Below are 113,053 nucleotides of genomic sequence, written 5' to 3'. Positions count from 1 at the left end.
GCATGAAGGAACTCGAAGAGATCGACTTCGACGACGTCGCCGGCTCTGCGTACACCAAGAAGGAACTGCTGCTCCTTCGCCGTGAACTCACCAAGCTCGAGACCAACCTCGGCGGTATCCGCAACCTGACCAAGGCACCTTCCGTGCTCTGGATCGTGGACACCAAGAAGGAACACCTCGCAGTTGACGAGGCCAAGAAGCTGAACATTCCGGTTGTGGCCATCCTGGACACCAACTGCGATCCGGACGAAGTCGACTTCCCGATCCCGGGTAACGACGACGCCATCCGCTCCGTCAACCTGCTGACCCGCGTTGTTGCTGACGCTGTTGCCGAGGGCCTGATCGCCCGTAACCAGCGCGCAACCGGCACCACGGAAGCTCCGGAAGAGCCGCTGGCCGAGTGGGAGCGCGAGCTCCTCGAAGGCAGCAAGTCTGAAGAAGCTGCTGCTCCGGCCGCTGCAGAAGAAGCTCCTGCCGCCGCAGAGGAAGCCCCGGCAGCTGCCGAGGCAACCGAGCCTGCAGCCGGCGAAGCCGACGCTGCCAAGTAGGCAGACAAGTAAATCTGGACCATCCCCGGCACTGTCCGCAGTGCCGGGGGTTTCTGACAGGATGGCCGCTCACTTGGTGAGCCGCCGTCCTGTCAGTCCGTACACCACACAAAATTTCTAGACAGAGGGGTTCACATGGCGAACTACACTGCCGCTGATATCAAGGCTCTGCGTGAGCGCACTGGCGCCGGCATGATGGATGTCAAGAAGGCTCTTGACGAAGCCAACGGTGACGCCGAAAAGGCCATCGAAATCATCCGCATCAAGGGCCTGAAGGGCGCTACCAAGCGTGAAGGCCGCTCCACCGCTGAAGGCCTGGTTGCTGCCAAGGTCGCCGGCGGCGTTGGCGTGATGATCGAAGTTAACTGCGAGACCGACTTCGTGGCCAAGGCTGACAAGTTCATCCAGCTGGCCGACAAGGTCCTGGCCGTCGCAGTCGAGTCCGGCGCAGCCGACATCGAAACCCTGCTGGCCACTGAAGTTGACGGCAAGCCGCTGTCCGAGGTTGTCGTCGAAGAGGGCGCAATCCTGGGCGAAAAGGTTGTTGTCCGCCGTATTTCCCGCCTCGAGGGCGGCACGGTTGACGCTTACCTGCACAAGACCTCCAAGGACCTCCCGGCCCAGGTCGGCGTCCTGTTCGCTGTTGACGGCGAAGGCGAAGCAGCTGCAACCGCAGCACACGACGTCGCTGTCCACATCGCCGCCATGGCTCCGAACTACCTGACCCGCGAGGACGTTCCGGCCGACCTGGTTGAGTCCGAGCGCCGTATCGCCGAGGAAACGGCCAAGGCCGAGGGCAAGCCCGAGGCAGCCATGACCAAGATTGTGGAAGGCCGCGTGACGGGCTTCTACAAGGGTGAGGTGCTGGTTGACCAGGCATTCGCCAAGGATGCCAAGAAGTCTGTGGCGCAGGTCCTCGAAGAGGCCGGCGTCAAGGGCACCGCATTTGCGCGTTTCCGCGTCGGTTCCTAGTTAGACACGCAAAGGGGTGGTCACTTCGGTGGCCGCCCCTTTTGCATGCAACCGCAGCCTTCGGGGCTGCACATAAGGCCCTGGGAAATGACACCTTTGGCCATCGGGCACGATAACCTAGCTCAGAGCTCATTTACGGGAAGGCACCATGGAAACCGTCAACAATTCTGTCCAGTCAGAGAAGAGCCGGCGTCGCGTCCTCCTGAAACTCTCCGGCGAGGTCTTCGGCGGCGGAAAGCTGGGCGTTGACCCGGACACCGTCCGCGGAGTCGCCAAACAGATCGCTGCAGCAGTTCCCGACGTCGAGGTGGCGATCGTCGTAGGCGGCGGCAACTTCTTCCGCGGCGCGGAACTCTCCCAGAGCGGCATGGACCGTTCCCGTGCCGACTACATGGGCATGCTGGGCACTGTGATGAACTGCCTCGCGCTCCAGGACTTCCTGGAACAGGCGGGAGTGGAGACCCGCGTTCAGAGTGCCATCACCATGGGCCAGGTCGCTGAGGCGTACATCCCGCGCCGGGCCATCCGCCACATGGAAAAAGGCCGCGTCGTGATCTTCGGCGCAGGAGCCGGACTGCCGTACTTCTCCACTGACACCGTGGCTGCCCAGCGCGCGCTGGAAGTGCATGCCGACGTCGTCCTGATGGCCAAGAGCGGTGTGGACGGCGTCTACACCGCCGACCCCAAGAAGGACCCTGACGCCGAAAAGCTCGACCACCTCAGCTACGACGACGCCCTGCGCCGCGACATCCGTGTCATGGACCAGACCGCCATGACCATGTGCAAGGACAACAACCTCACCATGGTGGTTTTCGGCATGGAAGGCGAAGGCAACGTGACCCGGGCGATCCGCGGCGAGCAGCTGGGCACCGTAGTCACCCCCTAGCAACGGCTAGGATGATTTGAGGAAGGCCGGCCCGCAGGGCGGGCCGCAAAGACGGAACGAACCGTGCATTGCTCCGGCCAGCCGGAATGCACCAATTTCTGAGGAGAGACCGTGATCGAAGAGACCTTGCTCGAAGCCGGGGACAAGATGGACAAGGCAGTCGAGGTAGCCAAGGAAGACTTCGCGTCAATCCGTACCGGCCGTGCCACGCCGGGACTCTACAACCGGGTGCTGGTGGACTACTACGGTTCGCCCACCCCGCTGCAGCAGCTGGCATCGTTCGCCGTTCCCGACGCCCGCACCATCCTGATCACCCCGTTCGACAAGACGGCCCTGCGCGACATCGAGCGGGCCCTTAGCGATTCCGAGGTGGGCGCCAACCCCTCCAACGACGGGAACGTCATCCGGATCACCATCCCGGAGCTGACCAAGGAACGCCGCAAGGAATACGTCAAGATCGTCAAGGCAAAGGGCGAGGACGCCAAGGTGTCCATTCGGAACATCCGCCGTAAGGCAAAGGAAACCCTGGACAAGCTGGTCAAGGACGGCGAAGCGGGCGAGGACGAGGGAGCGCGCGGCGAGAAGGAACTCGACGCCCTGACCAAGGCACACGTAGACGGCATCGACGATCTGCTCAAGCGCAAGGAAGCCGAGCTGCTCGAGGTCTGATGGATCAGGCACAGCAGGCACCCGGACCCAGGGTCCGGGTCCGGGGGAAGCAACGCTCCAACCCGACGCCCAAGGCCGGAAGGAACCTTCCGGCCGCCACGGCGGTGGGTCTCGCAATGCTTTTCGCCGTATTGGGGGGTCTCCTGTTCCTGCCGCTCGGATTTGTCCTGGTCACCACCACCTTCGCGGTGTTCGGCGTCTGGGAAATCTTCCGGGCCCTTGAGGTCAGCGGCACCCGTTTGCCCATCATCCCGGTGATGGTGGGCACCGTGGGAATGCCGCTGGCTGCATACTTCGGCGGACTGGAAAGCCTGCTGTTCGCGCTCCTGGCAAGCAGCGTAGCAGTGCTGCTGTGGCGGACCATCGAGAGCGCCGCGGGATCTGCCCGCAGCATCTTTGCCGGGGTCTTTACGCTGGCCTGGGTTCCCTTCTTCATCAGTTTCGCGATCCTGCCGCTGCACGGCGTGGGGAGCGTGACGCCGGTAGGCCTGTGGCCCGGTGGAGTGGTTCCGCACGGCGCGTGGCAGATCGCCACCATGCTCCTGCTGGTGGTTTCCAACGATACTTTCGGCTATCTGGTGGGGGCGTCCTTCGGAAAGCATCCCATGGCGCCCAAGATCAGTCCGAAGAAATCATGGGAAGGGTTCGCAGGCTCCATCGCGGGCGCCATCGCCGTGGGTGTCCTGGCCTGCCTGTTCCTGCTGGACAAGCCCTGGTGGGTGGGTGTGGTGCTCGCCGTGGGCATGGTGGCTGCGGCAACCATCGGGGACCTCTCCGAATCGATGGTCAAACGGGAACTCGGCATCAAGGACATGAGCAGCATCCTGCCCGGTCACGGCGGCGTCATGGACCGCCTGGACTCAATCGTGTTCGCCTCTCCGGCGGCGTTTATTCTGTTCACGGCTGTCTCCGGCGCCTAAAGCGCCCTGCCCGGAAACATCCCGGCACCTTAGACTGGTGCGGAGCAAAACAGCTGAACAGCACTGAAGGAAGCAAAGTGACAGTGGACATTCAACGGCAGATACCTGCGTCTTTTGACCGCGTGCAGCGGAACGAATACGGCTACAACGCCAAGCAGGTGGACCAGTTCCTCCAGCGCGCACGGGTTTCTTTCGAGAATCCGGGAGCTGCCGCACAGGTCATCAAGAGCGCCGATGTCAGGGCGGTCTGCTTCGATCCGGTCAAAGGAGGCTATGCCGCGGCCGGTGTCGACGCCGCCCTGGACCGCCTGGAAGACGCCTTCGCGCGGCGCGAGCGTGATGAGCTCATCGAAGCCCGCGGCGAGGACGCCTGGCTCCGTGAAATCGGCAAGCTGTCCGGTCTCCTGCGGGGGAGGCTCCACCGCCCCGACGGCGAACGGTTCCGCCGGCCGGCGGGCGGACGGGTTCGGAGCTACAACACCGTGGACGTTGACAACCTGTGCCACGACCTCATCGGCTATCTCGAGAACGACCAGCCGCTCAGCGTCGACAATGTCCGCCGCGCCGTCTTCCGCCAGGCCAAGGGCAAAGACGGCTACGAGGAAACCCAGGTGGACGCCTTCCTGGACCGCGTCGTCGAGCTCATGGCTGCCATCGACTGATCTTCCCGCACGTTCGCCGGTTCCCCTAGTGGTCGGCGGTTCCCTGGCGTTCGGTGGCCAGCGGACGTTCCGGCGTGTGCAGCCTGGTCATGACCTTCGTGAGCGTCCTCGGCACGCGGCCCCTGGTGGCACGGGACACCACGATCATCACGGCGAAAGCGGCCGGCACCGTCCAGGCCGCCGGCTGTGCCAGCCACTGCGGCATCGCGGCACCGGATGCTGCCGGACCGGACAGGGCACCGGCAACCAGAGCGCCGCCGCACAGGACGCCGCCGGTCACCATCCCGGCGATCGCTCCGGCATCCGTGAGGCCCCGCCACCAGATCCCCAGCAGCAGGGCGGGACAAATCGTTGAAGCCGTAAACGCGAACACGAGGCCCACGCTGCCGGCCAAGGCCAGGGAGTCCGTCATGAAGGCGAATCCCAGCGGAACGGTTGCCGAGATCAGGGCGGCCAGCCGGAAGCCACGGACGCTTCCGCCCAGCACGTCCTGGCTGATGACGCCCGCCAGGGAGACCACCAGGCCCGACGTGGTGGACAGGAAGGCGGCGAATGCCCCCGCCACCACCAGCGCCGAGAGCAGGTCGCCGGCAGGACCCCCGATCAGCCGGCCCGGAAGCAGCAGGACCAGCGCATCCGACCTGCCCCCCTGGGCAAGGCCCGGGGCGAACATCCTTCCGATCAGGCCGTAGGCAGTGGGAAAGAGATAGAAGACGGACAACAGTCCCAGCACGATCAACGTGGTCCGGCGCGCCGTCTGCCCGTCCGGGTTGGTGTAGAACCGCACCAGCACGTGTGGCAGCCCTAGCGTCCCGAAGAGCAGCGCCACGAGCAGTGAGATGTTCTGGTACGGACCTGTCGGTGCGAGGCCGGTGGGGTTGGTATTGGCCTCCGCCACCGAAGGGACCCCGTTGCCGGCCAGTACCAGGGCGATGAAGACAAGGGGCACCGCCATGGCTGTCAGCTTCAGCCAGTACTGGAACGCCTGCACAAAAGTGATGGAGCGCATGCCGCCGGCCACCACCGTCAGGCAGACCACGATGACCACCGCCACGGACCCCACCCAGGACGGCAGCCCGGTGGTGATGCGGATCGTCAGGGCGGCGCCGTGAAGCTGCGGCACAATGTAAAGCCAGCCCACCACCACAACCACCAGGCTGGTGACCCGGCGGACGGGCCGGGAATCCAGCCGTACCTCCGTGAAATCCGGAATCGTATAGGCGCCCGAACGGCGCAGCGGGGCGGCAACGAAGAGCAGCAGCATCAGGTACCCCGCCGTGTAGCCGATGGGAAACCAGAGGGCATCCGTCCCGGAGAGCAGGACCAGTCCTGCGACGCCCAGGAAACTGGCGGCCGAAAGGTATTCGCCGCCAATCGCGGAAGCGTTCCACCAGGGGCGGACGGTCCGGGATGCCACGTAGAAGTCGCCTGTGGTCCGTGAAATCCGCAACCCGTAGAACCCGATGACGGCGGTGGCCACGGAAACCGCCACGAAGGCCGCAACGCCGACCACCGGGTTCATGGCCGCCTCACCCGCCCTCCGCCAGGTCCCGGTAGCGGGCCTCGTTACGGGAGGCCGTCCGGATGTACAGCCACGCGCTGAGTCCGATCACGGGGTAGATCCCCGCCCCGAGGAGGAGCCAGCCGAAAGGGATTCCCGCGATCTTCGCCTCCGCCAATCCGGGAACCAGTCCCAGCAGGAGCGGAAAAGCCAGCAGGATCAGCAGGAAGCCCGCTGCCACGACAAGCGCCAGGCGCAGCTGGGAACGGATCAGGGACCGGACGAACACCTGGCCCACATCGGACTCCTCGGCGGCTTCGCGCGAATCCCTCACGGGCTTTGCGGCAGACCGCGGGGCCGTCACCCTGACCCGGGTCATGCCTGCGGCCGGATCCGGGTGGTTTCGAGTTTCTCCCGGACAGACGGCAGGTGGCGGCGGCTGATGGGTAGTTCGGCCCCGGCCACGGTGACGGTCGGCCGGGCTGCGGCGAGCTTCATGTGGCTGACGTGGTTGAGGGCGATGAGGTAGGACCGGTGCGTGCGGATGAACCCGGCCTCGGCCCACTGCTGCTCAAGGTCGGCGAGCGGCACCCGGATGAGGTAGCTGGCATCGACCGTGTGCAGCCTGGCGTAATCGCCCTGGGCCTGGACGTACGTGACGTCGTCGCGCCGGATCATCCGGGTGGTGCCGCCGAGGTCCACCGTGATCATTTCCGGTGTCGCGGCGCCGTCCTTCATGAGTTCACTGATGCGGCCCACAGACCTGGCAAGGCGCTCTCCGCGCACGGGCTTCAGCAGGTAGTCCACGGCTGCGAGTTCGAACGCTTCCAGCGCGCAGTCCTCGTCCGCGGTAACGAAGACGACAGCCGGTGGGTTGCTGCTTCGTGAGATGGCCCGCGCGATGTCAAGGCCGGACAAGGCGGGCATGTGGATGTCGAGGAACACCGCGTCCACGGTCTCGGCATCGAGCACGCGCAGGGCCTCTGCGCCGGACGAGGCCCGGTGGATGGTCCCGATCCGGCCGTCCCGGCCGAGCAGGAAAGCGAGTTCCTCGACGGCGGGCAGCTCGTCGTCAGCGACGAGGACGTTAATCATGGTTCTAGAGTACTGCCGCGGTTCAGGCGTCGTGGCCGGGTTGGGACTTGGGGACACGCATGGTGATCAGGGTCCCCTCCCCGGGTGCCGTTTCGATGACCAGGCCGTTGTCTTCGCCATAGACCTGGCGGAGCCGGGCATCCACGTTCCGCAACCCCACGTGGTCACCGTCGCTGTGTCCGGCCAGCATGGACCGCAGCTGTTCGGGGTCCATCCCCACGCCGTCGTCCTCTATGGTGACCTCCGCGAAGGCGCCGGAATCGTTCGCCGCAATGGTGATGTGGCCCGGGCCCTCCTTGGCTTCCAGGCCGTGCCGGACGGCGTTTTCGACGAGGGGCTGCAGGCTCAGGAACGGAATCACGGTGCTCAACACCTCGGGGGCGATCCGCAGGCTCACCTGTACGCGGTCGCCGAACCGGGCCCGCTCCAGCAACAGGTAGCGGTCGATGCAGCGGAGCTCTTCGGCAAGGGTGGTGAAGTCTCCATGGCGGCGGAAGGAATAGCGGGTGAAGTCGGCGAATTCCACCACCAGCTCCCTGGCCCGCACGGGGTCCGTGTTGATGAAGGACGCGATGGCGTTGAGCGAGTTGTAGATGAAATGCGGGCTGATCTGGGCGCGGAGGGCACGGACCTCGGCCTCCATCAGGAGGGTCCGGGAGGCGTCGAGTTCGGCGAGTTCAACCTGGGCTGCCACCCAGTCGGCCACTTCGCCGGTGGCCCGCACCAGTCCGGCGCCCGCCGACGGGGCGAACGCGGCAATAACGCCCACAACGCGGGCGCCGGCCTTGATGGGGGCAATGACGACGGCGCGTTCAACGTCGGGCGTGATGGCGCCGGAAGCCGTATCACCGGCGAGCATCTGCATCTCGCCGGCCGGGATCACTGCCGTGTGGCCGCCGTCGAGGACCTTGGCCGCCAGTCCCATCAGGGACGGCTTCAATTCCTCGGCGGCGCCGTCCCAGGCGAGCACTCCCGAGGTGTCGGTGATGGCCAGGGCATCGCAGCCCAGGATGGTGCGGAGCTGCCTGCTGGCTTTGGCCGCGCCCGCGGGGTTCAGTCCGGTGCGCAGGTGCTGGCCGGCCCTCGACGCCGCGTGCAGGGTCTTGTAGGTGGCGCGTTCCGCATCCGTGCCCAGCTCCCTGAAGGACCGCAGGACTTTGAGGCCGACACCGACGACGACGGCGATCGCCATCGCGATCACGGCGATGGCGGCGGCGGTGAACAGGGGGGAGTCCGGCATGGGCCCAGCGTAGCGTGCCGGCGTAGCCGCGGGGCACCGTTTGGCGCAGCATCGGGACCGCTGAGCGACGGCGGGGCGGGCTTCTCTGGATGTAAGCCGGATCACGGGAGACAGTGATTGCAGTCACATTGGCTGGGACTGTCTGCGGGTGGACGGGGCAGCCGGTGTGGACGGCAAGTCTCAATGAGGAGGAATGATGGGTAACGATGCCCCAACTCCGGACGCAGCGGCGTCCGTGGACTTCAAGCAAGTCCAATCGACGAAGCAGTTCCAGGAACTGCGCAAGCGTCACCGCAGCTTTGTCTTTCCAATGGCCGTTGCGTTCCTGCTCTGGTACTTCGCATACGTCCTCCTGGCCGACTACGCCGTCGGCTTTATGTCCACCAAGGTCTGGGGCAACATCAACATCGGGCTGATCCTGGGCCTGCTGCAGTTTGTTTCCACGTTCGCCATCACCGGTTGGTACGTGAGCTACTCCAACCGTCGGCTCGATCCCATCGCGGCCGAAATCCGCCATGAAATCGAGGGCCACGAGTTCGATAAAGAAGGCAACAAAATCAGCGGGGTAACAAAATGACGCTCATGGTTCCCGCAGTAAACGTTGCGGATCTCAAGGACACCACCCTGCTGAACATGGGCATCTTCGGCCTGTTCGTGGCCATCACCATGGTCATTGTGATCAAGGCAAGCCGCAACAACAAGACGGCGGCGGACTACTACGCCGCCGGGCGTTCCTTCACGGGTCCGCAGAACGGCACCGCCATTGCCGGGGACTACCTCTCGGCGGCCTCGTTCCTGGGGATCACCGGCGCCATCGCCGTCAACGGCTACGACGGCTTTATGTACTCCATCGGCTTCCTGGTCGCCTGGCTCGTCGCCCTGCTGCTCGTTGCCGAGCTGCTTCGCAACACCGGCAAGTTCACCATGGCCGATGTGCTTTCCTTCCGGCTCAAGCAGCGCCCGGTGCGCATCGCGGCTGCCATCTCCACCCTTGCGGTCTGCTTCTTCTACCTCCTGGCGCAGATGGCCGGGGCAGGCAGCCTGATCTCCCTGCTCCTCGGCATCAGCGACTGGGGCGGACAAGCACTGGTGATCATCGTCGTCGGCGCCCTCATGATCATGTATGTACTGATCGGCGGCATGAAGGGCACCACCTGGGTGCAGATCATCAAGGCCATGCTGCTGATTGCCGGCGCTGCCGTGATGACCTTCTGGGTCCTCGCCATCTACGGCTTCAACCTCTCGGACCTGCTGGGCGGGGCGGTGGAAACGTCAGGCAACCCGAACATGCTCAACCCGGGCCTGCAGTACGGCAAGACCGAAACCTCCAAGCTGGACTTTATGTCCCTGGGCCTGGCGCTGGTCCTCGGCACAGCGGCCCTGCCCCACGTGCTGATGCGCTTCTACACGGTTCCCACCGCCAAGGAAGCCCGCAAGTCCGTGGTCTGGTCCATCTGGCTGATCGGCCTGTTCTACCTGTTCACCCTGGTCCTGGGCTACGGTGCCGCGGCACTGGTCGGCGCTGACACCATCAAGGGTGCTCCGGGCGGAGTCAACTCGGCCGCACCGCTGCTGGCGTTCCACCTCGGCGGCCCGCTGCTGCTGGGCTTCATCTCGGCGGTGGCCTTCGCCACCATCCTGGCTGTTGTCGCCGGCCTCACCATCACCGCGGCGGCATCGTTTGCGCACGACATCTACGCCAGCGTGATTGCCAAGGGGAAGGCCGACGCCGACACGGAGGTCAAGGTCGCCCGGCGCACCGTGGTGGTCATCGGCCTCCTGGCCATTGCCGGCGGCATCTTCGCCAACGGCCAGAACGTGGCGTTCCTCGTGGCGCTCGCCTTCGCGGTGGCGGCGTCTGCGAACCTGCCCACCATTGTGTACTCGCTGTTCTGGCGTAAGTTCACCACCCAGGGCGCCATCTGGAGCATGTACGGCGGGCTTGGCTCGGCGATCATCCTGATTGCCCTGTCGCCGGTGGTTTCGGGTCTGAAAACGTCTATGATCCCGGGCGCCAACTTCGCGATCTTCCCGCTCAGCAACCCCGGCATCGTCTCCATCCCGCTCGCGTTCTTCCTGGGCTGGCTCGGTTCGGTGCTGGACAAGAAGCTGGAAGACACCACCAAGCAGGCCGAAATGGAAGTCCGCTCCCTGACCGGCGTGGGCGCCGAGAAGGCTGTCGACCACTGACACCTGCGCTGCCCTGGCATAGCTGAGACACACAACAGGAGCTCCCGTGAATCACGGGAGCTCCTGTTGTGTGTCTTGCTGTCCGGGGATCAGGCCTTCGGGCGGAGCTTGATGTTGATCATCTTCATGTCCTTATCGCCGTCGAAGCGGTAGGCAAGATCCACTTCCTTGCTGCCGCAGCTGATGACGCCGGCGACGTCGGCAGCGTTGTTGCCGTTCTCGGTGCTCACTTTGAAGTCGTTGTATGTCGGCTTGCAGGTTTCGTCCAGTTCGAGGCTTTGGACGCCGGCGGCGAATTCCTCCTTGGAGAGCTTTTCCTGCAGGGCGGGGTCGAGGAAGTCGTCATAGGCGGTGTCGGTGTCCCCGGCGATGACCAGCTGGGTGAAATCCTCTGCCAGGCCTTTGGCTTTGGCAGTTGCGCCGCCCACGAGGTTGACCAGCAGGACCACGCCCACCACCGCGAGGAGCACGGCTCCGCCGACTATGCCCAGAATGATCCACAGTTTCTTTCGGCCTCTGGCAGGCGGCTGCTGGCCCGGAACACCGTAGGGTCCGGTGGCTGCAGGAGCGCCGTACGGCGCGCTTCCGTACCGGGGATGTCCGTGTTGCGGGTCTCCGGCGCCGGGAGCCGAGGATGGTGGCGGCCCGTACGGCGGCTGACCGTGCTGCATTTGCCCGTATTGCGGTTCCCCGTAATGGGGGACCGGCGGCGGTCCCGGAACTCCCTGCTCGGGGGACCCGTAGTGCGGAGCGGGTGGCTGCTGGCCGGAAGGTTCATGTGTCGGGAGCGGCGGCTGTGCAGGGACTCCTGCTGTAGGGGCCGCGTGCGGCGGGACGGGAGGAGGCTGCCGCCTGCGCCGCCCGTCGTCGCCCCGTTCGGCCGGCTGGGACGGTTCCTGAGGATTGCTCAAGATTAAGCCTTTCCGGCAGCCGGCCTGGCCTCTGCCTGATTGCACGGGCCGTTCACGGCCGCGATTCGTTCAACTCCACCCAGCCTATAACCCCGGCGCCGCCTCAGGCGGAAGCGAACCCTCACCCCTCGGCGGGGCCGCGCTCGAGCAGCGGCTGGATCCGGAACGGGATCAGCTCTCCCATGGCGAGCGCAGTATCCGTCCGGTCCACACCCTCACAGGCCAGGATCTTGCCGTTAATGCGGAAGAGGTCTTCGGCGTCCAGCGCCACCACCCGCAGCAGGAGATCCGCGGAGCCGGTCAGTCCGTAGCCTTCCAGGATTTCCGGGATGCCGGCCAGGTCCACCGCCAGCTGGCCCAGTTTCTGCTGCTGCACGTGGACGGAGATAAAGGCCATCAGCGGATATCCCAGTGCAGCCGGATTGATCCGCCGCTCAAAGGACAGGAAGACGTGCTTCTTCTCCAGCTGGGCCATCCGGGCCTGCACGGTGTTGCGGGAGAGCCCGAGCTTTTGCGCCAGGGCCACCACCGTCCGTTTCGGGTCCTTTGCGAGGGCGGAAAGGAGCCGGGTGTCAGTGCCATCCAAAGCTTGCATAATGCGCAAGGCTAGCACGGGGGCTGGCCCCGATACAGGGCATAATGCTCAGTTTTTTGGGCAGTGGTTGTACCCAATGAGCATTGTGAGTATGGTCACAATTATCCGGGGCAACGGCGCCCGGGCGGCTGGCGTGCACGGGGATCACGAGTTCCTGGAGCGCCGGTGACACGACGTATGAAGGTTGCGTGCAACTGTGTTTACAGACGAGTTGGGTCAGGGCGGCAACGCCGCCGGTGGCCCGGACAACAGTGCAGGACATCACGGCGGGGCGGGCGAGGACCTGGTCCAACTGATCACTCCCGGCGGTGAGCGCGTCAGCCATCCGCAGTACGACGCCTGGGTCCGGGATGTCAGTGATGAGCAGCTGGGTTCCCTGTATGAGGACATGGTGGTCATCCGGCGGATCGACACTGAAGCCACGGCCCTCCAGCGCCAGGGCGAGCTCGGCCTGTGGCCGCCGCTGCTGGGCCAGGAAGCCTCCCAGATAGGGTCGGCGAGGTCGCTCCGGGACGATGACTTCGTGTTTTCCAGCTACCGCGAGAACGGCGTCGCCTACTGTCGCGGAGTGGACCTGGCCGACATCCTCAAGGTGTGGCGGGGCAATGCGTCGGCGGGCTGGGACCCCTACACCATCAACATGGCCACGCCGCAGATCATCATCGGAGCCCAGACGCTCCATGCGACGGGCTACGCCATGGGCATCCAGAACGACGGCGCCGACTCCGTGGCCATCACCTACTTCGGCGACGGCGCCACGAGCGAGGGCGACGTCAACGAGGCGATGGTCTTCGCCGCCAGCTTCCAGTCACCGGTGATCTTCTTCTGCCAGAACAACCACTGGGCCATTTCCGAGCCCGTGCGCCTGCAGTCCCACATCAGGATCGCCGACCGCGCGGCAGGTTTCGGGATTCCCGGCATAAGGGTGGACGGAAATGACGTCCTGGCGGTGATGGCGGCCACGCGCGAGGCACTCGAACGGGCGCGCCACGGCGGCGGCCCCACGTTCATAGAGGCAGTCACCTACAGGATGGGCCCGCACACCACTGCCGACGACCCCACCCGGTACCGGGATGCCAACGAACTGGAGGACTGGGCCGCCAAGGATCCGATTGCCCGGGTCAGGGGCCTGCTGGAACGCAAGGGCCTGCTGACGGAGGAGCTTGAGGCCAGGGTGGCCGCCAAAGCGGACGCCGTGGCCAGGGACATGCGGGCCGGCTGCATCAACATGCCGGACCCGCAACCGCTGGACATCTTCAAACACGTTTACAGCACCCCCAACTCCTGGCTGGACCGCCAGGAGGACCACTACTCCCGCTACCTGGCGTCCTTCGGCGATCCCGCAGCCGCCAACTCAGAAGAAGGTGCTCGCTGATGACGCAGATGACCTTTGCCCGGGCCATCAACTCCGGCCTCCGCAAATCCCTTGAAAACGACCCCAAGGTCATCCTGATGGGCGAGGACATCGGCACGCTCGGCGGGGTCTTCCGCGTGACCGACGGCCTGCAAAAGGACTTCGGCAAGCACCGTGTTGTGGACACCCCGCTCGCCGAGTCCGGCATCATGGGCACCGCCGTCGGCCTGGCCTACCGCGGCTACCGGCCCGTGGTGGAAATCCAGTTCGACGGGTTCATCTATCCGGCCTTCGACCAGATCGTGTCCCAGGTGGCCAAGCTCCACTATCGCACCCAGGGCGCCGTCAAGATGCCCATCACCGTACGCGTCCCCTTCGGCGGCGGCATCGGATCCCCGGAGCACCATTCAGAGTCTCCTGAGGCGTACTTCACCCACACGTCCGGCCTGCGGGTGGTCAGCGTGTCCAACCCGCAGGATGCCCACACCATGATCCAGCAGGCGATTGCCTCGGACGATCCCGTACTGTATTTCGAACCCAAGCGCCGCTACCACGATAAAGGCGAGGTGGATGAGTCGATCGATCCAGCCACCGCCCTGTCCATGGAAAAGGCCCGCGTGGTCGCCGAGGGCAAGGACGTGACGCTCGTCGCCTACGGCCCGCTGGTCAAAACCGCCAAGGACGCTGCCCTGGCAGCCGCCGATGAAGGCGTCTCCGTCGAGGTCATCGACCTGCGCTCGCTGGCCCCGGTGGACTTCGCCACCCTGGAGGCCTCGGTGCGCAAGACGGGACGGCTGGTGATCACGCACGAGGCCGGCCAGTCGGGCGGGCTCGGAGCCGAAGTGGCCGCCAGCATCACCGAACGCTGCTTCTACCACTTGGAAGCGGCCCCCGTCCGGATCACCGGTTTCGACATCCCTTACCCCTATTCGAAACTTGAAATGCACCACTTGCCGGGCCTGGACAGAATTCTCGACGGTGTGGACCGTGCCCTGGGCCGTCCCAACTCCCTCAGCGGGCTGGAAGGATGAGCGCCGCCATGATCAAGGAATTCAGGCTCCCGGACCTCGGCGAAGGGCTCACGGAATCGGAAATCCTCAGCTGGAAAGTTGCTGTGGGCGACACCGTGGCCTTGAACCAGGTCATTGCGGAAGTGGAAACGGCCAAGGCCGTCGTCGAACTGCCGTCGCCGTTCGCCGGTGTGATCACGGCCCTCCACGAGCAGCCGGGAACCGTGGTGGAGGTCGGCAAGCCGATCGTTTCCTTCGAAGTTGAAGGCGACGACGGCGGCCCTTCCGCAGCAGGTCCGGCCGCGGCAGAGACCGCCAAGCGGGAACCCAACCTGGTGGGCTACGGCGCCGTCGTCGAAGGTTCGGGCCGGCCGGCCCGGCGTGCCCGCACCTTCGCTTCGCCGGTGGTTGAGCCGGCGCCGGGCCCGACCGCCGCGGAAACCACCGCAACGGTTGAGCCCGTCGAAACCCGTGCCACGGCGGCAAGTGCAGCTCCTGCAGCCGCCGCCGAGCGTCCGCGGTCCACGCCGCCGGTACGGAAACTGGCGAAGGATCTTGGTGTGGAGCTCACGGCGGTGACCGGTACCGGCGCAGGCGGGTTGATCACACGCGACGACGTGCGGAACTTCGTGGGCGGGGGAGACCTTCCCGCTGCTGCCCGGGCCCTGGCCGGGGCGGAGGCCGCGGGCGGCGCCGCAAGCGGCATCGCGGGAGAGCGGGAAACACGGACACCCATCAAGGGTGTCCGCAAACTGACGGCCGCCGCCATGGTGTCCAGTGCTTTCACCGCGCCGCACGCCACGGAATTCCTGACCATCGACGTCACACCCACCATGGAGCTGCTGTCCCGGCTCAAGGCCAGCCGGACTTTTGAGGGTTTCAAGCTGACCCCGCTGACCCTCGTGGCCAAGGCTTTGCTGATCGCCCTCCGCCGCCAGCCGTCGCTGAACTCGCGGTGGGACGAAGCCAACCAGGAGATCGTGCAGTACAACTATGTGAACCTGGGCATTGCCGCGGCAACTCCCCGCGGACTGACCGTGCCGAACATCAAGGACGCCCACGGCATGTCCCTGACGGAGCTGTCCACGGCGCTGACGGCCCTGACCGAGACTGCCCGCGCCGGCAAGACCAGCCCGGCCGAGCTGACCGGCGGCACCATCTCCATCACGAACATCGGAGTGTTCGGCATCGATGCCGGCACCCCGATCCTCAACCCCGGCGAGGCTGCCATCCTCGCCATGGGTGCCGTGCGCAAGATGCCGTGGGAGTACCGGGACGAGGTGGCACTACGCCAGGTCATGACCCTCAGCCTCTCCTTCGACCACCGCCTGGTCGACGGCGAACAGGGGTCGCGTTTCCTGGCGGACATCGGTGCGATCCTCGCCGACCCCGGAATGGTGCTGGCAATGGTCTAGCTGCACCCGGTCGGTCCCAGGCCATTGGTCGATCTGCCGGCTGTCAGTTCCGAGGGGAACGGGCAGCCGGCAGAGCCGTGCCGGCCTACTCGGCCGGAACGGGGCTTGCCCTCACCAGGAGGGCGGCGAGCGCCATGCTCTCCAGCAGCGGCCGTGCGGACTTGGCCGCAACCCTCCGGCCGTGGCTGCGGACCGAATGCGGGGTGGAGTTGATGAGGCCGAAGGCTGCGTGTGCGCGCATCCGGAGTTCGGCGGTGTCTGTCCCCGTGTGCAGGGCCTGCAGCACGTCAACCCATAGCTCCACGTAGTTCCGCTGCAGGGTGCGGACCTCGGCCTGGTCGTCGTCGGAGAGATTGCTGAAGTCGCGGTCCTGGACCCGGATGACGTCAGGATTGCTCAGGGCGAAATCCACGTGGAACTGCACCAGGCGGGCCAGCGCTGCGGCGGGATCGCCGGCGTCGGCCACCACCCGGCGGCCGCCGTCCAGCAGTTCCTGGCTCACGCTGAGCAGCAGAGCGCCCAAAACGGCCTGCTTGCCGGCGAAGTGGCGGTAAACGGCGGGTCCGCTGACTCCGGCTGCGGCACCCAGGTCCTCCAGTGAAACGCGATTGAAGCCGTTAAGGGCAAAAAGGGTGGCGGCCGAGGACAGCAACGCCTGCCGCCGGCTCTCTTTGGCCTGGCTGCGCTGGGTTGCCTGGCTGCGCTGTGTTGTCTGGGCGGGCTGCGTTGTCTGGACCCGCTGCCCCGCCGGGCTGCCGGCGTCGCGCTCGATGATCGGCACATTTCCTCCTTGGAACTGCAAATCCTAGCAATGCGGGCGCGTGTTGGACATCACAGTTAATAGAGACTAACCTAAATCTCAGTTATGCGGTACTAACCGAATCGCTCAGGACGGCCTCGCCAGGGCGTCCGGGAACGGAAGCAGTCAATGGAGACAATCGCCAGCCAGGTGGACGCGACAAGCGACGCCTTCGCCGCGAACCGCGAGGCCCAGCTGCGGCTGGCCCGCGAGCTGAAGGAGCGCCTCGCCGCGGCGGCCCTGGGCGGCCCGGAGAAGTCCCGGGAACGCCACGTGGCGCGGGGCAAGCTGCTGCCCCGCGAACGCATCGACCGGCTGCTCGACGACGGCAGTCCCTTCCTCGAGATCGCGCCGCTGGCCGCCAACGGCATGTACAACGACGACTCACCCGGAGCCGGCGTCATCGCCGGGATCGGCCTGGTCCACGGCCGCCAGGTACTGGTCATCTCCAATGACGCCACCGTCAAGGGCGGCACCTACTATCCGATGACGGTCAAGAAGCACCTCCGGGCGCAGGAGATCGCGCTGGAGAATCGGCTGCCCTGCATCTACCTCGTGGACTCGGGCGGAGCGTTCCTGCCCAAGCAGGACGAAGTCTTTCCGGACAAGGAGCACTTCGGCCGGATCTTCTTCAACCAGGCGAAGATGTCCGCAGCAAAGATCCCGCAGATCGCCTCCGTGATGGGCTCGTGCACCGCCGGCGGAGCTTACGTGCCTGCCATGAGCGATGAAACCGTGATCGTCCGCAACCAGGGCACCATCTTCCTGGGTGGCCCGCCGCTGGTGAAGGCCGCCATCGGCGAGATCGTCACCGCGGAGGAACTCGGCGGCGGTGACGTCCACTCGAGAATCTCCGGCGTCACCGACCACCTGGCCGAGAACGATGAGCATGCCCTCCAGATCGTCCGCGACATCGTCTCCACCCTTCCCCGTCCGGCTGCCCCCGCCTGGGACGTGGACACCGCCGCCGAGCCCGTTGCGGACCCGGACGAGCTCTACGGTGCCGTACCCACGGACGTCAACGCGCAGTACGACGTCCGCGAAGTCATCGCCCGGCTGGTGGACGGCAGCAGGTTCCACGAGTTCAAGAAGAACTACGGCACCACCCTGGTCACCGGCTTCGCGAAGCTGCACGGCCACCCGGTGGGCATCGTGGCCAACAACGGGGTGCTGTTCAGCGAATCCTCCCTCAAGGGCGCCCACTTCATCGAACTCTGCGACCAGCGCGGCATCCCGCTGATCTTCCTGCAGAACCTCTCCGGCTTTATGGTCGGCAAGGACTACGAACAGGGCGGCATCGCCAAGAACGGCGCCAAGATGGTCACCGCCGTCGCCACCGCCAGGGTGCCGAAACTGACAGTGGTGATCGGCGGCTCCTTTGGCGCCGGCAACTACTCCATGTGCGGGCGGGCCTACTCCCCGCGGTTCCTCTGGATGTGGCCGGCAAGCCGCATCTCGGTGATGGGCGGCAACCAGGCTTCGAGCGTGCTCGCCACCGTCAAACGGGACCAGTACGAGGCCCGCGGCGAGGAATGGTCCGCCGCCGATGAGGAAGCCTTCAAGGCACCCATCAAGCAGCAGTACGAGGACCAGGGCAGCCCGTACTACTCCACGGCCCGCCTGTGGGATGACGGCGTGATCGACCCCGCGGACACCCGCACCGTCCTGGGACTGGCGCTCGACGTCGTCTCCCGCACCCCGCTGCCGGAGACCTCCTTCGGCCTGTTCCGGATGTGAGCCAGCAGTGACTACTCCTCCAACACCCCAGCAGCCAACGCCTTCACCGAAACCGATGTTCAACACCGTGCTCGTCGCCAACCGCGGCGAGATTGCCTGCCGCGTGATCCGCACCCTCCGCGCGCTCGGCATCCGGTCGGTGGCCGTCTACAGCGACGCCGACGCCGGTGCCCGCCACGTGCGCGAAGCCGACCGCGCCGTCCGAATCGGCCCGGCGGCGGCCGCCGAAAGCTACCTCAAGATCGAGGCCATCATCCAGGCGTGCCGCGAGACCGGCGCCGAGGCCGTGCACCCGGGCTACGGCTTCCTCAGCGAGAACGTCGACTTCGCCCGTGCCCTGGAAAATGCGGGCATCGTCTTCATCGGCCCCGGCGTCGAATCCCTCAACGTCATGGGTGACAAGATCCGGTCCAAGAACCACGTCACCGGTTACGGCGTGCCCGTGGTTCCGGGCATTGCCGAACCCGCCATGACGGACGCGCAGCTGATCGAAGCTGCGGCCGGCGTCGGCTTCCCGCTGCTGATCAAGCCGTCCGCAGGGGGCGGCGGCAAAGGCATGCACATCGTGGAACGCCCTGAGGACCTCGAGGCCACCCTGGCCACCGCCCGCCGGGTCGCAGCCAGCGCTTTCGGCGATGACACGTTGTTCCTTGAACGCCTCGTCACCACCCCGCGCCACATCGAGGTGCAGGTCCTCGCGGACAACCATGGCAACGTCATCCACCTGGGGGAGCGCGAGTGCTCCCTGCAGCGCCGCCACCAGAAGGTCATCGAGGAAGCCCCCTCGCCGCTGCTGGAATCCCTTCCCGACGGCGAAGCCGTTCGGGCGAGGATCGGCGAGGCAGCCTGCAACGCCGCCCGCAGCGTCAACTACAGCGGAGCAGGCACCGTGGAGTTCCTGGTCTCGGACAACGCTCCGGACGAGTTCTTCTTTATGGAGATGAACACGCGACTGCAGGTGGAGCACCCGGTCACCGAGATGGTCACCGGCCTCGACCTCGTCGAATGGCAGGTGCGGATCGCCGCCGGTGAGGAACTCACCGTCCGCCAGGACGACGTCGTGCTTAACGGGCACTCAGTGGAGGCGCGCGTCTACGCCGAAATCCCGGAACGCAACTTCCTGCCGTCAACCGGACATGTCCTCCTGCTGGACGAGCTGCCCGCCCCCGCGCAACGGCCAAGCGCCCCTGCCCGCAACGAGGTTGTGGCAGGCCGTGGCCGCGTCCGGGTGGACTCGGCGCTCATGGATGGCCTCGAGATCTCATCCAGCTACGACCCCATGATTTCCAAGGTGATCGCCTGGGGCCCGGACCGCACCGCGGCCCTCGACACCCTGGACGAGGCGCTCGCCGGGTACACGGCGCTGGGCATCGACACCAACGTCGAGTACCTGAGGCTTCTGATCAACGACGCCGACGTCCGCGCCGGACGCCTCGACACGGGCCTGATCGAACGCAAGATGCCGGAGTTCACCTTCCGCCGCGCGGGCGACTTCGAGATGCTCGCTGCCGCACTGTACGCCGTGGCGATGGAAGAGCAACACCATCCCGTCCCGTCGGCAGGTCCCTGGCAGCGCCGCGACGGTTGGCGCCTCGGCGCTCACGCTCCCCGGCGCATCAGCCTGGGAACATCCGGTGGCGGCATCGGAACTGTAGGCGTGGCAGGCAGTGTCGCCGACGGCCCGGTCCTCGTGTCGGTCGGCGACGGGCCCCCGCGTACGGCGTCGCTGCAGTTCCTCAAGCGGAGCTACGTGGTGCTGACCCTCGACGGTGAAGCCCGCGGGTACTCCCTTGCACCGGTCTACACCGGCCCCGTCATACCGAGCTGGGACAACCCGGAGGCCGGTGCACCCGATGAGTTGTTCCTGGGCAACGACGGCTGGTCCTGCCGGCTGGAGATCCTCAGCCGGGAGGCCCGGCTGGGCCGGTCGCTCGCGGCGATCGAGCGCGAGGAAGGCGCCGCTGATCCGGCCGTGCGCTCGCCGATGCCCGGCACCGTGGTGTCCGTCAACGTCAGCAACGGCGATGCCGTGCAGTCCGGCCAGGTTTTACTCTCCGTGGAGGCCATGAAGATGGAGCACCAGCTCGTGGCGCCGCTCGACGGCACCGTGCACATCAGCGCCACGCCCGGCGACCTGGTCAAGGCGGACCAGGTCCTTGCCACGGTCCACCCCGCTGTCCCGGCCGAGCCCTCAAAGGCGGAGGACACGGTGGAAGAATCCGTCATCGCCATGGGCGCGGCAGAGTAGCCGCCGCATCAACCGTTCAGTACTCCAACAGACCCGTCACAAAGTTAAGACAAGGAAGTCCCAACATGGCTGATTTTGAGCTCAGCGAGGAATACCAGGACCTCAGCAACACCGTCCGCGAATTCGCCGACGAAGTAGTGGCCCCCGTGTCCGCGAAACACGATGAGGAACACAGCTTCCCTTACGAGGTCGTCTCCCAGATGGCGGACATGGGGCTCTTTGGCCTGCCGTTCCCGGAAGAGTTCGGCGGCATGGGCGGGGACTACTTCACGCTGGCGCTCGCCCTGGAGCAGCTGGGCCGGGTGGACCAGTCCGTTGCCATCACACTGGAAGCCGGCGTCTCCCTCGGCGCCATGCCCGTTTACCGCTTCGGCACCGACGCCCAGAAGGAGGAATGGCTGCCGTCGCTGGCGTCCGGCAAGGCGCTCGCCGGCTTCGGCCTGACGGAACCGGAAGCCGGTTCCGACGCGGGCGGCACCAAGACCACCGCCCGGCTGGAGGGCGGTGAGTGGATCATCAACGGCAACAAGGAATTCATCACCAACTCCGGGACTGACATCACCCGCCTGGTCACCGTGACTGCTGTAACCGCCAAGCACGAGCGGCAGGACGGCAGCGTCAAGAAGGAAATTTCCACCATCCTGGTGCCCACCAACACGCCCGGGTTCAAGGCGGAGAAGGCCTACAACAAGGTGGGCTGGAACGCCTCCGACACCCACCCGCTCACGCTCAAGGACGTCCACGTGCCGGAGGCAAACCTCCTCGGCGAGCAGGGCCGCGGCTACGCCAACTTCCTGTCCATCCTGGACGAGGGCCGCATCGCCATTGCCGCGCTCGCCACGGGAGCGGCCCAGGGCTGTGTGGACCTGTCGGTGAAATACGCCAAGGAACGCAGCGCATTCGGGCAGAACATCGGCAAGTACCAGGCCATCGCGTTCAAGATCGCACGCATGGAAGCGCGGGCCCACACCGCCCGGCTGGCCTACTACGACGCCGCGGCCAGGATGCTTGCCGGGAAGCCGTTCAAGACCCAGGCCGCCATCGCTAAGATGGTCGCAGGCGAGGCAGCCATGGACAACGCGCGGGACGCCACCCAGGTGTTCGGCGGCTATGGCTTCATCAACGAATTCACCGTGGCACGGCACTACCGCGACTCCAAGATCCTTGAAGTCGGCGAGGGCACCACGGAGGTCCAGCTGATGCTGATCGCCCGCGAACTCGGCCTTTAGCTTCCCCGCCAGGGAGCGAATACAGGGAGCCAACCAGGAAGGATCAATGATGATTGACAAGGTTGTTGCCAGTGCCGAGGCTGCGGTCGCCGACATCCCCGACGGCGCCTCGCTCGCCGTCGGAGGCTTTGGACTGTGCGGGATCCCGGTTGCCCTGATCGATGCCCTTCACCGGCGCGGGACAACTGACCTGGAAACCGTTAGCAACAACTGCGGCGTGGACGACTGGGGGCTGGGGGTCCTGCTGAAGGACGGCAGAATCCGCCGCACCATCAGCTCCTACGTCGGGGAGAACAAGGAATTCGCCCGGCAGTATCTCTCCGGCGAACTCGAGGTGGTGCTCACCCCGCAGGGCACGCTCGCGGAGAAACTCCGCGCCGGCGGCGCCGGCATCCCGGCGTTCTACACCCCGGCCGGTGTGGGAACCCAGGTGTCCGACGGCGGCCTGCCGCAGAAGTACAACGCCGACGGCACCATCGCCATCGCTTCCGCGCCGAAGGAGGTCCGCACCTTCAACGGCGCCGACTATGTACTGGAGGAATCGCTGACCCCGGATTTCGGCCTGGTCCACGCCTGGAAGGGGGACCGGCACGGGAACCTTGTCTTCCACGCCACGGCGATGAACTTCAACCCGCTGTGCGCCATGGCCGGACGGATCACCATCGCCGAGGTTGAGGAACTGGTGGAGCCGGGCGGGCTGGATCCGGAGCATGTGCACGTTCCCGGCATCTTCGTCCAGCGGGTTGTCCTCGCACCCCGGGGCGAGAAGCGCATCGAAAAGCGGACGGTCGCGGTGTCCTCCGCCGGCAACCACTCCCAAGGGACTCAGCACCAGACAACCGGCCAGCAAACAACTGACCAGGCAGGAGCATAGCCGTGGAATCGAACAGCACGCCGGGAGCCCCGCCCCGTCCCGAAGCCGTCCGCCACGAGTACCGGCCGTCCGCCGTCGGGCATCCTGCGGGCACCAGCCCCGAAACGAGGGGCTGGACCCGCAACGAGCTGGCCGCCCGGGTGGCTGCCGAACTGCTGAACGGGCAGTACGTCAACCTCGGCATCGGAATGCCCACCCTGATCCCCAACTACATACCGGCGGGTATCGAAGTGGTGCTGCACTCGGAAAACGGCATCCTGGGCGTGGGACCGTACCCGGCCGAGGACCAGGTGGATCCGGACCTGATCAACGCCGGCAAGGAAACCGTCACGGTCAACAAGGGCGCCGCGTTCTTCGACTCCGCCGCCTCGTTCGGCATGATCCGGGGCGGCCATGTGGATGTCGCCGTGCTCGGCGCCATGGAAGTGGCCCAGAACGGGGACCTTGCCAACTGGATGATCCCGGGCAAGATGGTCAAGGGCATGGGCGGCGCCATGGACCTGGTGTTCGGGGCCAAGAAGGTGATCGTGATGATGGAGCACGTGGACCGCAACGGCAGGCCCAAGATCGTGCAGCAGTGCACCCTGCCGCTCACCGGAAAAGGGTGCGTGGACCGGATCATCACGGACCTCGCCGTGATCGACGTCGTCACCGAAGGCGGCTCCTCCCGGCTCGTGCTGCGCGAACTGGCCCCCAATGTGACGGCCGAGGAAGTCGCCGCGGCCACGGGTGCGGAACTCTTCGAAGAGGACCAGGAACTGACCGTATGACCAGTGCGGACGAGGTTTCGACTGGCTCAACCACTGGCAGCCCACGCGTCGTGGAACAGCGGGGCCTCTACTTCGACGAGCTTGAGGAGGGAGTGGTCTATGCCCACCGCCCGGGCCGGACGGTGACCGAGACGGACAACGTCCTGTTCACCACCATGACGATGAACACCCAGGCGCTGCACCTTGACGCGGCCTGGAGTGCCGGGCAGCCGTTCGGCCAGCGGCTGGTGAACTCCATGTTCACGCTGGCCACTGTGGTGGGGCAGTCCGTTCCGCAGCTGACCCAGGGGACCATCATCGCGCAGCTGGGACTGACCGACGTGTCGTTTCCGCATCCGCTGTACCACGGCGACACCCTCTACACGGAGACGGTCATCACCGGCAAGCGGCTGTCCGCATCCCGGCCGGGGCAGGGAATCGTGACCATGCAGCACACGGGCCGGAACCAGGACGGCGTGGTGGTGGCGCTGGCCTCGCGGAGCTGCCTGATGTGGACGCGCGAGGCGCATGCGGACACGCAGAAAGAAACCGCCGAAAAGGGGACAATCGAAGCATGACTTTCCTGATGGGTCCCGCCCTGCTCTTCTGTCCTGCCGACCGTCCCGAGCGATACCAAAAGGCCGCGGAGCGTTCCGACGCCGTGATCGTGGACCTGGAGGACGCCGTCGCGCCTGCTGACAAGCAGCGGGCCCGCGGCGCCATCCTCGCCCAGCTCGGCGCCACCGGCGACGTTCCGGAGCTGGACCCCAGCCGGACGATCATCCGGATCAACCCGGCCGGCACGGATGAGTTCGAGAAGGATCTGCACTGCCTCAAGCACACCCCGTACCGCCACGTGATGCTTGCCAAGGCCGAAAGCGCGGGCCAGCTCAAGGCGCTGGAGGACTACAGCGTCATAGCGCTGTGCGAGACGGCCGCGGGAGTCATCAACGCCGCCGCCATCGCCGCCGAACCAAACGTGGTGGGCCTGATGTGGGGCGCCGAGGACCTTCTCGCGTCACTGGGCGGGACCTCCAGCAGGAACGACGACGGCGGCTACCGGGCCGTGGCGCTGCACGCCCGGTCCGCCGTGCTGCTCGCGGCCGGGGCCTTCGGCAAGGAAGCCATCGACGCGGTGTACGTCAACATTCCAGACCTTGACGGGCTGGCAGCTGAGTCACGCGACGCCGTTGCCTCGGGATTCGGCGCAAAGGCCTGCATCCACCCCGGCCAGGTGGCTGTGGTCCGGGAAGCGTACGCCCCTGCGGAGTCGGACGTCGCCGCGGCCAGGGAGCTCCTGGCGGCTGCCGCTGCTGCAGGAAGCGGAGTGTTCCAGTTCAACGGCAGGATGATCGACGGCCCCATCCTCAAGCACGCGGAATCAACCCTTCGGCGGGCCGCCCGCTAGGCCGGGACGCCTGAACGCATCGCAAAGCGAAAAGCCGCAGTCCGGGAGTCGTTGGACTCCCGGACTGCGGCTTTTTCGCGCCGCCCTGGCCTGGACGGCCGTGAGGCGTCAGCCGGCCTTCACTGCCAGCACCGGGCAGTCCGCCTCAAGCAGTATCCGTTGGGACGTGCTTCCCAGGATCAGCTTGCCTACCGGGGTGCGGCGGCGCAGACCGATCACAATCAGATCGGCCTTGTGCTCCTCCGCGGCATCCAGTACCTCCGCAGCCGCATCATGGCCACGGACGGGCTGCTTGATCACGTGATCAATGCCCTGGGCAGCGAGCCGGTCCTCAATGCTCTGGATCTCAGGTTCCTGTGCGTACCGGTTGTCCACCAGTGCATCACCCTTGGAGGAGTTGATGACCAGCAGCCTGCCGTTGCGATTCCGCGCCTCGGCGATGGCCTGGGCGAGCGCTGCTTCGCCCTCGGGTGTCGGGACGTATCCCACCACGATCGTCATGGTTGCTCCTTGTATCTGCTGAATGCGGGTCGGTGTGGTTCGGCGATGCTCCGCCGCTATTTAGTCGCTGTAGTCGGCTGCGCCGGAATTGGCGGGAAGCAGTGAGCTGCGCGTCGGGCGGTTGCGGCGGATCAGCTTGAGCAGCAACGGCCAGAGGAGGATGATCGCCACGATGACCCAGATCCCGACGGCGATCGGCTCGCTCCACAGGCCGGCCGGGTCACCGGCGCTGAGCTGGAGGGTCTTGCGCAGCTGGCCTTCCAGCCGCGGCCCCAGGATTACACCCAGGATCAGCGGCAGTACAGGCAGTCCGAAGCGCCGCATCATGAACCCCAGCGCGCCAAGCACCAGCAGGATGACCAGGTCGAACGCCTGCAGGTTCACCGAATAGGCGCCCAGCGTGGCGAAGAACAGGATGCCGGCGTAGAGGTACGGCCGGGGGAGCTGCAGGAGCTTCGCCCAGACCGGTGCCAGCGGAAGGTTGATGATCAGGAGCAGGAAGTTGCCGATGAAGAGGCTGGCAATCAGCGCCCAGACCAGCGGGCCCTCGCTGGCGAACAGCTGCGGCCCGGGCTGGATGCCGTAGGACGTGAAAGCTGCCAGCATGACGGCGGCCGTTGCGTTGGTGGGCAGGCCCAGGGCAAGCATGGGGGTCAGCGTGCCTGCCGCCGCGGCATTGTTGGCGGCTTCCGGCCCGGCAACACCTTCGATGGCGCCGTGGCCGAATTCCTCGGGATGCTTGGAGAGCCGCTTCTCCGTCACGTAGGACAGGAAAGTGGGGATCTCGGCGCCGCCCGCGGGAAGTGCTCCGAACGGGAAGCCGAAAGCCGTACCGCGGAGCCAGGGTTTCCAGGACCGCTTCCAGTCCTCTTTGCCCATCCAGGGTTGTCCGACCGGGATGATGTTCATCGGAGTGCGGCGCAGGTGCGCGGCCACCCACAGAGCCTCGCCGACTGCGAAGATGGCCACCGCCACCACAACGATGTCCAGGCCGTCGGCCAGGAGCGGCATCCCGAAGGTGAGGCGCTGCTGGCCGGTGACTGAATCCATGCCCACGAGGCCGATTGCCAGGCCCAGGCCCAGCGATGCGAACCCGCGCAGCCGGGAGGAACCCAGTACGGCGGTGACGGCCAGCAGGGCGAGCACCATGATCGCAAAGTAGCTGGGGGAGCCCAGGCTGACGGCGAACTGGACCACGATCGGCGCACAGACGGCGAGCAGCGTTGTACCGATGGTGCCGGCAACAAAGGAACCGATGGCGGCGGTGGCCAAGGCCTGGGCCGCCCGCCCGGCTTTCGCCATCTTGTTGCCTTCGATGGCGGTGACCACCGACGAGGACTCACCGGGAGTGTTGAGCAGGATGGAGGTGGTGGAGCCGCCGTACATGCCGCCGTAGTAGATGCCGGCGAACATGATGAAGGCACTGGTGGGCTCCAGGGCGTAGGTGACCGGAAGCAACAGGGCCACGGTCATTGCCGGGCCAAGGCCCGGGAGGACTCCCACGGCGGTGCCGAGGACCACGCCGATGACTGCGTAGAGGAAGTTCATGGGGGTCAGCGCGGTGGCGAAACCGTCCATGAGGGAGGAGACGACGTCCATTAGAGAATCCCTTCCAGCAAGCCCGCGGGCAATGCGATGCCGAGGCCCAGGTAGAAGCCGTAGAAGGTCAGGATGGACATGGCCAGGGAAATGAGGCCGTCACGGACGTAGTTCCGCCCGCCGAGGGCCCACACGCTGCCCCAGAACAGGATGGTCCCGGAAATCACCCAGCCGGCCCAGTCGATGAGCAGGATGTTCGCGATGAAGGCACCCACCAGCGGGAGCACGGTTTTCCAGTCCGCCGGGTGCGCCAGGTCAACGTCCTCGCCGCCTTCAGCCTCGCCTTTGCCGCCGCGCATGACATTTACTGCCAGCAGCACGGCGCAGACGATGAGCAGGGCGGCCACGATGAAGGGGACCGTTTTGGGACCCACCGGGTCCGACTTGGAATAGGGTGTCGCGAGGCCGTAGGCGTCGAGGAAGACCATGACCCCGGCCGCTCCGAGCAGGAGGGCGACCCCCAGCTCGGAGCGGCCTTTGAGCCGTGAGGCTACCGTTGGTGAGGAGCTCACGCCAAGCCAAGCTTCGTGAGGACGTCCGCCACCCGCTTGTCCTGCTCGGTCAGGAAGGTCTTGAATTCGTCACCGGTGACAAACGCGTCGGTCCAGCTGTGCGTCTTCAGGGTCTCCTTCCAGGCAGCGGTACCGTGCATCTTCTCGAGGGCTGCGATGAGGGCTGCCTTGTCGGTGTCACTGATTCCCGGAGGGGCAACGACGCCCCGCCAGTTCGTGAACACCAGGTCGATGTTGGATTCCTTCAGGGTGGGGGCGTCCACGCCGTCAAGCCGCTCAGCGCCGCTGGTAGCCAGCACACGGACTTCGCCCGATTCGATCTGCTTGAGGTACTCACCGGCGCCCGAGGCAGCAAAGCCGAGCTTGTTGCCGAGGATGGCCGGGAGCAGGTCGCCACCGCCGTCGTAGGACACAAAGTTGACCTTGGTGGCGTCGATTCCCACGGCTCCTGCGAGCTGCATGGGCAGCAGGTGGTCGGGTCCGCCCGGCGAGGAGCCGCCGCCGACGGCGATGGAACCCGGATCCGCCTTCCAGGCCTTCACAAGGTCATCGATGGTCTTGTAGGGCGAATCCTTGCTGACCATGATGGCACCGGGCTCTTCAATGAGCTTGGCCAGCGGCGTGGTGTCCGTCAGCTTGGACGCGGACTTGTTGGTGTAGCTGGCACCCACCACGCCCAGGCCCATCAGCATCGTGAGGTCGCCGTTGCCCTTTTCGTTGACCACGCGGGCCAGGCCCACGGTGCCGCCCGCACCGGCGAGGTTGAAGACTTCGGTGTTGGTGGCGATCTTCTCGTCGTCGAGAACCTTCGCAGCGGCACGCGCGGTGGTGTCGTAGCCGCCGCCGGGCGTATTGGGGACCAGGATCTGCAGCCCGGTGACGGGTCCGGCAGCAGCGCTGGAGCTGCCGCTCGTTGAGCTCTTGCCGGTGGCACCGCAGCCGGTGGCCATCAGGGCGATGCCGGCAGCGACGGCGGCAATTCGCAATGCGCGGTTCTGGCGCATGGTGTTCCTCTTCTCAGTAAAGTTCCTGGTAAAGCTAGTCAGCAAAACTGACTGGTGCTCTGATGCTAGGCGTGGAAGTGACAGCCATCACTCTTGTGTACGCAGAGAAAGTTAAGTTCATTTCGTTCACGTTTCCGCTGTCCCACCGCAGGCTCCGGACGCCGTCCCGGAGGAGCGGCTGCGCGTCTGCCCGCCAGGGTGCTCTGGGGTATAGTTCCGGTACCCCACCCACCAGAGGAAAGAACCACAGTGACTCGACGAAGAGGAATGTCCCTCGCCGGGCAATACCTGGTCCTGCAGTTGCTGATTGTCCTGGCCGTCCTCGTGGCCGTCGTCGCCATTTCCCTGGCCCAGTCGGCCGCCGCGTTTGAGCGGATCGAGGGGCGCCGGGCACTGTCCGCGGCTGAGGCCCTGGGCAGCAATCCCGCCGTCCGTGCGCTTCTTCCTTCGGCCGAACCGCGCGGCAGTGCGGCACTGTCAGCCGTCGCCGAGTCGGTCCGCACCGTTTCCGGGTCCGCGCAGGTGGCACTGGCCCGGTCTGACCGCACGGTGGTGGCGTCGTCGGATCCCGGGCTGCTGGGCCGACCGCTGGAACTCGGTGCGAGCCGGGTGATGGAAGGCCGGGCCTGGACCGGCGTGGTGGGCGGAACGGCTACCCCCGTGCTTTCAGCCCACGTGCCGGTCCTTGACGACTCCGGGACCATGATCGGGATTGCGTCCATCAGCCGGAACTACCCGTCCACGTGGGAGCGCTTGGGGGATGCCGTCCCTAACCTGTTGACTTATTTGGGAGTTGCCAGCGTCCTGGGCGTTGCCGGCTCCCTGCTGCTGTCCCGCAGGGTCAAGCGGCAGACCCTCGGCATGGAGCCCAGCGAAATCTCGGGCCTGGTGGAGAACCGCGAAGCGATGCTGCATGGCCTCAAGGAAGGCGTGGTGGCGCTGGACCTCCACGGACGTATTACTGTGGCCAACGACAGTGCCCGGGCCCTGTTGGGCCTGCCGGCGGACTGCGTGGGCAAGGATCTGGCCGGACTGCCCGTGGAACCGGCGCTCAAGGAAGTCCTGACCGGCGAGCAGCCCGGGCAGGACCAGATGGTGCTGGTGGGGGAGCGCCTGGTGGTGCTGAACCGGGTGCCCATCCGTTCCAAGGGCAGGGTGATGGGTTCCGTAGCCACGTTGCGTGACCGGACTGAGCTTTCATCCCTGGAACGCGAACTGGGCACAACACGGACGGCAACGGACACGCTCAGGGCGCAGGCCCACGAATTCGCCAACCAGCTTCACGTAATTTCGGGGCTGATCCAGATCGGCGAGTACGATTCCGTGGTGCAGTTCGTCAATGGAGTCACGGTGGACCGGACGCGCCTGAATGACGATGTGACCAGCCGCATCCAGGACCCGGCGCTCGCCGCCCTGCTGATCGCCAAATCAAGCCTTGCTGCGGAACGGGGTGTGCCTCTGCAGCTGGACCCCTCGTCGTCACTGTCGCCGGTGGGCGATGAGCTCTCGCGTGACCTGACCACCGTGGTGGGAAACCTCGTGGACAACGCGCTCGACGCCGTCACGGGAGCCGCGGAAGCATCGGTCCGGGTCCTCGTCGAGGACAGCCGCGAAGAAGTGGTGGTGACCGTCCGGGACACCGGGCCGGGCATTGACGGCGCAGCCGCCGATGAGATCTTTCGGCAGGGATTCAGTACCAAGCAGCCCGGCCCGGCCGGCGGCAGGGGCTTTGGCCTGGCACTCTCGCGGGTGGTCTGCCGGCGAAGCGGCGGGGACCTGGCAGTGGCCAACGACGGCGGGGCTGTCTTTACGGCCCGGCTGAAGAGGACGCCGCTTAAAGAGACTCCGGCAGAAGGCGGGCCGGCACACGCGGCTCCGGCCACAGGAAAGGGGACCCGGGCATGATCAATGTCCTGATCGTCGATGATGACTTCATGGTGGCAAAGGTCCACGCCGGCTTCATCCAGCGCACGCCGGGTTTCGCCGTCGTAGGGGTTGCGCACACCGGAGCCCAGGCAATCGCGGAAACCGCCCGCCTGCAGCCTGACCTGGTCCTCCTGGACATCCACCTGCCCGACATCAACGGCCTGGACCTCATGGGCAGGCTGCGGGAAACCGCGCCGGAACTGGACGTACTGGTGATCAGCGCGGCCCGCGAGGTGGAAACCGTGCGCCGGGCGCTGCGCGGCGGCATAGTCCATTACCTGATCAAGCCGTTTTCGCAGACGGACCTGCAGGAGCGGCTGGAGCACTATCGCAGCGCCTACCAGGGTCTGGACCTTGCCAAGGACATCGCCGAGCAATCCGACGTCAACCGGGTCTTCGGGCTGGAGCGCACCGAGCGCGGGGAACGGACGGAAAACCGCCTCCCCAAAGGTTGCAGTCCGGAAACCCTCAGCCGGGTGGTGGGCGTGCTGGAGTCCGCCGAAGCGGATCTGTCGGCGGCCGAAGTCGCGGACCTGCTGGGCACATCCAGGGTCAGCGCACGCCGTTACCTCGAATACCTCCACGACGAGGCGAGGGTCGAAGTGCGCCTGAAATACGGTGCCGGCCGTCCGGAGCGCCGCTACGCCCTCAAGTCAGCGTGACCCCGGCGGGAGGGACAAGGGGGGAATGGCCTCATACAGCAGGGTCCGGATCCAGCGCTGCCCCGTCTCGCGGTGTTCTACCCGGCTCGCGAAGCGGTAGTGGTAGCTGTGGACGCGCACCCACCGGGGAGGGACGCCGTCGAACGGGTCCTTGCGCAACAGCCGCAGCACAGCATCGTCGGCCTGCAGCAGCTTGGCCAGGAAAGCGTAGAACCATTCTTCGTGGACGGTGCGCAGGGGCAGGAACCACATCAGCCAGTCCAGCCGGAGATGGTAGGGAGCCCACTGCCGGGGCAACCGGCGGACGTCACCGGGCTTCCCGCGGAATGCGTACTCCCGCCAGTCGGAGTCGTCGTCCGGCTCGTCGTCGAGGGTGCCCTCCACCACGATCTCGATCCGCAGTTTGGTCACCGTGCCGAAGGCTCCGTACGTGTTCACCAGCTGCCAGCGGTTGAAGCTGGCGTTCATCAGCTGCCGGTGCTGCAGCAGGTTCCGGGCCGGCCAGTAGCTGAGCGCCAGCAGGAGCAGCGTCACGGCGAGCACGACGGCGAGCCACCAGGCCGGGGTCTGCAAGCCGCCGCCGGCGCCGGAACTGTCGGCTGAACCGTACGTATGCCAGTCCAGCGGTATGACGGGGAGCACGGCATGGGCCACCGGATCGCTGACTGCCGCGAAGGCCAGCAGGATGGCCATCCAGTTGAGCCACGCAAAGTTCCCGCTCGCCACCAGCCACAGCTGGGTAAAGATGACGATGCCCGCGGCGATGCCGGCCAGCGGCTGCGGGGCGAACAGGAAGAAGGGAACCACCAGCTGGGCGAAGTGGTTGCCCAGGACCTCCATCCGGTGCAGGGGCCTGGGCAGAAGGTGGGCCTGCCGGCTCAAGGGTCCCGGCATTGGCTGGGTCTCGTGGTGGTAATACAGCGCGGTCAGGTCACGCCACTCGCTGCCACCGCGGATCTTGATCATCCCGGCACCGAACTCAAGCCTGAACAGCAGCCAGACCAGCAGGATCAGGATTGTCCGCGGCGGCGGCGTCTGGTCCGAGCCGAGGAACGCCACCGTGAAGCCGGCCTCCAGCAGCAGCATCTCCCACCCGAACCCGTAGAAGGTCTGTCCCACGTTCACGATCGACATGTACAGCAGCCACAGGGCCAGGAAAGCGATCATCGGCAGCCAGGGCGGTCCCAGCTGCGGAAGCCCCAGGACGAGCGTGGCCGAAATGGCCATGCCGCACCAGCAGACCAGCCGCAGCAGGCGGTCCGAATAGCGCCACAGGAACAGGCTGGGCCGGCGGCGGCGCCTGAAACTGTCGAGGTAGTCCGGAACCGGGAGCAGGCCGCGCTCTCCGAGCAGCGCCGGGAACTGGTTGCGGCAGGAGAGAAACGCCACAAGGAAGATCGTGGCAACGCCGCGCTGGAGCACCTGCCGGGCGAATTCGTACTCCGGCGCATCGAACCATGCGGTCCATTCCACGTTGTTCACGTTACGCCTGCCGCGCACCGCGTCAATGTCCCGCGGCACATGCCGTCGGCGGGCGGGCTGACGTGGGGGGATGCCGGCGTGCGGGATACTTAACGGATGCAGCCACGCAGAATCGTTCTCCTCGGATCCACCGGTTCCATCGGCACCCAGGCGATTGACGTCGTCGACGGCGCCCCGCACCTATTCGAGGTTGTGGCACTGAGCGCAGGCGGCGGCAACCTGGAACTCCTTGCCCGCCAGGCCGTCCATACGAAGGCCAAGGCAGTCGGTACGGCCAGTGGCGACGCGGCCGCCCTGCAGGGCCTGATCGACGACGCCGCCCGCGCCGCCGGTCTGGCAGGCTACCGGCCGGAGATCATCACCGGACCGGACGCGTCCACCCGGATTGCGGAAATCGAAGCCGACGTGGTTCTCAACGGCATCACCGGCTCCATCGGCCTGGCACCAACGCTCGCTGCCCTGAAATCCGGTGCCACCCTGGCGCTGGCCAACAAGGAGTCGCTGATCGTCGGCGGCGCCCTCGTGAAGGCCGCCGCCCGGGAAGGCCAGATTGTCCCGGTGGACTCCGAGCATTCGGCGATCGCGCAATGCCTGCGCTCCGGGACCGCTGCCGAAGTGGACCGGCTCATCCTGACGGCCTCCGGCGGCCCGTTCCGCGGCAGGAGCCGCGAGGAACTCCACAACGTCTCGCCGCAGGATGCCCTTGCGCACCCCACCTGGGACATGGGCCTGATGGTCACCACCAACTCCGCCAGCCTGGTGAACAAAGGCCTTGAGGTGATCGAGGCGCACCTGCTGTTCGATATCCCGCTGGACCGGATCGACGTGGTGGTCCACCCGCAGTCCGTGGTCCATTCCATGGTGCAGTTTGTGGACGGTTCCATCATCGCCCAGGCTTCGCCGCCGGACATGCGCCTTCCCATTGCCCTCGGCCTCGGCTGGCCGCACCGCGTTCCGAAAGCTGCCACACCGTGCGACTGGACCCAGGCCGCCACCTGGACCTTCGAACCGCTGGACGCCGAGGCATTCCCGGCCGTGGGCCTTGCCAAGGATGCTGCCAAGCAGGGGAGCACGTACCCTGCCGTTTTCAACGCGGCCAATGAAGAGGCCGTGATGGCCTTCCACTCCGGCCGGATCCGGTTTACGGACATTGTGGATACCATCGAAGCGGTACTCAGCGAACACCCAGGATCTTCCGGGCTGACAGTTGAGTCCGTGCTGGATGCTGAAACGTGGGCACGAGCGCGCACCCACGAACGTTTAGCAGTGAGCAGTCTCTAGGAAGCAGCAGATCTACGCATGAGTCCCGTCATTCTCTTCATTCTCGGTGTCGTCTTTGTGGCGATCGGCATCGCAGTCTCCATCGCGCTGCACGAGGTGGGCCACCTCGTTCCCGCCAAGCTGTTCAAAGTGCGGGTCACCAAGTACATGATCGGCTTCGGCCCCACCCTGTGGTCAAAACGCAGGGGGGAGACCGAGTACGGCGTCAAGGCCATCCCGCTGGGCGGCTACGTGTCCATGATCGGGATGTACCCGCCGAACAAGGGTGACGGCACGGTGCGTCCCTCCAGCACCGGCATGTTCCAGACCCTCGCCACCGAGGCGCGTTCCATGGCCCACGAGGAAGTTGGCCCCGGCGACGAGAAGCGGGTCTTCTACCGGCTTCCGGTGTGGAAGAAAGTCATCGTGATGCTTGGCGGCCCCGCCATGAACCTGCTGATCGGCGTGGCGCTGACGGCCGTGCTGCTGATGGGCTTCGGGATCAGCACCCCGACCACCACCATCGCGGACGTGTCCAAGTGCCAGGTCAAGGCCGGGGAGACCGTGGATCCGGACTCCGCCGACTGCAAGCTCACGCCCGCAGCTGAGGCGCAACTCAAACCGAACGACACCATTACCTCCTTCGACGGCAAGGCCGTAACCAGCTGGGATGAACTCACCGGCTGGATCCGTGCGTCCGCAGGCCGGGAAGTCAGCATCACCGTGGAACGTGACGGCTCGCCTGTCACCACCACGGTGACTCCGGTGCTGTCGGCCCGGCCGGTCGTCGGCGCCGACGGCCGGCAGGCTACTGATTCGAACGGAACCCTCCAGTACCAGGAAGTCGGGTTCCTGGGGATCGGTGCCCAAACAGCGCTGGTTGCCCAGCCGGCGTCGTCCGTCCTGCCCATGGCGGGGGAAAACATCCGGCAGGTTGCCGGCGTCGTCCTGAATCTCCCGGCACGCGTGGTGGGCGTTGCGAAGGCGGCCTTCAGCGAAGAGCCGCGCGATCCTAACGGGCCCATCAGCGTCGTGGGCGTGGGCCGGGTCGCGGGTGAAGTCGCCGCCATGGAGGAGGTTCCCTTGCAGTCCAGGCTCGCCGCGCTGGTGGGACTGCTGGCCGGACTGAACTTCGCGCTCGCGGTGTTCAACCTGGTCCCGCTGCTGCCGCTGGACGGCGGCCACGTGGCCGGGGCGCTGTATGAGGGAGCCCGACGGCGGGTGGCGAAGCTGTTCGGCCGGCCTGACCCAGGTGCGTTCGACATCGCCAAGCTCCTGCCCGTGACGTACGTGGTCGCCGCGCTGCTTATGGGCATGAGTGCGCTGCTGATCTACGCGGATATCGTCAAGCCCGTTAATCTTTTCGGGTAATCAACTCATGGCGGCTTTTATCCTAAAATAACCTCTTTTTAGCTAAGTTTCATAAATCAGCCGAAAGTGATTGATATTGAGTAATCAGTCGGTTATGGTTGCCGTATGTACGTGCTCACGATCGACCAGCGGGGCAGCACGGGGGACCGGGACCGAGTGCCCGGCCTTCTTGCCGAGCTGCAGGCGATAACCACCGCAGGCAGGTTCGAACGCTCCGTCGGGGACGAAGTCCAGGGCGTTGTGGAAAAAACGGCGGAAGTCGTGGACATCGCCCTTCACTGCCTGCGCAGCGGCCAGTGGTACGTCGGAATCGGAGTGGGCGCCGTCGATCTTCCGTTGCCGGCCAGCCCGCGGGAAGGATCCGGGGCGGCATTCGTCGCCGCCCGGCTGGCGGTTGAGAAAGCCAAGTCCGCTGCCGCCCATGTCCCGTTGTCCGTGGTTTCCGGCGGACTCCGCCGCGGCGGAGCGGCCACGCCGGAGAGCGGGCCCGGCATCAGGGCCTGCGCGAACGCCGAGGCTGTCCTGCGTCTCATTGGCCGGCTGGTGCAGGACCGCACTGAGGCCCAATGGAAAGTGGTTGACGCCCTCCGCGGGCTGCAGCAGGACGGGTCAACCAGGCACGGCAGCCAGAAGCTCGCTGCCGCACAACTCGGAATCACCGAGCAATCGGTGAGCCGTGCCGTCCTGAGGTCCGGCTGGCAGGAAGAATGGGCGGCGAGGCCTGCCGCTGAAATGCTCCTGGCTCTGGCCCATGACGCAGTGCTGGAAGGACACAGGTGAACGCTCTCTGGATTACGCTCGCCCTGCTCACCGCAGGTTTCGCCGGCTGGCCCGTCACGGCACTGGTGTTCCGGCTGGCACGGACCATCGACGACAAAGCGGACGCGGCCAGGGCCGCCGTAGACCGGGCCGCCAGCGAATCCGCTGACGACCCCGCCGCTGATGTCACGGTGGACAATGTCACGGCAGACAAGGCTTCCGCCCAGCCGGCACCCACCACGCGGATACTCCGCGGCGGCGCCATTATCGGCGTCCTGGAAAGGCTGGCGGTTTGCCTGGCCATCCTGACGGGGCAGCCCGTGGCCATCGCCTATGTGGTGGCCATCAAGGGCCTGGGACGCTTCGCCGAGCTGAAAGAGACTCCCGTCGCCGCAGAGAGGTTCATCATCGGCACGCTGGCCTCCATGCTGTGGGCCGCCGGGGTCGCCGCCCTCGCCAGGATCCTCTTCCTCGGCTGAACCGGATACATACTCCGGCGGGCAGGGCGATAGGGTATCCGTATGACTGTTTTTGCTGTTGAGTACGTATACGCCGCCGAGTCCACCGAAGCACGGAACGCCGCCCGTCCGGCACACCGGGAATGGACCGCCGCCCTTGCCGGTGAAGGCGCACTCCTGGCCAGCGGGCCTTACGGCGATGGAGCCGGTGCCCTGCTGATCTTCAAGGCCGCCGACGAAAACGCGCTGAACGGGATCCTCAAGCAGGATCCTTTCGCTGCGGCCCAGGTCATCGCGGGCACTCGCACCACCGAATGGAACCCGGTGACCGGCCTCCTGGCCGAGCACGCCGCCTAGCCGCCGGCACCACACACCATCGAATTTCGATCTAAAGAGGAGTCCACGTGACCTCGGTCAGCCTGGGAATGCCGTCAGCACCGCCCCCCGTCCTTGCCCCGCGCAGGAAGACCCGCCAGATCAAGGTGGGCTCGGTTGGGGTGGGCTCGGATTCGCCCATCAGCGTGCAGTCGATGACCACCACGCCCACCACGGACATCAACGCCACGCTGCAGCAGATAGCTGAGCTGACGGCCTCAGGCTGCGACATCGTGCGCGTGGCCTGCCCGTCCGCGGATGATGCTGAGGCCCTGCCGATCATCGCGCGGAAGTCCCAGATCCCCGTCATCGCGGACATACATTTCCAGCCCAAGTACGTTTTCGCCGCCATCGAGGCGGGCTGTGCTGCGGTGCGCGTCAACCCCGGCAACATCCGTAAGTTCGATGACCAGGTCAAGGAGATCGCCCGCGCCGCCAAGGACCACGGCACCTCCATCCGGATCGGCGTCAATGCGGGATCCCTGGAGCCAGGCATCCTGAAGAAGTACGGCAAGGCAACTCCGGAGGCCCTGGTGGAGTCAGCTGTCTGGGAAGCATCGCTGTTCGAGGAGCACGGCTTCCACGACTTCAAGATCTCCGTCAAGCACAACGACCCCGTGATCATGGTCGCCGCGTATGAGATGCTGGCTGAAAAGGGCGACTGGCCCCTCCACCTCGGCGTTACCGAGGCCGGACCGGCCTTCCAGGGCACCATCAAATCCGCCACTGCCTTCGGCGCGCTCCTGTCCAGGGGCATCGGCGACACCATCCGCGTTTCCCTCTCGGCCCCGCCCGTCGAGGAAATCAAGGTCGGCAACCAGATCCTGCAGTCCCTCAACCTGCGTCCCCGTAAGCTCGAAATCGTCTCCTGCCCGTCCTGCGGCCGGGCACAGGTGGACGTCTACACGCTGGCCGAACAGGTCACGGCCGGCCTGGAAGGCATGGAGATCCCGTTGCGCGTGGCCGTCATGGGCTGCGTCGTTAACGGACCCGGCGAGGCGCGCGAAGCCGACCTGGGCGTGGCCTCCGGCAACGGCAAGGGACAAATCTTTGTGAAGGGAGAGGTCATCAAGACTGTCCCCGAGAGCGAAATTGTTGAGACACTGATCGAAGAGGCCATGCGAATCGCTGAAGAGATGGGGGAGGCCGATGGCGAAGATGCTGTCAAGGGTAGCCCCGTGGTTAGCGTCTCGTAAGGAGACTGCCGGGCCCGGCATATCAATCCGGGTCCTGTCCGGGCCGGACACCGCCGAACTGCGGGAACTGGCCCGGGCAGACGTTGTGGCCAATGTGTTCATCCTGTCGCACCTGGCCGCGACAGGGACGGCCGCGCCCACCGTGGGCGGGGCCAGCATTTTTGGCGTGTTCGACGGCGACGCCCTGGTGGGAGCGTGCTGGGCCGGGGCAAACCTTGTTCCCGTCCAACTGGACCCGGAACTCGCCGGGCTTGTCGCCGAGCAGGCGCAACGCTCCGGCCGCCGCTTCGCCTCCATCTTCGGCCCCGCGGACACCGTCCTGGCCATGTACGAGCAGCTGGAGCAACTCGGGCAGCAGGCGCATGAGGTCCGGGCGGACCAGCCCCTGATGACCATCTCCGGGCCGCCGGCGGTACAGGCCAACACGGGCCTGGGCATCGGCCAGCTCGCCGACTTCGACAGGATCCTTCCCGCCTGCGCCGCCATGTTCGAAGAAGAAGTCGGCTATTCGCCGTTCCTGGGCGGCCGCGAGTTCTACAGCAGGCGCGTGGAAGGCCTCATCCGGCAGGGTCATTCCCTCGTCCACCTCGACGAGGGCGGCCAGGTCATGTTCAAGGCCGAACTGGGCGCCGTCACTCCCGACGTGACCCAGGTCCAGGGCGTCTGGATGAACCCTTCCTCCCGCGGACTGGGACTTAGCGCCGGCTACATGGCCGCCGTCGTCGTGCTGGCGCAGAAATTGGCGCCGGTCACCAGCCTGTACGTCAATGACTACAACGCCCGGGCGAGGGCAACATACGAACGTGTGGGCTTCCACCAGGTGGGCACGTTCGCTACAGTTCTGTTCTAGCTGGCCGCAACCGGCCGGCATTCGAACTTATTGGGGGATAAATGAATACGTCCGTTGTGCGCCTTTTAGGAGCATCCGCCTTGCTGGTGCTGGGGCTGTCCGCTTGCAGCGGACCCGCTAATACCGCGGAAGCCGGGGCGGCCTCGGAAACTTCCGCCGCGACGGCTACGCCCAGCCCGACTCCCACGGAAGACGAGTTCAAAATGCTGACGGCCGATGAGCTCGCGGCGATCACCGGAGCGGTGAAGGACTCGGAGAGCGTAGCCCTGTCCGTGATGCCCGCGGAGAAAGTCTCGCAGGCGCTCGATCAGATGATGTCCCTGATGACCGAAGTCCAGGTGGAGCCCGCCGAATGCAACTCCATCGCAACGGGCACGGCACTCAAGCCGGACAGCAACACCACCTTGGCGGTTGGCGCATCCACATCCTCAACCGCAGAGCGGACCCAGACGCTTTCCCTCCTCTCCGGCGTTGAAAAGGAAAAGCTGGACCAGACGCTTGCGCAGCGCGGCAGCGAAATAGACGCCTGCCGCAACATCAGCATGGACATCGGCGGAATGTCCATGACAGCAGCCACCACCAGGCTTGACAGCGGCGCCGCCACTCCGGGCGCCATCGCCATGCAGACGGACGTCACGCTGCCCACGGGCGCCACCCAGAGCACTGTGATGACCTTTGCCGTCAAAGGTGGAGTCCTGATCTCCGCGCAGGCTTCAGGGTCGGGTGTTACCTCTTCCGACCTTACGTCAGCTGAAGCCCTGCTGGACCAGGCGGCGGCCCTCATTGACTAACCGGCCGCCCTCCGGGACGCACGCGGTAACGCGGAGTCAACTGCAGAAAACTGCGTGACGACTCTTGTAATGGTGCCGTGGATCACATAGGTTCTTCCTAGCCGCGCCGATGGGGTGCGTGCGGTCTCAGAGGGGAAATCAGCAGATGGCACTGGACGTTGACCTTCCCAGCAGGCACGCCTAGCGCTTCCTCCGGACTTATCGGTCCGACGGGCCGTAAGAGCCACGCCAAAACAGGATGACCAGCCGGTGACGGCCAGGGGCTTCCTTTAGTTCTGGCGTGGCTCTTCTCCGTCCGGCGCGGATTTCAGCCTCCGCCGCCGGAGGCCCGCCGCCGGGAACCCGGCACCCGCCGCGCCACGGTAGATTAGTACCCAGACGAATTTGCCAAGCCCGTCATCAGAACAGGCACCTCCCAAGAAACGGATTCCTACCCGTGGTCCTTCGACTTTCCAAGCTGTTCCTGCGCACCCTGCGCGAAGATCCCGCCGACGCCGAAGTGGCGAGCCACCGGCTCCTGGTCCGTGCCGGGTATATCCGCAGGGCAGCGCCGGGCATCTACACCTGGTTGCCGCTGGGCCTGAGCGTGCTGCGCAAGGTGGAAAAGGTCATTCGCGAGGAAATGGCCGCCATCGGCGCACAGGAAGTGCACTTTCCGGCGCTCCTGCCCAAGGAGCCCTACGAGGCCACGAACCGCTGGACCGAGTACGGCGAGGGCATTTTCCGGCTCAAGGACCGCAAGGGCGGGGACTACCTCCTGGCTCCCACGCACGAGGAAATGTTCACCCTGCTGGTCAAGGACCTGTACTCCTCGTACAAGGACCTTCCGCTGAGCATCTACCAGATCCAGAACAAGTACCGCGACGAAGCCCGGCCCCGCGCGGGCCTGCTGCGCGGCCGCGAGTTCATCATGAAGGACTCCTACTCGTTCGACGTCGACGACGCCGGCCTGGACGCGAGCTACAACGCGCACCGCGCCGCCTACCTGAAGATCTTCGAGCGCCTCGGCCTTGAGGTTATTCCGGTGGCTGCCACGGCGGGAGCCATGGGCGGCTCCCGGAGCGAGGAGTTCCTGCACCCCACCGAGATCGGCGAAGACACCTTCGTGCGGTCCGCCGGCGGCTACGCGGCCAACGTTGAAGCCGTCACCACTGTGGTCCCGGCTGAGATCGACTTCAGCAATGCGCCGGCAGCCGAGATCCGGGACACCCCGAACACTCCCACCATTGACACGCTCGTGGACGCGGCAAACCAGCTGGTTCCTCGCGACGAGCACGACGGCGGCGCATGGACGGCCGCTGACACGCTCAAGAACGTCGTCCTCGCCGTCACCCTGCCCACTGGCGAGCGCCAGATCGTTGTCATCGGCGTCCCCGGTGACCGCGGTGTCGACCTGAAGCGGGTGGAGGCCAACATCGGCGCTTACCTGCCGGTCGCCGGCGAGATCACCGTGGAAGCAGCCGGCGAGGAAGACCTCGCCCGCAACCCCCTGATCGTCCGTGGATACCTCGGCCCGGGCATGTCCCTCGGCACGCCCCTCCTCGGCCTGGAGGGTGCCGCCAAGCTGCTGTACCTGGTGGATCCCCGCGTCGTCAACGGCACCGCCTGGGTGACCGGAGCCAACATGGCCGGCAAGCACGTCTTCGGCCTCGTGGCCGGCCGCGACTTCGGCTGGGACGGCGTGATCGAGTGCACGGAAGTCCGCGCCGGTGATGAAGCCCCGGACGGTTCCGGACCGCTGGAAACGGCACGCGGCATTGAGATGGGCCACATCTTCCAGCTCGGCCGCAAGTACGCCGAAGCCCTTGAACTGAAGGTCCTGGACCAGAACGGCAAGCAGGTGGTGGTCACCATGGGTTCCTACGGTGTCGGCGTCACCCGTGCCGTCGCCGCCCTGGCCGAGTCCAACCACGACGCCAAGGGCCTGGTCTGGCCCCGTGCAGTGGCTCCTGCCGATGTCCACGTTGTGGCTGTGGGCCGGGGCGAGGAAATCTTCGCCGCCGCCGAACAGTTGTCACTGGACCTCGAGGCCGCCGGCCTCGAGGTCATCTACGACGACCGTCCCAAGGTGTCCCCGGGCGTCAAGTTCGGCGACGCGGAACTCATTGGCGTGCCCACCATCCTGGCCGTTGGCCGCGGGCTGGTGGACGGCGTCGTGGAGATCAAGGACCGCCGCAGCGGTGAAGCAGAGAACGTGGCCGTTGAGAAGGCTGTTGACTACGTGATCAACGCCGTCCGCAGCAAGTAACCTTCACGGCTGACGGAGTGATCTCGGGATTCGAATCTCTGGAGCCCGCCACGCTGATCCTGATCATCGTGGCGGGCTTCGCTGCAGGATGGATTGATGCCGTGGTGGGCGGCGGCGGGCTCATCCAGCTCCCGGCGTTGCTGCTGGTGCCGGGGATCAGCCCGGTCCAGGCCCTTGCCACTAACAAGATGGGCTCGATCTTCGGGACCACCACCAGCGCGGTGACGTACTACCGCCGCGTCCGGCCCGACCTGCGTACGGCCATCCCCATGGCCGTCATCGCGCTGGCCGGTAGCTTCGGCGGTGCCGTCCTGGCCGCCACCCTGCCGGCGAGTGTTTTCAAGCCCATCATCGTGGCGGCGTTGGTCGCCGTCGCGCTGTTCACGGCGTTCAAACCCAATGTCGGCGACCTGACCTCGCTCCGCCACGACGGCAGGACTCACTACGTGGTGGCCTGCCTCATAGGGGCGGCCATCGGTTTCTACGACGGCCTGATTGGGCCCGGTACAGGATCTTTCCTGATCATCGCCCTGGTTTCCGCGATGGGTTACGCCTTTCTGGAAGCCAGCGCCAAGGCAAAAATCGTGAACATGGCCACCAACGCCGGCGCCCTGATTTTCTTCCTGCCGCACGGCTCCTTGTTGTGGGGTGTGGGCCTAGTGCTGGGGCTCGCCAACATGGCAGGCGGCTACCTCGGGGCGCGGACCGCGGTGAAGCAGGGCAGCACCTTCATCCGCAACGTTTTCCTCGCCGTCGTCGGCGCCCTGATCCTCAAGCTGGGCTTCGACATCTGGCAGGACAACTTCGCCTAGGCATGTGAGCCGAAGCCGGGAGGAAAGCCCCTCCCGGCCCGGGGGGAGCGGGCGTACCATGCTCCTATGTCAACAGGGGACGAACCCTTCCGGGACGCCTTGGACGCCGCGGCCCGGCATGCCCGTGAATGGCTGGAAAGCCAGCCCACCCGCCATGTGGGGCCGCGGGCCACGGCGGGGGATCTGGAAGCCGTCTTCGGCGGCCCGATGCCGGAGAACGGCCTGCCGGCGGGTGACGTGATCGATTATCTTGCTGCCAAGGCGGAACCCGGCCTCATGGCCATGCCCTCGGGCCGCTTCTTCGGCTGGGTTATCGGCGGCACCCTGCCCGCCGCCATGGCGGCAGACTGGCTGGTCAGTGCCTGGGACCAGAATTCGTTCCTCCGCGCTGCCACGCCGGCCACCGCGGTCATCGAGGCGGCCGCCGGGCATTGGTTCCTCGACCTGCTGGGCTTGCCCGAAACGGCCGACGTCGGTTTCGTCACCGGTGCAACGATGGCCAACTTCGCCGGCCTTTCTGCCGCACGCTGGCGCGTCCTGGAGAAAGCCGGCTGGGACGTCAACGCCGCCGGGCTTGCCGGTGCCCCTGCTGTCAGCTGCCTGGTGGGGCAGGAACGCCATGATTCGATCGATCTCGCGCTGCGGTATCTGGGCATGGGACACCCCGTCGCGGTGCCTTCGGACCGCCAAGGCCGCATTGATCCGGCGGAGCTGGACTGCGCCCTGGACCGTGCCCTGGGCAAAGCATCCGGGGATGCGGGGGGAGCGGCTCCTGCACCGCCGATCGTCTGCCTGCAGGCCGGAAACGTGCATTCCGGTGCGTTCGATCCGTTTCTCGAGGCGATCACCGTGGCGAAGGCACACGGCGCATGGGTGCATGTTGATGGTGCCTTCGGGCTTTGGGCGGCCGCAGTGCCTGAGCTCACCGCCCTCACCGCCGGGCTGCACCGGGCTGACTCGTGGGCCACCGATGCGCACAAGACACTCAACGTGCCCTATGACTGCGGCATCGTGGCCGTGCGGGACACGGAGGCGCTGGAGGCGGCGTTGAGCGTCAACCCCAGCTACATGATTCGCGATGCCGGTGCCGCGCCGGACCCCTTCCAGACCGTCCCGGAACTTTCCCGCCGCGCACGCGGCGTCCCTGTCTGGGCGGCGCTGAAGTCCCTCGGCCGGAACGGTGTTGCTGGACAGGTGCGCAACCTCGTCAGCCGGGCCTCGCAGCTGGCGCAGCAGCTGTCGGCGCTGGACGGTGTCGAAGTGCTCAACGACGTCGCCTACACGCAGGTCTCGCTGGCCTTTGGCGATGACGCCACCACGCGGGCGGTGACGGCCCGGATCATCGCGGACGGCCTCGTATGGATGTCCGGTTCCCGCTGGCGGGGGCGGGATGTCCTGCGTATTTCGGTGAGCAACTGGACAACCGACGACGCCGACGTCGAAGCGGCGGTCGAGGCGGTGCGGAAGGCCCTGGCAGCAGTCCGGGGCTAAGGCGAAGCCTGTTCGGCCGTGTGCCCGGGTGCTGCTTCCCCCGGTGCCGGGAGGTCATGGGCCGAGGGCAGTCCGTCAAGGGTTCGTCCGGCCAGCGTGCTCGCCACCCAGAGGGAACGCGCAAGGTCGCCGTCGTGGTGGGGGCGCGAGGCATACCCGAGCGCGTTTTCCACTTCACGGGCCAGGCTCCATTGCCGGGCCACCTCGGCATCAAGCCCTGCGGCGGCGCTGAACTCACGGCACCTGTCCAGCAATCCCTGGCCGGGGTTGCTGCGGGGGAGGTCGCGGATGCGGTTCCAGAGGAGCGGGGCCACGGAGAACTCGGCTTCACCGATCATCGGCTGCGGGTCTATTGCGGCAAAACCGCCCTGCGGCCGGGCCAGGATGTTCAGGAAGTGGAAGTCCGTGTTGACCAGCACATCCGTCCCGGCGCGGCGGCCCACTGCTCCGCGCGTCTGGCAAACCTCGAGGGCGGCCTCCAGAAGCCAGCGGGGAAAGGGCCTGCCGAGCTGCTCCCAGTCCGCTGGAAGATCATCGCTCCACTGTTCTGCGCGGGCGGCCACATGGTGGAATTCCTGCCACTCCAGGCGCTGGTCCGGCGTGAGGCTCAACTGCCGGGTCAGGCCGCCCCACACTTCCACGGCCGTTTCCATCGGAACCTGCCGGAGGGAGCAGCCGGCGTCCAGCCTCTCCAACAGCATGGAACAGGTGCCGGCGTCGGACTCCAGGAGCCGCACCGCACCGTGGCCGTCCCAGAGCCGGAGGGCGAAACGCTCAACCCGGGCTTCGTCGTGGGGGTAGGCAACCTTCAGGACGGCCGGGACGCCCTGACGGGTGACCGGGACAACCACGCCGCCGTGGCCGTTCCATGGCAACTGGCCCGGTTCGAGGTCCACCTCAAGGTCCCACCGCTCCAGGCGTCCGCAGATCAGTCCCTGGAGCGAACCCAGCCAGGCACGTCCGCCGCTGGTCCGGCTGTAGCGGTGGCTAAGGTCAGGCGGGATCGGGACATCTGCGGGCGGTTTCATCGGATCCAGCGTAACTGCTGGACCGGGGCCGGTACGCCGGGATCAGGCCACCACGCCGCTGGCGCCGAGCAGGGTGCCGATGCCGAAGGTCGCGATAAGCGCCAGGGCGCCGCCCACCACCACCCGGACGGCGGCCTTCATTTTTGAGCCTCCGCCGATCCAGGCCCCCAGGGCACCGGTTGCCGCCAAGGCCACCAGCACGGCCGCGAAGGTCAGCGGGACGCGGATGTTTTCCGGGGGCAGGAGGATTGCCAGCATGGGCAGGACGGCTCCGACCAGGAAGGCTATCGCTGACGCGAAGGCGGCATGCCACGGGCTGACGATGTCGGTTTCGTCGATGTGCAATTCGGCGGAAAGATGGGCGGCCAGGGCATCGTGGTCGGTGAGTTCCTTGGCCACAGTGCGGGCGGTGGCGGGACTGAGGCCCTTGCCCTGGTAGATGGCGGTGAGCTCCTCGAGCTCTTCTTCCGGCTGTTCGGCCAGCTCGCGCTTTTCCTTCTCGATGAGGGCCTGCTGGCTGTCCTTCTGGCTGCTGACGGACACATATTCGCCCAGTGCCATGGAGATGGCACCGCCCACCACGCCGGCCGTACCGGCGATGAGGATGGGGCCGGAATCTGTGGTGACACCTGCAACGCCGACCACGATCGCGGCGACGGAAACGATGCCGTCGTTGGCTCCGAGCACGCCGGCGCGCAGCCAGTTGAGCCGGTGAGCAATGTCGTTGTGGTGCGGTTCGTTCTCATGCTGCGTTGCTACTCGGGCGCTGTCCATGCCTATAGCAAATCACTGGTGTTCGTGGCTTGCCAGTAATACGGGGCTAAGGAAGGTAAGGCACGCTTTGGCCCGGGGTCCATTAGCCGGCGTCCGACGGCGCCGGCGAAGCACGCGGCGCCGTGGATTCCGGGGCCGGGCTGTCATGGGTGAGTTCGGGAAGCTGTGCGGTGTCCACCACGATGCCCGGCAGGGGGCCGGAGTCGGCGCCCCATTGCGCGGCGCGGTTGGCGGCGGCGAGCAAACCGGCAATGGCCCATTGCCGGGTGCTGCCGTCGCTCAAGGCCACCAGGTCCCCGTACACCGGAAGGGTGCCTGCTTCGAGGCTGCCCAGGCCGGCTGCCGGCGCTTCGAGGAACAACGGGCCGAGGGTGTAGCCGGCCTCCCGCGGGGGAATATCCACGCATTGTGCCCGACTCAGGGCCTCCGCTTCAGCCAGGACCGATTCATGCCGGGCCAGCAGCTCTGACGCCGAGCCGGCGGCGGCGCCCTCGAGGCGGGCAAGGGCTACCTGGTAGCCGTAGACCGTCTCAGCCTCGGTCTTGACCGTCATCGCCAGGGCAGCGGCCGGTGTCGCCGAGCCTGCGGCCGGGCCGGACGCGGCCGGGCCGGACGCGGCCGGGGCGGGCGGGCATGAACTTCCGCCGGCGGCCGGCGAGGCAGCAGGCAGGGAAGCGGCTGACGGCGCCGCAGCCGGCGCCGCTGCAGGTGCCGGCGGCGGCGCTGGAAGCGCGGGCAGTTCCGGGGCCGTTGCCCCCACCGCCGGCGCCAGCGAGGACGCCTGAAGAAGCTGGGCGGTGCCGACGGCGGCGAGCAGCCGCGCCATCCCGCCGTCGGACGCTACCGCGTCCTTGAGGCGCCGGCTGCCGCTGGCCGATACCGCGGCCACCAGCCCCGCGGGGGAGTCCGCCACAGCGGGCTCTCCGGACACGGTTGCCGAGGTGGAAGGTACACCTGATGCTGTGCCGGATGCGGCGGCTGTGGCCGAGGGCGACTGCTTCTGGTCGGGACCGGACAGTGCCCTCGCCTGGGTTGTCAGCAAAGTCACAGTGCGCAGCAGCGCCTGGCGCTCGGCGCCGGAAACGGAATCGGCAAGGTGGCTGCCGGCCGTGCGCAGGCGCATCGTGTCTGCAAGGGCTGCGGCCCGCGCCTGCTCGGAAAAGGAAGGCTCCGGCGGCTCCGGAGGCTGCCCCGGTGTCAGTGCCAGCCCCAGGCTGATAACCAGCACCGCCAATGACGCCAGGATGCCGTACCGGAAATAGCGGCCCGGCCGGCGTTTTTCCTTGGTGTCGTCTTTCACAACAGACCATGTTGTCATGCCCGGCAGCAAGCGAGTGCACCATGGCGCCCATAAAATCGCTACGCTAGTACACACAACATCATCTAGCGGGAGGCGGCCGGCATCGTGAGTAATGCAGAAGCCACGACTTCATCAGACCGGACCGGTACGGGCAAGGCTGAGGCCGAATCCGTGCATAACCCGGAGGCCGAGCGCGTCCGGGCATTGCTGGAACCCTCGGTCCAGGCACACCGGCTGTACCTGGAGGACGTGTCCATTCACGTCGCCGGTGCCAACCGGGTGGTCCACGTAGTAGTGGACCTGCCGCAGGAAGAAACCGGCGGGGTAAGCCTTGACGTTATTGCTGAGATCTCCAAGGAGCTCTCCGGCATCCTGGACGGCGATCCCAGCTACGACAGCCGCCCGTACGACCTCGAGGTTTCCTCTCCCGGCGTCGGACGTCCCCTGACTGAGCCGCGCCACTGGCACCGTGCCCGCGGCCGCATGGTCAAGGTAAATGTCATCCAGGGTGAGAACCTCACCGGCAGGATCCAGTCCGTTGACGACGACGGCGTGACCCTAATTCCGGAGATCGCGGCCAAAAAGGGTATGAAACCCAAGCAGGGCGAGCCCGAGAAGATTCCTTTCGACAGGATCCGCAATGGAAAAGTCGAGATAGAGTTCAGCCACCTCGATGAGGTCGGTCTGGAAGATGAAAACAATGGACCTTCTGAGGAGGCCTGATGGATATTGACATGAGCGCACTGAGACTTCTGGAGCGTGAGCGTGAAATCCCGCTGGACCTCCTGATCCCGACCATCGAGCAGGCACTGCTGGTGGCCTACCACAAGTCTCCGGGAGCCTTCGAAAAGGCCCGCGCAGAGCTGGACCGCAAGAGCGGCCACGTGACCATCTGGGCCACTGAAATTGACGACGACGGCGCCCCCATCGGCGAGTTCGAAGACACCCCGGCCGGGTTCGGCCGCATCGCTGCCAGCACGGCACGGCAGATCATCCTGCAGCGCCTGCGCGACGCTGAGGACGACAACGTCCTGGGCCAGTTCAAGGGCCGCGAGGGCGAACTGGTTGCGGGCACCATCCAGCAGGGCAATAACCCGCACATGATTCAGGTGAACCTTGGAACGGTTGAGGCGCTGCTTCCCCCGCCCGAACAGGTCCCCGGCGAGAAGTACATCCACGGCAACCGGCTCCGCGCCTTCGTGATTGACGTGCACCGCGGCACCAAGGGCCCGTCCATTACGCTGTCCCGCTCGCACCCCGGCCTGGTCCGGAAGCTCTTCGAACTGGAAGTTCCGGAGATCGCCGACCGCTCGGTGGAGATCGTGGCGCTGGCCCGCGAAGCCGGGCACCGCACCAAGATCGCCGTCAAGGCCAACATCCCCGGCATCAATGCCAAGGGTGCCTGCATTGGTGAGATGGGTTCACGCGTCCGGGCCGTCATGACCGAGCTCAACGACGAAAAGATCGACATTGTCGATTTCAGCGAGGACCCGGCGACCTTCATCGCCAGCGCCCTGTCGCCGTCGAGGGTGAATTCCGTCACCATCACGGATGAGGCAACGCGCTCCGCCCGTGTCGTCGTCCCGGACTACCAGCTGTCGCTGGCCATCGGCAAGGAGGGCCAAAACGCCCGCCTGGCCGCCAAGCTCACGGGCTGGCGGATTGACATCGTCTCCGACGCGGCGGTTCCGCGCGAAAACTAGGCCGCCTTGGCGGACGGCCCCTCGGATTGTCCCGCCCCGTTTCGACCCGTCGTTTCGGGGCCGGGGCACCTGAGGGGCTAGAATAGACATTGACCGCGCCTGATGGCCGGTATTCGTGCGCCTTGAGCGTGCCCGCATAATCGGCGTTCGTTACGAACGCGGAACGTGCAGGCGGGTTCGGGGCAGCAGATTTGTAGGGGCAGGAAGATACTCACCGTGGCGCTAGTGCAACACCTTGAGGATCAGCCGCAACGCACCTGCATCGGATGCCGGAAGAAGGGCCCGCGGTCTGAGTTACTCCGGCTCGTCGCCGAAGGCAACGGTTCCACCGTTGTCGTCGTTGACGAACGACGCCGGATGGCTGGCCGGGGTGCATGGCTGCACCCCAGCGAAACGTGCCTGGCGCTGGCAATCAAGCGGCGTGCGTTCGGACGTGCCCTCCCGGGCACCACCGGAACTGCCGCAGTCGAACGCCGGATAACGGCAGGCACGCAAGCCGTGGACACTCCGGTGGCCGCAGCAACAACCGTCCAACCTGAAAGCGGGTCAGAAAACTGATGGAAACCCGATGAGTTCCCAGCGATGAGTGCGCAACGATGACAACTTTGTTGCGCTCTGCAATGGGCCTTTCAGCTGCTATCGCGGCGAAGGTCCGCAGTAAGAAGTAGACGGTTCGTGCCTGGCTCGGTGCGGACCGAGACAGGAGAAATGTGGCCAAGGTCCGCGTACATGAGCTTGCTAAAGAGCTCGGTATTACTTCCAAAGATGCAGTAACCAAACTGCAGGAACTGGGCGAATTCGTTCGCTCTGCCTCTTCCACCATTGAGGCCCCCGTTGTGAGGAAACTCCGCAACGCATACCCCGCTGCCGGCGCTTCGAAGTCCGAAGCTCCCGCAGCAGCGCCCAAGGCGCCCGCCAGCCCCTCGGCTTCCCGTCCGGCCCCCGCGCCGGGCCCGGCAGCTCCCAAGGCTCCGGAACCCAAGGCTGAAGCTCCGGCCGCGGCCCCCGCGCCGTCGGCGCCTGCTCCCGCAGCAGCACCGGCTCCCGCGGCCCCCTCCGCGGCAGCAGCTGCTCCGGCGGCTCCGGCCGCACCGTCCACCGGTGCAAAGCCCGGCGCACGCCCGGCACCGAAGGCTGAAGCTCCGGCTGCCCCCTCCCGCTCCGGCGGACAGGGCGGTTCGGCACCCCGACCGGGCGGTCCCCGCCCCGGCAATAACCCCTTCGCCACGTCCCAGGGCATGCCCCGGGGCCGCGGCGGCGACAACGAACGTCCCCCGCGTCCGGGTAACAACCCGTTCGCTCCTTCCCAGGGCATGCCCCGACCGGGCGGAAGCCGCACCGAAGGCGAACGCCCCGGCGGCCCGCGTCCCGCGGCCGGCGCCGGCGGTCCCCGTCCGGGCGCTCCGCGTCCCGGCGGTACCCAGGGTGCACGTCCCGGCGCTCCGCGTCCGGCCGGTGCTCCCGGTGCACGCCCCGGAGCAGGCGGCGGAAACCGTCCTACTCCGGGCATGATGCCTAACCGCACCGAACGTCCCGCACCCGCTGGTGCAGGCCGTCCCGGCGGCGGAGGCCGCGGTCCCGGACGCCCCGGTGGCGCACCGGGTACCGGCGGCGCTCCCGGCGCCGGCGGCGGTGCTCCGGCCGGCGGTGGCTTCGGCAAGGGTGGCCGCGGTCGCGGTGGCACCCAGGGTGCCTTTGGTAAGGGCGGCGCAGGCCGTGGCAAGCAGCGCAAGTCGAAGCGTGCCAAGCGCCAGGAACTCGAGCAGATGAGTGCTCCGTCGCTGGGCGGCGTCAGTGTGCCCCGCGGCGACGGCAACACCGTAGTCCGGCTCCGCCGCGGCTCGTCCATCACGGACTTTGCCGACAAGATCGAGGCGAACCCCGCTGCACTGGTGACCGTGCTCTTCCACCTCGGCGAAATGGCCACGGCCACGCAGTCGCTGGATGAAGAGACCTTCGCCCTGCTCGGCGAGGAGCTTGGCTACAAGCTCCAGGTCGTGTCGCCGGAAGACGAGGAGCGCGAGCTGCTCTCCGGCTTCGACATCGACTTCGACGCCGAGCTGGAGGCCGAAGGCGACGAGGAACTCGAGGCACGTCCTCCTGTTGTCACCGTCATGGGTCACGTTGACCACGGTAAGACCCGCCTGCTGGATGCCATCCGTAACTCCGACGTCGTCGCGGGTGAACACGGCGGTATCACGCAGCACATCGGTGCTTACCAGATCACCACCGCGCACGAAGGTGTCGACCGCAAGATCACCTTCATCGATACTCCGGGCCACGAGGCGTTCACCGCCATGCGTGCCCGTGGTGCGAAGGTCACCGACATCGCCATCCTGGTGGTCGCAGCGGACGACGGCGTTATGCCGCAGACCGTTGAAGCCCTCAACCACGCGCAGGCCGCCAACGTGCCGATCGTCGTGGCCGTGAACAAGATCGACAAGGAAGGCGCCAACCCGGACAAGGTCCGCGGCCAGCTGACCGAGTACGGGCTCGTTCCGGAAGAATACGGTGGCGACACCATGTTCGTGGAGGTCTCTGCACGCCAGAACCTCAACATCGACGAGCTGCTCGAGGCCGTCCTGCTTACCGCAGACGCAGCCCTGGACATGCGCGCCAACCCGAACAAGGACGCCCGCGGTATCGCGATCGAAGCCAACCTGGACAAGGGCCGCGGTGCGGTTGCCACCGTCCTGGTTCAGTCCGGTACGCTGCACGTCGGCGACACCATCGTGGCAGGCACGGCCCACGGCCGCGTTCGTGCGATGTTCGACGACGACGGCAGCGTCCTGACCGAGGCCGGCCCGTCCCGCCCCGTGCAGGTGCTGGGTCTGTCCAACGTCCCGCGCGCCGGCGACACCTTCTTTGTGACCGCTGACGAGCGCACCGCCCGCCAGATCGCCGAGAAGCGTGAAGCAGCGGACCGCAACGCCGCCCTTGCCAAGCGCCGCAAGCGCATCAGCCTGGAAGACTTCGACCAGGCCGTCGCCGAAGGCAAGATCGACACCCTCAACCTCATCCTCAAGGGTGACGTGTCCGGTGCCGTGGAAGCCCTCGAAGACGCGCTGCTCAAGATCGACGTCGGCGAAGGTGTCCAGCTCCGCGTTATCCACCGCGGTGTCGGTGCGATCACGCAGAACGACGTCAACCTGGCAACGGTCGACAGCGCCGTCATCATCGGCTTCAACGTCAAGCCCGCCGAGCGTGTTGCCGAACTGGCAGACCGCGAAGGCGTGGACATGCGCTTCTACTCCGTCATCTACGCAGCAATCGATGACATTGAGATGGCCCTCAAGGGCATGCTCAAGCCGGAGTACGAAGAAGTCCAGCTTGGCACCGCCGAGGTCCGCGAAGTGTTCCGTTCCTCCAAGTTCGGCAACATCGCCGGTTCCATCGTTCGCTCGGGTGTTATCCGACGCAACACGAAGGCCCGCATCAGCCGCGACGGCAAGATCATCGGTGACAACCTCACCGTTGAGACGCTCAAGCGCTTCAAGGACGACGCCACCGAGGTCCGCACGGACTTCGAGTGTGGTATCGGTCTTGGCTCGTACAACGACATCAACGAGGGTGACATCATCGAGACCTTCGAGATGCGCGAGAAGCCGCGCGTCTAGTCTGAGCTATACAGGTCGGGGGCGTCGGATTTTTCCGGCGGCCCCGCCCCTACGCTGGGCGGCACTGGATCTGCGATCCTGTGCCGCCCAGCTCCGGTAGGCCCGATGCCACTCCCGGGCCGCCGGAAAAAATCCAACGCGGGTCCGTCGTAGACTCGCTTTAGGTGCGTGGCAATTAACCGAACCTTTGTACGCAAGCCGCTAACGCGCCGTCGTACATCCAAATATTTAGGAGTGGAAATGGCTGATCCGGCACGCGCTGCCAAGTTGGCGCAGCGGATTAAGGTTGTTGTTGCAGAGGCTTTGGGCCGGAAGGTCAAGGATCCGCGGCTTGAAGGTATTACTGTTACCGACGCCCGCGTGACCAATGACCTGCAGCATGCCACGATCTACTACACCGTGTTCGGGGACCAGGTGGTTCAGGCGGATGCTGCCAAGGGCCTGGAGAAAGCCAAGGGCGTTCTCCGCCAGGAAGTCGGCCGCAACATTACTGTCCGGCTGACTCCCACCCTCGAGTTCGTGGCCGACCAGATTCCGGTCAACGCCTCCAACCTTGAAGAACTTCTCCGCGCCGCCAAGAAGCGGGACGCTGAAGTGGCCGCCCTGGCTGCAGGCGCCAAGCACGCCGGCGATGCCGATCCGTACAAGAGCGACATTCCCGAGGACGTGGAAATCGACGAGGACGACTTCGACGAAGAGGATGAAGACCTCATCGACGACGAAGAACTTGACGAAGACGGCAACAAGTAGGCCGTCGGAGGCATCAGTGTGGCCGGACCCGCAAGGGACCGGCCACACTCGTTTTAAGGCGCTGCCTCAACGGTGGGAGTGCCCCTTAAAGTCCAGGGACACCAGTCTGCCGTTGGGCGGCTGGTTTTCTGCGGGCAGGGCATCGGTGGTTGCGTACAGGGTCGAACCTCTGAGGGCGACGTCGGCCGTGAGCTTGCCAGCCAGCACCGTGCGCTGGCTGTCCTTGCCGTCTATCTTGAGCACCCCCTCACCAAACAGGGATGCAATGTACACGTCGCCGTCGTCATCCACCGCCAGCCCGGTGGGGGACATGACCTCATCGGCGACAAGCCGCACCCGGCCGTTGTCCGGGTTGACCCGGTACACGGCACCGCGGGCACCCAGTGCGGGGTCCTCCGGTCCGCCCGGGAGCACCGAAACGTACAGCCAGCCGTCCGGCCCGACTGCCACGTCGGTGGGAACGGGTTCAAAGTTATAAGTGAGGCCCACAACGCAGTCGGGAAGTTTCAGTGTGGATGCCACTTCTGCGGTGATCACGAAGGGACGCGGCGGCAGGACGGCCACTGTTTCAGCGTCTCCGGAGTCTGCGTCGACGGCCACAATGCTGTTGGCGCCGGCATCGGCCACATAGACGGTGTCGCCGGAGACGGCGATGCCGTACGGATGGGAGTCGACGGTCCCGGTGTAGGAAGCCGGTACTTCAGGCGGAATTTGCGCCGCGCACGCATCCGGCAGGTCCTCAAAACCATAACTGACGTCACCGTCGGCGTTCTTTTCGTTCTCCAAAGCCGCCAAATCGCCAAAAGTCCTTTGTGTTCCGTCGGCAGCGATGGTCCGGACATGACCGGCCAGCGGGCGCGGATCCATGGGCCCGGCCCCCTGGCTCTCCACGAAGTAGATGGTCGAACGGCGCTGCACGCTTCCGGCCACGTCCCATTCCGGATCCGAATACAGGACTGCCTTGGTGCCGTCGGAAGCTACCCGCGTCAGCCGGCTGGCGAATTCCTCGCTCACAATCACCGAGCCGTCGCGGCCTGCGCTGACGTGCAGCGGGCCGACCAGCCCGTCTGCGAGGGTGACCGGTTCGGTTCGCGGCGGAGCGGCAACGCCTGCAGTACCGGTCGCCAGGAAGACCGCGGCGCTGATGGTGGCCGCGGCAAGCGAAACGTGCTTTCTCATGGTGGTCTCCAAATGCCCAAAGATGATTACCAGGATTCATTGAGACCACTGATTCGGCTGGCGGGAAACACCGCCGCCCCCACTGCGCACATTCTATTTCTTCGCCTTCGGCGACGTCGATGGCTTCGGCAAACCAGGCATCCCAGTTCCCGGCAAAGCCGGGCGTACTGGCTATGATCGGAGCATGGATGCCCCACCCTCAGCCGCTGATATCCAGGAGTTCCTGGGCCAGGCCATCAACCTTGCCGTTCAGAATGTGGCCGACGGCGGCGGCCCGTTCGGGGCACTGGTGGTCACCGCGGACGGGACGCGCCATTTCGGCGTCAACAGGGTGACGCGGGACAACGACCCCACCGCACATGCCGAGGTTGTGGCCATCCGGACGGCAGCGGCAGAATCCGCCAATTTCGATCTCAGCGGGGCCGTGCTCTATGCAAGCTGTGAGCCGTGCCCGTTATGCCTGGCGGCCGCGCTGTGGGCGCGGATCGACCGCGTGTATTTCGCCGCGGACAGGCACGGCGCTGCAGCCGCGGGGTTCGACGATGCCCTCTTCTACGAATACTTTGAGGGCATCCGGCCGGAACTCATGCCGGTCAACCAAACCGATGTCCCGACGTCGAACGCCCCGTTTGATGCCTGGGACGCTAACCCGGACCGCACCGAATATTGACCGTCGTGCCCGGCCGCGGCATCGGGGAACCCGGCCGCCGAAGCCGGCGGGACCTTCGACTCTATCCGGCTTCTGCCGGCAGGCGTCCGATTAACCCATGACTTCAGGGGCGGCTGGAAGACAGCGCGGGGTAGTGGAGCCGCGGCTCATCAGGTGTCCCGGCTGCGGGAAGACCAACAGGATTCCTGCAACTGCTCCCGGCCGTCCCCGCTGCGGCAACTGCAGCCATGACTTGCCGTGGATCGTTGACGCCGGGGACTTGGACTTCAAGCGCATCGCGGAGGAGTCAACGGTGCCTGCACTGATCGACTTCTGGGCGGAATGGTGCGGCCCCTGCCGCCTGGTCAGCCCCGTCCTGGACCAGTTGGCCACCGAGAAAGCTGGCCGCATCAAGCTGGTGAAAGTGGATGTGGACCACGCTCCCGGGCTCTCAGCGAGGTTTGCGGTGCAGGCGATCCCCACTCTGATGGTGATTGTCGGCGGAATAGTGATTGCCCGGCAGGCGGGTGCCGCACCCGCGGCGACCCTGCGGACCTGGCTGGAGCACGCGCTGTCCTCCACTCTGAGCTAACCAACCCGGGCTGCGCCCAGAGGAGCACTTCGGCACACGATCGGCAAAGTTCGACGGAGGAAAGCATGACAGAGATACTGCGCTACGAAGTCGGATCCGGCGTGGTCCTGGTGGAAGCCGAGGAGAGCAGCTTCGGAGTGGAACACCCGTCGCGTGATGAGCAGGGGATCCAGGACACCGGGCGCAGGCTCGAAGATGCCCTGGCCTCCGTGCGGCCGGCCGCCAAGGCAGCAGCGGAAGTCCTGGGGGACCTTGCGCCGGAACACCTGGAAATTCAGTTCGGCGTGAAATTGGCCGGCGCGGCAGGGGCCATCATCGCCAGGAACGTTACGGAGGCCCACTTCATCGTCAAGATGTCATGGTCGCCCGAGCAAGAACCACCCGAGGAAGAGATCGTTCCCTAGCGGTCCGGCACGTGGGCAGCCGGGCCGGCGGGTCCGCCAGCTGGCCTGCGGCGCTAGGTCCGGGACCGCCGTCCGCCGCGCGCGCCCAGCCCGCCGAGCAGCGGGGACCCCATGCCCAGCAGGAAACCGAAGTCGTACCAGTTGCCGGCCCTCGCGTTGTTGTAAAAGGGGAACTCTGCCCAGGCGCCGAAGACATGCGCGATGAGTACGATCCAAGCCGTAATACCGTTCCAGAAGCCCCACAGCAGGTCCTGCCACCACATGTTGTTCCTCTCCGGTGCCGCCCCTGTGGACAGGTTAGGGCTCGGCAGGCTTCCGCACTAGGGACTCTGTGCCCCACTTGGGCGTTGTTCCATCAGAACCTGGAGGGAAGGCGGCCCACGCCTGCCACGAGGTCAGCCTGGGCGCCGCAGAGCGCAATCCGGATCCAGCCTTCGCCGATGGAACCGAAGGCGGTGCCCGGGGCGAAGGAAACTCCGGCATCGGCCAGGAACGTGCGGACCCAGGACCGTACATCGCCGCCGCTGACGTGGGAAACATCGGCCCAGAGATAGAACGCCCCCTGCGCCGAAAGGAACGGAATGCCCTTGGACGCCAGCACCGCCGACGCAGCGTCCCGGTTGGCCCGGTAATGGGCGTGCGCGTGGTTGACGTAGTCCTGCGGTCCCGTCAGTGCGGCGATCGCAGCGTACTGGGACGGAGAGGCGACGCAGGAAACGATCGACTCCATCACGTTGTTCATCTTCCGCTCCAGCCCGGGCGGACAGATCAGGGCCCCGATCCTGAGCCCCGTCAGTCCGTAGGTCTTGGACAGCGTCAGCGACGTGAAGACCCTGGCTTCTCCGGGGATATCGCTGTCGAAGCGGGCCGGACTGACATGGGGCACGTCGTATGTGAAGGCCTCGTAGCATTCATCGGAGATGATCCAGAGGTCGTGGCGCCGGGCCAGGTCCACGAGGCCCCGGGTGAGGTCGCCGCCCAGGACCGCGCCAAGGGGATTGGACGGTGAATTGAGGATCAGCACCCTGGTCTGCGGCGTGATGAGGGCCTCAATGTCCTCGATTCTTGGCTGGAAGTCGTGCTCCGGGTACAGCGGGTACCGTACGGGCTTTGCGTGCAACAGTTGGCTGGTCATGGCAAACGTCGGGTAGCCGGGGTTGGGAATCAGTATTTCGTCACCGGGGGAGAGCAGAAGGCTCATGGCGAAGTGGAGGCCCTGCTGGGCGCCGTCCACAACGTAGACACGCTCGGCCCCGATCTCAACGCCGTTGTGCTCGCGGAACCTGGCCGCGAAGGCCTCGCGGAGCGCGGGGATTCCGGCATTCGGTGTGTAATTGGTTTCGTCGCGGTCAAGGCACGCCATGCCGGCCTCGAGGACGTGGCGGGGGAGCTCGAAGCCAGGTTCACCGATGCTCAACACAATGGCGCCGGGAGTGCCCCACGCAGCTTCCGTGATCTCACGGATCTGGTTGACGGGGAAGTCGTGGATGTGTGCGGCAAGCTCGGGCATGTCTGCCATCCTAACCGCCCGCCGCCGGGCGCTTGCCGCCCAACCGGCCGCCCGCCGTCGGGCGCTTGCCGCCCAACCGGCCGCCCGCCGTCGGGCGCTTGCCGCCCAACCGGCCGCCCGCCGTCGGGCGAGCTAGGAGGGCCGCAGGCGCGGATATACTGGGAGGCGTGCTTTCTGGACTGGTAATAGTGGACAAGCCGCAAGGATGGACCAGCCACGATGTGGTTGGACGGATGCGGCGGCTGGCCGGTACCCGGAAAGTGGGGCATGCCGGCACGCTGGATCCCATGGCCACCGGTGTCCTCGTCCTCGGCATCAACAAGGCCACCCGCCTGCTGACGTACATCGTCGGGACATCCAAGACGTATACCGCCACCATCCGCCTCGGCGAGTCCACCGTAACGGACGACGCCGAGGGCGAGGTGGTGAGCAGCCACTCAGCCTCTGAGGTCACCGAGGAAGCCATCAGGGCCGGCGTCGCAGCACTCACCGGCGAGATCCAACAGGTCCCCAGCAGCGTAAGCGCCATCAAAGTCAACGGCGAGCGCGCGTATGCCCGCGTCCGTTCCGGCGAAGACGTCAAGCTTGCCGCACGGCCGGTCACCATCCACAGGTTCGACGTCCATGCCGTCCGACCCGGGCGTGACGGGGCAGTCATCGACGTGGACGTCACCGTGGAATGCTCGTCCGGTACGTACATCCGCGCCCTGGCGCGCGACCTTGGTGAAGCCCTCGGGACCGGGGGCCACCTGACAGCGCTGCGAAGGACCCAGGTCGGGCCCTATAGCCTTGACCAGGCCAGGACGCTGGAGCAGTTGGCCGAGGAACTGGAAGTGCTGGAGATGTCCCAGGCGGCTCGCGCGCTCATGCCGAACCGTGAGCTCAGCGAAGACGAAGCCACTGAAATCTCGTTCGGCCGGCGCATAGCCGCAGGCGCGGGAGCCGGAACACCGGAAGCTGCCACCGCAGACAACCCCGCCGCGGCCTTTGCGCCTGACGGCTCGCTGGTGGCCCTGCTGGCTGACGCGGGCGGCTACGCGAAGCCGGTGCTGGTCTTCGCCCCGAGTAATGAACAGCCGGGCAAGTAGCGTGGACGCGTACTTTTACATCATTCTGGCCGTGGGGCTGCTTTCCACGATCATCTGCGCCGTCGCGGGGATCATGAAGAAAGCCCCCAACGATGCCACCATCCTGTCGGTGGCCGCCGTCGAACTGGCGCTCCTGGTCTACCTTGTCGGCTCGATCGTCCGCGTATCCTCGGGGGAACAGATAGCCGGGGAACCGTGGGAGTTCTGGGGCTACCTGGTCACTGCCCTGATCCTGCCGGTCGGCGCCGTGTATTGGTCCATCCTGGAGCGCACCCGGTGGAGCAACTTTGTCCTGGCTGCCGTGGGCGTCACCGCCCTTGTGATGGCCGCACGCATGAACCAGATTTGGTACTGAGTGGAAGAAGCACACGACGTGACTCCGCAAACCCCCGTCAACAAGACCGAGAATGAGGCCGCGAAGGTCCGTTCCAGGGACACCCGGAATACCGGCCCAGGGCGGTTGCTGATTGCGGTCTATGCAGTATTCGCCATCTCCGCTACGGCCCGGGCCGGCTACCAGATTCTCACCAAGTTCTCCGAAGCGCCGCTGGCTTACCTGCTCTCGGCGTTCGCGGCGCTCGTTTACGTCGCAGCCACGGTCTCACTGGCGAAAGCCGGGCGGACCTGGTTCAAGGTATCCGTGGCTGCCGTCCTGGTGGAACTCGTAGGCGTGGTGGTGGTCGGGGCGCTGAGCATTTTCGACTCCGTCAGCTTCCCGCATGAAACCGTCTGGTCCCTCTTCGGCCGCGGCTACGCTTTTATCCCGCTCCTGCTTCCGATTCTTGGGCTCGTCTGGCTTTACAAGCGCAGGCCGGCACCGCGAGGGGTTTGAGTCACCCGGCCTGACGCGCCCGTCCGGCCGCATAGCCGTCCCGATTCCGGCGGCCCTTTTTTGTCGTACCCCTTTGGCAGAGTTATGCCATGGAAGTCATGGGGGGCTTGCAGCAGGAGGGGCATTGCGGTGGGCCAAGCTGCCCGCTGCTGCTGCTTCACCCGCGGCCGCTGTTTCGCCGGGTTCAGTCCGTAGCCTGCGGGGCGTCCCCGCGGGGCCGCGGCGTCCTGAGGCTTTAGCGTTCGACGGCGTTGGTTCCGGTGAGCTGTCCCGGTGCCTTGAGCTGCTGGAGGCCATTAGTTCGACGGCGGTTGCGGACGTTGCGGTGTTGGGTTTCCGGGAGGCGGCTGACTTCGCTTCCCGGGTGGAGGACATCTCCCGGGTCGCTGAATATTTGCAGGTGGTTGCTGCCGGGGCGGTGGACCGGTCGCGGCGCGAGGCCAGTGCTGCTGCGCGGGCTGGCGCGGGCTCGGGTGCGGCGGTTGGCTGGACCACCGGGTGGGGCAACGAGACGGCTGTACATGGGCCGATCGGCTGGGCGACCAGTACTGCCGATGGAGGCCTTAGCGAGAGCGCCCGGCCGGATGGCGACCCGGGCGATGGCGGCCCAGACACAGCCGCCGCGGACCCCGGACCCAGCCCCGCGGCGCTGGGGTCCAATGATCCGGGTCCGGCCGATGACGGGTGCCGGAACACTACCGAGTTCCTCCGGGCCCGGCTTCGGATCGGTGCCGGGGAAGCCCGCCGCCGGCTCGCCCTGGCCGAGGCCGTGCTGCCCCGGGCCGGGATCACCGGCCACCCCCAGCCTCCGGAACGTCCCGTGCTCGCCGCGGCCGTGGCGTCCGGTTCAGTGGGTTCCCGTTCCGCGACGATCATCACCGTCGCCCTGGACCGGGTCCGGCATCACGCCCCTGCGGGCACCATGGCCCGGATGGAACACACCCTGACCCGCACCGCGGCCGAACAGGACACCGATTTCGTCGCCCGCGTCGCCCGCCACCTGGTTGAGGCGGCCGACCAGGACGGCAGCGAACCCTCCGAGGAGGAGCTCCGGCACCGGCAGGGCGTCTTCATCCGGAAACCCCGCCGCGGACTGCACCACGTGGAATTCTTCGCCACCCCGGACCAATACGAACCCCTCCTGACTGTGATGAACACCGCCACCAACCCCCGCACCCAACCAGGGACAGCTGAAGGCAACGACGGAACCAGTGGTGGCAGCGATCTGGACCGGCGGACCCGGCCCCAGCAGCTCCTGGACGGCCTCGTCGGCGCCGCCAAAACCACACTCGCCACCGGCAACCTCCCCGCAGCCGGCGGTCTGCGTCCCCAGGTCATGGTCACCATCGACTACCGCGACCTCCTGAACCGCCTCGATCGGCTAGACCACAACAGCGACCGGCCAACCGGCACCGGAGGCATCCCCGGCACCACGGGCACCGGGACCATCCCCGGCATCCCCGGCACGGGCTCGTTCACGTTCACCGGGCCCGTCACCGCCGCCACGGTCCGGAAGATCGCCTGCGACGCCGACATCATCCCCGTCCTCCTCGGCAGCCAGGGCCGCGTCCTGGACATCGGCCGGACCACCCGGATCTTCCCGCCCCACATCCGCAAAGCCATCACCGCCCGCGACCAAGGCTGCGCGTTCCCGGGCTGCACCATCCCCGCCCCCTGGTGCGAAGCCCACCACATCACCTACTGGTCACACGGCGGAACCACCAGCACCGAGAACGGCACACTGCTTTGCAGCCATCACCACCACCTGATCCACAAGGAACAGTGGCACATCCAGGTCAAAACCGGGGTTCCGTGGTTCATCCCGCCACCCCACATCGACCCACACCAAAAACCACAACGAAACAACTACTTCAAACTCGAGTGACCCTGCCGTGGTGAGCCCGCGTACCCCAGTGAATAGTGGTCTCGCCAGCCGGAGTACGGCCTGCCCGGGCTTCGGTGGCCGGTCCGGCAGTCTCATGGCTATCGGAAGCGAGCGAACATCCTGAGCGGTTCCGGCCTGAAATCCGAGCCTTCGGTGAATCCCAGGGCCTCATAGAACGCGCGCTGGCCCGGCTCATTGTCGGTGATGAGTACGGTCTGCCTGACATGCCTGTACCTGGACAGGATGGCTTCAAGCATCGACCGTCCCGCTCCGGATCCTTGACATGACGGATCGACCAAGATGTCCTGCACATAGCAGACCGTGGCGTCGTCCGAGATTGCGCGGGCCAGGCCGATGAGCTTGCCAGTGTCATCACGGCATGTCACGACGAACGCTGATCGGCGGATTGCTCGTAGGAGTGCGTCGGGTTCATCCGTATAGGTGGTCCAGCCCACTGACTCGTACAAGGCCAGGACTTCAGCATCGGTAAGCTCGCTACCGGCGTGGACTCGGAACTCTGGCATCAAACCAGTGTGGCATGACCGCCGTAGCCAAAGCCCGCTGGAAACCACTCCAAAACGACTCATGCGCCGAGTGCTATCGTGGCAAATCGCGGTGCGCCAGAGTTCCGGAGGCCGGACCGCCGAGCAAAACGGGGGAGCAGACCATGAAACCCATCCCGGTAAACCCGTCCCGTGTCATCTTTTACGGAGTGACGGGCAGCGGCAAGTCCTCGGCGGCCCGCGCATATGCGGCAGCGTCGGGGCTTCCCGAGTTTTCAGCCGACGACGACATTGGCTGGCTTCCCGGCTGGCAGCAGCGCAGCGTCGAGCAGCAACGGGAGCTCGCGGCGAATGTTGCGGCGCGCGAGCGCTGGGTCCTGGACAGCGCCTATGGCGTCTGGCGCGACATCGTTGTACCCCGGGCGGAGCTGGTCATCGCTTTGGATTATCCCCGTTGGCTGTCGCTGTCCAGGCTGGTCCGCCGCTCCCTGCGACGGGTCATCACGAAGCAACCCGTCTGCAACGGCAACATCGAAACGCTCGCGAGGCTATGTGCGAGGGATTCGATCTTCTACTGGCACTTCAACTCATTTGCCAGGAAGAAACGTGTCTTCAAGGAATGGCAGGCCAGCCCGGACATGCCGCCGGTGGTGGCGTTCCGCAGGCCCAGGGACCTCGACGACTGGCTGGCGGAGGTCGCAGCAGCCACTTCACGTCCCGGGGATGCTGCTGAAGGTTCCGGCCGCCAGCACCACTAGTAGCCCGATCCGGCGCGGCTATTTCTTGCCGAAGAGCCCGCCCAACAGGCCGCCCAGGCCGCCGCCGGTATTCTTTTTCTCTTCGGCGTGGTCCTCGGAACCGTCGCCGGGGAGGTCGACGTCGATCACCTCGCCCGGAACGGGCGCACCGCCCTGCGGTATCGGCTGACCGAGTGGTCCGGTGGGGGGCTGCGGCGCCGAATCCTTACTGGCCTCCGGGACCACTGCATCGCGGGTCTGCTGGCCGTCCTGCGGGCCCCCGCCCAAAATGCCCCCGAGGATGTCTCCCAGTCCTCCTCCTTGGGCGCCCGCGCCGCCCTGCGAACCTCCAAGAATGCCGCCCAGGATGCTGCCGAGGTCGATTCCGCCGGGGCCGCCGGCCGCATCGCTGCCTGCTCCGCCGCCCGCTTGGGCATTCCGACCGCCGAGGATCTTGTTGGCGAGATAGGACATCACGATGGGCGCCAGGATCGGCAAAAGCTTCCGGACGAGGTCGCTGCCCACGCCGCCCAGGTTGGCAGTGCCGGCGAGTTGGTGTGCCACCTGATCCTGTTGGCCGCCGAAGACATGGCTGACAATTTTCTCGCCGTCGGCGGTATCCACCTGCGCAGCGTCAACGCCACCCTCTGCAAGCCCGTCCTGGTGCTGGGCAAGAGCGGATTCAAGGGAGGCGGCACCACCGGGCGCCTGTGCGTTGCTCTGCATGCCGGCGAGGAGGGTGGGAACCGCAGCCTCGATTGCGGCCCGGGCGGACTCCCTGTCCGTGCCCAGCAGACCGGCAACCTGGTCAACGGGTATCTGTTCCAAAATCTCGCGGAGGTCAGTCATAGCGCTCTCCTTCAGCCCGGCGCACGGCCCCGGGCATCGTTGGCTGCGGCGCGCAACTGCGTCGCCGGATGCTGCCCTTGCATCCTAGCCGGGCACCCCAGACCGTGGTAGGCCGGAACCCGGGACCGGCCGCGGTGTCGGTCGCCGCAGGGTGATTCCGGGTAATTTCCAGAGGCAATTGCGGGTAATCTTAGAGAGTTCCGGGGCCCGGCGCGGTTTCGGACGAGTCAATGGCAGGCAGCAAAAGGCGAGGTTGATGGTCCACATCTGGAACGATCCGTCCGAGGTCCCCGCGGACTTCGGCCCTACCGTTGTCACGTTTGGCAATTTCGACGGCGTACACCGCGGGCACCAGCAGGTGCTGTCGCAGCTCATCCGTACAGCCCGCCTCAACGGCGCGCGGGCTGTAGCGGTGACGTTTGACCCCCACCCCGCGCAGGTGCACCGGCCCGAGTCCGCTCCCGAGCTCATCATGGGTCTGGAGGACAAGCTCGTTGCCCTCGGCGAGCTGGGCCTGGACGCCGTCCTGGTCATGAAATACTCCCTGGAGCTGGCCAGTCTGACGCCGGAAGAATTCGTCGCCGGCGTCCTCGTCGGCAGCCTCAAGGCCAGCCACGTGGTGATCGGCCACGACGCCCGGTTTGGCCGCGGAAACTCCGGTGACCTCTCCACCATGCAGGAGCTGGGGGAGAAGTTCGGCTTCACTGTCCAGGTCATCAGTGAATTCGGCTCAGAAGGTTTTCCCATCCACGACGACGGCGGCGAGGACCGCCGTTGTTCGTCCACTTGGGTTCGTGAGGCCTTGCGGGACGGCGACGTGGCCACGGCGGCTGCCGTGCTGGGCCGCCCGCACCGGATGCGCGGCGAGGTGGTGCACGGTGCTGCCCGCGGGCGTGCACTCGGATTCCCCACCGCAAACCTGTCCTCCGAAGCCAGCGGCTACATCCCCGCCGACGGAATCTACGCCGGCTGGCTCGTGGACCAGGCCGGCACCAGATGGCCGGCAGCCATCTCCGTCGGCTCCAACCCCACGTTCGACGGCGTCAGCCGGCAGGTTGAAGCCCACGTTATTGACCGTCCGGAAGAACCGGTTGAAAACTTCGATCTGTACGGCCAGACAGTAGTTGTGGAGTTCGTGGCGCGGCTGCGGGGCATGGTGGCGTACCGTGGGCCGGAGGCGCTCGTCGAACAGATGTGCCTGGACGTGGTCCAGGCCCACGACATCCTGTTCCGGCGCTGACCCCAGTCACTGGCAAGGAAGGCACCGCTGTGTCCGTTGAGAAGAACACGAGGAAACTGGAAAAGGACATTGTCCGGGACTTCAGTTCGCGGATGAGCTACGCGTCGTACCTGCAACTGCCCACGTTGCTCAGCGCACAGCAACCGGTCAGCAATCCCGAACACCACGACGAACTGCTTTTCATCATCCAGCACCAGACCACTGAATTGTGGCTGAAGCTGGTCCTTCACGAGCTCCGCAGCGCCGCGGCCTGGCTCCGCAGCGACGACCTCGGATCCGCCTTGAAAGCGATCGCGCGAGTGAAGCACATCCAGAAGACTCTGACCGAACAGTGGTCCGTGCTGGCCACGCTGACGCCCACCGAGTATTCCCAGTTCCGCGGCTTCCTGGGCAACTCCTCCGGGTTCCAGTCCAGCCAGTACCGGGCCGTGGAGTTCGTCCTGGGCAACAAGAACCGCAAGATGCTTCCGGTGTTCGAATCCGACCCTGAGGCGTACCAGCAGCTGAGCAACGTCCTTGAGGCGCCCAGCATCTACGACGAATTCCTCGCCTACCTCCACCGGCAGGGGTTTGATATTCCGGCATCCCTGCTGGAGCGCGACGTCACGAAGGCTCACCAGTTCTGCCCCGAACTGGTGCCGGTGTTCAAGCACATCTACGAAAACGCAGCGGACAACTGGGGTGCCTACGAGGCATGCGAAGAACTGGTGGACCTGGAAGACAACTTCCAGCTGTGGCGTTTCCGCCACCTGCGGACGGTGCAGCGGACCATCGGCATGAAGGCCGGCACCGGCGGATCCAGCGGGGCCGCGTTCCTGCAGAAGGCCCTGGAGCTGACGTTCTTTCCCGAGCTTTTCGCCGTCCGGACGGAGATCGGCCAATGAGTACGGTTCACCAGACCCAAGACGCCCTGCGGCAGCGTGCCGTCGAACTCGACGCCGCAGACCCGCTGGCAGGCTACCGCGACCACTTCATCGGAACTGACACCGACCTGTCCTACCTGGACGGGAACTCGCTGGGCCGTCCGCTCAAACGGACAGCTACGGATATCAGCAGCTTCATCCAGCACAGCTGGGGCGGCCGGCTGATCCGGGGCTGGGACGAGGAATGGCTCCAGCTGCCGGAAGCTATTGGCGACCAGCTGGGCCGGGCAGTGCTCGGAGCCGCCCCCGGGCAAACCATCATTGCCGACTCCACCACGGTTGTCCTGTACAAGCTGATCCGTGCCGCCCTCGCTGCGGTCAGGGACCCCGCCAGGACCGAAATCGTGCTGGATACGGACAACTTCCCCACAGACCGTTACCTCCTCGAAGGGATCGCCCGGGAAGAGGGGCTGACGCTGCGATGGATCGAGGCCGATCCCGCCGCCGGGGTGACCGTTGACCAGGTGCGCGAGGCGGCAGGGCCGGCCACCGCCGTCGTGGTCCTCAGCCAGATCGCCTACCGCTCCGGCTATCTCGCCGACTTGCCGGCGATCACAGCCGCAGTGCACGACGCCGGCGCGCTGGTGGTCTGGGACCTGTGCCATTCCGCCGGTTCGGTGGAGATCGACCTGGACGCCGCCGGCGTCGACTTCGCCGCGGGCTGCACCTACAAGTACCTCAACGGGGGACCGGGCTCGCCGGCCTTCGCCTACATCAACTCGCGGCACCTCCCGGGGCTGAGCCAGCCGATCTGGGGCTGGATGGGCCGTAAGGATGCATTCGAAATGGCGGCCGGCTACGAGCCTGCTCCCGGGATCCGCGGCTTCCTCAGCGGAACGCCGGCAATTTTCGGCATGATCGCGATGCAGGGCACGCTGGACCTGATCGAAGCAGCCGGCATGTCCGCACTCCGGGAAAAATCCCGGAAACTCACGGCGTTCGCGCTCGAACTCCATGACGCGTGGCTGGCTCCGGCCGGCGTCCTCCTGGCAACGCCGCGGGATCCGGAACGCCGGGGGAGCCACATCACCGTGGACCATCCGGACTTCCGGGAGATGACGGCGCAGCTCTGGGCGCAGGACGTCATCCCGGATTTCCGGGCACCGCACGGCATCCGGATCGGGCTTTCGCCGCTCAGCACCTCATTTATGGAGGTCTACCGCGGTGTTGCCGCCGTCCGCGATCTGCTGGCGCGCCACTAACCGGCCCGCCCACAGCGGTCGCGCTGCACGGCGTGTTTCGACAAGATTGCGGCCGGGCCGGTAAACTAAACGTTGGATCCGGCTGCAGTCCGTGGCGGCTGGCTCTTGTTATGTGCAGGATTTCCCGGGTTACCGCGGATTTCCGGCACTGGCACACCCGGCAGTGAGTTACTGATTCGGGCCTCACGGCACATCTCTAGGAGTTATTGTGGCACTTGACGCCGCTGTAAAGCAGTCCATCATCAAGGATTTCGCAACGTCCGAAGGCGACACCGGTTCACCGGAGGTCCAGGTTGCAGTCCTCACTCAGCGGATCAAGGATCTCACTGAGCACATGAAGGAGCACAAGCACGACTTCCACACCCAGCGCGGTCTGCTGGCCATGGTTGGTCGTCGCAAGCGCATGCTCACCTACCTCAAGAACACTGACATCAACCGCTACCGTGCGCTCATCGAGCGCCTCGGCCTGCGCCGCTAGTCAGACCTGAGGGGCGGCCCCTTCCGTGACGGAAAGGGCCGCCTTCTTCAAACAAAACTAAACAGGAGGATCAACCGCATCACGCATTCGCGGTCCTCGGTAGTGATTCCCGGGAACGGCTTCGAAGAATGAAGCCCGGCCCGTGGGTCTCGATCGATGACCGGGTGCAGTGCAGGCCAGTAGACAGATGCTGGACTGGGTTGATGCGGCTGGACTTCCGTTAACCAAGAAACGGAGGTGACTCTCTTGGAGGGTCCCGAAATCCAGTTCTCAGAAGCCGTCATTGACAATGGCCGCTTCGGCAAGCGTGTAATCCGCTTCGAAACCGGCCGCCTTGCCAAGCAGGCAGCCGGCGCAGCCATGGTGTACATCGACGAAGACACCGCGCTGCTGTCCGCAACCACTGCCGGCAAGCACCCGCGTGAAGGCTTTGACTTCTTCCCGCTGACCGTTGACGTCGAAGAGCGTATGTACGCCGCCGGCCGCATCCCGGGCTCGTTCTTCCGCCGCGAAGGACGCCCGTCCACCGAAGCCATCCTGGCTTGCCGCCTCATGGACCGCCCGCTGCGTCCGGCCTTCATCAAGGGCCTGCGCAACGAGGTCCAGATCGTCGTCACCGTCCTGGCGATCAACCCGGACGAGCTTTACGACGTCGTGGCCATCAACGCCTCCTCGATGTCCACCCAGCTCTCCGGCCTGCCGTTCTCCGGCCCGATCGGCGGCGTCCGCGTTGCCCTCGTTGCCGACGAGCACGGTTCGCAGTGGGTTGCGTTCCCGAAGCACTCCCAGCTCGAGAACTCCGTGTTCAACATGGTCGTTGCCGGCCGCGTTGCCGGTGACGACGTCGCCATCATGATGGTTGAAGCCGAAGCTACGGACAACTCCTGGAACCTCATCAAGGAACAGGGCGCCACCGCCCCCACCGAAGAGGTTGTTTCCGAGGGCCTCGAAGCCGCCAAGCCGTTCATCAAGGCACTGTGCGACGCCCAGGCAGACCTTGCCGCCCGCGCCGCCAAGCCGACCGTAGAGTTCCCGGTCTTCCTCGACTACGAAGACGACGCCTACGCCGCCGTTGAAGCCGCTGCCGCCGAGAAGCTGGCTGCTGTCTTCCAGATTGCTGACAAGCAGGAGCGCGACACCGCTTCGGACCAGCTCAAGGACGACGTCACTTCTTCGCTCGCCAGCCAGTTCGAGGGACGCGAAAAGGAGCTGTCCGCAGCTTTCCGCTCGGTGACCAAGCACGTTGTGCGCCAGCGCATCCTGAAGGACCAGATCCGCATCGACGGCCGTGGCCTGACGGACATCCGCCAGCTCACCGCCGAGGTCGAGGTCCTGCCCCGCGTTCACGGTTCGGCCATCTTCGAACGCGGCGAGACCCAGATCATGGGTGTCACCACGCTGAACATGCTGAAGATGGAACAGCAGATCGACTCGCTGTCGCCCGTAACGCGCAAGCGCTACATGCACAACTACAACTTCCCGCCGTACTCCACCGGTGAAACCGGCCGCGTGGGCTCGCCCAAGCGCCGCGAAATCGGTCACGGCGCCCTGGCCGAGCGGGCACTCGTGCCCGTCCTGCCGTCCCGCGAGGAATTCCCCTACGCCATCCGCCAGGTGTCTGAGGCCCTCAGCTCCAACGGTTCGACGTCGATGGGTTCCGTCTGCGCCTCCACGCTGTCGATGCTCAACGCAGGCGTGCCGCTGAAGGCGGCCGTTGCAGGTATCGCCATGGGCCTGGTGTCCGACCAGGTTGACGGCCAGACCCGCTACGCGGCACTGACCGATATCCTCGGCGCCGAAGATGCCTTCGGCGACATGGACTTCAAGGTCGCCGGAACTTCCGAGTTCGTCACGGCCATCCAGCTGGACACCAAGCTCGACGGCATCCCGGCCTCGGTCCTGGCCGCCGCTCTGAAGCAGGCCCGCGAAGCACGCCTGCACATCCTCGAGGTCATCAACTCCGCGATCGACACCCCGGACGAACTCTCCGAGTTCGCTCCGCGCGTCATCGCGGTCAAGATCCCCGTGGACAAGATCGGCGAGGTCATCGGGCCCAAGGGCAAGATGATCAACCAGATCCAGGAAGACACCGGCGCGGACATCTCCATCGAGGACGACGGCACCGTTTACATCGGCGCCACCAACGGCCCGTCCGCCGATGCCGCACGCTCCGCGATCAACGCCATCGCCAACCCGCAGGTTCCGGAAATCGGAGAGCGCTACCTGGGTACGGTCGTCAAGACCACCACCTTCGGCGCCTTCATTTCCCTCACCCCGGGCAAGGACGGCCTGCTGCACATCTCCGAGCTGCGCAAGATCGCCGGCGGCAAGCGCGTTGACAACGTCGAGGACGTCGTCTCCGTGGGCCAGAAGATCCAGGTCGAGATCACCAAGATCGACGACCGCGGAAAGCTGTCCCTCTCCCCGGTCATCGCCGAGGAAGAAGGCGCTGAAAGCGCCGAGGTCGCCGAGGCAGCCGCAGAGTAGTCTGCAACGCACTTCGTAGTACCAGCATGCCGGCGGGGCCGGTGGAACTTCCACCGGCCCCGCCGCTGTTAAGCCACCCGATTGAATCGCCAGTTCCCGGGGCATGGCAGCAGTGGTCCGCTGGTACGATTGCAGGCAGATTTGGCACCGTTTTCCTGAAAGGCCTTGATGACTGTCGTACCCCTGCCGCTCGTGCAGAACCATCCCGGAGACACCCTGATCCACGGAGCCGACGGCGGGTCCGTGGTTCGCCGTTCCGTGCTCCCCGGAGGCGTGCGTGTACTGACGGAGGCCATGCCCGGCCAGCGGTCCGCGACCATCGGCTTTTGGGTTGGCGTGGGTTCACGGGACGAAGCCCACGGGCAGCACGGGTCCACCCATTTCCTGGAGCACCTCCTGTTCAAGGGCACCAAGCGGCGTACCGCGCTGGAAATTGCGTCCGCCTTTGATGAGGTCGGCGGGGAGTCCAACGCGGCCACCGCCAAGGAAAGCACCTGCTATTTTGCCCGGGTTCTCGACACGGACCTTCCGATGGCCATCGATGTCATTGCGGACATGATTACCGGAGCAGTCCTGGACCCGCAGGAGATGGAGCAGGAACGCGACGTCATCCTGGAGGAGATCGCGATGGACAGCGACGACCCCACGGACGTCGCCCACGAGCACTTCGTGGCCGCGGTGCTGGGGACGCATCCGCTGGGACGCCCGATCGGCGGAACACCGGAGGCCATCAGGGCCGTTGCCCGCGATTCCGTCTGGGACCACTACCGCCGGTACTACCGCCCGGACGAACTGGTCATCACCGCGGCCGGCGGGCTGGACCACGACGTCGTTTGCGGACTGGTGGTTGATGCCCTCCACCAGGCGGGCTGGGCGCTGGAGGCCGGCGCCGCACCCGTGGAGCGGCGCTCCACCGAACGGGCCCACATCAGCGGAACCGCCGGACTCCACGTGGTCAAGCGACCCGTCGAGCAGGCAAACATCATCATGGGCTGCCCCACCATCGTCGCCACGGACGGGCGCCGCTACGTCATGAGCGTGCTTAACGCCGTGCTGGGCGGCGGCATGTCCTCGCGCCTGTTCCAGGAGGTACGGGAAAAGCGCGGCCTGGTGTACTCCACCTATTCCTTTGCCTCGTCCTATGCTGACGCGGGCTATTTCGGCATGTATGCGGGCTGCACTCCCTCGAAGGTCCGCCAGGTCGTTGAGCTGCTGGGTGCCGAACTGGACAAGCTGGCGGAGCACGGCATCTCCGAGGACGAACTCAGGAAGGCCGTGGGCCAGCTGTGTGGCGGGATCGTCCTGGCGCTCGAAGACACCGGATCACGGATGTCGCGGCTGGGCAGGGCCGAACTGGTGTCCGGCGAATACCAGGACATCGAGGAGACGCTCCGGCAGATCAAGAGCGTCACCGTGGAGCAGGTACGGGAACTGGCGCAGGAGCTTGCGGCGGCACCCCGGACCGTGACAGTAGTGGGTCCGTTCGAGGAACGCGAAACCTTCGGCCTCTGAGCCCGCCCGCCCTTCGCTGGACAACTACACGCTGGACAACTCCATCCGCGGGGCGTGATGATGAACCCGGGGGCCACACTGGAGGAGCAATGGACCGTCCGCACCCGGGCACTGTGCACAAAGAGCTGGAGGATTTCCTCGGGCACTGGACGGGGACGACCCACATTGAGGCCACACCCCGGCGGCCTGCCAGGACTGCGGCGGCGGAGGTGACCTTCACCAAGGCCGCCGGCGGGTACGCGGTGCTACAGAGCTACCGCCACACGGAAGCTGAGGGGATCCGTTTTGAGCGGCATGGCATGTTCACCATGGACCCTGACCACGCGGACACGGTCTGGTACCACGTGGACAGCGTGGGCCTGCCGCGGGAAGCTCCGATCCGGTGCAGCCTGCATGGCGGAGTGCTCACCGTGGAACGCCGCAACGGCCGGGACACGTCCCGGCACATTTTCCGGGTGGACGACGGCGTGCTGACGCACACGTCCGAGGTCCGTCTGGCCGACGCCGCAGCCTTCGCGCCGTTCATGACCTCCGTCTGCCGCCGTACCTGACAGCGCGAACGGACGCTTGGGGCCTGTCGGGAGGCAATCAGCCTGCTGATTCCAGAATCCGCGCCTTCGGTGGACCGTCCAGGGCCGGAGCCGCGGCTGGCGAGTTCCATACCTGCTGGCGGAGCTTGGCCAGCAGTTCCTCGGCCTGTCCCCGACGCGCGAGGTCGAGTTCCACCACCACATAACGCGGGTCGTCCACTGGCCGGCTGATGCGATGTGCCAGCACGCCTGAGGCTGCCCGGTTGACGGGGTCCCGGTCGAAGGCGTCCTTCCACATCGCGAAGTCCTTGATACCGTGCTCAATCTGAAGCGTGTACATGTCCTTGCCTTCCGTCTAGGTTTTCCGTACAGCTCACGGTAGGCACACCGCGGGAGGGACCGGTATCCCAGAAATCTGGGCGGAGACATCTTGCCGGGCAGTGATGACCGGGGTCCTGTGACCCCCACGTGCTGCGGTTCCCGGGGCCATACTGTTTGCATGACCACGCACTGGGCGGCGAGCCGAAGCCTGGAAAGGATCGGTGACCTCTGCGGTTCGCCGCTGGAGGACCATGACTTGCGCGCAGCCCTGTTAGCGGAGATTGGCGGCATTGTTCCGTTCAGTTCGTTTGTGTGGCCCCTGACCGACCCCGAAACGTGCACCGGAATTTCACCGATGGCCCGGATTCCCTGCCCGCAGGAACTGCCGGCTCTGATCAGGTTGAAGTACATGACGGCTCCCGGCCGGTGGACGGCGCTCATCGACAACGTGCCGCCCGCGGTGACGCTGCGGACGGCAACCGGGGGAGACCCTGCCCGGAGCCCGCTCTGGAACGGCGTCCTCCGGCGGTACGGGGTGGTGGATGTCCTGTCCACGGTGTTCGCGGACAGATACGGCTGCTGGGGCTGGCTTGATCTGTGGCGGAGCGCAGATGACGGGCTATTTACGGACCTCGAAGCGAAGCACCTGGCGGCTGTGGCGCCCGTCATCGCGGCTGGCCTGCGGCGAAGCAGGGCAGCCAGGATGAGGCTCGATGCGAAGCCGCGCCGCGACGTGCCGCCCGCGGCGGGGCTGCCCCAACAGGCGGTGCTGACGCTGGACTCGGAGCTGGAAGTAACGAGCCGGAGCGCCTCGGCGGCCGACTGGCTTTGCCTGCTGCAGCCGGGGCCCCGGCCGTTCGAGGCCGTCCCGGCCGAGGTCTTCAACGTGGCCGCGCAACTCCTGGCACGGGAGGCCGGAGTGGATTCCCACCCGGCGTCCGCCCGGGTAAGCATCGGCAGCGGCCGGTGGGCAGTGCTCAGGTCATTCCGGCTGGACCCGCGGGAGAACGGGGCAGCGAAGCTGGCAGTGACCATTCAGGAATGCCCGGCGGGGGAACGGCTTGACGTGTTCGCCCGGTGCTTCGGCCTGACGCGGAGGCAGCGCAGCCTGCTGGAACTCGCCGCGGGCGGACTGGACACCGCGGCGCTGGCGGCGGCACTTCGGATCAGCCCCTACACGGTGCAGGACCAGTTCAAACTGGTCTTTGCTGCCTGCGGTGTGAGGAGCAGGAATTCACTGCTGGCCTTGGCCCTCGGCACGGAACGGGGCGGCCCGTCGTAAGAACCTGCCCGATCCCTAACCGCCGGCAAACGGCGGCAGCACGTCCACTACGTCATCCGGCCCCAGGACCACTGATCGGTCGCGCACGGCCACTTCATTGAGCAGGAAACTGCTGCGCGAAAGAAGCCGCGCGAGCGGCGGGGTACCGGCGGGCGGCACCGGGCGGTCGGCGTCGAGCACGGCGCTCAACAGTTCCTCCAGGGTGGCGCCGTCGGTCAGTTCGAACTTTTCCTCGTCCACCCCTGCCGCAGCGCGCGCGGCAGCGAAATAACGTACGTTCAATGCTTCAGCCTCCGATGGCGCTCATGCTGCGGTCCGGCTGGACGAAGTCCGGAGCGTCCAAACCGACGTGGTCCATGCCGTGGGCTTTCGGCTTGATCCACATGGCGTCCTGCCAGCGCCCAGCGAGCTGCTCATCCGTGGCGCCTTCGCGCAGCAGCCCCAGGAGATCGACTTCCTCGCGTGAGAACAGGCAGCTCATGATCTTGCCCTCAGCCGTGATCCGGGTGCGGCGGCAGTCCGAACAGAACGGTTCGGTGACGGAGGCGATGATTCCCACTGTTCCCAGCACGGGGCCGGCGGCCTCGGCGGAACCCGGGGCCCTGCGGCGTACTTCGAAGCGTTCGGCCGGTGCACCGTCACGGTCCCTTGGATCGGCGCTGAGCACGTAGTCGACGGACAGGAGTTCGCGGATCTCGGCCGCGGTGATCATGTTCCGGCGGGTCCAGCCGTGGTCGGCGTCGAGCGGCATCTGCTCAATGAAGCGGAGTTCGTAGCCGCGGTCCAGGGCCCACGCCAGCAGCGACGGGGACTCGGCGTCGTTGATTCCGCGCATCAGGACGGCGTTGAGCTTCACGGGACCAAGCCCGGCGGCCCACGCGGCGTCCACGCCGGCCAATACCTTGTCCAGGAAAGGCCTCCGGGTCAGCTTGGTGAAAGTCTCCTCGTGCAGGGAATCCAGCGAAACGTTGATCCGGGAAAGGCCGGCAGCCTTTAGCCCGGCCGCCTTCTTATCCAGCCCCACCGCGTTGGTGGTCATGGAGATCGGCAGCTCCGGGTGCGCCTGGCGCAAGGCGGAGATAATGTCCAGGAGGTCGGCCCGGACCAGGGGCTCGCCGCCGGTGAGGCGCAGCTCGCGCACCCCCAGCATGTCGACGCCGATCCGAACTATTCTGACGATTTCCTCGGCGGACATCACGGCCTGCTTGGCCAGCCATTCGAGGCCTTCGGCCGGCATGCAGTACGTGCAGCGCAGGTTGCACTTGTCCGTCAGGGACAACCTCATGTCTGTGGCGCGGCGTCCGTACCGGTCCATGAGGCCCGCGGGCATGCCCTCCGGGCGCGACGGCAGCGACGGCACTCGCGGGTCGGAACCTGCGCCCTCCCGGGGTTGCGGCATACCAAGCTGAACACTCATGAATTCAGGCTACGCCACCTTGGGGTCAACCATCACGCCCATGACATCCGCGGATCTTACGGAATCCCTACGGATCGCCACAGCGGGCGGCAAAGCCGCGCCACACCCAGGCCCCGAACCTATGCTGGAGGAGTGAACAAGTCCCAGCCGGCACCGGCCCAGGCCACAGTCGGAAACCGGCGAATACTCCTCGTCGAAGACGAACAGACCATCGCCGGCGTGGTCCGTGACTACCTTGTGCAGGCGGGCTTCCAGGTGGACCTCGCCGGGGACGGGTTCACGGCCCTGCGCCTCGCCGCGGACCGGCACCCCGACCTTGTTCTGCTGGACCGCATGCTGCCCGGCCTGGACGGCGTGGAAGTGTGCCGCAGGCTCCGCCAGACGACGAGCGTCCCCGTCATCATGCTGACGGCCCTGGGGACGGAGGATGACAGGATCCTGGGGCTGGAGGTCGGCGCGGACGATTACATCACCAAGCCTTTCTCGCCCCGCGAACTGGTGCTCCGGGTGCGCTCTGTCCTGCGCCGCAGCGTGCAGGAATTCAGCCCCGATCCTGCTGTCGAGGTTGCCGGGTTTGAGCTCAACCCTGCCGCCCGGACCGTGACGCATCACGGAACACCGCTCGCGCTGACCATCCGGGAGTTCGACCTGCTGGCTTTCCTGCTGCGCCGCCCCAACCAGGTGTTCAGCCGGGAGGAACTCATCAAGGCCGTGTGGGGCTGGGACTTCGGGGACCTCTCCACGGTCACCGTTCACGTCCGCCGGTTGCGCGAAAAGATCGAGGCGGATCCCACCCGGCCCGCCCTCCTGAAGACGGTGTGGGGCGTGGGCTACCGGCTGGACACTCCGGACGGAGCCTCCGGTGCAAACAGCTGAACTTCTCGCCATCGTGGCCTGGGCGCTGCTCTGGGCCGTGGTCATTGGAGCCGCATCGCTGCTGCTGCTCAGACCACTTCGCAGGACGTCCATCGCCGTCCAGATCTGCGTGGTGGTGCTGTCCACCGTTGCGGTCCTGACCGCAGGCATGGTGAGCGCCTTCAATGCGATGGTTATTTCCGCCCGGGACCTGGAGGTCATGTGGTACGTCCTGGCCATCGCATCCGCGGTGGCCGTGGCCATCTCACTGGTCCTCGGGGCGCGCGTGTCGCGCAACGCCAAACTCCTCGCAGCTGCCGCAAGGAGCATTGGACGCGGCGAGCACCCGGGCCTGCCGGCGCCGCTCATGAGTTCCGAGCTCTCGGAACTGGCGGACGAACTGGAACGCAGCAGCCGCAGGCTGGCTGAATCCCGGGAGCGGGAGGCCGCCGTCGAGAACTCCCGCCGCGAACTCGTCAGCTGGATTTCGCACGACCTTCGCACGCCGCTGGCCAGCATGCGCGCGATGGCCGAAGCGCTTGAAGACGGAATGGCCGACGACGTCAGCGGCTACTACCGCAAAATCATCAGCCAGACAGACCAGATGGCCATCATGGTCAATGATCTCCTGGAGCTCTCCAAGATCCAGGCAGGCACCCTGCGGCTCAAGGCCGAACCGCTGGATCTCTACGACCTCGCCAGCGACGCGATCGCGGACCTCGCACCGCTCGCCACCCGCCGGAAGATAAGGCTCGACGGCGGCGGGGTGCGGGAGTGCCTGGCCCTCGCGGACGGCCCCTCCCTGGGGCGGGCGGTCCGCAACGTGGTGCTGAATGCCATTTTGTACAGCCAGCCCGGCTCCGGCGTGACCGTTGAAGTCACCAGGGACGGGGACGATGCGGTGGTTTCGGTGACGGACCGCTGCGGCGGAATTGCACCGGAGGACATACCCCGCCTCTTCGACACCGGATGGCAGAAGAATCCCTCGCGCAGCCGCTCCGGCGGCACGGGTATCACCGGACCGGAACCGGAAGCCGCGGGCTACAGCGGCGCCGGGATCGGGCTCAGCATGGTGGCCGGAATCATCCGCGCCCACGAGGGCAGCGTGACGGTGGAAAATGTCGACGGCGGCTGCCGGTTCTCGCTGCGCCTGCCCGCCCCGGACCGGGCGCACCCGTCGGACGCCCCGCGACGGAGTTCAACCGGAAGCCAGGACATGACGGAAGCGAAGGTGCGCCGTGGACACTGATCCGCAGGGAAGGGGATCCGCGAGAATGCCTCCCGACGCTGTTCCTGCCGCCGTCCCCGGCGCGGCCACCGCCGCCGCCGGCCGGCGGGCAGCGGCCGCAGGCGTTGTCGCCGTGGCCGTCGGCGTGGTGGCCGGCGAACTCGCCGCCGCCCTCGTGAGCCCCTCACTTTCGCCCTTGACCGGCGTTGGCGGTGCAGTGATCGATGCCGTACCTCCGGCCGTGAAGGACTGGGCCGTCTCAGTGTTCGGCACGGCGGACAAGCTGGCGCTGCTCGTCGGCATGGGACTGGCCATAGCCGCCCTCGCTGCGCTAGCCGGCCTCCTGGAGTGGCGGCGCCGCTTAGCAGGGTTTGCAGTCATCGCCCTATTTGGCGTGGCGGGCCTGGCAGCGGTCCTTGGCCGGGAACAGGCAAGCGGCAGCGCCATTGCGCTGCCCCTGCTTGCGGCCGGAACCGGAATCCTGGTTCTGCGCTGGCTGATGTCACGCCTCCGCGACGGGGGCCCGGCAGCCGCGGCGGCCGGACCGGCCCGGCGCCGGTTCATGCAGGCACTGGGCGGCTCCGCCGTCGTCGCGATCCTTGGAGGCGCGCTTGCTGTTGTCCTGCGCGGCGCCGCGGCCGGCGTCAGCGAATTCCGGAGCAAACTTGCCTTGCCGTCCCCGGCATCCCCGGTCCCGCCGGTTCCGGCCGGAGCTGAGCTGAGGCTTGACGGCATCAGTCCGCTGGTCACGCCCAACCGGGACTTCTACCGGATCGACACGGCCCTCACCGTTCCGGCGGTGGATCCGGACAGCTGGGTCCTCAAGGTCACGGGCATGGTGGAACGGGACATCGAGCTCGACTTCGCCACGCTGCTGTCGAAGCCCATGACCGAACGCCACATCACCATCGCCTGCGTCTCCAATGAAGTGGGCGGGGACCTCATCGGCAACGCGCTGTGGCTGGGCTGGCCGGTCCGGGAGCTGCTGGCCATGGCCGGGCCGCAGGGCGGTGCGGACATGGTGCTGTCCCGCAGCAGTGACGGCTGGACGGCCGGCACACCCCTGGAAGCGTTGACGGACACACGGGACGCCCTGCTCGCCGTCGGCATGAACGGCGAACCGTTGCCGCTGGAGCACGGCTTCCCGGTGCGGCTCATTGTGCCCGGCCTGTTCGGCTACGTTTCTGCCACCAAATGGCTCACGGAACTAAAAGTGACCCGGTTCGCCGACGACGCCGGGTACTGGACCCCCCGCGGCTGGAGCGAGCGCGGACCCATCAAGACGTCCTCACGCATCGACGTCCCGCGCACCGGCCGCCCGGTGCGTGCCGGAACGGTGGCGTTCGGCGGTGTCGCGTGGGCCCAGCACACCGGAATAGGCACAGTGGAACTCCGCGTTAATCGCGGCCGCTGGCAGGCGGCGGAACTTGCACCCGGCATTTCCTGGGACACCTGGTACCAATGGCAGCTCTCACTGCCCCTCACGCCCGGGCAGTATGAGATCCAGGTCCGGGCCACGGACCTCAACGGTGTGCCGCAGATTGAAAAGCCGTCCAGGGTCGCCCCGGACGGCGCCACCGGATTCCACACCATTAGAGTTGACGTGACGCCGTAGCGGGCCGGCGGGCCCGGTACGCCCGGCATCCGAGCACGCCAGGACCCAGGTAAGGAACGTATGCACCGCACCGACAACAGCCATGGTCACACCGCCACAGGGCACGGCCACCAGGCCCGCACCGTGGAGGCCCACCGCGAGGCGGTACGAGAGCTCCTGGCGGACTTCAGCGGTCCCGGGCGTACCGAAGAGTTACCGCTCCAGGCGGCGCTGGGACGCGGGCTCGCAGCGGATATCGCCGCGCCCCTGGACCTGCCGCCCTTTGCGAACTCCCAAATGGACGGCTTCGCCGTCCGCAGCCAAGACATTCCCGACGGCGGGACGGACCTGAAAGTGGTGGCGCCCATCCCGGCCGGTGCCACTGCTGCGGAGCTGGAACCGGGCACGGCCGCGCCGATCATGACCGGAGCCATGATTCCTGCCGGAGCCGACGCCGTCGTACCCGTTGAAAAGGCGGTTCCGGACTCCTTTCCGGAACCCGGAGCGGCGGCCACGGTCCGGCTGCCGGTAACGGACCCAGGCACATACGTCCGCAATGCGGGCAGCGACATCCGGGCCGGGGAGCTGGCGCTCGCCGCCGGAACGTTCCTGGGCCCGGGCCAGCTGGGGCTGCTGGCGGCGCTGGGCATCACGCAGGTTACGGTGCACCGGAAGCTGAAGGTGCTCCTCGCCACCACGGGCGACGAAGTGGTGGAGCCTGGCAGCCCGCTGGAACCCGGCAAGATCTACGACGCCAACGGCACGCTCCTCGAAGCCGCCATGCGCCAGGCCGGGCTGGATGTCCTGCGGGCTGCGATCTCAACGGACAGTCCGGACGAGCTGACGGCCATGCTGAGGAGGCACGCCCCGCACGTGGACCTGATCGTCACCACGGGCGGTGTCAGCAAAGGAGCCTACGAGGTGGTCAGGCAGGCAGCCGCGGGACAGGACGTGGAATTCCTGCACGTGGCCATGCAGCCCGGCGGGCCCCAGGGGATCGGGCGGTTCGACGGTGTCCCGTTCGTGGGTTTCCCGGGTAACCCGGTCAGCTGCCTGGTCTCCTTCGAAATGTTCCTGCGCCCTGTCCTCAGCTCGTTGTTCGGCGCACCGGCCCCGCGGCCGGCAATCCTGGCCAGGCTGGCGGCACCGCTGGAGTCACCCGAGGGGAAGCACCAGCTCCGGCGCGGCACGCTCCTTCCGGACGGCTCGGTCCGGCTCGAAGGAGGCGCAGGCTCGCACCTGATCCATGCCTTGGCCAATTCCAACGCCCTGATCCATGTCCCGGTGGGGACTTCTGCGCTCGCCGCGGGCGCAGAAGTGGAAGTATGGACGCTGTGAACAATGAAGACAACGCTGCCGGGCTGACGCATCTGCGCCGGGACGGGACAGCGCAGATGGTTGATGTTTCCGGCAAGGCCGAGACCACGCGGGAGGCCACAGCCACCGCCACGGTCCGCACCACCGCGGAGGTACTCGCCCTCCTGGGCGCGGGCGACCTGCCGAAGGGTGACGCGCTGGCGGTTGCCCGCGTCGCAGGAATCATGGCAGCGAAGAAGACTCCCGAGCTCATCCCGCTGTGCCACCCGCTGCCCATCTCCAAAGTCACTGTCGACTTCGAACTGGGCGTGGATGCCGTTGCGGTCCTGGCAACCGTCAAGACCCGCGGCGTGACCGGCGTCGAAATGGAAGCGCTCACCGCGGCGTCGGTCGCGGCCCTCAGCGTGTACGACATGATCAAGGCAGTCGACAAGCATGCCGTATTGACAGACATCAGGGTGCTGGCCAAAAGCGGCGGCAAGAGCGGGGACTGGACAGCATGAGCACCTTCGGACAGCAGCCCGAACCGCACCGCCACGGGGAGGCCACCGGCCGGAAGGCCGGCGTCGTGATTGCCTCCAACCGGGCGGCGGCGGGCATCTACCGCGACGAAACCGGATCGGTCATCACCGATTGGCTGACCGAGCACGGCTTCGAGACATTCCCTGCGATGGTGGTGCCCGACGGCGAACCCGTGGGCGCCGCGCTTCGCGCCCTGCTGACACAGCAGCCCGCCGTGATCATCACCAGCGGCGGCACCGGCCTGAGCCCGGATGACCTGACCCCGGAGATGACGGTTCCGCTGCTGGACCGCGAAATACCGGGGATCATGGAAGGAATCAGGCAGGCCGGGCTGGCCAAGACTCCCATGGCCATGCTGAGCCGCGGACACGCAGGCGCGGCCGGACGCACTTTCATTGTCAATCTTCCCGGATCACCCAAGGGCGTCATGGACGGTCTGAGCGTGCTGGATCCGGTCATCAGCCACCTTTGCGACCAGTTGGAAGGCAGCCATGAGCACTGACAAGGCCACTGAATCCGGATTCGAGATCGTGAATGCCGTGCTGAGCGCGGAGCCTATTTCCGTGGCGCAGGCTATCGCCGCTGTGGAATCCGACACGGCCGGCGCCGTCGTCAGCTTCAGCGGCGTGGTCAGGAACCACGACGGCGGCAAGCCTGTTGAGCGGCTCAGCTACAGTGCACATCCCACCGCCCACCAGGTGATGGCCGACGTCGTCGCCCGGCTCGTCGCCGAACATGCGGGCGACGGCGGCGAAACAGTGCGGATCTGGGCCGCGCACCGGGTGGGAATGCTGGAAATCGGCGACCCCGCCCTGGTCTGCGCCGTGTCCGCCTCGCACCGCGGCCAGGCCTTCGAGGTGTGCTCGGAGCTCGTTGACCGGATCAAGGCCCAGGTGCCCATCTGGAAGGAACAGTTCTTCAGCGACGGGACCGTCGAATGGGTCGGGGCCGGAGCCTGAAGAAAGGGGCCGGAGCCTGGTAACCTCCCGACCCGGTTCATCCGCGCAGCCGGCCCGACGGTAGGGTTAAGTCCATGACCGAACAACTTGCCGTCGCCGTCCTGGGCGCGAACGGGCGCATGGGCGCCGAGGCCGTGAAAGCCGTTGAAGCGGCCCCCGACATGAAGCTTGTAGCGGCCCTCGGACGCGGTGACTCCCTCGACGAGCTGGTCAGCGCGGGCGCCCGGTTCGTGGTGGACCTGACCGTCCCCGAAAGCACCGAAGCGAACGTCCGCTTCGCCGTCGAACACGGCATGCACGCCGTCGTCGGCACTACCGGCTGGGACGCCTCCAGGCTCGGCGCGCTTGAGGACCTGCTGGGCCGGAATGCCGGGGTGGGCGTCCTCATTGCCCCGAACTTCGCGCTCGGCTCCGTCCTGGCGTCCGCTTTTGCCGCCAAGGCCGCCAAGTACTTCGAGTCCGTTGAGGTCATCGAACTGCACCACCCGGACAAAGTTGACGCGCCCTCCGGCACCGCCGTCCGCACCGCGCAGCTGATCGCGGCCGAACGCGCCGCCGCCGGCATTGGCGCCAGTCCGGACGCCACCACCACCGAGCTCGCCGGCGCCCGCGGCTGCGATGTGGACGGTATCCGCGTCCACAGTGTGCGGCTCCGCGGCCTTGTGGCCCACCAGGAAGTCCTGCTCGGCGGACCGGGGGAGCAGCTGACCCTGCGCCACGACTCCTTCGACCGGGCTTCCTTCATGCCGGGCGTGCTGCTGGGAGTGCGGAACGTAGCAGGCCACCCCGGGCTGACCGTGGGCCTGGACGGCTTCCTTGACCTCGGAGTCTGACGGCAATGGGCAACATCCTCGCCGGCTTTAAGAAGAACCGAACCAAAATCTGGGTCGGCGCGGTGACGCTGCTGCTGGTCTTCTACCTGGTGGTGTCCTTCCAGCGCTCCGTCCTGCTCCTCGCCGATCCCAACCCCGTGGCCAAGGCCATTGGTGCCGCCTACCTGGTCCTGCCGGTCATCGGAGCCTGGGCCCTGGTCCGTGAACTGCTGTTCGGTGCCCGGACCGAACAGATGGCCAAGGTCCTCGAAGCCGAGGGCGGGCTGCCGGTTGACAACCTGCAGCGCACACCCGCCGGGCGGATTGTGCGGGAATCGGCAGACGCCGAGTTTGAGAAGTACCGGACCGAAGCCGAGGAAGCGCCGGAAGACTGGCGTTCCTGGTTCCGGCTGAGCTGTGCCTATGACGCCGCGGGCGACCGCAAGCGTGCCCGCGCATCGATGCGTGATGCCCTGAAGCTGTTCCGCCAGGGCGCCTAGCGGATTCCCGCCCGACGGTACCGGCCGACCTCGCTGGCGGCGTGGGCCACCCACTCGAGCGGCCCCCGCCAGTTGAGTGCCGCGAAGGACCCTCCGATGAGGATGGCTGTCAGCGCCTGCGCCGCATACACGCCTTCGCGGGTCCATCCGGCGGGCAACGGCTGCAGGTACATGGCGGCCACCAGGCACACATGCGCCGTGTACAGGGTGAGGGTCATGGCGCCGGCACCCCGCAGCGGCAGCAGCAGGTCCAGGCTAAGCCATTCGCCCAGCCTCCCGAGCAGCAGGCAGGCGCCTACCACCGCGGCCGCTACGGCCGAAGTGTGGAGCAGGTCCAGTGTTGTGCCCGAATGCGGGGCGCTGCTTGCCAGCCACCACCAGGAGCCCGATTGTTCCACACCGGCGAGGTTCACCTGCAGGAGGCTGTCCAGCGGGTAGCGGGGGTCCGCCAGGTGGGCCCGCAGCGCTTCTTTGCCGCCCCACGCATCCATCGTCAGCATGCCCAGCCATTTGGCCAGAACTGCCACCACGGTCCCGCCGGCCAGCAGCAGCACCTGGACGGTCGCCTTCGTCAGTGCGAGCCGGCCGATGACCAGCCCGATCAGCAGGTAGCTCAGCCACTGCAGGACGGGGTAGTACCCGGTTAGGAAAATGTCGCCCAGCAGGCGGCCCGGCGTGGTGAGGTCGTCCCAGTTGGGGTTGTGGCCCAGTTGCAGCGGCGGCGAAGGCGCCAGGAGCCACGGCCGCAGCAGGTAGGCCAGCACCGGCGAGCCCAGTACCCAGCCGGCAGCCAGTGCACAGAGCGGTTTGATGCCGAGCCCAATGAACGGGAGCACACACAGGAACAACACGGCGTAGTGAACCAGGATCACCGCGACATTGACGTCCAGCCCGCCCAGGAAGAGCCCGACGACGGCGATCACCAGGGCGCGCAACGCTATGCCGCGGCGTGCGCCGCTCAGCTCCTGGCCCCGTGGCGGACGCTGTTTTCCGGTGGACAGGGCGAGCCCGATCCCGGCCAGCACGGCAAACAGCGCGGCCGCACGCCCCGAGAAAGTCAGGCCGACCCACGTGGGCGTCAGCTGCGCGTCTGCTTCGAACGTGGGAAGCAGGTGGGTGGCCATCATGCCAAGAAGCGCCAGCCCCCGGGCCGCGTCGACTCCGGTGAGCCTCGTTGTGGTGCCGGTGCCTTTGGCAGTCCGCGAGGGGGAAGCAGTGCCACGGGAGGTCATGAGCCGATCGTCTCATATCCCGCTCACAGGCTCTTGTATTCGAATATATGTTCGAATAGCATCGGGGTATGAATGATGCACCGGAACGCCGACTTCAAGAACGCCGACTTCGAGAACGCCGACTTCAAGAGCGCCGCCCCAAAGAACGCAGCCTCCAGGAACGCCAGCTCCCGGAACGCGAGACCTCACCTGGTCCGCTCAAGGCGATGAGCCCCGGTGTGGTGGACTATCTCTTTCGGCAGCTGGTGGCCGGAAACCCGGCCGAGGATATCCAGTGGGGGAGGGAGGGTGTGGCCCTGTCCGCCCAGCCGCCCGGCGCCGAGTTGGCGCGGCGGCTCTCTGAATGCGACCTGGAGGCCCTCACGCCTACAGAGCTGTTCCACTACGTCCGCGCCGCCCAGCGGCTGGCCTCGTGGGCGGAGTCGTTGCGGGAAGATGCTGTAGCCCGCTACTGCGGTGCACCCGCCCCGGAATCGGGAGGCCGCGAACCGGTGGAGCCGGGACCGGCCCGCGGCATTGACAAGTGACGTTCGTGGTGTGAATTTGACGACGATCACGCGGCCGCCATTGTCCTAACAAGGCGGGGACAGGGTAACGTTTTTCCTATGGCTGACACTTCCGCGAATAACCCTGCTTTTGGCACCCTCCTGACCGCTATGGTCACGCCGTTCACTGAGGACGGCAAAGTGGACTACCAGCAGGCGGCGGAACTGGCCGTAAAGCTTGTCGACGACGGCTGCGACGGCCTGGTCGTCACCGGCACCACGGGCGAAACCTCCACCCTCACCGACGAGGAAAACGTGGGCATGTTCCGTGCGGTCAAGGAAGCTGTCGGCGGCCGCGCAGCCATCATCGCCGGCACGGGAACGAACGACACCGCGCACTCCGTGCACCTTTCCAAGCAGGCAGCCGAGGTTGGCGTTGACGGTCTGTTGATCGTCACGCCGTACTACAACAAGCCCAGCCAGGCCGGCGTACGCGCCCACTTTGAGACCATTGCCTCCTCCACCGACGTTCCCGTGATGCTTTACGACATCCCCGGCCGTTCCTCAATTCAGATTGCTCCGGAGACCCTGATCCGTCTCGCCGAGCACCCGAACATCGTTGCGGTCAAAGACGCCAAGGCCGATTTCGCCGCGGCCACGCGCGTCATGTCCCAGACCGACCTCCTGTTCTACTCCGGAGACGACGGACTGACCCTGCAGTGGATGGCGATGGGTGCCGTAGGGCTCGTGGGCGTCACCACCCACGTCGCTACCCGCCGGTTCCGTGAATTGATCGACGCCGTGAACGCCAACGATCTGGGCACCGCCCGGAAGATCAATTTTGAACTCGAACCTGTCATCCGGGCCACCATGACCCGTGTGCAGGGGGCCGTTGCGGCCAAGCAGATTCTTAAATGGCAGGGAGTCCTGCCCAACTCGGTTGTCCGTTTGCCCCTCGTGGAGCCGGACGAAGCTGAGATCGCAATCATCCGCGAGGATTTGGCGGAAGCAGGCATGGTCTTTTCCTGATCGGCAAATACCATTCCTGTTCCGCCCGGAAAGTAGTGCACTATGACCCAAACCGCCCTTCCCGGCCTTGTCACGCCACCGAAACTTCTCAAGGACACCCTGCGGATCGTTCCGCTCGGCGGCCTGGGGGAGATCGGCCGCAACATGACCGTTTTCGAAATCGATGGCAAGCTGCTGATCGTCGACTGCGGTGTCCTCTTCCCGGAGGAGACCCAGCCAGGCGTGGACCTGATCCTGCCCGATTTCTCCTACATCGAGAAACGCCTCGATGACATCGTGGCCGTCGTCCTGACGCACGGCCACGAGGACCACATCGGTGCCGTTCCGTACCTGCTGCGCCTGCGCGCCGACATTCCCCTGGTCGGTTCCCAGCTGACGCTCGCCCTTATCGAGGCGAAGCTGCAGGAACACCGGATCAAGCCGATCACCCAGACCGTCACCGAGGGACAGGTGCAGAAGTTCGGCCCGTTTGAATGCGAATTCGTGGCCGTCAACCACTCCATCCCTGACGCCCTTGCCGTGTTCCTCCGTACCTCCGGCGGCACCGTGCTGCATACCGGTGACTTCAAGATGGACCAGCTGCCGCTGGACGGCCGCATCACCGACCTCCGCCATTTCGCCAAGCTGGGCGAAGAGGGCGTGGACCTGTTCATGTCGGACTCCACAAACGCCGACGTGCCGGGCTTCACCACCGCCGAGAAGGAAATCGGCCCCACCCTTGACCGTCTCTTCGGCCAGGCGTCCAAGCGCCTGATCGTCGCGTCCTTCTCCTCGCACGTGCACCGGGTCCAGCAGGTCCTCGACGCGGCGGCCAACCACAACCGCAAGGTTGCCTTCGTGGGCCGCTCGATGGTCCGCAACATGGCTATCGCCGAGAAGCTCGGCTACCTCGACGTGCCCCCGGGCATTTTGGTTGACATCAAGAACATCGACAACCTGCCGGACAACCGTGTGGTGCTGATGTCCACCGGCTCCCAGGGCGAGCCGATGGCTGCCCTGTCCCGCATGGCCAACGGTGACCACCGTGTCGTCGTCGGACAGGGCGACACCGTGATCCTGGCGTCCAGCCTGATCCCGGGCAACGAGAACGCGGTCTTCCGCATCATCAACGGCCTGCTCAAGCTCGGCGCCGATGTCATCCACAAGGGCAACGCCAAGGTCCACGTGTCCGGCCACGCCGCGGCCGGGGAACTGCTGTACTGCTACAACATCCTGGAACCGCTGAACGCGATGCCGGTGCACGGCGAGACGCGGCACCTGATTGCCAACGGCAAGATCGCCCTCGAGTCCGGCGTGCCGGACGAGAGCATCCTGCTGGCGGACAACGGCACTGTGATCGACCTCCGGGACCACCAGGCCGACGTCGTGGGCCAGGTCGAGGTGGGCTACGTCTACGTTGACGGCTCCAGCGTCGGCGAAGTCACGGAAGCTGACCTGAAGGACCGCCAGACCCTTGGCGACGAAGGCTTCATCTCCATCATCACCGTGATCCACCGCGCCACCGGTAAGGTGGTTTCAGGACCGGAAATCCACGCCCGCGGTGTGGCTGAGGACGATTCCGTTTTCGACGAGATCATTCCCAAGATCAATGCTGCGCTGGAAGAGGCCGTACTTAACCACACGGACCACACTACGCACCAGCTCCAGCAGGTTGTCCGCCGTGTTGTCGGCACGTGGGTCAACCGCAAGCTTCGCCGCAAGCCAATGATCATTCCGGTGGTGCTGGAGGCGTAAGCGCCCGGGATTGTTTGACGGGACCCTTACCGCAGGAAAGCAGGCCCCCGGGCCGCTGCCTGCGGGGAGGGTCCCGTCGTTTAACCCGGGCGAGCCCCCGGAGACGTTTTGACCTAGCCGTCCCGTCCGCAACATGCATCCCGGAACGCCCCGGAAATCCGGGGTTTTTGGCCGGGCTTCGGGTACCGTGGCGGGTATGGCGACACGTACCTCCTCCGCGCCTAGAGGCAACTCAAGCGGCAAATCAGGCAGCTCAGCGGGCAGGGGCTCCGGCTCCGCTGCGTCCAAATCCAGCCGGACCGGAGGATCATCGGGCACGACACGCACCCGCCAGATGGCTGCCGTCGAACCCCGGCAGCCGTGGCTCGTGCGGGTGGCCGCGGGCGCGTGGCTGGGAATAGGGCACGTAGTCGGCGGCGGCGTCCGTCGGATCGGCCACGACGTCAGCGACCTTGCCCCCGAGGACCGCCGCGACGGTGCAGCCCTCTTCAACCTCGCCCTGGGCGTGTTTGTTGCAACCTTCGCGTGGTGGGGTTTCAAGGGATGGTTCCCCGACACTGTGTTCGCGATCGTCAACGGCACGTTCGGCTGGATGTCGCTGTTGCTGCCGCTCATGCTTTTCGTTTGTGCCTTCCGGCTGTTCCGCCAGCCGTCGGACGGGCGGGGCAACAACAGGATCGGCATTGGCTTCCTCATCATGACGTTTGCCGGCTGCGGCCTGGCACACGTCATCGGCGGCCAGCCCACCGTAACGGACGGCTTCGACGGACTGAGGCAGGCCGGCGGAATGCTCGGCTTCCTGGCCGCCTCGCCGCTGGCTGCCCTGCATGTCGCGGTGCCTGTGGCCGTATACGGCCTGCTGGCCTTCACGTCCCTCCTGATTGTGACCGCTACGCCCTTCGGCGCGATTCCCCGCCGGATCAGGGATGCCTACGAGCACCTCATGGGCATCGACCTGCAGGAACCCGGCGACGTTCACGACCGCAGCTACCTCTACGAGAACGCCGGCAAGGACGAGCCCAAGAAGAAGCGGCGCAGCAGGCTGTTCGGCAAGGACCAGGAGACTGATCCCCGCCTCGAAGGATATGTGGGCGACGAGGCTTTCGAACATGCCGTCATCGACGACGACGAAACGGCCGGCAGCCCCAGCGGCACCAAAGCAGGCGGCAAGGGTCCGCGTCCGGCGCCCGGTGTGCGCCGGCCCACCCAGGCAGAAATCGCCGTCGAGAAGATCAAGGCAGCCCAGGGGCTGGGCACCAAGGGACAGGATGCAAGCGGCGAGAACGCCACCGAGGCCATCCCGCTGGTGACTCCGGGGATGGTGGCTGCCGGATCACTCAATCCCGCAGCCGGTGCTGCCGCCGTTGCCTCAGCCGCGCAAGTGCCGTCGCGACCCGTCGCCCCGGCCCCGCCGCCCACGCCGATCCCGCAGCGCACGGAGCAGCTCTCGCTCGCAGGGGACGTCACGTACACCCTGCCGTCGTCGGACGTGCTGACCCCGGGCTCCATCCCGAAGGAACGCACGGAGGCCAACGATGCGATCGTGGCGTCACTGACCGAAACGCTCAACCAGTTCAACGTGGATGCCCAGGTCACCGGCTTCAGCCGCGGCCCCACGGTCACCCGGTACGAAATCGAACTCTCCCCGGGCACGAAGGTGGAACGCGTCACGGCGCTGTCCAAGAACATCTCCTACGCCGTCGCGTCCAGTGACGTCCGTATCCTCAGCCCGATCCCCGGCAAGTCCGCCATCGGCATCGAGATCCCCAACACGGACCGCGAAACCGTGTCCCTCGGCGATGTGCTCCGCAGCCAGAACGCCCGCCGCACCGACCACCCGATGGTCATGGGCGTCGGCAAGGACGTCGAGGGCGGCTACGTGGTGGCGAACCTCGCCAAGATGCCCCACCTGCTCGTAGCGGGTGCCACCGGTGCCGGTAAGTCGTCCTTCGTGAACTCCATGATCACCTCCATCCTGATGCGCGCCACGCCGGACGAGGTCCGTATGGTGATGGTGGACCCGAAACGCGTGGAACTCACGGCGTACGAGGGCGTACCGCACCTCATCACGCCCATCATCACCAACCCCAAGAAGGCCGCCGAGGCCCTGCAGTGGGTGGTCCGCGAAATGGACGCCCGCTACGACGACCTTGCCAACTACGGCTTCAAGCACATCGACGACTTCAACAAGGCGGTCCGGGCCGGCAAGGTCCACCCGCCGGTCGATTCCAAACGCGTCATCCGCCCCTACCCGTACCTGCTGGTGATCGTGGACGAACTCGCCGACCTCATGATGGTGGCACCGCGCGACGTCGAAGATTCCATTGTCCGCATCACCCAGCTGGCCCGTGCCGCCGGCATCCACCTGGTCCTGGCAACCCAGCGGCCTTCCGTCGACGTCGTCACCGGCCTGATCAAGGCCAACGTCCCGTCCCGCATGGCGTTCGCCACCTCCTCGGTCACCGACTCCCGCGTGGTGCTGGACCAGCCCGGCGCGGAAAAGCTCATCGGCCAGGGTGACGCGCTCTTCCTGCCGATGGGCGCGTCCAAGGCCATGCGCGTCCAGGGCGCCTGGGTTACGGAATCGGAAATCCACAAGGTCGTTGAGCACGTCAAGGGGCAGCTGAAGGCTGTGTACCGTGACGACGTCGCGCCCGAGGCGCAGAAGAAGCAGATCGACGACGACATCGGGGACGACCTCGAGGTGCTGCTGCAGGCCACCGAACTGGTGGTCACCACCCAGTTCGGCTCCACCTCAATGCTGCAACGCAAGCTGCGCGTGGGGTTCGCGAAGGCGGGCCGGCTCATGGACCTGCTCGAATCCAGGGGAGTGGTGGGCCCGTCGGAGGGTTCCAAGGCCCGCGACGTCCTGGTGAAGCCCGACGACCTCGCCGCCGTCCTCGCTGCCATGAAGGGCCAGGAGGCCCCTGCTGCGCCGGATTCGCAGACCGCGGCACTCAGCGACAACGCCAACGCGAACATCGCCCAGGGCGGCTACGCCGAGGACCTCGTGGCGGCGGACCTGGACAACCGCACCCAGAAGGTTGAGTACTACGACGGCGCCGACGGCAGTGCGGGAGGCTACGGTGACGACGAAGACGGCTCCGAAGACGCCTGGTCGCTCACCGGACGGTAGCCTAGGAGGGTGACTAGCACTGAAGCCAACAGCTCAGGCTCCGCCTCCGGGATCTGGAACCTTCCGAACATCCTGACGATGCTGCGGATCGTCCTGGTGCCGTTCTTCGTCTGGTTCCTCGTCGCGGACGCACCGGGGTTCGACAGCCAGAACGGCCTCTGGCGCTGGGCCGCGGCCTTGACGTTTGCGGTTGCCATTTACACGGACAAGCTCGACGGCGACATCGCCCGCAGCCGGGGACTGATCACTGACTTCGGAAAGATCGCCGATCCGATCGCGGACAAGCTGCTCACCGGCTCCGCCCTCGTGATGCTCTCCCTGCTGGGCGAACTGCCGTGGTGGATCACCATCCTGATCCTGGCCCGCGAATGGGGGATCACGGCACTGCGGTTCTTTGTGATCAGGTACGGCGTCATCCCGGCGTCCCGCGGCGGCAAGCTAAAGACCGTGGTGCAGACTGTCGCGATCCTGCTGTATGTGGTCCCGCTCGCTTCACTGGCTCCGTGGCTTGGTGTGGTGGCCTTCGTGGTGATGCTGGCCGCTGTGGCGATCACTGTCTGGACCGGCGGACAATATGTCGTAGAAGCGCTGAAGCTGCGGGCAAACGGCCGGCGCGCAGCCAGCCAGCGCGTACAAGGAGAGCTGCCATGAGCAATCTGCACCGCATCGCCGAACAAGCAGTCACCGGCGCCATCGGGCGCGGACTGACCGTGGCGACCGCCGAATCCCTGACTGCGGGCATGGTGGCGGCGGTCCTCGCCGATACCCCCGGCGCCTCGGGGATGCTGCAGGGCGGTGTGGTGTCGTATCAGAATTCCGTCAAGGCGGACGTCCTGGGCGTCCCCGGCGAACTGCTGGACGCCGTCGGATCCGTCGATGGTGACGTGGCGAAAGCGATGGCCGAGGGGGCGCGGCGGGTCTGCGGGGCAGACATTGGAGTGTCCACCACAGGAGTCGCAGGACCGGAACCACACGGCGGGAAGGACGTGGGAACGGTTTTCGTCGGCATCGCCACCGCGGACGGTACGACGTCGTTCGGTTACGTTTTCGAGGGAAACCGCGCGGACATCCGGGGCCAGGCATGTGCGGCTGCTTTGGAGCGGCTGCTGGAGGCCCTATCTTCCGAGGCTTACCCGGCGTAAAGTTGCCGGGAACAAAATTTGATTCCTAATAGTTGTTACATTGTGTCGCTTCGGAATCAGTGAGGCGCCTAGGATGAATAAATAATTATGGTTCGCCTGATGAGGGCGGACCTGACGTACGAGGGAGCAAGGCGATACAGATGGTAAAGCAGCCCGTATCCGTGAACGGCGTTGTCCGCTGGAAGGATGTGGGCCTCGCCGATCAGGCAAAGAGCGAACAGAAGGAGCGCAAGATGGTAGTACTTCGTCACGAAATCGGTGATGTGCTGCGCGACGTTCGCCAGCGTCAGGGCCGTACCCTCCGCGAAGTGTCACACAGTGCCCGGGTTTCCCTGGGTTACCTCAGTGAAGTGGAGCGCGGCCAGAAGGAAGCCTCTTCGGAGCTGCTGTCTTCGATCTGCTCGGCCCTGGACGTCCCGTTGTCCAGCATGCTCCGCGAAGTCAGCGACCGCGTTGCCGTCGCTGAGGGCGTTGCTGTTCCAGACACCGTCCCGCAGGAATTCTCGCAGCGTTACCTTGACCGCGAACTTAATACTGAACTGTCTGACGAACTGGCCAAGGGACTGCTCTCGGGCGCCCGCTGACCCGCACATATTAGATCTTCGTATTTGACACGAGGGGCCTCCGGCGATGCCGGCGGCCCCTCGTTGTGATGCGTGCTGTCGGAGCCCGCGCGTGCCCTCCGGGAGGGCCGGCCGTCAGGCCGCTATTTCGCCTCGTCCCTGGGGAAGCCGTCGCGCTCATAGGTCGCGTTGAGCTTGGCCATGTAAGCGGCGAGAGCCTGCAGGTCCTCCACCGGCCATTCCCCGAGCCGCTCACGGAACACCTCACGCCGGGCATCCTGCACCTGGTGCATCTTCTCCTCGCCCTTGGGCGTCAGCCGGATCGTCTGGGCCCGGCCGTCGAGTGGGTCCGCTTCCTTCGACACAAGGCCGATGCTCTCAAGGAACGCGATCTGCCGGCTGACGGACGGCTTGCCGACTCCGATGCACGTTGCCAGTTCGGTGAGCCGGATGGGACCTTCGCGGCGGATGACGGTGAGAAGGCCATAGGCCGCCGGCTCCATGTCCGGGTGGACCTGCCGGGACAGCTGCTGGGAGAGGGAGCGTCCACGGCGCCAGAAGAGGCTGATCTGGTTCTCCACGGTTCGCAGGGCCGCGTCGACGCTGTTTTCGGTGGCCCCGGAAGCATCGGGTTCCACGGCTGGGTTGCTCATGGCAACCATTCTATTGGCCGCAGGCGTGAGAGACTTTATCCGTGCGAATCAGCGACTTTTGGCGGCTCATGGACGACGAGTTCGGTGCGGGATACTCCCGCGTCCTCAGTAGCTCCCTGGTGCTCGCAGGTGTTGGCGGGCGGACCGCGGACCAGGCGCTGGCGGCGGGTGTTCCCCCGCGGCAGGTCTGGCTCGCGATGTGCGATGTGCAGGATGTCCCGGCTGAGCGCCGTCTCGGGAGGGACGTCAAGCCCTCCCGGAACTGATTGTCCGCAGCCTGACACGCCGAAGGATTGTTCGAATATCTGTTCGGGTCGGGCTATGCTTTTTCCAGACCGTTTTCCACATACGCAATGTCATCCGGCAACAATGTCGGTGGGTGCCGTTAGCGTCAGTGATGACAGATAAAGGCCGCTCAGGCCACTCCACAGCGAGAAAACTAGAGGTGTGAACCATGGCGGCAGCCCCGGATCGTCAGAAGGCGCTCGACGCAGCGCTGGCCCAGATCGACAAGCAGTTCGGCAAAGGCTCCGTCATGCGGCTGGGCGACGAAGTACGTGCTCCCATTGAAGTAATTCCCACCGGCTCCATTGCCTTGGACGTTGCTCTCGGAATTGGCGGCCTGCCGCGCGGACGCGTGGTCGAAATCTACGGCCCCGAATCGTCGGGTAAGACCACCGTTGCCCTGCATGCCGTCGCGAATGCCCAGCGGCAGGGAGGCATCGCCGCCTTTATCGACGCCGAGCACGCCCTGGATCCCGAATACGCCGCCAAGCTGGGTGTCGATACCGACGCCCTGCTGGTCTCGCAGCCGGACACCGGTGAGCAGGCTCTGGAAATCATGGACATGCTGATCGGCTCGGGCTCCCTCGATGTCATCGTCATCGACTCCGTGGCAGCCCTCGTGCCCCGCGCGGAAATCGAAGGCGACATGGGTGACAGCCACGTCGGCCTCCAGGCCCGTTTGATGAGCCAGGCGCTCCGTAAGATCACCGGCCGGTTGAGCCAGACCAAGACCACCGCCATCTTCATCAACCAGCTGCGCGAGAAGATCGGCGTTTTCTTCGGATCACCCGAGACCACCACCGGCGGTAAGGCACTGAAGTTCTACGCGTCCATCCGCATCGATGTCCGCCGCATCCAGACGCTGAAGGAAGGCGCAGACTCGGTGGGCAACCGCACCAAGGCGAAGATCGTCAAGAACAAGATGGCCCCGCCCTTCAAGATCGCCGAATTCGACATCATTTACGGCCAGGGCATTTCCCGCGAGGGCGGCATCATCGACATGGGTGTGGAGCACGGCCTGATCAAGAAATCGGGTTCCTGGTTCACGTACGACGGCGACCAGCTGGGCCAGGGCATGGAGAACTCCAGGCGCTTCCTCCGGGACAACCCCGAGCTTGCCGCGGAACTGGAGCGCCTCATCAAGGAGAAGCTTGGCGTCGGCGTGAAGCCTGCGGCGGCCGAAGCAGAAGCGTCGCCGAAGCTCAAGGCCGTTGACGGTTTCTAGGGGAAACCGCGTCGGGGACGGGTTCTCCCCGGCGCCGCTGTCTGAACAGGATGCGGAACCGGATCCGGTGTCGGTGGCGCGGGCCATCGTGCTGCGGCAGCTCACCAACTCGCCCAAGAGCAGGCTGCAGCTGGCCCGCAAGCTCGCCGAACGCAACGTTCCGGACGATGTGGCGGAGTCCGTGCTGGACCGGTTCGAAGAAGTCCGGCTCGTCGATGACGCGGAGTTTGCCGACATGTGGGTCCGGAGCAGGTCCCAGACCCGGAAGCTTGCCAAGGGAGCGTTGCGGCGTGAGCTCGCGGACAAGGGCATCGAGCCGGACATTGCTGCCCGGGCCCTGGAACAGCTCAGCGACGAAGCTGAGGAATCGGCTGCGCGCCAACTCGTCGAACGCAAGCTGAAGGCCTCAGCGGACCTCACGGACCGGGCCGAGCGGGACAAAGTCACCCGTCGGCTGGCCTCCATGCTTGCCCGCAAGGGATACCAGCCCTCGCAGGCCTTCCGGATTGTGGGGGAGGTCCTGGACACCGCCGCCGGGGAACGGGCGGCAACGGAATTCCTGTGAACCGGTACCCTTAACAGGTGAGTTTGACCATTCCCTCCCCAGCGTCCGGCACCAGCACTTCCGCCACCACCGACACAGCATCCCCGGCTGCCCGGCAACGTACCTACCAGGTGCGTACCTTTGGCTGCCAGATGAACGTGCACGACTCCGAGCGGATGGCAGGCATGCTGGAAGATGCGGGCTATGTCCCGGCATCCGGGGAGCACGCCGACGTGGTGGTCTTCAACACCTGCGCCGTCCGGGAGAACGCCGACAACAAGCTGTATGGCAATCTGGGGATGCTCGCGCCGGTCAAGGCGGCCAACCCCGGCATGCAAATCGCTGTGGGCGGCTGCCTGGCCCAGAAGGACCGCGAAACAATCCTGAAGAAGGCTCCGTGGGTGGACGCCGTGTTCGGCACCCACAACGTCGGGGCCCTGCCCGCGCTCCTGGAGCGCGCCCGGCACAACAACGAAGCCCAGCTGGAGATCCTGGAGTCGCTGGACGTTTTCCCATCCACCCTTCCCACCAAGCGGGACTCGGTGTACTCGGGCTGGGTCTCGATCTCGGTGGGCTGTAACAACACCTGCACGTTCTGCATCGTTCCGGCCCTGCGCGGCAAGGAAAAGGACCGCCGCCCTGGCGACATCCTCGCCGAGATCCAGGCGCTGGTGGACGACGGCGCCATCGAAGTCACACTGCTGGGCCAGAACGTGAATTCCTACGGCGTGGAATTCGGCGACCGGCAGGCCTTCTCCAAACTGCTCCGGGCGTGCGGCGAAATCGAAGGACTGGAGCGGGTCCGTTTCACCAGTCCGCACCCTGCCGCGTTCACTGACGATGTCATCGATGCCATGGCCGAGACCCCCAATGTCATGCCGCAGCTGCACATGCCCCTGCAGTCGGGCTCGGACAAGGTGCTCAAGGACATGAAGCGTTCCTACCGCTCCACCAAGTTCCTCGGCATCCTGGACAAGGTCCGGGAGCGCATCCCGCATGCGGCCATTTCCACGGACATCATCGTGGGCTTCCCGGGAGAAACTGAAGGGGACTTCCAGGCCACCCTCGACGTCGTCGAGAAATCCCGTTTTGCCACGGCATTCACGTTCCAGTACTCCAAGCGCCCCGGCACCCCCGCCGCCGATCTGCCGGACCAGCTTCCCAAAGCCGTGGTCCAGGAACGCTTCGAGCGCCTGACCGCCTTGCAGGACAGGATTGCCGCCGAGGAGAACGCCCGCCAGCTGGGCCGCCAGGTGGAAGTCATGGTCACGGCACAGGCGGGCCGCAAGTCGGAGGAAACACACCGGCTGTCGGGCCGGTCGCAGGACCAGCGCCTGGTGCATTTCTCGGTGCCGGAGGGTGCGGAGAAGCCGCGCCCCGGTGACCTGGTCACGGTTACCATCACCGAAGCCGCGGCTTTCCACCTGGTGGCCGATCCGGCATCGGCGGCAGACTACTCCCTGCGCCGCTCGCGTGCCGGCGACGCCTGGGACAGGTCCCAGGCGGACTCCTGCGGAGCGCCCGTGGCCGGTAGCGGTGCCGGCGGCAAGGGCGGAGTGTCCCTCGGCATGCCGGCGCTCCCCGTCCGCCGCAGCTAGGCCATGGCCAGCCCGCAAGAGCACACCAACCCCACGACGCAGCCTCAGGGCGCCCCTCCCGTTATCGCGGTGGTCGGCCCCACCGGGTCCGGCAAGTCGGATCTCGCCGTGGCGCTGGCGCTGGAACTCGACGGCGAAGTCATTAATGCCGACGCCATGCAGTTCTACCGCGGAATGGACATCGGCACCGCCAAAATCACTGCGGAGGAACGCAGGGGAGTCCCGCACCACCTGCTCGACACCCTGGACGTCACCGAAGAAGCCAGTGTGTCCGACTTCCAGCAGGAAGCGCGGGCAGCTATCGCGGAGATCCACGGGCGCGGGAAGCGGGCAATCCTGGCAGGCGGGTCTGGCCTGTACGTCCGGGCCGCCCTGGACGTCCTCGAGTTTCCCGGCACGGATCCGGACATCCGGCGCCGGCTGGAAGCGGAGCTTGGCGACGCCGGCCTGACGCCGCTGCGCAACAGGCTGGAAGCGGTCGATCCCGTCTCCGCCGCCCGCCTGGGCGATGCCCGCAGGGTTGTCCGTGCCCTCGAGGTCTTTGAACTGACAGGGCGCCCTTTCAGTTCCTTCATGCCTGTCCGGGAGTACTACCAGCCGGCGGTCCAGGTCGGGCTCGAGGTGGACCGGGAGCTGCTGAAGGACAGGCTGGCGCAACGCGTTCACGGCATGGTCGCCAACGGACTCCAGGCCGAGGTGCAACGGCTGGACGCCGCCGGGCTGAGGCAGGGCAAAACCGCCCCCCGCGCGCTGGGCTACTCGCAGTTCCTGAAAGTGCTCGACGGCGAATGGGATGCCGGGCAGGCCACGGAGGACACCATCGTGGCCACGCGGAAATTCGCCCGCAGGCAACTGACCTGGTTCAGGGCGGACCCGCGCATCCACTGGTTCGATTGGCAGGACCCGGACCTGGTGGCGAAAGCACTGGCTGTCTGCCGCTGACGATGCCGTGCGCTGTGGCACGTGTCCGCTGAGGTTCGGTCCACACGGTTTTCCGGCCCGTCCCGCCGTGACGGTAACCTTGGACCATGGACGAAACCCTTGCACCCGCCCCTGACCGCACACTCCAGGGGCTGAGCGGCCTGGCCTTCTCCAAGGGCCACGGCACCGGCAACGATTTCGTGCTCGTCGCGGACCCCGAGGCTACCTGGCCTATTGCTCCGGAGCAGGTCGCGGAGCTGTGCGACCGCCACCGCGGCATCGGCGGCGACGGGCTGATCCGTGCCGTGCCGTCGCGTTTCCTACCCGAAGGGCGTGAGCTGCAGGCGGTCCACCCGGATGCGGAATGGTTCATGGACTACCGCAACGGCGATGGATCCCTGTCGGAAATGTGCGGCAACGGCGTCCGGGTGTTCGTGCACTTCCTGGTCGCCCAGGGCCTCGTCCGCCTGGACGTCGGCGATGCCCTGACCATCGGAACACGTGCGGGCGCGAAGACTGTGGTGCGGACCGACGACGGCTACGCAGTGGACATGGGCCCGTGGGAGTTTATTTTCCCGGGTGAGGCGACGGCGCGGGCCATGGACTCGCTCGTGACAGCCGACGGCCTGGAAGTACCGCGCCCGGCCCTGTCCGTCAGCATGGGCAACCCGCATACCGTCGTGGCCCTTGCAGAACTCAGCGAGCTCGAGGCAACGCAGCTCTTCAAAGCACCGCATGTGGATCCGAAGCCGGCCAACGGCACCAACGTCGAGTTTGTCGTCCCGTCCGAGCCCCTGGTCCACGACGGCGTCGGGACAATCACCATGCGGGTCCATGAGCGCGGCGTGGGGGAGACGCAGTCCTGCGGCACCGGCGCCTGCGCGGCGGCCGTGGCCATCCGCCACTGGGCCGGGCAGGGCGCTCCGGACGCCTGGAACGTCAAGGTTCCCGGCGGCGTCGTCGGCGTTAAGTTCTTTGCGGGGCCGGAAGGCCACGAACATGTGGAACTCAGCGGTCCGGCAGTGATCGTCGCTAGCGGGACGCTTTCCTGACCCGAAGGATCCTGAAGGACTTCGAAGTGCTTTCCCGGGTGACGGTAAAGCTGCTGTCCAGTTCGGCGCCCAGCCAGCGCTGAAGCGAGTCGGAACCAAGGTTCTTCTGGACCACCAGCCAGGCGGATCCGCCCGGCGCCAGCCGGGGAAGCCACAGCAGCAGCAGGGAGTGCAGCTCGTCCTTGCCGATCCGGATGGGGGGATTGGACCAGATCGTGTCGAAGCGGAGGCCGGGATCGACGTCGTCAGGCAGGCTCGCGGTCACGTTGTTCAGACCCAGCAGGCCGGCATTTTCATTTGTCAGTGCAACGCAGCGTTCGTTCACATCCACGGCGTAGACATGCGAATGGGGTGCCCGGAGGGCCATGGTCAGCGCGATCGGACCCCAGCCGCAACCGATGTCCAGCAGGTTGCCTTGGGGTGAAGGGGCCGGCACGTCGGCCAGCAGCACGGCAGTTCCCTTGTCGATACCGTCGGGGCTGAAAATGCCGCCGGACGTCTGCAGCCTGCGGGTTTCACCGGCAAGTTCCACGGTTAGCGGCTTGCGGGTGAACGGCCCGGCAGGTTGGGCGCTGAAATAGTGTGCAGACTCCATAACTCGCCAGATTAGTTGCCGCGCGCGCCGATGGGAAACGGGGACAGGAACGAAGCACTGACACCGGTCTGCTAATGTTTAATCCATGTTCTTGATCTTCGAGTAGCCGGCACGGGCCTATGCCCGTCCCGCAGCGACGCAGGTATTCACCTTCCGCTCAGTGCGCCGTCCTGCCGTGATTTTCCGGCCCGACGTCCCGCCCGTACTACTTGGAGTCCAGCAATGCTGATCATCTGACCATGCGCATCCCGTCAGGACAGGCGCATCCTCCGCAACCCCGACTGCCTTCCAGGCGTCCGCCTCCGTTACCGCCCGTACCGCCGCCCGCTGCCCCGCAGCCGCCGGCACTCCAGGAGCCCGAATGACCCATAGTCGTCAGCCCAGCGCGAATACCGCCCCGCAGACAAACAATCAGCATTATTCTGAAAGTGTCGAATCTTCAAAGGAGAACATGACCAACCAGCCCAACACCGGATCAGATGCAGCCTCCCAGGACATGAGCCCTGAGGAAATCCAGGCTGTCATCGACCGGATTCTGTCCAAGGATGTCCCGGCCCGTGCCGCTGGCTCCGCCCCGGAAAATCCGCGCGGAGTTCTGGGTTCAGCCCAGGCGATTTCCCGCCAGGACAGCGAACACAGCATCTTCGACGGGGACCAGCAGGACCTCGAGGAACGCCGGGCTCTGCGCCGTACGGCCGGCCTTTCCACTGAACTCGAAGACGTCACCGAAGTTGAGTACCGGCAGCTGCGCCTCGAACGGGTGGTGCTGGCCGGCCTCTGGACCGAAGGCACCCTCGCCGACGCGGAAAATTCACTCCGCGAACTCGCTGCCCTCGCCGAAACCGCGGGCTCGGAAGTCCTCGACGGCATCGTCCAGCGCCGTGCCAAGCCTGACCCCGGTACCTTCCTCGGCTCCGGCAAGGCCCAGGAGCTCAAGGACATCGTGATGTCCACCGGTGCCGACACCGTAGTGGTGGATGCCGAGCTGGCGCCCTCACAGCGGCGCGGACTCGAGGACATCGTGAAGGTCAAGGTGATCGACCGCACGGCCCTGATCCTGGACATCTTTGCCCAGCATGCCAAGAGCCGCGAAGGCAAGGCACAGGTGGAGCTGGCGCAGCTCGAGTACCTCCTCCCGCGCCTGCGCGGCTGGGGCGAATCCATGTCCCGCCAGGCCGGCGGCCAGGTGGGCGGCGCAGGAGCCGGCATGGGTTCCCGCGGTCCCGGTGAAACCAAGATCGAACTGGACCGGCGCCGGATCCGTACCAGGATGGCCAAGCTGCGGCGCGAAATCGCCGCGATGAAGCCGGCGCGGGAGACCAAACGGGCCAACCGCCGTCGTAATTCCGTCCCGTCCGTAGCGATCGCAGGGTACACGAACGCCGGAAAGTCCTCGCTCCTTAACCGGCTGACCGACGCCGGCGTCCTGGTGGAGAACGCACTGTTCGCCACGCTGGATCCGACCGTCCGCAAGGCGGAAACAGCCGACGGCCTGGGTTACACCCTGGCGGACACCGTGGGCTTCGTCCGTTCCCTGCCCACGCAGCTGGTGGAAGCGTTCCGCTCCACACTGGAGGAAGTTGCCGATTCGGACCTCATCTTGCACGTGGTGGACGTCTCGCACCCCGACCCGGAGGGCCAGATCGCCGCGGTCCGGGCAGTGTTCAGCGAAGTGGACGCACGCAAGGTCCCGGAGATCATCGTGCTGAACAAGGCCGACGCCGCGGACCCCTTCGTCGTGGAACGCCTGAAGCAGCGCGAACCCCGCCACGTGGTGGTATCCGCACGCACCGGGCAGGGCATCGCGGAGCTCCTGAAGGCGATCAGCGAATCGATTCCGCGGCCAAGCGTCAAGATGGAGCTGCTGATTCCCTACAACCGCGGGGACCTGATCAGCAAACTCCACGAAACGGACGCCGAAATCCTTCGCCTGGATCATGAGGAGGAGGGCACCCGCGCCCTCGTCATGGTGCGCGAAGGGCTCGCCGCTGAACTGGAATCCTTCATCAGCAATGTCTGATCCCGGGGCCGGAGAAACGAGCGGCTCCGCCGGCGAGGAGTTCGTGATCGAACTGCTTGACCGGGCCGTATCCGGCATGGGCGGACAGAGCCGCAGTGGCCAGCACGAGATGGCCCGGCAGGTGGCGCGCGCTATCGACAGCGGCGACCACCTGCTGGTCCAGGCCGGAACCGGCACGGGCAAGTCCTTGGCGTACCTGATTCCGCTGATTGCCCATTCACAGGTGAGCGACAAGCCCACTTTGGTGTCCACGGCCACCCTGGCCCTGCAGACCCAGATCGTGGGCAGGGACCTTCCCCGGCTGCTGGAAACCATCACTCCCGCGCTGGAGCGCCCCGTCAAGGTCGCGCTCGTCAAGGGCCGGGCAAACTACGTCTGCCGGCACAAGCTCGACGGCGGATTCCCCTCGGAAGAGCCTTCCGAGGGGCAGCTCTTCTCCCTGGGCGAGGACACCAGCGTCCCGCACTTCGCCGCCTCCCTGGGCGGTCCGGCGTCGCAGCTGGGCAAAGAAGTGGTCAGGCTCCGCGAGTGGGCGGAGAAGACGGCCACGGGGGACCGGGATGAACTGATGCCGGGCGTGACGGACCGTGCCTGGCGGCAGGTGTCCGTCACGTCAATGGAATGCCTGGGCGCGCAGAAATGTCCCATGGCTGCCGAGTGCTTCAGCGAACTGGCCCGCCAGGACGCCGCCGAGGCCGACGTCGTGGTCACCAACCATGCCATGCTGGCCGTCAGCGCCTTCGAAGGCCTGGCGGTGCTGCCGGAGTACGACGTCGTGGTGGTCGACGAGGCGCACGAGCTGCAGGACCGGGTAACGGGAGCGGTCTCCGGCCAGCTGTCCGTGGCCATGGTCCACGCCGCCGCTTCCGGCGCCCGGAAGAATACCGGAATCACGGTGGATGCGCTCAATAACGCTGCCGCGAACCTGGAACTGGCCATCGCCGGAGTCCCCAGCGGCCTCCTGCCCAACGGCCTCAACGACGAACAGCTCGACTGCGTGGACCAGCTGCGGGAAGCCTGCCGCGCGGCCCTTTCGGATTCGAAAGGGGACAGTGCGAATACGGCCGACGGCGGTCGCCAGCTTGCGCGCTCACGCCTGATGGTCATCCTCGAGCTCTGTGAACGACTGATCGCCGCCCGGGAAAACCGCGAAGTGGTCTGGTTCTCGCGGAACAGCACCTTTGACCCGCAGCAAGGCTATTCGCAGCCGGACGACGCAGCGCCGGCCTTGATCAACATAGCCCCGTTGAGCGTGGCCGGGAAGCTGCGTGACGGGCTCTTTGCCGGCCACACAGTGGTCCTCACCTCAGCCACCCTCGCGATCGGATCGGCCTTCGAGCCGGCGGCGGGAGGGCTTGGGCTGGTGGGCCCGGGTGCACCCAGCTGGACCGGCGTGGACGTCGGGTCCCCGTTCGACTACCCCAAGCAAGGGATTCTCTACGTCGCTAGCCATCTGCCGAAGCCCGGCCGTGGAACATCCCCCGAAGCGCTGGATGAGCTGGAGAAGCTGATCCGGGCGTCAGGCGGCGGCGCACTGTGCCTCTTTTCGTCGCGGCGGGCGGCGGAGGAGGCGGCTGAGGCGATGCGCCCGCGCCTGGATGTCAGCATCCTGTGCCAGGGCGAATCAACCATGACCGCCCTGGTGCGGCAGTTTGCGGACGAGCCGGACACCTGCCTCTTCGGCACAATGTCTCTCTGGCAGGGCGTCGACGTTCCCGGGGGGTCGTGCCGGCTGGTTGTGATCGACCGGATTCCGTTCCCGCGTCCCGATGATCCACTGATGACGGCGCGTTCCCGGGCGGTGGCACAGGCGGGCGGCAACGGCTTTATGTCGGTTTCGGCCACCCACGCGGCAATCCGGCTCGCCCAGGGCGCCGGCCGGCTGATCCGTTCCACCGGCGACAAGGGTGTTGTTGCGGTCCTTGATTCCCGGTTGTCTACGGAGCGCTACGGGGGCTTCCTGCGGGCCGCCCTGCCGCCGTTCTGGCCCACCACCGATCCTGCGATCGCGGTTGCCGCCCTGTCGAGGCTGGCGAAGGCTCCGTCGGCGGCGGCCGCAGGCTGACAACTCGTGCCGTTGCCGGCGCCACCTGACCGTTTCGGGGGCCCGAAGTCGGGCCCCCGAAAGCGGGCTGCGCAGCGGCTACAGCGAGCGAAGAACGGACACGACCTTGCCCATGATGTTGGCGTGGTCGCCGAGGATGGGCTCGTACTGCGTGTTCTGCGGCAGGAGCCAGGTATGGCCGTCCCGTTGGCGGAAGGTTTTGACCGTCGCCTCGTCATCCAGCAGGGCTGCCACGATGTCACCGTTGACCGCGTCACTCTGCCGGCGGACCACAACCCAGTCGCCGTCGCAGATGGCGGCGTCGATCATGGAGTCGCCGGTCACCTTCAACATAAAGAGCTCGCCGTGGCCGACCAGCTGCCTCGGCAGCGGCATCACGTCCTCGACCACCTGGTCAGCCAGGATAGGGCCGCCTGCTGCGATCCGGCCGACCAGGGGGACCATGGCCGTATCCGTTGCGGTGGCCAGTTCGGAGACGGCCAATCCGCCGATGGTGCGCAGCCGCGCGGGCTTATCCACGCCTGAGATTTTGGCAGCACCTTCATCCAGGGTCAGCGGCATGAGTACTTCCATGGCCCGCGGACGCTTCGGATCGCGGCGGAGATAGCCCAGCTTTTCGAGCTGCGAGAGCTGGTGGGTGACGCTGGAAAGGCTGGCCAGGCCCACGGTGTCGCCGATTTCACGCATTGACGGCGGGTAGCCGTTGTCATTGACGGACCGCTGGATGGTTTCCAGAATCTTCTTCTGCCGTACCGTGAGGCCCTTCGGCTTCGCTGGTGACTGCTGGCTCCGCTGCGTAGCCCTGCCGCCGGTGGCTTGTGCTGCCATGTTCGCCAACGCCTTTCCGTTCCACCCGGCCTCCGTGGCTGCAGCTGCCGGGAACTTCCGGCCTGAAATGTCAGACCCTGCTGATCAACTGCAGAAGTGGTTGATCTGTAGCTCAAACGTAGGCCAGCCCCACAGCTTTTTCAAACATTTGTTCTAGTGAGTCTCGACAATGTTCGTTAATAAGTGCTAGAACAGAACAAGCAACGTTCGAATATGTGTTCTAGTCCAAAACCCCGTTCGGTCCTATGTTCGAAGACCGGGTGGGCGGATGGCAGCTTCAGGAACATGCCGGGCAGCACAGTCAGGTCCAGGAGGGCTCAGTTCATGTCAGCAACAAGCGCTATTCATGGTTCGCGTTTCAAGGGTTCGGCCGGCCAGGGCCGCGGCCCTCACACATCGGAGTTTCCGGCTTCCGCCGGGCAGGAAGCCGGGGCTTCGGGAATTCGGGGCTTCAACTGGGAGGAGCGTCCCGCGGAGAAGGCCGTGAAGGCGGCCAAGGCAAGGTCCACGCAGCCGCCGCTCCGCCTGACGCGCAGGGGGCGCATCGTCCTGGTGGGCCTGCCGCTGATTCTGTTGGCGGTGCTGGTGATCTCGCTGGCCGGTTTCCTGAACTCTCCGGCGAAGGCGGCGGATTCCGCGTCCGAGCTGTCTGTGACCCCCACAGTGTCGGTGACGGTGCAGCCGGGGCAGTCCTTGTGGGAGATCGCCGGATCTGTCGCGCCGGAACGCGATACCCGGGATGTTGTTGCCGATATCGTTCAGCTCAACAACCTCGACGGCGGCAGGGTCATGCCGGGCCAGCAGATCTTTGTCCCCTCAAACTAAGACCCGACACCCTGCGCAGGCAGCGGGCGGAAGCAAGCCCAGGCAGGGCCGGAAGCGTCACAGTTTCGGTGCCCCGGCCACCCTCACTTAAACTATTGAAGTGACTGACCAGCTAGAGCGCCTGAACCGACTTCCCCTCCGGACCAACCTGCGTGGCCTTACCCCGTACGGTGCGCCGCAGCTGGACGTTCCCATTCTGCTCAACGTCAACGAAAACACCCATGGCGTTCCGGCCGATGTCCTTGTGGCCATTTCCGAGGCCGTGACCGCAGCTGCCGCGGGACTGAACCGCTATCCGGACCGTGAGTTCACCGAGCTCCGGGAGCGCCTGGCCGAGTACCTCGGCCACGGTCTGGGGGCGGAGAACATCTGGGCCGCCAACGGATCCAACGAAGTGCTGCAGCAGATTCTGCAGGCATTCGGCGGGCCGGGACGTACCGCACTTGGTTTCCCGCCCACGTATTCCATGTATCCCCTCCTGGCCAGCGGTACCGACACCGAATACATCGTCGGCCAGCGTGCGGACGACTATGGGCTCAGTGCCGAATCGGCTGCCCGGCAGGTCCGGGAACTGCAGCCGAACATCGTCTTCCTGTGTTCACCCAACAACCCCACCGGCACCGGGCTGGGACTGGAAGTGGTGGAGGCCGTGTATGCCGCAGGCGAAGCCAGTCAGACTGTCGTCATCGTCGATGAGGCGTACCACGAATTTGCCCACGACGGTACGCCCAGCGCCCTGACCCTGCTGCCGGGCCGTGAACGGCTGATCGTGTCCCGTACCATGAGCAAGGCCTTTGCCCTGGCCGGGGCGCGCCTGGGCTACATGGCCGCCGCGCCCGAGGTTGCGGATGCGCTGCGTCTGGTGCGGCTCCCGTACCACCTGTCCGCCATCACCCAGGCCACCGCCCTGGCTGCCTTGACCCACCGCGAGGCCCTGATGGCCGACGTCGAAGACATCAAGCGGCAGCGCGACCGGATTGTCACGGAGTTGACCCGGATGGGCCTCAAGCCTGCCGCGTCCGACTCCAACTACGTCTTCTTTGGCGGCCTGGAGAACCCGCACGAGGTCTGGCAGGGGCTGCTCGACCGCGGGGTTCTGATCCGGGACGTGGGGATCCCCGGGCACTTGCGCGTCACGGCGGGCACTGAGACGGAAACCACAGCCTTCCTGGAAGCCTTGGAACTGATCCTGACCGGGCAGCCCAGCGTCCCGGCCTAAACTGGAGTCAGACCCCCGGTCCGAGGGAATCAGTCCCGCGACCCGGTACCCCGACGTTATTTCTCCTTACATCCAAAGGACACAACACATGAGCACCACCGGATCCATTGCTGCCGAGGCCCGGACCGCACGCATGGAGCGTTCCACGAGCGAATCGTCCGTGCTCGTAGAAATCAACCTCGACGGCACGGGCGTCTCGGACATCAGCACTTCGGTTCCGTTCTACGACCACATGCTGACCGCATTGTGCAAGCACTCGCTCATCGACATGACGGTCAAGGCCACCGGAGACATTCACATTGACGTCCACCACACGGTGGAGGACGTCGCCATCACCTTTGGCGAGGTACTTCGCACTGCCTTGGGCAACAAGGCCGGCATCCGCCGCTTCGGCGAAGCCACCGTGCCCCTTGACGAAGCCCTGGCCCACGCCGTGGTAGACGTCTCCGGGCGTCCCTACCTGGTGCACGGCGGAGAGCCTGCGGGCCAGGAATACCACCTGATCGGCGGGCACTTCACGGGTTCGCTGACCCGCCACGTCTTCGAAGCCATCACCCTGCACGCCGGGATCTGCCTGCACATGAATGTCATTGCCGGACGGGACCCGCACCACATTGTGGAGGCCCAGTTCAAGGCGTTTGCGCGGGCACTGCGCGCAGCCGTGGAACCGGACCCCCGCGTGGAGGGCATCCCCTCCACCAAGGGCGCACTGTGACCGGGCCGGTCCTTCGCGACGGAGCCATTTTTGATCCTGCCGCGAACGCGAAGCCTGCTTCTCCCGAGGGCAAGCCCACTGTCACCGTCCTTGACTACGGTTCCGGGAACGTCCGCTCAGCCGTGCGCGCCCTGGAACGTGCAGGCGCCGAGGTCATCCTCAGCGCCAAGCCGGAGGACGTCCTGAATGCTGACGGACTGCTCGTGCCGGGGGTCGGGGCCTTCGAAACCGTCATGCGCGAACTCAAGGCAGTGGACGCCATCCGGATGATCGGCCGGCGCGTCGCCGGCGGCCGTCCCGTCCTGGGCATCTGCGTAGGCCTTCAGGTGCTTTTCGAAGCCGGAGTCGAGCACGGTACCGAAGCGGAAGGCATGGGGGAGTGGCACGGCAAAGTTGAACTGCTGCCTGCCGAGGTAGTGCCGCACATGGGCTGGAACACCGTGACGGTTCCGGAAGGATCCAGGCTCTTCGAAGGCGTCGAAAACGAGCGGTTCTACTTCGTCCACTCCTACGGTGTGCAGCACTGGGACTTCGATGTCATCCAGCCGCGCATGGCGGCACCGCTGGTCACCTGGTCCGAGCACGGCGCACCATTTATCGCCGCCGTGGAGAACGGGCCGCTGTGCGCCACACAGTTCCACCCGGAAAAGTCCGGCGACGCCGGCGCCCAGCTGCTCCGCAACTGGGTGAACAGCCTGCGCCGCGGCCAAGGCGCCGCCACCGCAGCCGCCCCCGCCAGTGCCGGGCCGGCCGCCTAGATGTGGTCGATTGTCCTGATGGGCCTCGCCGGCCTGCTGGTCGGCGGGGCACTGTCCTTCAGGCAGCAGCACAAGCCCCTCTGGACCCAGATCGTTTTTTACGTTCTGGCCGGAATGGCGCTCCTGGCCGCCTACCTTCTTACCTTGCCGGCCAGCTAGCCGGGCCCGCACCTCCCGATCAACGCAGCTTCACTACAACCTGAGGACCTGAAGATGACCACCGAAACGCCGCTGCCCGTACTGGAACTGCTGCCCGCCGTCGACGTCGTGAACGGCCAGGCGGTCCGCCTGGTCCAGGGCGAAGCCGGCAGCGAGACGAGCTACGGCACTCCGCTGGAAGCTGCGCTCAACTGGCAGGAACAGGGCGCCGAGTGGGTACACCTGGTGGACCTGGACGCCGCCTTCGGCCGCGGCTCGAACGCGGAACTGCTCCGCGAAGTAGTGGGCAGGCTGGACATCAAGGTTGAACTTTCCGGCGGCCTGCGCGACGACGAGTCCCTCGAAAAGGCCCTGGACCTGGGCGTTGCCCGCGTTAACCTGGGCACTGCTGCGCTTGAAAACCCGGAATGGACGGCCCGCGCCATCGACCGCTTCGGCGACAAGATCGCCGTCGGCCTCGACGTGCGCGGAACCACCCTGGCAGGCCGCGGCTGGACCAAGGAAGGAGGCGACCTCTGGGACGTGCTGGCACGCCTTGAGGAAGCCGGCTGCGCCCGATACGTGGTCACCGACGTCACCAAGGACGGCACCCTGCAGGGTCCCAACGTGGAGCTGCTGCGCCAGATGGTGGAGAAGACCGGCAAACCGGTGGTGGCCTCCGGCGGCATCTCCAGCCTGGAAGACCTCAAGGTCCTGCGCTCGCTCGTTCCCCTGGGCGTCGAAGGCGCCATCGTTGGCAAGGCGCTCTACGCCGGTGCATTCACGCTGCCGGAAGCGCTGGATGTAGCAGGCCGCCGCTAGGCAGGCAGCCATCATGGAACAGCGACCTCCAGCACGCGAACTGCCCGGCCACATCGCAGCCGCACTGGCCGGCTCCGGGGGAGCCACGGATTCGGCCGGGCAGCCCTGGGCGGGCCGCAGCCTCGCGGGCGAGGCTGCGAAGATCCACAACTTCGAGGACGACGACGGCGCGGCCGACGCCGGTTACCTCGCCTCTGTTGCGGCCCTGCGCTCGGCCGCAGGCGACGAAGCTGCCGTGGTGGCGTCGCTGGCCACTGCCCGGGTGTTCGTTCCGATCGTTGCCCAGCTGGCCGAGGAAAGCGTTCATGCGGCGGCTCCGCAAGGTAACAGCCCGCACGGTGGCGAGGCGCATGGCGACGAGGTTCATGGTGACCAGCTGCACGGGGACAAGCAGGCGGATATGGCGCTGGTAACGCTGAAAGCGCCGGACGGACGGACGGCGATGCCGGTCTTCACATCGGCAGCAGCCCTGTCCGCGTGGCATCCGCAAGCCCGGCCGGTGGCGGTATATGCCGCGCGGGCGGCGCTGTCCGCGGTGGCCGAAGGCGCTGAACTCCTGGTTCTGGACCCCGGTTCCGAGTACACCTTTGTTGTCCGCCGCCCGGCAGTCTGGGCCCTTGCCCGGCAGCAGGAATGGCTGCCGTCGTACGCGGATCCCGAGCTTGCCCGTGCCATGGCCGAGGCAACGGCCGGCTACCCGCCCGTAAGGCGTGTCGAACTCGAAGCGGGAGGCGGAGTCGCCTCGGCAACGGCAGGCGGCGCTGTCGTCCCCGGCGGCGGCCCGGGCCCGGAACTCCGGGTGGTGCTGTACCTGGCAGACGGACTGGATGCGGCCGGTGTCCAGGCAATCGTGGCGGGGCTTAACGCCGAGTGGTCCCGGAATGCAGTCTTCGCCGAGCGGGTTGACTCGATCGAGGTAAAGTTGCAGCGCGCAGCAGAGTAGCCGGCGGTAGGCGGGGCACAACCCCGGTCCTGCCTTCGGCAGGACAAAGGACGTACCCCGTGAATTTCGCTCTTTACAAGGAGCTCTTGGCAGTCAGGCCCATCAGGCGCCTGCTGACCGTCGGAATGATAGCCCGCATACCGCACTCAGCGGCCGGCGTTCTCCTGACGCTGCACATCGTCCTGACACTGGGCGAGGGGTATGCCGCCGCCGGTGCTGCGGCGGCAGTGATGACCATCGGGATCGCCCTCGGCGCCCCGTGGCGCGGACGCCGGGTGGACACCGTAGGCCTACGCAAGGCACTGGTTCCCTCTGTCGTTTCCGAGACTGTCATCTGGTCTGTGGTGCCGCATGTTTCCTACCAGTGGCTGCTGGCGCTGGTCTTCGTCGGCGGTCTGCTCACACTGCCCATCTTCAGCGTGGTGCGCCAGTCCCTGGGGGTGCTGGCGAGCGGTGAGCAGCGTCGGACGGCATTCGCACTGGACGCGATCGCCACGGAGTTGGTCTTTATGCTCGGCCCCGCAGCCGGGGCCATTGTGGCCACTGCCGGCTACTCGGTTGTCGGGTTGACGGTGGTGGGCGTATGCACCTCCGTGGCCGGACTCTTCCTGATGTGGTTCAACCCTCCCACCCGCAGTGCGGTGCCGGACGAGGAATACGAAACGGACCAGCAGGAGGGCGCGGAAGTGGCGGTCGTCGCGGCCGCTCCGGCACATCTGCAGGAAGCGGCGGCGGAACTCGCTCCCGTGGCGGCCGGTGAGCTCCGTCGTTCAGGGCTGCGGCACAGCGTGGCACACAACTTCGCCTGGTTTACCGCGGCCGTAGCAGCGGTCTTCGCCGTGGCCGCAGGGGCGGGCATGGTGCTCAGCGGCACGGATGTGGGGATCGTGGCCGCTTTGGAGACCGGCGGGCACCAGGCGGAGATCGGTCTGGTCTTCGTCTTCTGGTGTGCGGCTTCCGTGGTCGGCGGCCTTCTCTACGGCGCCATGCACAGGCCGGTTTCACCGATTCTCCTCTTGCTGGGCATGGCCGCCCTCACCATCCCCATGGGCTTTGCCCGGGACACGCTGACGCTGTGCCTTCTCTCGTTGCTGCCCGGCTTGCTGTGTGCGCCGGTCCTTTCCGCTGCATCCGAAAAGGTGGCCGACCTCGTGGAGGAGGCCCGCCGCGGTGAGGCCATGGGCTGGTACGGGTCCGCGCTCACGGCCGGAGTCGCCCTTGGCGCCCCGTTGGCGGGCCTGTTCATCGACGGAGTCGGGCCGTCCGTCGGGTTTGTCTCGGTGGGAGCAGCCGGTGTTGTCCTCTGCCTGTTCGGACTGGGGCTGCAGCAGCGGCGGCGCCGGCGCGGCGCGATCGCCTAGGCCGGCCGCCCAGAGTTTTTGTCCAGATACCGGGGCCTCCGGGGTGCGTAGGTCCCTTTATCTGGACAAAAACTCATGGAATGACGACGGCGGCGGGTGGACCCGCTTGGTCCGCCCCCGCCGTCGTCGACAATTGCCGGTGAAATGCCTAGTTGACCGGCCCGGTGTACTTTTCCCCCGGACCCTTGCCCGGAGCGTCCGGAATGACCGACTCTTCGCGGAACGCCAACTGCAGGGAGCGCAGTCCGTCGCGCAACGGACCGGCGTGCTGGGAACCGATCTCCGGGGCGGCGGCGGTCACGAGTCCGGCCAGCGCCGTGATCAGCTTGCGGGCTTCGTCCAGGTCCTTGAGCTCCTCCGCGTTGTCCTCAGCGGCAAGGCCGAGCTTAACGGCCGACGCGCTCATGAGGTGCACAGCGGCGGTGGTGATGACCTCGATGGCGGGGACCTCTGAGATATCGCGGATCTGTTGCGACACCTGCTCCTGGCCGTCACGCTGACCGGCGGCGGGCTCGAAAACGTGTGAATTACTGTCTGAAGTGCTCATACTGGTAAGCTTGTCACAGACCGACTGAATGTCGTTATTTTGCTATGTGGAACCCGCGGCTGCCAATGTGCAGTATTCGGGGTTCTCTCTGTAGAATTGACTTTCAGTTTGCAAGCGGAGTTCTCTCCCACCCGCGTCAGCCGTTTTCCCGGAAGTGATTCCCATGGAAGCAAGGTTGCCGGGTACCTGGTCGGGCGAACCACGGCAGCGATAGCTGCCTGGAACGCGTACAGCCTCTCCGGAGGCAGTGCACATCCGATCTTCGAGGCCTTCGATTGCTCCGGCAATTGGGGGCCTTCTCTATTTGCCGGTGGAATACTCATCTCAACAACAGGAGTTCTAACATTAGCGAGCCAAGAATCAATGAGCGTATCCGCGTCCCCGAGGTGCGGCTGGTCGGCCCTGCAGGTGAACAGGTAGGAATCGTCCGTATTGAGGATGCCCTGCGTTTGGCTGCCGAGTCCGACCTTGATCTCGTTGAAGTTGCACCGCAGGCCAAGCCTCCGGTGTGCAAGCTGATGGACTTCGGCAAGTACAAGTACGAAGCCGCCGTCAAGGCACGCGAGGCCCGGAAGAACCAGACCAACACGGTTCTGAAGGAAATCCGTTTCCGGCTGAAGATCGACACCCACGACTACGAGACCAAGCGCGGCCACGCCCTCCGCTTCCTCGGCGCCGGGGACAAGGTCAAGGCTATGATCCAGTTCCGCGGCCGCGAACAGCAGCGTCCGGAAATGGGCATCCGCCTGCTCCAGCGCTTCGCCGACGACGTCGCCGAAGTGGGCGTTGTCGAGTCCAGCCCCCGCATCGACGGCCGCAACATGGTTATGGTCGTCGGTCCGCTGAAGAACAAGGCGGAGGCCAAGGCAGAAGCGCGCCGTGCAACGCAGCGCGCTGAAGCAAAGGCGCAGAACGAAGCCAAGGCCGGCGGCCGCGTTGATGTCAGCCGTGACCAGCCCGCCATGACGCAGTCCCTGGCGGACCTGCTTCCTGAGGGTTTCGCTGTAAACACTGAAGAGGCAGCGCCGGAGGCTAGCGCCGAGGCCGCTACGGCTTCAACCAGCGCCGAGGCACCTGCCGAAGCGGTCGCGGCACCGGAAGCCGAGGCTCCGGCCACGGAAGCGCCGAAGCAGGAAGCCCCGAAGCAGGAAGCCCCTGTAGAGGAAGCTCCCAAGGCGGCACCGGTCAAGGAAGCGCCGAAGCAGGCAGCGCCGAAACGCGAAGCCCCCAAGGCAGCGGCAGCTCCGCGTCCTGCGGTAAGCAAGCCCGCAGCGGCGAAGGCGCCTGAATCGCCCAGGCCTGCAGCGGCAGCCCCCGCAGCGCCGAAGCCGGCAGGAGTGCCGTCGCCGCCCAAACCGGTAGCACGGCCCGCGGCGCCCAAGCCTGCTGCACGGCCGGCTGCTCCCAAGCCGGGCACCAAGAAGACCAACTAGTTCAAAGCTGCGCGAAGCATCGCCTGAGCGCAGCAAGCAACCAGCACGCCGCCCGCAGGGGTGGCTGCACGAAAGACTGCAGACTTGTCTGCGGATACGTAAGGAGATCGGTCCCCATGCCGAAGATGAAGACCCACAGTGGTGCTAAGAAGCGCTTCAAGCTGACCGGCAGCGGCAAACTGCGCCGCCAGCAGGCCAACCGCCGCCACTACCTCGAGCACAAGTCATCCAGGCTGACCCGTCGCCTTGCCGGCGACAAGATCGTCTTCAAGGGCGATGCCAAGGTCATCCGGAAGA

The 113,053-nt window shown here is 66.2% G+C and carries 114 protein-coding genes (2 of these 114 cut by a window edge); 86 read left to right on the top strand and 28 right to left on the bottom strand.

What is annotated here, in order from left to right:
- From rpsB to JOE31_RS16005, 6 genes are all read left to right on the top strand, one after another.
- Positions 1-548 carry the 3' portion of a 30S ribosomal protein S2 gene (gene rpsB, locus JOE31_RS16030; protein ID WP_209746296.1) on the top strand. 337 nt of this gene lie to the left of the window's left edge, so 548 of the gene's 885 nt are visible here — the last part of the coding sequence; the start codon falls outside the window, past its left edge; the stop codon is at positions 546-548.
- Between the two features lie 135 nt (positions 549-683).
- Positions 684-1,520 (top strand): translation elongation factor Ts, encoded by an 837-nt coding sequence (gene tsf / locus JOE31_RS16025; RefSeq protein ID WP_011691229.1) that lies wholly within the window; start codon positions 684-686, stop codon positions 1,518-1,520.
- A gap of 148 nt (positions 1,521-1,668) precedes the next feature.
- Complete coding sequence (pyrH, locus tag JOE31_RS16020; RefSeq protein ID WP_209746294.1) at positions 1,669-2,406, top strand: UMP kinase; 738 nt, start codon at positions 1,669-1,671, stop codon at positions 2,404-2,406.
- Between the two features lie 111 nt (positions 2,407-2,517).
- On the top strand, positions 2,518-3,075 hold the full coding sequence (gene frr / locus JOE31_RS16015; RefSeq protein ID WP_011691231.1) for a ribosome recycling factor: 558 nt from the start codon (positions 2,518-2,520) through the stop codon (positions 3,073-3,075).
- Entirely contained in the window at positions 3,075-3,995 is a 921-nt protein-coding gene (locus JOE31_RS16010) for a phosphatidate cytidylyltransferase (RefSeq protein WP_209746292.1), read from the top strand. The genes frr and JOE31_RS16010 overlap by 1 nt, the downstream gene beginning before the upstream one ends.
- 77 nt (positions 3,996-4,072) lie before the next feature.
- Positions 4,073-4,657, top strand: a complete 585-nt coding sequence (locus JOE31_RS16005) for a DivIVA domain-containing protein (RefSeq protein ID WP_209746290.1) — start codon at positions 4,073-4,075, stop codon at positions 4,655-4,657.
- A 25-nt stretch (positions 4,658-4,682) separates the two neighbouring features.
- Here the strand turns inward: JOE31_RS16005 and JOE31_RS16000 are convergent, their stop codons facing one another.
- Genes JOE31_RS16000 through JOE31_RS15985 form a run of 4 tightly spaced genes read right to left on the bottom strand, consistent with a single transcriptional unit; the run spans position 4,683 to position 8,493 of the window.
- The gene (locus tag JOE31_RS16000; protein WP_209746288.1) at positions 4,683-6,179 is read right to left on the bottom strand and encodes a cation acetate symporter; all 1,497 of its coding nucleotides are present in this window, start codon (positions 6,177-6,179) and stop codon (positions 4,683-4,685) included.
- Positions 6,180-6,186: 7 nt separating this feature from the next.
- Positions 6,187-6,537, bottom strand: a complete 351-nt coding sequence (locus JOE31_RS15995) for a DUF485 domain-containing protein (RefSeq protein WP_209746286.1) — start codon at positions 6,535-6,537, stop codon at positions 6,187-6,189.
- Positions 6,534-7,253 carry a LytTR family DNA-binding domain-containing protein gene (locus tag JOE31_RS15990; RefSeq protein ID WP_209746284.1) on the bottom strand — a complete coding sequence of 240 codons (720 nt, stop codon included), beginning with the start codon at positions 7,251-7,253 and terminating at the stop codon, positions 6,534-6,536. Before JOE31_RS15990 ends, JOE31_RS15995 begins: the two co-directional genes overlap by 4 nt.
- A gap of 22 nt (positions 7,254-7,275) precedes the next feature.
- Positions 7,276-8,493, bottom strand: a complete 1,218-nt coding sequence (locus tag JOE31_RS15985) for a sensor histidine kinase (RefSeq protein ID WP_209746282.1) — start codon at positions 8,491-8,493, stop codon at positions 7,276-7,278.
- Positions 8,494-8,689: 196 nt separating this feature from the next.
- Here JOE31_RS15985 and JOE31_RS15980 point away from each other — a divergent pair, with 196 nt between their 5' ends.
- Both JOE31_RS15980 and JOE31_RS15975 read left to right on the top strand, forming a co-directional pair.
- Complete coding sequence (locus JOE31_RS15980) at positions 8,690-9,070, top strand: DUF485 domain-containing protein (RefSeq protein WP_028272139.1); 381 nt, start codon at positions 8,690-8,692, stop codon at positions 9,068-9,070.
- On the top strand, positions 9,067-10,683 hold the full coding sequence (locus JOE31_RS15975) for a cation acetate symporter (protein WP_209746280.1): 1,617 nt from the start codon (positions 9,067-9,069) through the stop codon (positions 10,681-10,683). The genes JOE31_RS15980 and JOE31_RS15975 overlap by 4 nt, the downstream gene beginning before the upstream one ends.
- Before the next feature lie 89 nt (positions 10,684-10,772).
- On the opposite strand, the gene JOE31_RS15970 is transcribed toward JOE31_RS15975, so the two are convergent.
- Positions 10,773-11,354 carry a DUF3887 domain-containing protein gene (locus JOE31_RS15970; RefSeq protein WP_245199218.1) on the bottom strand — a complete coding sequence of 194 codons (582 nt, stop codon included), beginning with the start codon at positions 11,352-11,354 and terminating at the stop codon, positions 10,773-10,775.
- 361 nt (positions 11,355-11,715) lie between these two features.
- Positions 11,716-12,189, bottom strand: a complete 474-nt coding sequence (locus tag JOE31_RS15965; protein WP_011691241.1) for an Lrp/AsnC family transcriptional regulator — start codon at positions 12,187-12,189, stop codon at positions 11,716-11,718.
- A 196-nt stretch (positions 12,190-12,385) separates the two neighbouring features.
- Here JOE31_RS15965 and pdhA point away from each other — a divergent pair, with 196 nt between their 5' ends.
- Genes pdhA through JOE31_RS15950 form a run of 3 tightly spaced genes read left to right on the top strand, consistent with a single transcriptional unit; the run spans position 12,386 to position 15,968 of the window.
- Complete coding sequence (pdhA, locus tag JOE31_RS15960) at positions 12,386-13,564, top strand: pyruvate dehydrogenase (acetyl-transferring) E1 component subunit alpha (RefSeq protein ID WP_209746278.1); 1,179 nt, start codon at positions 12,386-12,388, stop codon at positions 13,562-13,564.
- The gene (locus tag JOE31_RS15955) at positions 13,564-14,574 is read left to right on the top strand and encodes an alpha-ketoacid dehydrogenase subunit beta (RefSeq protein WP_209746276.1); all 1,011 of its coding nucleotides are present in this window, start codon (positions 13,564-13,566) and stop codon (positions 14,572-14,574) included. The genes pdhA and JOE31_RS15955 overlap by 1 nt, the downstream gene beginning before the upstream one ends.
- An 8-nt stretch (positions 14,575-14,582) precedes the next feature.
- Positions 14,583-15,968: a dihydrolipoamide acetyltransferase family protein gene (locus JOE31_RS15950; RefSeq protein WP_245199217.1), complete on the top strand. Its 1,386-nt coding sequence runs from the start codon at positions 14,583-14,585 to the stop codon at positions 15,966-15,968.
- An 85-nt stretch (positions 15,969-16,053) separates the two neighbouring features.
- Here the strand turns inward: JOE31_RS15950 and JOE31_RS15945 are convergent, their stop codons facing one another.
- Positions 16,054-16,749 carry a TetR/AcrR family transcriptional regulator gene (locus JOE31_RS15945; RefSeq protein ID WP_307864435.1) on the bottom strand — a complete coding sequence of 232 codons (696 nt, stop codon included), beginning with the start codon at positions 16,747-16,749 and terminating at the stop codon, positions 16,054-16,056.
- 147 nt (positions 16,750-16,896) lie between these two features.
- Between JOE31_RS15945 and JOE31_RS15940 the strand changes: the two genes are divergently transcribed.
- From JOE31_RS15940 to JOE31_RS15910, 7 genes are all read left to right on the top strand, one after another.
- A complete protein-coding gene (locus JOE31_RS15940; protein ID WP_209746272.1) occupies positions 16,897-18,504 on the top strand; it encodes a carboxyl transferase domain-containing protein in 1,608 nt (535 codons plus the stop codon).
- A gap of 55 nt (positions 18,505-18,559) precedes the next feature.
- Entirely contained in the window at positions 18,560-20,752 is a 2,193-nt protein-coding gene (locus tag JOE31_RS15935) for a biotin carboxylase N-terminal domain-containing protein (RefSeq protein ID WP_209748510.1), read from the top strand.
- Positions 20,753-20,817: 65 nt separating this feature from the next.
- Positions 20,818-21,981 carry an acyl-CoA dehydrogenase family protein gene (locus tag JOE31_RS15930; RefSeq protein WP_209746270.1) on the top strand — a complete coding sequence of 388 codons (1,164 nt, stop codon included), beginning with the start codon at positions 20,818-20,820 and terminating at the stop codon, positions 21,979-21,981.
- Positions 21,982-22,030: 49 nt separating this feature from the next.
- Positions 22,031-22,855 carry a CoA transferase subunit A gene (locus JOE31_RS15925; protein WP_209748508.1) on the top strand — a complete coding sequence of 275 codons (825 nt, stop codon included), beginning with the start codon at positions 22,031-22,033 and terminating at the stop codon, positions 22,853-22,855.
- A gap of 2 nt (positions 22,856-22,857) precedes the next feature.
- Positions 22,858-23,625 carry a CoA transferase subunit B gene (locus tag JOE31_RS15920; RefSeq protein ID WP_307864434.1) on the top strand — a complete coding sequence of 256 codons (768 nt, stop codon included), beginning with the start codon at positions 22,858-22,860 and terminating at the stop codon, positions 23,623-23,625.
- A complete protein-coding gene (locus JOE31_RS15915) occupies positions 23,622-24,182 on the top strand; it encodes a MaoC family dehydratase (RefSeq protein WP_209746268.1) in 561 nt (186 codons plus the stop codon). Before JOE31_RS15920 ends, JOE31_RS15915 begins: the two co-directional genes overlap by 4 nt.
- Complete coding sequence (locus JOE31_RS15910; protein WP_209746265.1) at positions 24,179-25,012, top strand: CoA ester lyase; 834 nt, start codon at positions 24,179-24,181, stop codon at positions 25,010-25,012. The genes JOE31_RS15915 and JOE31_RS15910 overlap by 4 nt, the downstream gene beginning before the upstream one ends.
- Before the next feature lie 108 nt (positions 25,013-25,120).
- Here JOE31_RS15910 and JOE31_RS15905 read toward each other — a convergent pair whose 3' ends face one another.
- From JOE31_RS15905 to JOE31_RS15890, 4 genes are read right to left on the bottom strand one after another with little or no spacing between them, the layout of a single operon-like run.
- Positions 25,121-25,513: a universal stress protein gene (locus JOE31_RS15905; RefSeq protein WP_011691253.1), complete on the bottom strand. Its 393-nt coding sequence runs from the start codon at positions 25,511-25,513 to the stop codon at positions 25,121-25,123.
- Positions 25,514-25,573: 60 nt separating this feature from the next.
- Positions 25,574-27,112 carry a tripartite tricarboxylate transporter permease gene (locus JOE31_RS15900; protein WP_209746262.1) on the bottom strand — a complete coding sequence of 513 codons (1,539 nt, stop codon included), beginning with the start codon at positions 27,110-27,112 and terminating at the stop codon, positions 25,574-25,576.
- Positions 27,112-27,624: a tripartite tricarboxylate transporter TctB family protein gene (locus tag JOE31_RS15895; protein WP_209746260.1), complete on the bottom strand. Its 513-nt coding sequence runs from the start codon at positions 27,622-27,624 to the stop codon at positions 27,112-27,114. The genes JOE31_RS15900 and JOE31_RS15895 overlap by 1 nt, the downstream gene beginning before the upstream one ends.
- Complete coding sequence (locus JOE31_RS15890; RefSeq protein ID WP_209746258.1) at positions 27,621-28,628, bottom strand: tripartite tricarboxylate transporter substrate binding protein; 1,008 nt, start codon at positions 28,626-28,628, stop codon at positions 27,621-27,623. The genes JOE31_RS15895 and JOE31_RS15890 overlap by 4 nt, the downstream gene beginning before the upstream one ends.
- A 267-nt stretch (positions 28,629-28,895) precedes the next feature.
- Here JOE31_RS15890 and JOE31_RS15885 point away from each other — a divergent pair, with 267 nt between their 5' ends.
- Positions 28,896-30,533, top strand: coding sequence for a sensor histidine kinase (locus tag JOE31_RS15885; RefSeq protein WP_209748504.1), 1,638 nt, complete (start codon positions 28,896-28,898; stop codon positions 30,531-30,533).
- The gene (locus JOE31_RS15880; RefSeq protein ID WP_209746256.1) at positions 30,530-31,216 is read left to right on the top strand and encodes a response regulator; all 687 of its coding nucleotides are present in this window, start codon (positions 30,530-30,532) and stop codon (positions 31,214-31,216) included. Before JOE31_RS15885 ends, JOE31_RS15880 begins: the two co-directional genes overlap by 4 nt.
- Here the strand turns inward: JOE31_RS15880 and JOE31_RS15875 are convergent.
- Positions 31,208-32,689 carry a lipase maturation factor family protein gene (locus JOE31_RS15875; protein WP_209746254.1) on the bottom strand — a complete coding sequence of 494 codons (1,482 nt, stop codon included), beginning with the start codon at positions 32,687-32,689 and terminating at the stop codon, positions 31,208-31,210. The two genes, JOE31_RS15880 and JOE31_RS15875, sit on opposite strands and share 9 nt — an antisense overlap.
- 105 nt (positions 32,690-32,794) lie before the next feature.
- On the opposite strand from JOE31_RS15875, the gene dxr reads away from it, so the two are divergent.
- The 11 genes from dxr (at position 32,795) to JOE31_RS15820 (ending at position 44,309) form a co-directional block, all read left to right on the top strand.
- Complete coding sequence (gene dxr, locus JOE31_RS15870; protein ID WP_209746252.1) at positions 32,795-33,979, top strand: 1-deoxy-D-xylulose-5-phosphate reductoisomerase; 1,185 nt, start codon at positions 32,795-32,797, stop codon at positions 33,977-33,979.
- A gap of 18 nt (positions 33,980-33,997) precedes the next feature.
- Positions 33,998-35,329: an RIP metalloprotease gene (locus tag JOE31_RS15865; RefSeq protein ID WP_209746250.1), complete on the top strand. Its 1,332-nt coding sequence runs from the start codon at positions 33,998-34,000 to the stop codon at positions 35,327-35,329.
- Positions 35,330-35,434: 105 nt separating this feature from the next.
- Entirely contained in the window at positions 35,435-36,109 is a 675-nt protein-coding gene (locus tag JOE31_RS15860; RefSeq protein ID WP_209746248.1) for a MarR family transcriptional regulator, read from the top strand.
- A complete protein-coding gene (locus JOE31_RS15855) occupies positions 36,106-36,567 on the top strand; it encodes a hypothetical protein (RefSeq protein ID WP_209746246.1) in 462 nt (153 codons plus the stop codon). The genes JOE31_RS15860 and JOE31_RS15855 overlap by 4 nt, the downstream gene beginning before the upstream one ends.
- Positions 36,568-36,609: 42 nt before the next feature.
- Positions 36,610-36,903, top strand: coding sequence for a YciI family protein (locus JOE31_RS15850; protein ID WP_028272163.1), 294 nt, complete (start codon positions 36,610-36,612; stop codon positions 36,901-36,903).
- 47 nt (positions 36,904-36,950) lie between these two features.
- The gene (ispG, locus tag JOE31_RS15845; RefSeq protein WP_011691265.1) at positions 36,951-38,117 is read left to right on the top strand and encodes a flavodoxin-dependent (E)-4-hydroxy-3-methylbut-2-enyl-diphosphate synthase; all 1,167 of its coding nucleotides are present in this window, start codon (positions 36,951-36,953) and stop codon (positions 38,115-38,117) included.
- Positions 38,080-38,967 carry a GNAT family N-acetyltransferase gene (locus tag JOE31_RS15840; protein ID WP_209748502.1) on the top strand — a complete coding sequence of 296 codons (888 nt, stop codon included), beginning with the start codon at positions 38,080-38,082 and terminating at the stop codon, positions 38,965-38,967. Before ispG ends, JOE31_RS15840 begins: the two co-directional genes overlap by 38 nt.
- Positions 38,968-39,008: 41 nt before the next feature.
- Positions 39,009-39,758 (top strand): hypothetical protein, encoded by a 750-nt coding sequence (locus tag JOE31_RS15835; RefSeq protein WP_209746244.1) that lies wholly within the window; start codon positions 39,009-39,011, stop codon positions 39,756-39,758.
- 436 nt (positions 39,759-40,194) lie between these two features.
- The gene (locus JOE31_RS15830; RefSeq protein ID WP_209746242.1) at positions 40,195-42,006 is read left to right on the top strand and encodes a proline--tRNA ligase; all 1,812 of its coding nucleotides are present in this window, start codon (positions 40,195-40,197) and stop codon (positions 42,004-42,006) included.
- Positions 42,007-42,023: 17 nt separating this feature from the next.
- Positions 42,024-42,818: a TSUP family transporter gene (locus JOE31_RS15825; protein ID WP_209746240.1), complete on the top strand. Its 795-nt coding sequence runs from the start codon at positions 42,024-42,026 to the stop codon at positions 42,816-42,818.
- A gap of 66 nt (positions 42,819-42,884) precedes the next feature.
- The gene (locus JOE31_RS15820; RefSeq protein ID WP_209746238.1) at positions 42,885-44,309 is read left to right on the top strand and encodes a pyridoxal-dependent decarboxylase; all 1,425 of its coding nucleotides are present in this window, start codon (positions 42,885-42,887) and stop codon (positions 44,307-44,309) included.
- Here JOE31_RS15820 and JOE31_RS15815 read toward each other — a convergent pair.
- The 3 genes from JOE31_RS15815 to JOE31_RS15805 form a co-directional block, all read right to left on the bottom strand.
- Positions 44,306-45,337, bottom strand: a complete 1,032-nt coding sequence (locus JOE31_RS15815) for an aminoglycoside phosphotransferase family protein (RefSeq protein ID WP_209746236.1) — start codon at positions 45,335-45,337, stop codon at positions 44,306-44,308. The two genes, JOE31_RS15820 and JOE31_RS15815, sit on opposite strands and share 4 nt — an antisense overlap.
- A gap of 42 nt (positions 45,338-45,379) precedes the next feature.
- Positions 45,380-46,111: a VIT family protein gene (locus JOE31_RS15810; RefSeq protein ID WP_209746234.1), complete on the bottom strand. Its 732-nt coding sequence runs from the start codon at positions 46,109-46,111 to the stop codon at positions 45,380-45,382.
- A gap of 82 nt (positions 46,112-46,193) precedes the next feature.
- Positions 46,194-47,411: a ferritin-like domain-containing protein gene (locus JOE31_RS15805; RefSeq protein ID WP_307864433.1), complete on the bottom strand. Its 1,218-nt coding sequence runs from the start codon at positions 47,409-47,411 to the stop codon at positions 46,194-46,196.
- A gap of 105 nt (positions 47,412-47,516) precedes the next feature.
- Between JOE31_RS15805 and rimP the strand changes: the two genes are divergently transcribed.
- From rimP to rbfA, 5 genes are all read left to right on the top strand, one after another.
- Positions 47,517-48,134: a ribosome maturation factor RimP gene (gene rimP / locus JOE31_RS15800; protein ID WP_209746230.1), complete on the top strand. Its 618-nt coding sequence runs from the start codon at positions 47,517-47,519 to the stop codon at positions 48,132-48,134.
- Positions 48,134-49,114 (top strand): transcription termination factor NusA, encoded by a 981-nt coding sequence (gene nusA, locus JOE31_RS15795; RefSeq protein WP_043480087.1) that lies wholly within the window; start codon positions 48,134-48,136, stop codon positions 49,112-49,114. The genes rimP and nusA overlap by 1 nt, the downstream gene beginning before the upstream one ends.
- A 216-nt stretch (positions 49,115-49,330) precedes the next feature.
- Positions 49,331-49,672: a YlxR family protein gene (locus JOE31_RS15790; protein ID WP_200890971.1), complete on the top strand. Its 342-nt coding sequence runs from the start codon at positions 49,331-49,333 to the stop codon at positions 49,670-49,672.
- A 152-nt stretch (positions 49,673-49,824) separates the two neighbouring features.
- A complete protein-coding gene (infB, locus tag JOE31_RS15785; protein ID WP_209746228.1) occupies positions 49,825-52,731 on the top strand; it encodes a translation initiation factor IF-2 in 2,907 nt (968 codons plus the stop codon).
- A gap of 240 nt (positions 52,732-52,971) precedes the next feature.
- On the top strand, positions 52,972-53,481 hold the full coding sequence (gene rbfA / locus JOE31_RS15780) for a 30S ribosome-binding factor RbfA (RefSeq protein WP_011691278.1): 510 nt from the start codon (positions 52,972-52,974) through the stop codon (positions 53,479-53,481).
- Between the two features lie 66 nt (positions 53,482-53,547).
- Here rbfA and JOE31_RS15775 read toward each other — a convergent pair whose 3' ends face one another.
- A complete protein-coding gene (locus JOE31_RS15775) occupies positions 53,548-54,660 on the bottom strand; it encodes a ScyD/ScyE family protein (protein WP_209746226.1) in 1,113 nt (370 codons plus the stop codon).
- A gap of 184 nt (positions 54,661-54,844) precedes the next feature.
- Between JOE31_RS15775 and JOE31_RS15770 the strand changes: the two genes are divergently transcribed.
- From JOE31_RS15770 to JOE31_RS15760, 3 genes are all read left to right on the top strand, one after another.
- Positions 54,845-55,330, top strand: coding sequence for a nucleoside deaminase (locus JOE31_RS15770; RefSeq protein WP_209746224.1), 486 nt, complete (start codon positions 54,845-54,847; stop codon positions 55,328-55,330).
- Positions 55,331-55,427: 97 nt separating this feature from the next.
- Positions 55,428-55,901, top strand: coding sequence for a thioredoxin (gene trxA, locus JOE31_RS15765; protein ID WP_245199216.1), 474 nt, complete (start codon positions 55,428-55,430; stop codon positions 55,899-55,901).
- A 65-nt stretch (positions 55,902-55,966) separates the two neighbouring features.
- Positions 55,967-56,305: a CU044_2847 family protein gene (locus JOE31_RS15760; protein ID WP_209746222.1), complete on the top strand. Its 339-nt coding sequence runs from the start codon at positions 55,967-55,969 to the stop codon at positions 56,303-56,305.
- Between the two features lie 53 nt (positions 56,306-56,358).
- Here JOE31_RS15760 and JOE31_RS15755 read toward each other — a convergent pair whose 3' ends face one another.
- Positions 56,359-56,568: a hypothetical protein gene (locus JOE31_RS15755; protein ID WP_209746220.1), complete on the bottom strand. Its 210-nt coding sequence runs from the start codon at positions 56,566-56,568 to the stop codon at positions 56,359-56,361.
- A gap of 92 nt (positions 56,569-56,660) precedes the next feature.
- Positions 56,661-57,815, bottom strand: a complete 1,155-nt coding sequence (locus JOE31_RS15750) for a pyridoxal phosphate-dependent aminotransferase (protein WP_209746218.1) — start codon at positions 57,813-57,815, stop codon at positions 56,661-56,663.
- A 167-nt stretch (positions 57,816-57,982) separates the two neighbouring features.
- Between JOE31_RS15750 and truB the strand changes: the two genes are divergently transcribed.
- From truB to JOE31_RS15730, 4 genes are all read left to right on the top strand, one after another.
- Positions 57,983-58,903: a tRNA pseudouridine(55) synthase TruB gene (gene truB, locus JOE31_RS15745; RefSeq protein WP_209746215.1), complete on the top strand. Its 921-nt coding sequence runs from the start codon at positions 57,983-57,985 to the stop codon at positions 58,901-58,903.
- A 1-nt stretch (position 58,904) separates the two neighbouring features.
- Complete coding sequence (locus tag JOE31_RS15740; protein ID WP_209746213.1) at positions 58,905-59,258, top strand: hypothetical protein; 354 nt, start codon at positions 58,905-58,907, stop codon at positions 59,256-59,258.
- 18 nt (positions 59,259-59,276) lie between these two features.
- The gene (locus JOE31_RS15735; protein WP_209746212.1) at positions 59,277-59,735 is read left to right on the top strand and encodes a hypothetical protein; all 459 of its coding nucleotides are present in this window, start codon (positions 59,277-59,279) and stop codon (positions 59,733-59,735) included.
- A gap of 124 nt (positions 59,736-59,859) precedes the next feature.
- A complete protein-coding gene (locus JOE31_RS15730) occupies positions 59,860-61,620 on the top strand; it encodes an HNH endonuclease signature motif containing protein (RefSeq protein ID WP_209746210.1) in 1,761 nt (586 codons plus the stop codon).
- 98 nt (positions 61,621-61,718) lie between these two features.
- Here the strand turns inward: JOE31_RS15730 and JOE31_RS15725 are convergent, their stop codons facing one another.
- Positions 61,719-62,144, bottom strand: coding sequence for a GNAT family N-acetyltransferase (locus JOE31_RS15725; RefSeq protein WP_209746207.1), 426 nt, complete (start codon positions 62,142-62,144; stop codon positions 61,719-61,721).
- A 143-nt stretch (positions 62,145-62,287) separates the two neighbouring features.
- On the opposite strand from JOE31_RS15725, the gene JOE31_RS15720 reads away from it, so the two are divergent.
- Positions 62,288-62,881: an adenylate kinase gene (locus tag JOE31_RS15720; protein WP_209746205.1), complete on the top strand. Its 594-nt coding sequence runs from the start codon at positions 62,288-62,290 to the stop codon at positions 62,879-62,881.
- Positions 62,882-62,899: 18 nt separating this feature from the next.
- Here the strand turns inward: JOE31_RS15720 and JOE31_RS15715 are convergent, their stop codons facing one another.
- Complete coding sequence (locus JOE31_RS15715) at positions 62,900-63,709, bottom strand: DUF937 domain-containing protein (RefSeq protein WP_209746203.1); 810 nt, start codon at positions 63,707-63,709, stop codon at positions 62,900-62,902.
- A gap of 256 nt (positions 63,710-63,965) precedes the next feature.
- On the opposite strand from JOE31_RS15715, the gene JOE31_RS15710 reads away from it, so the two are divergent.
- The 7 genes from JOE31_RS15710 (at position 63,966) to JOE31_RS15680 (ending at position 72,102) form a co-directional block, all read left to right on the top strand.
- The gene (locus tag JOE31_RS15710) at positions 63,966-64,949 is read left to right on the top strand and encodes a bifunctional riboflavin kinase/FAD synthetase (RefSeq protein WP_209746201.1); all 984 of its coding nucleotides are present in this window, start codon (positions 63,966-63,968) and stop codon (positions 64,947-64,949) included.
- A 29-nt stretch (positions 64,950-64,978) separates the two neighbouring features.
- Positions 64,979-65,833 carry a tryptophan 2,3-dioxygenase gene (gene kynA, locus JOE31_RS15705; protein WP_209746200.1) on the top strand — a complete coding sequence of 285 codons (855 nt, stop codon included), beginning with the start codon at positions 64,979-64,981 and terminating at the stop codon, positions 65,831-65,833.
- A complete protein-coding gene (gene kynU / locus JOE31_RS15700) occupies positions 65,830-67,074 on the top strand; it encodes a kynureninase (RefSeq protein ID WP_209746197.1) in 1,245 nt (414 codons plus the stop codon). The genes kynA and kynU overlap by 4 nt, the downstream gene beginning before the upstream one ends.
- 208 nt (positions 67,075-67,282) lie before the next feature.
- Positions 67,283-67,552, top strand: a complete 270-nt coding sequence (rpsO, locus tag JOE31_RS15695; protein WP_011691294.1) for a 30S ribosomal protein S15 — start codon at positions 67,283-67,285, stop codon at positions 67,550-67,552.
- Between the two features lie 246 nt (positions 67,553-67,798).
- Entirely contained in the window at positions 67,799-70,039 is a 2,241-nt protein-coding gene (locus JOE31_RS15690) for a polyribonucleotide nucleotidyltransferase (protein ID WP_209748497.1), read from the top strand.
- A 168-nt stretch (positions 70,040-70,207) separates the two neighbouring features.
- The gene (locus JOE31_RS15685) at positions 70,208-71,551 is read left to right on the top strand and encodes a pitrilysin family protein (protein WP_209746196.1); all 1,344 of its coding nucleotides are present in this window, start codon (positions 70,208-70,210) and stop codon (positions 71,549-71,551) included.
- Positions 71,552-71,640: 89 nt separating this feature from the next.
- On the top strand, positions 71,641-72,102 hold the full coding sequence (locus JOE31_RS15680; protein ID WP_209746194.1) for a DUF1579 family protein: 462 nt from the start codon (positions 71,641-71,643) through the stop codon (positions 72,100-72,102).
- Between the two features lie 37 nt (positions 72,103-72,139).
- Here the strand turns inward: JOE31_RS15680 and JOE31_RS15675 are convergent, their stop codons facing one another.
- Positions 72,140-72,421, bottom strand: coding sequence for a hypothetical protein (locus JOE31_RS15675; protein WP_209746192.1), 282 nt, complete (start codon positions 72,419-72,421; stop codon positions 72,140-72,142).
- A gap of 159 nt (positions 72,422-72,580) precedes the next feature.
- On the opposite strand from JOE31_RS15675, the gene JOE31_RS15670 reads away from it, so the two are divergent.
- On the top strand, positions 72,581-73,684 hold the full coding sequence (locus tag JOE31_RS15670) for a LuxR family transcriptional regulator (protein ID WP_209746190.1): 1,104 nt from the start codon (positions 72,581-72,583) through the stop codon (positions 73,682-73,684).
- Positions 73,685-73,699: 15 nt separating this feature from the next.
- On the opposite strand, the gene JOE31_RS15665 is transcribed toward JOE31_RS15670, so the two are convergent.
- Positions 73,700-73,966 (bottom strand): MoaD/ThiS family protein, encoded by a 267-nt coding sequence (locus tag JOE31_RS15665; protein WP_209746188.1) that lies wholly within the window; start codon positions 73,964-73,966, stop codon positions 73,700-73,702.
- 4 nt (positions 73,967-73,970) lie between these two features.
- Positions 73,971-75,101, bottom strand: a complete 1,131-nt coding sequence (moaA, locus tag JOE31_RS15660; protein ID WP_209746183.1) for a GTP 3',8-cyclase MoaA — start codon at positions 75,099-75,101, stop codon at positions 73,971-73,973.
- 132 nt (positions 75,102-75,233) lie between these two features.
- On the opposite strand from moaA, the gene JOE31_RS15655 reads away from it, so the two are divergent.
- The 9 genes from JOE31_RS15655 (at position 75,234) to JOE31_RS15615 (ending at position 82,888) form a co-directional block, all read left to right on the top strand.
- On the top strand, positions 75,234-75,977 hold the full coding sequence (locus tag JOE31_RS15655) for a response regulator transcription factor (protein WP_209746181.1): 744 nt from the start codon (positions 75,234-75,236) through the stop codon (positions 75,975-75,977).
- Positions 75,964-77,205, top strand: a complete 1,242-nt coding sequence (locus JOE31_RS15650; RefSeq protein ID WP_209746179.1) for a cell wall metabolism sensor histidine kinase WalK — start codon at positions 75,964-75,966, stop codon at positions 77,203-77,205. Before JOE31_RS15655 ends, JOE31_RS15650 begins: the two co-directional genes overlap by 14 nt.
- 25 nt (positions 77,206-77,230) lie before the next feature.
- Positions 77,231-78,799 carry a molybdopterin-dependent oxidoreductase gene (locus tag JOE31_RS15645; protein ID WP_209746176.1) on the top strand — a complete coding sequence of 523 codons (1,569 nt, stop codon included), beginning with the start codon at positions 77,231-77,233 and terminating at the stop codon, positions 78,797-78,799.
- Between the two features lie 60 nt (positions 78,800-78,859).
- A complete protein-coding gene (glp, locus tag JOE31_RS15640; protein WP_209746175.1) occupies positions 78,860-80,116 on the top strand; it encodes a gephyrin-like molybdotransferase Glp in 1,257 nt (418 codons plus the stop codon).
- A complete protein-coding gene (gene moaC, locus JOE31_RS15635) occupies positions 80,104-80,598 on the top strand; it encodes a cyclic pyranopterin monophosphate synthase MoaC (RefSeq protein WP_209746172.1) in 495 nt (164 codons plus the stop codon). The genes glp and moaC overlap by 13 nt, the downstream gene beginning before the upstream one ends.
- Complete coding sequence (locus tag JOE31_RS15630) at positions 80,595-81,119, top strand: MogA/MoaB family molybdenum cofactor biosynthesis protein (RefSeq protein ID WP_209746171.1); 525 nt, start codon at positions 80,595-80,597, stop codon at positions 81,117-81,119. Before moaC ends, JOE31_RS15630 begins: the two co-directional genes overlap by 4 nt.
- Positions 81,109-81,576, top strand: a complete 468-nt coding sequence (locus JOE31_RS15625) for a molybdenum cofactor biosynthesis protein MoaE (protein WP_209746170.1) — start codon at positions 81,109-81,111, stop codon at positions 81,574-81,576. Before JOE31_RS15630 ends, JOE31_RS15625 begins: the two co-directional genes overlap by 11 nt.
- Before the next feature lie 74 nt (positions 81,577-81,650).
- Positions 81,651-82,409 (top strand): 4-hydroxy-tetrahydrodipicolinate reductase, encoded by a 759-nt coding sequence (gene dapB / locus JOE31_RS15620; protein ID WP_209746168.1) that lies wholly within the window; start codon positions 81,651-81,653, stop codon positions 82,407-82,409.
- Positions 82,410-82,414: 5 nt separating this feature from the next.
- Entirely contained in the window at positions 82,415-82,888 is a 474-nt protein-coding gene (locus JOE31_RS15615; RefSeq protein WP_209746166.1) for a hypothetical protein, read from the top strand.
- Here the strand turns inward: JOE31_RS15615 and JOE31_RS15610 are convergent.
- Positions 82,885-84,120: a heparan-alpha-glucosaminide N-acetyltransferase domain-containing protein gene (locus JOE31_RS15610; protein ID WP_209746164.1), complete on the bottom strand. Its 1,236-nt coding sequence runs from the start codon at positions 84,118-84,120 to the stop codon at positions 82,885-82,887. The two genes, JOE31_RS15615 and JOE31_RS15610, sit on opposite strands and share 4 nt — an antisense overlap.
- A 68-nt stretch (positions 84,121-84,188) precedes the next feature.
- Here JOE31_RS15610 and JOE31_RS15605 point away from each other — a divergent pair, with 68 nt between their 5' ends.
- The 7 genes from JOE31_RS15605 (at position 84,189) to JOE31_RS15575 (ending at position 92,230) form a co-directional block, all read left to right on the top strand.
- The gene (locus JOE31_RS15605) at positions 84,189-84,647 is read left to right on the top strand and encodes a hypothetical protein (RefSeq protein ID WP_245199214.1); all 459 of its coding nucleotides are present in this window, start codon (positions 84,189-84,191) and stop codon (positions 84,645-84,647) included.
- Positions 84,648-84,725: 78 nt separating this feature from the next.
- Positions 84,726-85,634 carry a 4-hydroxy-tetrahydrodipicolinate synthase gene (dapA, locus tag JOE31_RS15600; RefSeq protein ID WP_209746163.1) on the top strand — a complete coding sequence of 303 codons (909 nt, stop codon included), beginning with the start codon at positions 84,726-84,728 and terminating at the stop codon, positions 85,632-85,634.
- 42 nt (positions 85,635-85,676) lie between these two features.
- Positions 85,677-87,368: a ribonuclease J gene (locus JOE31_RS15595; protein ID WP_011691314.1), complete on the top strand. Its 1,692-nt coding sequence runs from the start codon at positions 85,677-85,679 to the stop codon at positions 87,366-87,368.
- Between the two features lie 196 nt (positions 87,369-87,564).
- Positions 87,565-90,504, top strand: coding sequence for a DNA translocase FtsK (locus JOE31_RS15590; protein WP_209746160.1), 2,940 nt, complete (start codon positions 87,565-87,567; stop codon positions 90,502-90,504).
- Between the two features lie 9 nt (positions 90,505-90,513).
- Positions 90,514-91,155: a CDP-diacylglycerol--glycerol-3-phosphate 3-phosphatidyltransferase gene (gene pgsA / locus JOE31_RS15585; protein WP_209746159.1), complete on the top strand. Its 642-nt coding sequence runs from the start codon at positions 90,514-90,516 to the stop codon at positions 91,153-91,155.
- Entirely contained in the window at positions 91,152-91,646 is a 495-nt protein-coding gene (locus JOE31_RS15580) for a CinA family protein (protein WP_209746157.1), read from the top strand. Before pgsA ends, JOE31_RS15580 begins: the two co-directional genes overlap by 4 nt.
- 140 nt (positions 91,647-91,786) lie before the next feature.
- Positions 91,787-92,230, top strand: a complete 444-nt coding sequence (locus JOE31_RS15575; protein ID WP_043429615.1) for a helix-turn-helix domain-containing protein — start codon at positions 91,787-91,789, stop codon at positions 92,228-92,230.
- A gap of 122 nt (positions 92,231-92,352) precedes the next feature.
- On the opposite strand, the gene JOE31_RS15570 is transcribed toward JOE31_RS15575, so the two are convergent.
- Positions 92,353-92,862 (bottom strand): MarR family winged helix-turn-helix transcriptional regulator, encoded by a 510-nt coding sequence (locus JOE31_RS15570; protein WP_209746156.1) that lies wholly within the window; start codon positions 92,860-92,862, stop codon positions 92,353-92,355.
- A 41-nt stretch (positions 92,863-92,903) separates the two neighbouring features.
- Here JOE31_RS15570 and JOE31_RS15565 point away from each other — a divergent pair, with 41 nt between their 5' ends.
- The 6 genes from JOE31_RS15565 to dapF all read left to right on the top strand — a co-directional run bounded on the left by JOE31_RS15565 (position 92,904) and on the right by dapF (position 98,487).
- Positions 92,904-93,128: a DUF3046 domain-containing protein gene (locus JOE31_RS15565; RefSeq protein WP_209746154.1), complete on the top strand. Its 225-nt coding sequence runs from the start codon at positions 92,904-92,906 to the stop codon at positions 93,126-93,128.
- 188 nt (positions 93,129-93,316) lie between these two features.
- Positions 93,317-94,372, top strand: coding sequence for a recombinase RecA (gene recA, locus JOE31_RS15560; protein WP_028271945.1), 1,056 nt, complete (start codon positions 93,317-93,319; stop codon positions 94,370-94,372).
- Between the two features lie 73 nt (positions 94,373-94,445).
- Positions 94,446-94,937 carry a regulatory protein RecX gene (locus JOE31_RS15555; RefSeq protein ID WP_209748493.1) on the top strand — a complete coding sequence of 164 codons (492 nt, stop codon included), beginning with the start codon at positions 94,446-94,448 and terminating at the stop codon, positions 94,935-94,937.
- A 17-nt stretch (positions 94,938-94,954) separates the two neighbouring features.
- A complete protein-coding gene (gene miaB / locus JOE31_RS15550; protein WP_209746152.1) occupies positions 94,955-96,514 on the top strand; it encodes a tRNA (N6-isopentenyl adenosine(37)-C2)-methylthiotransferase MiaB in 1,560 nt (519 codons plus the stop codon).
- 3 nt (positions 96,515-96,517) lie between these two features.
- Complete coding sequence (gene miaA, locus JOE31_RS15545) at positions 96,518-97,456, top strand: tRNA (adenosine(37)-N6)-dimethylallyltransferase MiaA (RefSeq protein WP_209746148.1); 939 nt, start codon at positions 96,518-96,520, stop codon at positions 97,454-97,456.
- Between the two features lie 86 nt (positions 97,457-97,542).
- A complete protein-coding gene (gene dapF / locus JOE31_RS15540; protein ID WP_209746146.1) occupies positions 97,543-98,487 on the top strand; it encodes a diaminopimelate epimerase in 945 nt (314 codons plus the stop codon).
- Here the strand turns inward: dapF and JOE31_RS15535 are convergent.
- Positions 98,468-99,082 (bottom strand): class I SAM-dependent methyltransferase, encoded by a 615-nt coding sequence (locus JOE31_RS15535; protein ID WP_209746144.1) that lies wholly within the window; start codon positions 99,080-99,082, stop codon positions 98,468-98,470. The two genes, dapF and JOE31_RS15535, sit on opposite strands and share 20 nt — an antisense overlap.
- 451 nt (positions 99,083-99,533) lie before the next feature.
- Between JOE31_RS15535 and hflX the strand changes: the two genes are divergently transcribed.
- Both hflX and JOE31_RS15525 read left to right on the top strand, forming a co-directional pair.
- Positions 99,534-101,102 carry a GTPase HflX gene (hflX, locus tag JOE31_RS15530; RefSeq protein WP_209746143.1) on the top strand — a complete coding sequence of 523 codons (1,569 nt, stop codon included), beginning with the start codon at positions 99,534-99,536 and terminating at the stop codon, positions 101,100-101,102.
- Entirely contained in the window at positions 101,095-103,167 is a 2,073-nt protein-coding gene (locus JOE31_RS15525; protein ID WP_209746139.1) for an ATP-dependent DNA helicase, read from the top strand. The genes hflX and JOE31_RS15525 overlap by 8 nt, the downstream gene beginning before the upstream one ends.
- A 78-nt stretch (positions 103,168-103,245) precedes the next feature.
- On the opposite strand, the gene lexA is transcribed toward JOE31_RS15525, so the two are convergent.
- Entirely contained in the window at positions 103,246-103,995 is a 750-nt protein-coding gene (gene lexA, locus JOE31_RS15520; RefSeq protein WP_209746138.1) for a transcriptional repressor LexA, read from the bottom strand.
- 483 nt (positions 103,996-104,478) lie between these two features.
- Here lexA and JOE31_RS15515 point away from each other — a divergent pair, with 483 nt between their 5' ends.
- The 8 genes from JOE31_RS15515 (at position 104,479) to JOE31_RS15480 (ending at position 110,776) form a co-directional block, all read left to right on the top strand.
- Positions 104,479-104,820 (top strand): LysM peptidoglycan-binding domain-containing protein, encoded by a 342-nt coding sequence (locus JOE31_RS15515; RefSeq protein WP_307864470.1) that lies wholly within the window; start codon positions 104,479-104,481, stop codon positions 104,818-104,820.
- Between the two features lie 100 nt (positions 104,821-104,920).
- Positions 104,921-106,039, top strand: a complete 1,119-nt coding sequence (locus JOE31_RS15510; protein ID WP_209746136.1) for a histidinol-phosphate transaminase — start codon at positions 104,921-104,923, stop codon at positions 106,037-106,039.
- A gap of 88 nt (positions 106,040-106,127) precedes the next feature.
- The gene (gene hisB / locus JOE31_RS15505) at positions 106,128-106,754 is read left to right on the top strand and encodes an imidazoleglycerol-phosphate dehydratase HisB (protein WP_209746134.1); all 627 of its coding nucleotides are present in this window, start codon (positions 106,128-106,130) and stop codon (positions 106,752-106,754) included.
- Complete coding sequence (gene hisH, locus JOE31_RS15500) at positions 106,751-107,512, top strand: imidazole glycerol phosphate synthase subunit HisH (protein WP_209746132.1); 762 nt, start codon at positions 106,751-106,753, stop codon at positions 107,510-107,512. The genes hisB and hisH overlap by 4 nt, the downstream gene beginning before the upstream one ends.
- Entirely contained in the window at positions 107,513-107,671 is a 159-nt protein-coding gene (locus JOE31_RS15495; protein ID WP_209746130.1) for a hypothetical protein, read from the top strand. It begins immediately after the preceding gene.
- Between the two features lie 54 nt (positions 107,672-107,725).
- Positions 107,726-108,472 (top strand): bifunctional 1-(5-phosphoribosyl)-5-((5-phosphoribosylamino)methylideneamino)imidazole-4-carboxamide isomerase/phosphoribosylanthranilate isomerase PriA, encoded by a 747-nt coding sequence (gene priA / locus JOE31_RS15490; RefSeq protein ID WP_043480179.1) that lies wholly within the window; start codon positions 107,726-107,728, stop codon positions 108,470-108,472.
- A gap of 13 nt (positions 108,473-108,485) precedes the next feature.
- Complete coding sequence (locus tag JOE31_RS15485) at positions 108,486-109,415, top strand: SseB family protein (protein ID WP_209746127.1); 930 nt, start codon at positions 108,486-108,488, stop codon at positions 109,413-109,415.
- 59 nt (positions 109,416-109,474) lie between these two features.
- Complete coding sequence (locus JOE31_RS15480) at positions 109,475-110,776, top strand: MFS transporter (RefSeq protein WP_209746125.1); 1,302 nt, start codon at positions 109,475-109,477, stop codon at positions 110,774-110,776.
- A 148-nt stretch (positions 110,777-110,924) separates the two neighbouring features.
- Here the strand turns inward: JOE31_RS15480 and JOE31_RS15475 are convergent, their stop codons facing one another.
- Complete coding sequence (locus tag JOE31_RS15475; RefSeq protein WP_209746123.1) at positions 110,925-111,323, bottom strand: DUF1844 domain-containing protein; 399 nt, start codon at positions 111,321-111,323, stop codon at positions 110,925-110,927.
- A 275-nt stretch (positions 111,324-111,598) separates the two neighbouring features.
- Between JOE31_RS15475 and infC the strand changes: the two genes are divergently transcribed.
- Positions 111,599-112,756 carry a translation initiation factor IF-3 gene (gene infC, locus JOE31_RS15470; RefSeq protein WP_307864432.1) on the top strand — a complete coding sequence of 386 codons (1,158 nt, stop codon included), beginning with the start codon at positions 111,599-111,601 and terminating at the stop codon, positions 112,754-112,756.
- Between the two features lie 116 nt (positions 112,757-112,872).
- Positions 112,873-113,053, top strand: the 5' portion of a protein-coding gene (gene rpmI, locus JOE31_RS15465; protein ID WP_009358635.1) for a 50S ribosomal protein L35. The gene runs 14 nt beyond the window's last position; 181 of the gene's 195 nt are visible here — the first part of the coding sequence; it begins with the start codon at positions 112,873-112,875; its stop codon lies off the right edge, out of view.

This window comes from Arthrobacter sp. PvP023 (genome assembly GCF_017832975.1).
Classification (GTDB): Bacteria; Actinomycetota; Actinomycetes; order Actinomycetales; family Micrococcaceae; genus Arthrobacter.
The sequence above is the reverse complement of the archived record's forward strand: the minus strand, read 5'-3'. Positions and strand labels throughout refer to the sequence as shown.

Excerpts from the sequence above, each read along its gene's own strand:
- tsf (WP_011691229.1), top strand. The coding sequence starts at position 684 with ATGGCGAACTACACTGCCGCTGATATCAAGGCTCTGCGTGAGCGCACT.
- pyrH (WP_209746294.1), top strand. The coding sequence starts at position 1,669 with ATGGAAACCGTCAACAATTCTGTCCAGTCAGAGAAGAGCCGGCGTCGC.
- JOE31_RS16010 (WP_209746292.1), top strand. The coding sequence starts at position 3,075 with ATGGATCAGGCACAGCAGGCACCCGGACCCAGGGTCCGGGTCCGGGGG.
- JOE31_RS16000 (WP_209746288.1), bottom strand. The coding sequence starts at position 6,179 with ATGAACCCGGTGGTCGGCGTTGCGGCCTTCGTGGCGGTTTCCGTGGCC.
- JOE31_RS15995 (WP_209746286.1), bottom strand. The coding sequence starts at position 6,537 with ATGACCCGGGTCAGGGTGACGGCCCCGCGGTCTGCCGCAAAGCCCGTG.
- JOE31_RS15990 (WP_209746284.1), bottom strand. The coding sequence starts at position 7,253 with ATGATTAACGTCCTCGTCGCTGACGACGAGCTGCCCGCCGTCGAGGAA.
- JOE31_RS15985 (WP_209746282.1), bottom strand. The coding sequence starts at position 8,493 with ATGCCGGACTCCCCCCTGTTCACCGCCGCCGCCATCGCCGTGATCGCG.
- JOE31_RS15980 (WP_028272139.1), top strand. The coding sequence starts at position 8,690 with ATGGGTAACGATGCCCCAACTCCGGACGCAGCGGCGTCCGTGGACTTC.
- JOE31_RS15975 (WP_209746280.1), top strand. The coding sequence starts at position 9,067 with ATGACGCTCATGGTTCCCGCAGTAAACGTTGCGGATCTCAAGGACACC.
- JOE31_RS15970 (WP_245199218.1), bottom strand. The coding sequence starts at position 11,354 with ATGCAGCACGGTCAGCCGCCGTACGGGCCGCCACCATCCTCGGCTCCC.
- JOE31_RS15965 (WP_011691241.1), bottom strand. The coding sequence starts at position 12,189 with ATGCAAGCTTTGGATGGCACTGACACCCGGCTCCTTTCCGCCCTCGCA.
- JOE31_RS15955 (WP_209746276.1), top strand. The coding sequence starts at position 13,564 with ATGACGCAGATGACCTTTGCCCGGGCCATCAACTCCGGCCTCCGCAAA.
- JOE31_RS15950 (WP_245199217.1), top strand. The coding sequence starts at position 14,583 with ATGATCAAGGAATTCAGGCTCCCGGACCTCGGCGAAGGGCTCACGGAA.
- JOE31_RS15940 (WP_209746272.1), top strand. The coding sequence starts at position 16,897 with ATGGAGACAATCGCCAGCCAGGTGGACGCGACAAGCGACGCCTTCGCC.
- JOE31_RS15935 (WP_209748510.1), top strand. The coding sequence starts at position 18,560 with ATGTTCAACACCGTGCTCGTCGCCAACCGCGGCGAGATTGCCTGCCGC.
- JOE31_RS15930 (WP_209746270.1), top strand. The coding sequence starts at position 20,818 with ATGGCTGATTTTGAGCTCAGCGAGGAATACCAGGACCTCAGCAACACC.
- JOE31_RS15925 (WP_209748508.1), top strand. The coding sequence starts at position 22,031 with ATGATTGACAAGGTTGTTGCCAGTGCCGAGGCTGCGGTCGCCGACATC.
- JOE31_RS15915 (WP_209746268.1), top strand. The coding sequence starts at position 23,622 with ATGACCAGTGCGGACGAGGTTTCGACTGGCTCAACCACTGGCAGCCCA.
- JOE31_RS15910 (WP_209746265.1), top strand. The coding sequence starts at position 24,179 with ATGACTTTCCTGATGGGTCCCGCCCTGCTCTTCTGTCCTGCCGACCGT.
- JOE31_RS15905 (WP_011691253.1), bottom strand. The coding sequence starts at position 25,513 with ATGACGATCGTGGTGGGATACGTCCCGACACCCGAGGGCGAAGCAGCG.
- JOE31_RS15900 (WP_209746262.1), bottom strand. The coding sequence starts at position 27,112 with ATGGACGTCGTCTCCTCCCTCATGGACGGTTTCGCCACCGCGCTGACC.
- JOE31_RS15890 (WP_209746258.1), bottom strand. The coding sequence starts at position 28,628 with ATGCGCCAGAACCGCGCATTGCGAATTGCCGCCGTCGCTGCCGGCATC.
- JOE31_RS15885 (WP_209748504.1), top strand. The coding sequence starts at position 28,896 with ATGTCCCTCGCCGGGCAATACCTGGTCCTGCAGTTGCTGATTGTCCTG.
- JOE31_RS15880 (WP_209746256.1), top strand. The coding sequence starts at position 30,530 with ATGATCAATGTCCTGATCGTCGATGATGACTTCATGGTGGCAAAGGTC.
- dxr (WP_209746252.1), top strand. The coding sequence starts at position 32,795 with ATGCAGCCACGCAGAATCGTTCTCCTCGGATCCACCGGTTCCATCGGC.
- JOE31_RS15865 (WP_209746250.1), top strand. The coding sequence starts at position 33,998 with ATGAGTCCCGTCATTCTCTTCATTCTCGGTGTCGTCTTTGTGGCGATC.
- JOE31_RS15860 (WP_209746248.1), top strand. The coding sequence starts at position 35,435 with ATGTACGTGCTCACGATCGACCAGCGGGGCAGCACGGGGGACCGGGAC.
- JOE31_RS15850 (WP_028272163.1), top strand. The coding sequence starts at position 36,610 with ATGACTGTTTTTGCTGTTGAGTACGTATACGCCGCCGAGTCCACCGAA.
- JOE31_RS15840 (WP_209748502.1), top strand. The coding sequence starts at position 38,080 with ATGCTGTCAAGGGTAGCCCCGTGGTTAGCGTCTCGTAAGGAGACTGCC.
- JOE31_RS15835 (WP_209746244.1), top strand. The coding sequence starts at position 39,009 with ATGAATACGTCCGTTGTGCGCCTTTTAGGAGCATCCGCCTTGCTGGTG.
- JOE31_RS15820 (WP_209746238.1), top strand. The coding sequence starts at position 42,885 with ATGTCAACAGGGGACGAACCCTTCCGGGACGCCTTGGACGCCGCGGCC.
- JOE31_RS15815 (WP_209746236.1), bottom strand. The coding sequence starts at position 45,337 with ATGAAACCGCCCGCAGATGTCCCGATCCCGCCTGACCTTAGCCACCGC.
- JOE31_RS15810 (WP_209746234.1), bottom strand. The coding sequence starts at position 46,111 with ATGGACAGCGCCCGAGTAGCAACGCAGCATGAGAACGAACCGCACCAC.
- nusA (WP_043480087.1), top strand. The coding sequence starts at position 48,134 with ATGGATATTGACATGAGCGCACTGAGACTTCTGGAGCGTGAGCGTGAA.
- rbfA (WP_011691278.1), top strand. The coding sequence starts at position 52,972 with ATGGCTGATCCGGCACGCGCTGCCAAGTTGGCGCAGCGGATTAAGGTT.
- JOE31_RS15775 (WP_209746226.1), bottom strand. The coding sequence starts at position 54,660 with ATGAGAAAGCACGTTTCGCTTGCCGCGGCCACCATCAGCGCCGCGGTC.
- JOE31_RS15770 (WP_209746224.1), top strand. The coding sequence starts at position 54,845 with ATGGATGCCCCACCCTCAGCCGCTGATATCCAGGAGTTCCTGGGCCAG.
- trxA (WP_245199216.1), top strand. The coding sequence starts at position 55,428 with ATGACTTCAGGGGCGGCTGGAAGACAGCGCGGGGTAGTGGAGCCGCGG.
- JOE31_RS15760 (WP_209746222.1), top strand. The coding sequence starts at position 55,967 with ATGACAGAGATACTGCGCTACGAAGTCGGATCCGGCGTGGTCCTGGTG.
- JOE31_RS15755 (WP_209746220.1), bottom strand. The coding sequence starts at position 56,568 with ATGTGGTGGCAGGACCTGCTGTGGGGCTTCTGGAACGGTATTACGGCT.
- JOE31_RS15750 (WP_209746218.1), bottom strand. The coding sequence starts at position 57,815 with ATGCCCGAGCTTGCCGCACACATCCACGACTTCCCCGTCAACCAGATC.
- JOE31_RS15725 (WP_209746207.1), bottom strand. The coding sequence starts at position 62,144 with ATGCCAGAGTTCCGAGTCCACGCCGGTAGCGAGCTTACCGATGCTGAA.
- JOE31_RS15720 (WP_209746205.1), top strand. The coding sequence starts at position 62,288 with ATGAAACCCATCCCGGTAAACCCGTCCCGTGTCATCTTTTACGGAGTG.
- JOE31_RS15715 (WP_209746203.1), bottom strand. The coding sequence starts at position 63,709 with ATGACTGACCTCCGCGAGATTTTGGAACAGATACCCGTTGACCAGGTT.
- JOE31_RS15710 (WP_209746201.1), top strand. The coding sequence starts at position 63,966 with ATGGTCCACATCTGGAACGATCCGTCCGAGGTCCCCGCGGACTTCGGC.
- kynU (WP_209746197.1), top strand. The coding sequence starts at position 65,830 with ATGAGTACGGTTCACCAGACCCAAGACGCCCTGCGGCAGCGTGCCGTC.
- JOE31_RS15685 (WP_209746196.1), top strand. The coding sequence starts at position 70,208 with ATGACTGTCGTACCCCTGCCGCTCGTGCAGAACCATCCCGGAGACACC.
- JOE31_RS15680 (WP_209746194.1), top strand. The coding sequence starts at position 71,641 with ATGGACCGTCCGCACCCGGGCACTGTGCACAAAGAGCTGGAGGATTTC.
- JOE31_RS15675 (WP_209746192.1), bottom strand. The coding sequence starts at position 72,421 with ATGTACACGCTTCAGATTGAGCACGGTATCAAGGACTTCGCGATGTGG.
- JOE31_RS15670 (WP_209746190.1), top strand. The coding sequence starts at position 72,581 with ATGACCACGCACTGGGCGGCGAGCCGAAGCCTGGAAAGGATCGGTGAC.
- moaA (WP_209746183.1), bottom strand. The coding sequence starts at position 75,101 with ATGAGTGTTCAGCTTGGTATGCCGCAACCCCGGGAGGGCGCAGGTTCC.
- JOE31_RS15645 (WP_209746176.1), top strand. The coding sequence starts at position 77,231 with ATGCCTCCCGACGCTGTTCCTGCCGCCGTCCCCGGCGCGGCCACCGCC.
- glp (WP_209746175.1), top strand. The coding sequence starts at position 78,860 with ATGCACCGCACCGACAACAGCCATGGTCACACCGCCACAGGGCACGGC.
- moaC (WP_209746172.1), top strand. The coding sequence starts at position 80,104 with ATGGACGCTGTGAACAATGAAGACAACGCTGCCGGGCTGACGCATCTG.
- JOE31_RS15630 (WP_209746171.1), top strand. The coding sequence starts at position 80,595 with ATGAGCACCTTCGGACAGCAGCCCGAACCGCACCGCCACGGGGAGGCC.
- JOE31_RS15625 (WP_209746170.1), top strand. The coding sequence starts at position 81,109 with ATGAGCACTGACAAGGCCACTGAATCCGGATTCGAGATCGTGAATGCC.
- dapB (WP_209746168.1), top strand. The coding sequence starts at position 81,651 with ATGACCGAACAACTTGCCGTCGCCGTCCTGGGCGCGAACGGGCGCATG.
- JOE31_RS15615 (WP_209746166.1), top strand. The coding sequence starts at position 82,415 with ATGGGCAACATCCTCGCCGGCTTTAAGAAGAACCGAACCAAAATCTGG.
- JOE31_RS15610 (WP_209746164.1), bottom strand. The coding sequence starts at position 84,120 with ATGACCTCCCGTGGCACTGCTTCCCCCTCGCGGACTGCCAAAGGCACC.
- JOE31_RS15605 (WP_245199214.1), top strand. The coding sequence starts at position 84,189 with ATGAATGATGCACCGGAACGCCGACTTCAAGAACGCCGACTTCGAGAA.
- dapA (WP_209746163.1), top strand. The coding sequence starts at position 84,726 with ATGGCTGACACTTCCGCGAATAACCCTGCTTTTGGCACCCTCCTGACC.
- JOE31_RS15595 (WP_011691314.1), top strand. The coding sequence starts at position 85,677 with ATGACCCAAACCGCCCTTCCCGGCCTTGTCACGCCACCGAAACTTCTC.
- JOE31_RS15590 (WP_209746160.1), top strand. The coding sequence starts at position 87,565 with ATGGCGACACGTACCTCCTCCGCGCCTAGAGGCAACTCAAGCGGCAAA.
- JOE31_RS15580 (WP_209746157.1), top strand. The coding sequence starts at position 91,152 with ATGAGCAATCTGCACCGCATCGCCGAACAAGCAGTCACCGGCGCCATC.
- JOE31_RS15575 (WP_043429615.1), top strand. The coding sequence starts at position 91,787 with ATGGTAAAGCAGCCCGTATCCGTGAACGGCGTTGTCCGCTGGAAGGAT.
- JOE31_RS15570 (WP_209746156.1), bottom strand. The coding sequence starts at position 92,862 with ATGAGCAACCCAGCCGTGGAACCCGATGCTTCCGGGGCCACCGAAAAC.
- recA (WP_028271945.1), top strand. The coding sequence starts at position 93,317 with ATGGCGGCAGCCCCGGATCGTCAGAAGGCGCTCGACGCAGCGCTGGCC.
- miaA (WP_209746148.1), top strand. The coding sequence starts at position 96,518 with ATGGCCAGCCCGCAAGAGCACACCAACCCCACGACGCAGCCTCAGGGC.
- dapF (WP_209746146.1), top strand. The coding sequence starts at position 97,543 with ATGGACGAAACCCTTGCACCCGCCCCTGACCGCACACTCCAGGGGCTG.
- JOE31_RS15535 (WP_209746144.1), bottom strand. The coding sequence starts at position 99,082 with ATGGAGTCTGCACACTATTTCAGCGCCCAACCTGCCGGGCCGTTCACC.
- hflX (WP_209746143.1), top strand. The coding sequence starts at position 99,534 with ATGACCAACCAGCCCAACACCGGATCAGATGCAGCCTCCCAGGACATG.
- JOE31_RS15525 (WP_209746139.1), top strand. The coding sequence starts at position 101,095 with ATGTCTGATCCCGGGGCCGGAGAAACGAGCGGCTCCGCCGGCGAGGAG.
- lexA (WP_209746138.1), bottom strand. The coding sequence starts at position 103,995 with ATGGCAGCACAAGCCACCGGCGGCAGGGCTACGCAGCGGAGCCAGCAG.
- hisB (WP_209746134.1), top strand. The coding sequence starts at position 106,128 with ATGAGCACCACCGGATCCATTGCTGCCGAGGCCCGGACCGCACGCATG.
- JOE31_RS15495 (WP_209746130.1), top strand. The coding sequence starts at position 107,513 with ATGTGGTCGATTGTCCTGATGGGCCTCGCCGGCCTGCTGGTCGGCGGG.
- priA (WP_043480179.1), top strand. The coding sequence starts at position 107,726 with ATGACCACCGAAACGCCGCTGCCCGTACTGGAACTGCTGCCCGCCGTC.
- JOE31_RS15485 (WP_209746127.1), top strand. The coding sequence starts at position 108,486 with ATGGAACAGCGACCTCCAGCACGCGAACTGCCCGGCCACATCGCAGCC.
- JOE31_RS15475 (WP_209746123.1), bottom strand. The coding sequence starts at position 111,323 with ATGAGCACTTCAGACAGTAATTCACACGTTTTCGAGCCCGCCGCCGGT.